Source organism: Cellvibrio sp. (assembly GCF_039207905.1).
Taxonomy (GTDB): Bacteria; Pseudomonadota; Gammaproteobacteria; order Pseudomonadales; family Cellvibrionaceae; genus Cellvibrio.
In genome coordinates this window covers 1-115,343 of sequence record NZ_JBCECX010000002.1, presented here as the reverse complement: position 1 = coordinate 115,343, position 115,343 = coordinate 1, and the positions used below count along the sequence as shown (strand labels likewise).

Genomic DNA, 115,343 nt, shown 5'->3' with positions numbered 1-115,343 from the left:
CAGGCAGAACCGCTGCGTGAGCAAAATTTCCCAGCAGCACAAATGCGAGCAGCAGGAAACGATTAATTACAACCACAGCCACCTCCCGATGCACCATCGCCACCACGCGCGGCTTCACGTGCGTCATACACGTGATGCAGATAGGAATCTGCAACCGGATCGCGCTCAAAACTCATGATTTCATCAGCGATTTTTTGCCGCTCATAAGGCTTCACCCAAGGCTTGATCGGGCTACAGGCAGCGATGCTAAACAGCAGCGCAATAAATAGCAGGCGACGCAATATCATTCTTTAATCAGCTCACGGATTTGATCGCGATATTTATTTTCATCGCCCGCTTTGTAGCCGCGATTAACGTAGCGAATTACACCTTTTTTATCGATCACAACGGTGGTTGGCATAGCATCGACGCTATACAAACTGCTCGCCTTGCTTTCAGTGTCGAACAATATCGGGAAGGTTACGCCCAATTCTTTCAGTAACTTTTTCGCATCGGTATTATCTTCTTCCACATTCACACCGTAGAGCACAAAACCAGCCGAGCTGTAACGCTTGGACATTTCATCCAACAGCGGCATTTCTTTGCGGCATGGGCCGCACCAGGACGCCCAGAAATTCAGCATCACAACTTGCCCGCGCTGTTCCGCCAAGCGGACATTTTCGCCGGTGCTGCTTTGCAACGTAAAATCAGGCGCCGGATTAGCAAAAGCATTAGCACCAATAAGTCCGGCAGCGATAATCAAGCCAGTGCCAAGCAATTTTTTATACAAACGTGTTTTCGACAACATGTGGTAACTCCAAAAAATTAACGCCGAAATATATTCTAGAAAAACAGCGAAAGCCCCAAACGCGATTCCAAATTGGTAACGGTTTTGCTCTCGCCAAATAATTCATGTTTAAAGCTGTGGCCGCGCATACTTAAATCCAACGCCAGCCAGTCGGTAGCGTAAAAGCGCAAACCGGCACCCAGATTGGTGGTGAAATAATCCTTCGCAGCGAAATCCGTATTGCCTGCGCCCGCCACTATGTAGAAGTGATTATTGAAGGTCCATTTATCAGAGATAAACACTTGCCCGTGCAAGAAGTTGTAGCCGAGCGACAGATTGTAATAACTCAGATCGCGTTCATCTTCGGTAAGCAGCTCCACGCCACCACTCAATAATTCGTAACTGGTTTTTTCCGTTTTGCTAACACCGTAAGCAGCTTCAACAAAAAAATCTTCAGTGATGTGATACGCAAAGGTAATTCCCACTACTTCATTGGTACCGAAATCTTCAATGCTGAGCAGCCCGTAATAAGCGCCCATTTCAAAATTCTCGCTGTCGAGATCATCTTCTTTAATGGTGCGGCGTTTTACATCCGGCGTAATAATTTGCCCCAGCTCATCGTCATCGCTGCTGCTGTCATCTTGTGCGTAAGCAACACTGCCAATGCCCGCTAAACCGAGCAGCAATCCGCCTAGAAAAAGACGTTGAATCCAACTTTCCATTCATTAACCTCTTCATTGGTGTTGCGGCTGGTCATTATGTAGTGATTGGTGTATTCCACCCGCAGGAAAAAACGGCCAGTGATGTGGATGTAAGCACCCAGACTGGCTTGTAATAAATCATCTTCGCGATCTTCAGTCTGCACCAGTGTCGAGCTGGGAAAGGTTTTTATTTTTCCGCCGCCAACGCTGAAAAACGGTGACGCGCGCAAATCCGGAAAAGGTTGGAACAAAATACCAGCGGCGACAATTTGGCTATCCGAAAACTGACCAGTATTTTCGGCGTAGCGCAACTCAGCCGATAAATTTTTAGTGAAGCGATAGCCGAGGTTCATACTCAAACTGTCGGCGCCAGCAAAGTCACCGTAGGCTGCACCCATTTCAAACCGGTCTACCAGATAATCAGCCTGCTTGCTGTCAGGAAAATCCGGTTTGCTGCCGTCGAGCGACAAAGTGAATTGCATATCGTCACGCTTGATCCAACCGACAAGTCCGCGTTTGGTTTTAATTTTGATCCATTCAGTGCGGCTTTTTAACAGCGTGATAATTTCTTCGCGCTCGACCACATAAAAAATTGGATAGCCGCGCCCGGGGCCGGAATACACATTAATGAATGCATCATCAACGCTGACTTGCAATGGCTCTTGCTCGGCAAACCAGGAGTCGAACCAACTTGCAGCAAATGCCGGAGTGCTGCATAACATTACACAGCACAGCGAGAGATACTGGATCACACGCGAATGTTTTGGTGTTTGCGGCTCTCTGGTTTTTTGTTGTACGCCGTAAGTCATCAATTCATCAATCTACTGAGTCAAATGGGTTGTTGTAGTAGGCCGCGCGAATATCCAGCCACTCCGATAATAATTTTAGTTCGCTCGCATTCAGAAAGCCGCGATGATCCACTGTCTCTGCAGTCGCATCAAAATTACTGAAACGATTGAAGAAGCGCGCACTCGCACGCGCACCGTCCGGAGACATTGAACGCGTTACACCAAGCTGACGAGTGAGTGGAATCGGATTACCTTCGGCATCCAACAACAGCACTTGCGTCACTACACCGGTTTCTGAAGTCACATCCTGTTCGACAAACGGACAGTCAGCCACGCCGTCACAAGTGGGATTGCCACCAGCATCCAAATTGACGATGCATTCGGGAATCGCATCCTCATCAATCTCAAATTCACACACCGGAATATTGTCGGTCAGACCGGCCAGATCATCAGTCAGGATCTGGCGCAAATCGTTGGAGAGCAACTCGCGGTAAGAGGTCATGTGATTATTGTTTAAATCAGACGCCTGACTGGTCAACTCTAGCTGACCTGCAGGAACCTGCACAAGCGCATTACCACTTGCATCGGTAGTATTCCGGCTATGGCAACCAATACATTGCCGCTCAACCGTATTTACAACACGGCTGCGCTCCCACAAAGGTTGAATGTGGGTTTCATAATTAATGATTACGCGGCAGAGACTATTCCAGCCATCGGGATCAACGCAGGCTTCAGTGGTCGGTGCAACAATTTGGGCGGGATCTTCAGCGAGCGTTGAGTAGCGATATTCAAAACCCGGCTCTTTCGGGCGCACCGCAGTGTCAGTCCACTCGTCATTAAAGACGATATCAACACTTGGCTGGCGCAGGGCGACTGCGGCGCACGTAGTGGGATTACCCGGCGTGGTACAGAAAGTTGAGCGAGTGGCGAACTCCGCCATGGTCTCACCCATTTGTGGCGTTACCGGTGTGCCTAACGCATCAAACCTGACCGTATTCATGAACGCGACGCCGCTGGTGGCAGCGCCCTGATTTAACGCGTCGGCTTCTGCATCGGCGCGCCCGTGAGCGATGTCATTGCGGTTGTCGTGACAGCCGTTACATTCGCGCACTTCACCTGGGCGCAATTGCAGCCAGTTATTGTGCATAGCACTGATGCGACGACCATTGGCATCCAGGATTTCAATCGTGAAGGCGACATCGGCGGGGACTTTAACTTTTACCGAGCCATCCGGTTCGATAGGCGCGTAGCCGAGGATTTCGCGCATAACTCCACCGCTAACACCAAAGGCATCGCCATCAAAATCGAGGGTATCGTTATCGGGCATGGACACCGCTTTAATCAGGCGTAAAAACCGCGCGGGTCGGGCCGATGGCGCGGCGGCGGTCATAGCAGCCAAATTGGCAGGCGCACCAGCGACCCCGTAAGCGCCAAAACTGCCATCAAAATCGTAAACGCTGCGGATGTGCAACACCCCCACCGCCTCTTGCGCCAATTGGGTATCTACTTCCGAGCGGAAGAAAGTTGGCGGCGTCACTTTTTCCAGCGATACGGCCTCGCTATACATCACTCCCGCTTTCGCCAGCACTACAGGCTGTTGGGTTTGTTGGGCGATGTTGTAGATCCAGATACCATAAAACGGCTCTGCCTCAACTATATCCGGGATCGCCATATTGGTTTCGGTGCAGGGCAACAAACGCTCGGTGACCGGCTCCTGCAGGCGGCATTGGCTCCAGCTGACCAGCAGGCGATTGGTGCCATCGTAAAGCGGATAAAGAGAGGCAAAACGGCCGTGAACCGATATCTCGGTTTCACCCTCGCGAATATTGACCGGCAGTATAGAAATGCGCTCCTGACCCGCTGTGCCAATCGCTTTACCACCCGGTACCAGACGATCATTTTCGCTAAAACCGGCACCATCAATCACCACCATATCACCACCGAGCAAGGCGCCACTGGGTTTCAAAATACCGGCGATACGCCCGTCGGGCATGGGATTGAGATTGAACAGGCGCGGCATACTTTGGGTATCGTCATCCTCCTCCTGATTCAGGCTGTTGTAACCGTAGTAGATTTGGCTGTTGGTGCCGTCAGGATTAACAGTGTAGAAACTGAGATTGTCATTGCCCAACCTGTCCCAACGCGAATAGAAAACTCGTCCGTCAGGCAATAGACCAGGTTGGATGTCGTGGCTTTGGTTGTAAGTGATTTGCTGGATATCCGTTCCATCGTCTTTCATGGTGTGGAGGACATAGGCAGGTTCGTCGCGATCCCCCTCGATACCCGCAGCGTACTGGGGTTTACCGTCATCCAGCAAAATCGCTTTGCTGCGCGTCTGGCGTGTAGATGCAAACAGGATACGGCCATCGGGCAAATAGCGCGGCGCTATATCCTGCCCTGCCTCAGCCACTATATCGGCAGTGATAATCCGGCGCAGGACTTTGGTTTCCAGCTGGTATTCCCAGATATTCCAGGTCGGTTGCTCGTCTTCATCCGCATCTTCGATTTCCGGTGCGCGCATAGCAAAAATCAAACGCTGGCCACTCGGATGGACAGATAAATCCTTAACATCGTAAAGCGGACCATCGGGAAAATCGGCAACGGGATAATCTTCAAGCGGGAACGCAGCCGAGCTGATATCCACCGGCGTCGCCAGCGCAGTAGCACGCTCTTTCAGGATAAGTTTGGCACCTGGATTAAATGCCGCCGGTTCAAATACATCAGGGAAAACCGGTTCGCCGTCGTCATCCAACGGGATTGGCCGCTCGATATAGGCGATAGGTAAATCAACCACCACCGGGTCCGGTTTTTGTCCACCGTTACTGCCGCCGCCTCCACCCCCACCGCCGCACGCACTCAGGCCGAGCAGAAGCAGGCTCGCAGCCAATAATCGACGATGGCGAAGAAAAGACTCGCAGAGGTTCATATCATTTGCCTTATATCGCTCTGGCTTATGCCCTTGGGAGGACAGCAGGTTGCACCGGATGGAAGTTGATTGGAAAAGTTATAGTCGCTTATGGAAATAAAGATAGTTCCGCGCGCCGGTGATATTATTGTCAGCCAATCCCGCATAGCATTCCCTCGATTTAATCACGAAAGGCGGCAAAATCCCCCAGCTGGAGCGGCTTTGCACCTTCTCCGTCTGCGTGTTATCGCACCCACATATGATGATTGATGTGCCTCTATTACAGATATGTGATTAAGTCGGCAGCGGCTTACTCTAATTCGGCACATGTTTCATCAAACCCGCTGACTATAATTGCTCTTACCCTACTCCAATTAAAAGATTGTCCTGCTGCAATAACCGGCCAGACAACTGAAAACGCTTTGGGAGCAACCGTGATCAACCTCTCTCTCCTGCCGGCTTGCATGTCGGCCAAGGGAAAACTGTTGTTAACCAGCCTGAATACCCGGCTGATAACGGGTTTTCTCGCTCTGGCGCTATGCTCCCCTTTTGCGCAAGCCGGTTCACGCGAACAGGCAGTGCAAATCCATAACCGTATTGCGGGGGTACCGCCATCGGAAGCAGTGCTGCTGCAAATGGCGACGCAGATCGACGCCAACAATGTGGCCGAGGCGGTGAAAATCGCCATGAATAATGAAGCCTTTTACAGCGTCACCCTGAAGAATATGGCGACGCCTTGGACCAACCGCGAACAAACTGTGTTTGCGCCATTAAATGATTACACCGCCACCATCATCGGCTTGGTGCGCGACGACGCCGACTTCCGCACCGCGCTTTACGATGACGTCATCTACACCAGTAATGCTGGCGGCTTGCCCGCTTACTCGAACAGCAACAATAGCCATTATGAGATGGCTGAGTCGCAAGGAGTCAGTCTGAAAGACACCTTGGTACGCCGCACCCAATCCAGCATCAATGGCTTGCCGGTAGATGCCACCTCCGGTGTGATCACCAGCCGCGCAGCTGCTAAAGCCTTTTTTATCGCGGGCACCAACCGCGCCATGTTCCGCTTCACGCTGGTCAACCATCTCTGCCGCGATCTTGAGCAAGTGCACGACACTTCGCTGGTGCCGGACTTTATCCGTCAGGACGTCAGCCGCAGCCCCGGTGGCGATAGCCGCGTATTCCTCAATAATTGCATCGGCTGCCACAATGGCATGGATCCAATGGCTAAAGCCTACGCCTATTACGATTACGAATTTGATATCAATGCCGACCCCGATGGCATCAACGGCGCCATCCATTACAACACCGAAGGCGTGATTGACCCGGACACCAACAGCCGCGTCGAGAAGAAATACCGCATCAACAGCTCCACCTTCAAACCCGGCTATGTCACCACCAATGACAATTGGCAAAACTACTGGCGCAAAGGCCAGAACAGCCATTTAGGTTGGGCGTGGAATTCCCCCGCCTTGACCGGCATGGGCGCAGGTGCCAAAAGCATGAATATGGAGCTGGCTCATTCCAAAGCCTTCGCCAGCTGCCAGGTAGAAAAAGTGTTCCAGAACGTCTGCTTGCGCAAACCGGGCGATGCGACAGACAGAGCCAAGGTCGAGGAATTCACCCAGAACTTTGCCGCCAATAATTACAAGTTGAAGCAGGTGTTTATCGACACTGCCAACTACTGCAAAGGCCAATAAGGGGAGATGACCGTGAAAAACTTTCAGTTAAGCTCCACTTTATTGTTTCGCTCTACTTTGCCATTACGCTCCGCCTTGTTGCTCGTCGCGTTGATCGTCAGTCTGGTTGGCTGCGGGTCAGGATCAGGCGCTAAAACCGAACCAAACCCCAATACCAATCCCGGTGGGGGCAGCGGCGAAGATTTCAGTTACAAGGGCAATAATCCGGCGTCCACTGCCGACATCACCAAATTCCAGAACAATCTGTGGATCAATATCGCCCGTGAAAACCGCTGCGGCGGCTGCCACACCCAAGGCAAACAAGCGCCGGAATTCGGGCGCGGTGACGATATCAACCTCGCCTACGCGGCGGTGATTGATAACGGTTTGGTTAGCCTCGGCAATCCGGCGCAATCGCGTCTGGTCACCAAAGTGGCCGCCGGCCATAACTGCTGGCTCGCTGATCCGGTTGCCTGTGGCGACATCATGACCACCTGGATCACCGCGTGGGCGGGCAATAGCGGCACCACCGCCAACAGCGTAGTGCTGACACCGCCAGCCGAGAAAGATCTGGCCAGCAGTAAAGTATTCCCTGATAGCCCGGCAAATTTCTCAACCACCGTTTATCCATTGCTGACCCAATACTGCGCCCAGTGCCACAGCGAAAGCGCCGTCACGCGCCAGCAACCCTACTTTGCCAGCAGCCGGGTAGACGCAGCTTATGAAGCCGCTAAAACCCGCATGCGTCTGGACAATCCAGCGGCCTCACGTTTTGTGCAGCGTTTGTCGGGCGATGCCCACAACTGCTGGAGCAATTGCAGCCAGAACGCCGCCGATATGCAGGCCGCAATCACTGCCTTAGCCAATACCATTACCCCCATCACCGTTGATCCCGATCTGGTGATCAGTAAAGCCGTCGGCCTGAGCGATGCCTTTGTCGTCACCAGCGGCGGCCGCATCGATACCGATATCATCGCCAAGTACGAATTCAAAACCGGCAAAGGCAGCATCGCCTACGATACCGCCGGCGTTGATCCGGTGGCCAACCTCAACCTGATCGGCAATGTCGCCTGGAGCAGCGCTTGGGGTCTGAAGTTCAAAGACACAGGTAAGGCTCAGGCAGCTACCGGCGATAGCCGCAAGTTCTACGATTTATTGCGCGCCGCTGGTGAATACTCGATTGAAACCTGGGTGATTCCCGACAACGTGGTGCAGGGCGATAACGACAACAACCCCGCACGCATAGTCACCTATTCCGGCAGCGCCACCAGCCGCAATTTCACCCTCGGGCAATACGAATACAACTACAGCTTTTTGAATCGCACTTCAAAAAGTGATGCCAATGGTCTGCCCGAATTGGCAACTGCCGCCAATAAAGAAATCCTGCAGGCGAGTTTGCAACATGTTGTGGTCACCTTCGATCCAATCCGCGGGCGCCGCATTTATGTCAATGGTGAATTCACGGGCGACACAGATCCCGATGCGGGCGCCGTGTTGAAAGATTGGGACAGCAGTTTCGCCCTCGCGATTGGCAATGATGTATCCAACAATCGCCCTTGGGCCGGAAGCATCCGTTTCCTCGCCATCCACAAACGCGCTATGAGCGCGGCTGATATCAAAACCAACTTTGATGTCGGCGTGGGCGCGAAATACCTGCTGCTGTTTAACGTCTCTGAACTGGTCGGCACGCCGCTGAGTTTTATCGTGTTCGATGTGCAGCAATTCGATGATTACGCCTATCTATTTAGCTCGCCGTTTTTTACTAATCTCGGCGAACAAAAAGTGCAGGGCGAAGTGGATTTGAAAGGCTTGCGCATTGGGGTTAATGGCACTGAAGCACCAGTCGGGCAAGTGTTTGCCAATCTGGACACCAAAATCAGTGCAACGCAAATGGTCGAGGGCCGCCAGACTTTATCAACGCTCGGTACGATTGTGGAAATGAAACAGGGGCCAGACCAGGACCAATTCTTCCTTACCTTCGACCATATCGGCGAGTACAACTACACCCGCACCGAAGCAGTGGTGCCGCCACCGGCAACACCAGCAGATATTCCCGGCCAGGCACATATTGGCCTGCGCAATTTCGCCGAGATCAACGCAACCCTGTCGACCATGACCGGCGTGAGCAAAACCACACCGGCGATCCGCACGACTTACGCCAAAGTCGAACAGCAGTTGCCAACGCTAACCAATATCGAAGGCTTCTTAGCTGCGCAGCAAATGGGTATCACCCAACTTGCCGTGGCCTACTGCAACGCATTGGTTAACGATACTGGACTACGCGCGGGCTATTTTAGTGGCTTTGATTTCAATGCCGGTGCCGGCACTGCGTTTAACGCGACCGGTCGTAGCCAGATTATTGAACCGCTGCTGAAAAACCTGTTGGCGGGGGAGATCGCCTCGGGCGGCACACTCAGCAACCAAGCGAATCCAGCCGCTGTGCGCGCCGAACTCAATCAGTTGATCGACCGCATGACCAGTTGCGCAGCCAGCAACAGCTGTACTGGCAATCGCACCGCCACCACCGTTAAAGCAACTTGTGCCGCCGCGTTGGGCAGTGCAGTGATGCTATTGCAGTAACCACCGGAGCAGACATTATGACTCGCCAAAAAACACCACTGCACCCGGATGCACCACTCCTGCTGAACAACCATAGCCGTCCGCTAAGCCGACGTGAATTGGTATCCCAAGGTTTCCGTGCAGGTACCGCCACGGTCTTGGGCGGCTCGATTTTCAGCCTTTTCGCCAATCCGCGCGAGGCCGAGGCAGCACTTTCCGCTGACCTGATCGCTATGCGCGGCGCTTGTGGTATTGCAGCGCAAGGCGCGGGCAAGATCCCGTTTATCTGTTTTGATCTCGCCGGCGGCGCCAATATCGCCGGCTCTAATGTGCTGATCGGCCAACGTGGCGGCCAGTTGGATTTCCTCAGCGCTGGCGGCTACAGCAAGCAGGGCTTGCCGCTGTCGATGAGTCCCGCTGCATCAAGCGCAGCCAACCCACTCATCAACAATGAACTTGGACTTTCGTTCCATTCCACCAGCGCCATGCTGCGCGGCATTCTGGAGAAAGTCGCGGTGGGTAACCGCGCTTTGACCAACGGCGCCGTCATTCCCGCACGCTCGGAAAACGACACCGGCAACAATCCGCACAACCCCATGTACGGCATCAACCGCGCAGGTGCCAACGGCTCGCTGCTGGCGCTGATCGGATCGCGCGCCAGTGACTCGGGCGGCAATTCCATGGCTCCGGCGATGATGATCAACCCCGAAGTGCGCCCCACCAAAGTCGACAATCCTAACGACGTTACCGGCTTGGTTGATGTGGGCGATCTGGTCAGCCTGCTCGACCAGCAAGACACAGTGGCGGTGATGGAATCCATTTATCGCATCAGCGACGCCAAGCTGGGCAAAGTAAATACCAACACGGTTAACGACGCCGTGATCAAAGATATGGTGCGCTGTGGCTATGTTAAAAGTGCCGATCTCGCCGACCGTTTTGGCAATCCCTCTGCGATTGATCCAGTCGCCGACGCCGATCTGGTTGGCGCAGGCGGTGTATTCACCCAAGCCGAATTTGACGCCGATGGTGAGTTCCGCAAAACCGCCTCAGTCGCCAAATTAGTGATCAATGGTTACGCAGGCGCAGGCACAGTGACTATGGGCGGCTACGACTACCACACCGGCGACCGCTCCACCGGTGAAATTCGCGACCTGCGCGCCGGCCGCTGTATCGGCGCATGCCTGGAATACGCCGCACGCAAAGGCATGCCGGTAATGATTTATGTATTCAGCGACGGCTCGGTATTCAGTAACGGCATGATCGATGACTCAATGGCTGGCGGCGGCAAAGGCGTTTGGACCGGCGACGACCAGCAAACCGGTGCTTCCTTCTTCCTCGTCTACAACCCTACTCGCCGTGCAGTATTGATGGGCGGTTCCGCCACTGATCCCAATGCCATCAGCGATGCGCAACGTGTGCACCAGCAAATCGGCCATATGCGCGCCAGTGGCGATGTGGAAACCGGTTCAGGTGTAGGCGCCGCCAACAACGTTAACTCCCTGGTGGAAACCGTTATCCTCAATTACATGGCGCTGCACGGCACCCAAAACCAGTTCGGCAGCAGCTTCCCCGGCAACAGTTTGGGCAATGCCGCTGCGCTGGATAAAATCACCGCCTTCACCCCAATTTGTAATGGCGTGATTTCGCAGCCGGTGTAATTTCCACGCATCGACAGCGCACCGCAAAACGCCGATACTGCCATCAGTATCGGCGTTTTGTTTTTTTGCCGTCGATCATCACAAACAATAATGCACAAACAGATTCCGGTGATTCACAGATGAACAATCCACTCCGCTTTTTTTGCAGTGCAATTGCACTCGCCAGCGTTATTCCTGCCGCCAACGCCAGCATCCTCTGGCAGGGCAATTTTGAAACCGGCGATATTTCGCAGTGGAACACCCCCATCAATCCAGCGGGATTATCGGTAACCAGCGAGTGCGTGTTTGACGGTAAACATGCGGGCAAAGTGCGGCTGACGGGCGATGAATCTTTTTTGTGGAAGGGCAATAAATTTTTAAATCGCAGCGAGTTTCATCATCGCAATACGGCGGGTATGACGCATGAAGGCAAGGAGACTTTTTTTGCGTTCAGTTTTTATCTGCCCAAACAATTTAGCGAGCACAAACATGAACTGAGTTATTGGGAATCGGACAAAAGTTGGCAACAAACGCTGCGCTTTAACATCACCGGCAGCGAATTAAGTTTTCAGGAATCTGCTGCAAAAGAGGTGTTGTGGAAATTGCCCAATGGCGCAGAGCCGGGTAAATGGCATCGCATTGCCATCCATATCCACTGGTCGACCGATCCACAGCAGGGTTCGGCAGAAGTTTGGGTGAATGGAAAACATATGGGCAAAAACCATTTCAAAAACTTGCCTGCCAAAGACGCACTGATGTTTACCCAGATCGGTATTTTGCGCACCCAGGAAGCAACCGTGGAAGAGATACTGATCGACGGTGCGATGGAGACCGACAACCTCACCGAACTACTGGAGCGCGACAAACATTTAGTCGGCAAAACCTGCAAATCCAACTAAGCGAACAAATCCCGATGCATTGCCCATGAGCTGCTAGGCTTAGGGCAATTGATTACAGATTGCGCATTATGATTGGTTCTCCTTTGCTTCCGCTGTTGAAATGCATCACCCGCACTGCACTCTTTCTTTGTCTCCTGCTGCTAGCTCATGCGAGTTCGGCGCAGGAAAAACCGCTGCTGCTGGCACCTCAGGGGCAGGATTCTGTCTCGCTCACCGAATACTTCGCCATACTCGAAGACCCGAGTAACCAACTCAGTTTGGACGATGTGCAAAAAACGGAATGGGCGGACAAGTTCATCACCGGCCAACCGCCCGCAGCCTCATTGATTTACGGCTTTACCCGCTCAGCCTATTGGCTGCGCTTGCGCTTACATCACGACGGGGAAATGCCAGTTGAGCGCTTGCTTGAGATAAATTACGCGCGACTGGCGAATGTACAATTGCACCAGCTTGATCCCCACGGACAATTACTTAGCTGGACCACCGGCACCGATTTCCCCTTCGCCACCCGCCCTTACGCCAACCGCGGATTTGTCTTCCCGCTATTGCTTAAAGACACCGGCGAACACACAATTTACCTGCGTGTAAAAGGCGTTGCAGCACTGGAGATACCGGCAAAACTCTGGACCCCCAAAGCGTTCAATTCCTACGAGCGCGCTGACTATGTGTTCTATTCGATCTACTGCGGCATAGCGCTGGCGATGATTATTTTTAACGCGCTGGTTTTTGCATTGCTGCGCGAAAGTATGTACGCGCTCTACGTGTTTTTTGTCAGCTCTTTTGCGCTCACACTGGCGGCACAAAACGGTTTGGCGAATGAATTTCTCTGGCCCAATTCGCCGCTCTGGTCGAATTACTCCATGGCGATTGGCTACTCCTACACACTCGCGGCGCTGCTGCTTTTTACTCGCAGCATGTTGAATACCGCAACCTTATTGCCGCGTCTCGACAAAGTGGTGAAAGGGATTGTGGCGATTTACATTGCCTCGCCGATTGCCTTCTTTCTCGCCTATCAAACCGTGATTCCGTTTGCGATGCTGCTCAATGTTATCGCCTCCACCTTGATCCTCGGTATCGGCGTTTACTGCGCGTTCAAACGGCAGCGCAGCGCTTACTTTTTTGTCGCCGCATTTATAGTGATTTGCACAGCATCGCCAATTAATTCACTGCGTGTGGCGGGTTTGTTGCCGACCAATTTGTTTACCGTTAACGGTTTGCAAATCGGTTCGGCGATTGAAATGATTTTGCTCGCCTACGCACTCGCCGACCGACTCAACGTCGCGCGTCGCGATAAAGAAGCCGCCCAAGCCGCCGCCTTGCAAGCGCAGCAAAAGCTGGTGGAAAACCTACAGGATTCCGAGCGCCGCTTAGAGGAACAAATCCACGAGCGCACCCAGGAATTGATCGCCAAAAATAGTGAGCTGGAGCAATTGTCGATCACCGACCAGCTAACCGGCGTTTACAACCGGCTCAAATTGACGACACTGTTGCGCGCGGAGATCGAACGCAGCAAACGCTACAAAACGACTTTTTCGCTGCTGATGATCGATGTCGATCACTTTAAATCGATCAACGATACCTATGGTCATCCGGCGGGCGACCGGGTGCTGTGCGAGATAGCTTCGCTCCTGCGCAACCACAGCCGCGCAAACGATGCGCCTGGGCGCTGGGGCGGCGAAGAATTTTTGGTCATCTGCCCGGAAACCCAACTCGCAGGCGCCACCGCCCTCGGCGAAACACTGCGGCAACGGGTATCACAACATCTCTTCAACCTCGGCCCGCGCATCACTATCAGCCTCGGCGCCACCCAACTCACGCCGGACGATACGATGGAGACATTGTTAGAGCGCGTTGATAAAGCCTTGTACGAGGCTAAAGAGGCAGGCCGCAACCAAATCGCCAGCATCGCCGGTGACACTATGCTCGACGCTTAATGCATTCCGCTCATAAAACTGATGGTTATAAGCACCAAACTAATTGTCATTAGTAACATTCCCCTTTGACTGTTAGCCTGCGCGCCCTGTTTATTTTTCAACACAATTGAGGCGCCATCTGTTTGTTTTTAAACAGTTCGACGGCGAAGTTTTATGGATTTTCAGCTTGGTTATGTAGTCGCCGGTTTGGTCGTTGGTTTTATTGTCGGTATGACTGGCGTAGGCGGCGGCTCCCTAATGACGCCGATTCTGCTCTACTTCGGTGTAAGCCCGGCCAACGCCGTGGGTACTGATTTGCTTTACGCCGCGATCACCAAAGCGGGCGGCATCCACGTCCATCACAAAAAGAAAAATATCGACTGGCGTATCACCGGCGAACTCGCGCTGGGCAGCCTGCCCGCCGCCGCACTCACGCTCTGGCTCCTGCACAGCATCAGCATGGATACCGAGACGCTGAACAAAATCATCAAAACCACTTTGGGTTATGCCTTGGTACTGACCGCGATTGCGATCCTGTTCAAGCGCAAAATTTTTGACTACAGCCAGAAAAATAACAGCTGGATCACCCGCATGAGCCGCCAACAACAGATGGTCGCTACCGTTGTAACTGGAATGGTGTTGGGCGCAGTCGTAACCCTCACCTCTATCGGCGCGGGCGCCTTGGGAACAGTCGCCTTATTTATGCTCTACCCCTTGCTGCCAACAGTGCGCTTGGTGGGAACAGAGATTGCCCACGCCGTCCCGCTAACTTTAGTCGCGGGTATGGGCCACGCCGGCATGGGCAATGTGGATTGGCATTTGCTCGCCAATTTATTGATAGGCTCATTGCCGGGTATCTATCTCGGCAGCCACATGGCCAACCGCGTCGCCGACCATTATCTGCGCCCCGCACTCGCCATCATGCTGATTTTTGTAGGCACCAAATTGTTGTGGTGATCGACACGAATCAAAAATAGCGAGCAAAAAAATGGCGACCTTGGGTCGCCATTTTTTATTGGGGGGGGAACTCTTAACCCGCCTTTTCCGGCGGCGGTGCCACGCGCAATACTTCTTCCATGGTCGTCAAACCGGCGGCGACTTTTTGGGCGCCGGACAAACGCAAAGTGCGCATTCCCTCTTTCATAGCCAAGCGACGCAGGTCTTGCAGGTTGCAATCGGGAGTGACTTTTTCTTTGAGGTTTTCGGACAGCATCAGGATTTCATACAACCCCTGCCGACCAAGGTAGCCGGTGTTGCGGCATTCAAGGCAGCCGACCGGGCGATAGATTTTAGGCGGAACATTGACCTTCCAGGGCGCGACCAATTCTTGCCAGTGCTCGCTGCTGATATGCCCTTCCTCCTTGCAATGCGGGCAGAGTGTGCGCACTAACCGCTGTGCCATTACGCCAAGCAAAGTGGCGTTGATCAGATAGGAGGGAATGCCCAAATCCAGCATACGCGCGATGGTCGAAGGGGCATCGTTGGTATGCACTGTTGATAGCACCAAGTGACCGGTGAGCGCTGCTTGCACGGCCATCTGCGCGGTTTCCAGATCGCGGATCTCGCCCACCATGATGATGTCCGGGTCTTGCCGCATCAGGCTGCGGATACCGGCGGCGAAATCCAGCCCGATTTTGTGGTGCACCTGCGTCTGGTTAAAACGCTCCTCCACCATCTCGATCGGGTCTTCAATCGTGCTGACGTTCACTTCGTCAGTCGCGACCTGGCGCAGCGAGGAATAAAGCGTGGTGGTCTTACCCGAACCGGTCGGGCCGGTTACCAGCAAAATGCCGTTAGGGCGAGTGAGCATGGTGTGCCAGCGATTGTAGTCATCACCCACTAAACCCAGGTCGGTAAAACTGCGTAGCAGGACTTCCGGATCAAAAATACGCATCACCAGTTTTTCGCCAAATGCAGTCGGCAAGGTGGACATACGCAGCTCGATCTCGGTGCCATCACTGCGGCGGGTTTTGATTCGACCGTCTTGTGGTTTGCGCTTTTCGGCGATATCCATGCGCCCCAATACTTTGAAACGGCTGGTCACTGCAGTGGATACATTGGCTGGCAATTCGTAGACGTAATGCAGCACGCCGTCGATACGAAAACGCAAGCGTCCAACCTCGCGGCGCGGCTCAATATGGATGTCTGACGCACGCTGGTCGTAAGCGTATTGCAGCAGCCAATCCACAATCTTGACGATGTGCTGGTCATTCGCATCCGGATCGCTCGCTTTACCAAGCTCAACCAACTGCTCGAAATTGGTAATCGCCGAAGCTGTCGTCGCACCGCTAGCGCCTGACACTGAACGCGCGAGGGTGTAAAACTCCACCATAAAGCGTTCGATATCGGCAGGATTCGCAACTACGCGCTTCACCGCACGCCGCGCAACATGCTCAACCTGCGGCTCCCAGCCCGCCATAAACGGCTGGGTACAAGCGATGACTACATGGTCCGGCTCAACTTTGACGCACAGAATGCCGTGGCGTTTGGCGAAGGCATAACTCATCACCTCGGTGCACTTGGCGACATCAATTTTCATCGCATCGATATGAAAAACCGGCAGGTGTGCTTTATCCGCCAACCATCTGGTGAGGGTGTCGCCATCAAGGGTTTTGCCCGGGCGTTTTAAATCCTCAAGATTTTGCGTGGCGATGTACGCAAGCGGATGCATGATCGCCTGCTCGCGGGTGCGCGAGGCGCCGAGCAGGATATTGGCGTCGAACTGCTTCACATATCCATCGGCAACCAAATCATTAATCAGCCCGCGCAAATCCAAAACCCGATCCAACACCTGCGCCATCTTGTTATTCCTGCTTGCTTATTAGGGAGAGATTTCTGGATTGTAGCGGCTCTCACCATAAGAGTCTGCCCAAAGCGCCACCGGCATGTATTTCAGTGAAATGCCGCGCGCTTTTTCGCGCGAACAACTTGCTTTTTACCGCCCAATCGCCGATAACACCCTCGACCTATGTATTTGCCCAAGTCCCAGCTGTAGAGCCGTGCTATGAGTTTTGATCCCAAACGCTATCGCGATCACCTGCAACAATTGGTTGCCCTGCCCTCCGTCAGTTGCGGAGTGGCCGAGTGGGATATGCCCAACCAAAAGGTGATCGACTATCTCGCCAACTGTTTTGCTGATCTCGGATTCAATACCCGCGTGCAGCCACTGGCGCAAGCGGGCAAAGCGAATTTGATTGCCACACTCGGCACTGGTGAGGGCGGATTGGTATTGGCCGGCCACAGCGATACCGTGCCCTACGATGAAGGCCGCTGGCAGACAGATCCATTTGCGCTCACCGAAAAAGACGGCAAGTTGTATGGTCTCGGCGCCACCGACATGAAAGGGTTTTTTCCGGTAATTATGGAAGCGGTAAAACCGTATCTTGGGCAAACGTTTAAACATCCGCTGATAGTGCTCGCCACCGCCGATGAAGAAAGCAGCATGAGCGGCGCCCGCGCACTCGCGCGCGAAGGAATTCCCGGCGCAACACCGCGCTATGCCGTAATTGGCGAGCCGACTGAACTCACGCCCATCCGCATGCACAAAGGCATCATGATGGAAGCAATCCGCGTGCGCGGCAAAAGTGGCCACTCATCTAACCCTGCGCTGGGCAAAAATGCGCTGGAGGCGATGAATCAAGTAATGAATGAACTCATCGGCCTGCGCGGTGAATTGCAACTCAAATATCGCAATCCCGGTTTTGCGGTGCAAACGCCCACATTGAATTTGGGCTGCATTCACGGCGGCGATGGTGCAAATCGCATCTGCGCCGAATGCGAACTGCATTTTGATTTGCGCTTATTACCGGGAATGGATAACGATGAGCTGCGCAAAACCATTGAGCAGCGCCTTGTACCCATCGCCGAGCGCAGCGGCACCGATATTGTTTTATCATCGCTGTTTGAGGGTGTAGATCCCTTCGGCGAAGATGAGCACGCTGAACTGGTGACAATGTGCGAACAGTTGACCGGCAATAAATCCGAGAGCGTTGCCTTCGCCACTGAAGCACCGTTTATGCAACAACTGGGGATGCAAACTGTCGTGCTCGGGCCAGGTTCGATTAACCAGGCGCATCAACCGGATGAATTTATTCCACTCGACCAAATTGAACCTGCAGTGAATATCTTGCGACGATTGATTGAAAAATATTGTTTGTAACTTTTTAACAAGCCCTACATTTTTCATTCATTTTTATTGAGAACAACAAAGTGCCAGCCAATACCCAAGACTACGTAAAATGGTTTCGTCATTCGACGCCCTACATCAACAGACACAGCGATAAAACTTTTGTGGTGATGTTGCCGGGCGAAGCGATTACCCACACCAACTTCCACAATATCGTGCACGATATTGCGCTGCTGTGCAGCCTCGATGTGCGCCTCGTACTCGTGCACGGCGCACGCCCACAAATTGATGAACGTTTGCAAGTGGCCGATACTTTCAGCCATTTTCATAAAAACCAACGCATCACTGATAGCGAAAGCTTAAGCCTTGTTATTCAGGCGATTGGTGAAACGCGCACGATTGTGGAGGCCGCGCTTTCCACCAGTTTACCCAATTCGCCAATGCACGATGCCGACATGCAAGTCATCAGCGGCAATTTTGTGGTGGCAATGCCGCACGGTGTAATCGATGGTGTGGATTTTCAACATACCGGTAAGGTGCGTAAGGTGCACACCAAATCATTAAATGCGGCGCTGGATTCCGGCGCAGTGGTATTGATATCGCCGCTCGCCTATTCACCTACGGGCGAAATTTTTAATTTGTCGTTCAGTGATGTTGCCACTCATGTCGCGACTGCAATTAAAGCCGATAAATTCCTCGCGTTTATTGAAGGCAATGGCGTTACCGACGCAGACGGCAATTTGATTCGCCAGTTATCACTGCAAGAGTGCAAAACTTATCTGAATGAAAACGGCGATAACATCAGTTTCGATTTGCAGCAGGCGATCAGTGCGAGCTATTTAAGTTGCTTGCAAGGCGTGCCACGCGCGCAATTAATCAGTTACGAAACCGACGGCGCGTTGCTCACGGAGTTATTTACCCGCGATGGTTTGGGGACCATGATTTACTCCGGCCAATATGAGCAATTGCGCACCGCGAGTATCGACGATGTTGCCGGTATCCTTGAATTGATTCGCCCGCTTGAAGAGCAGGGAATTTTAGTGCGTCGCTCGCGCGAAGTATTGGAAACGGAGATCAACAAATTCCATGTGATGGACAAAGACGGCACGATTGTCGCCTGTGCCGCGCTCTATCCTTACGGCGATATGGCGGAATTATCCTGCGTGGCAACCCACCCGGATTATCGCAACGGCGGTCGCGCCGCAGCCCTGTTACAGCAAATGGAAGCTCAGGCGCGCAAGCAAAAAATCAAACAACTGTTTTTGCTCACCACCCAAACCGCACACTGGTTTATCGAGCAGGGTTTTGTGCAGGGCAAACTGGAAGACCTGCCCATCGCCAAACAGGAGCTTTATAACTATCAGCGCAATTCCAAGATTTTTATCAAATCATTGGATTAAATCTGGCTTAAGGCTGCTTCCAACCCGATTGGAAGCAGCGATTTCTTTCCATTTCCCCCTCGCGCCACGCTGCCGGAAAGCCCGCTTTTCTGGTATGATTTCGTCCATTACAAGATCCGAATTCACCGTTGTTAGCTACTTGCGACACGCTTTACGAGGTTAAGCCGAATGCCAATCTATCGCTCTAAAACCACCACCTCCGGTCGCAATATGGCCGGTGCCCGCGCCCTATGGCGTGCAACGGGCATGAAAGACGGCGACTTTGAGAAGCCGATTATCGCCATCGCCAACTCCTTTACCCAGTTCGTACCGGGCCATGTGCACCTGAAGGATTTGGGGCAACTGGTTGCGCGCGAGATCGAAAAAGCCGGCGGTGTGGCCAAAGAATTCAATACCATCGCCGTGGATGACGGTATCGCCATGGGTCACGACGGTATGCTCTACAGCTTGCCATCGCGCGACATCATCGCCGACTCGGTGGAGTACATGGTCAACGCCCACTGCGCGGACGCCATAGTGTGTATCTCCAACTGCGACAAAATCACCCCCGGTATGCTGATGGCCGCGATGCGCCTGAATATTCCGGTGATTTTTGTGTCCGGCGGCCCTATGGAAGCCGGCAAAACCAAGCTCTCCGAGCACAAACTCGACTTGGTTGACGCCATGGTAATCGCGGTTGACGACAACGCCAGCGACGCCAAAGTGAATGAATACGAGCGCTCGGCCTGCCCAACCTGCGGCTCCTGCTCTGGCATGTTTACCGCCAACTCAATGAACTGTTTGACCGAAGCACTAGGTTTATCCCTGCCCGGCAACGGCTCTTTGCTGGCAACCCACGCCGACCGCGAGCAGCTGTTCCTTGAAGCTGGCCGTCGCATCGTAGAAATCACCAAGCGCTACTACGAAGAAGACGATTACAGCGTGTTGCCACGCTCCATCGCCACCTTTGATGCCTTTGAAAACGCCATGGCGCTCGATATCGCCATGGGCGGCTCAACCAATACCATCCTGCACTTGCTTGCCGCTGCGCAAGAGGGCGAAGTGCCCTTCACCATGTTCGACGTGGATCGCATGAGCCGCAAAGTGCCGCAGCTGTGCAAGGTCGCGCCCAACACTCCCAAATACCATATGGAAGACGTACACCGCGCCGGCGGCGTAATGGGTATTCTGGCGGAACTGAATCGCGGCGGTTTGCTGCACAGCCAGTTGCCTACCGTACACAGCAAAACCTTCCAGGAAGCCTTGGATAAGTGGGACATCATTACCACTTCATCTGAAGCAGTAGCGACCTTCTACAAAGCAGGCCCTGCAGGTATCCCAACCCAGGTCGCGTTCAGCCAAGCGACTCGTTGGCCAACGCTGGACGGCGACCGCGCTGAAGGCTGCATCCGCTCTGTGAAAAATGCCTACAGCAAAGAAGGCGGCTTGGCCGTACTGAAAGGCAATATCGCTATCGACGGCTGCGTGGTAAAAACCTCCGGTGTAGATGAAAGCTGCTGGGTATTTGAAGGCAAAGCCTACGTTGTTGAAAGCCAAGACAAAGCCGTCGCCGATATTCTCGACGGCAAAGTGAAAGAAGGCGATGTAGTCGTCATCCGCTACGAAGGCCCCAAAGGCGGCCCGGGCATGCAAGAGATGCTCTACCCCACCAGCTACCTGAAATCCAAAGGTCTGGGTAAAGCTTGCGCATTGCTGACTGATGGCCGGTTCTCAGGCGGAACCTCCGGCTTATCCATCGGCCACGTATCACCGGAAGCCGCTGCCGGCGGCGCAATTGGTTTGGTACAAACTGGTGATATCATCAAAATTGATATCCCCAACCGTAGCATCAACGTGGTACTGACCGACAACGAACTGGACGCACGCCGCGCCGCTGAAAATGCCAAAGGTCCATTGGCTTGGAAGCCAAGCGAAGTTCGCCCACGCAAAGTCAGCGCATCACTAAAAGCCTACGCGATGCTGGCAACCAGCGCCGACAAAGGTGCAGTAAGGGATTTAAGCAAACTCGATTAATCCCGCTGCGTAAAACAACACGCAAACAAAAAAGCCAGTGCATTTGCACTGGCTTTTTTGTTACGGAAATATGCTTAATGATTTATCGAGTGGCTTTTAGCGCGGGGATTTTTGTTTTTTCTATTTCAGCGTAACTGATCCATTCAGTTGCTGGCTTTTTGCTGCGGGCGTCTTTACCTGCTTCTTTGAAGAAGTGAATCGCTTCATCAAAGTTTTTTAATTCCAGCTCAGCCTGACCAATAATTAAATAGGCTTGATCAGTGCGTTTTACCGGCCCGGTTTTTAAGGCGTGACGTGCCCATTTGGATGCATCTTTGTATTTTTCATTGGCGAGATATGCGCTGGCTAAACCAATAATCAAATCGGCGTTATGGGATTTTTGTACTGCCTTTTCATATTCAGCCAATGATTCTTTTGGATACTTTGCCGCGCGCAACGCATCCGCTAACAATTTCAAATTTTTGGCATTGGGTTCAATCAGCTTGTCGGTGTAAATTCCTTTGCGCAGTACTTTAACGGCACTGTAGGGAGTGTTCGCCTTCAACATTAAATACGAAAGCCCCAGCAGGTCGCGTTCGGTGGTCAGGCCACCCAATTGATAGCAAGTTTCTAACGCACTCAGGGAAGCGGTGTCACGCTTCAGCAATTTATACACATAGGATAAATGCTTCCAATACTGCGCTTTGGGGTAATGTTTGATTAAATTATTAAGCGCGACTAATCCGTTTTGGTAATCCTCGCGATCAAAATAGAGTTCGCGCTGCAACAAATACCAATACTCACTCGGGATTTTTCCCGCTGCCTGCTGGCGATTAATTGCCTGATTAATATTGAGCAGCGAATTGCGGTTATCGCCTAATTGATAGTAGAGCGTTGCAAAGGTATAGGATTGTTCGGGGCGCAACTGATCCACATACTCAGTCCATTCGAGCATGGTATCCAAGGCTTTTTTGGGATTATTTTTTACCGAATACAATTGCCCGAGAGTCAACAAAATTTGTGCTTCAGTTGCAACTGGCATGTAGGGCGATTGCTGCAACACTTTGTTGTAGTACTCAATTGCCTTGTCGTAATTTTCCTGCACCAGATAAGCGTAACCATAGTATTGGTACAACAATACCAATTCATAGGCATTCAAACGCGCGCGCTCCAACTCCAATGCCGCCAACAATTGAATCGCCTTGCGCGGTTCAGGTCGCAAGCCCGCGCCTTCTGGCGGCTGCAAAAAATGCGATGCTTCCTGAATTTTCACCCAAAATGTTTCTGACACTTCCGGATAATGTCGCACTTCGTTTGCGTGTTGGTTATTACCCAATACTTGCGCATGTGCACTGCCCGCAACCAATATGATTGTAGTGAAAGCCAGCAGCAGATTGCGCAAAAGAAAAAGGGGAAAGGCAGGCAATAGTTTTTTCATGCTATTGCCTTATTGTTGTTTCATTTCAAAAGTAAAACGGTTTCTGACTCCGTTCACTTCAATAGGTTTACCGTCGACAACTTTCGGCTTGTATTTAAATTTGGACGCAGCGCGCACCGAAACGCGGTCAAACACACTGGTTTGCTGGCCATCTTTAGTTACGCACTCACCGGGAATTGGGCGCGCATCGCGCGTGGTCCCGGTTTCTGTAACTGTATAAATAACTGTGCAATAACCTTCAATACCGCGCGACAAAGCAGTAGTCGGATATTCTGGCGGTACTTTCACAATCGGTAGATATTCGCCCTCACCTAACGCGAGAGTGCCCGGCCGCGTCGCAGTTTTGTCATTGACGATAGGTGCATTAATCGCAAAAGATTCCGGCGAAAGTTGCGGCGCATCAAAAGCCGGCGCGGGAATTTCCGGTGGCGGCGCCTCCTGCAATTGCGGTTTTATTGGTTTGACATCTTCAATGCGTTTTTCAACGCTGATGTTGGGAATGTGGATTGCGGCAACTTTGATTGCGGTTGATTCATCAGGCAGGTCAAATTGATTGTTGATCAACAAATTCATCAGCAACAGCAAACACAGCGTGACAATCGCGCTGAGTAAACCGGCTACTGCGAATCGGGTCGGGTTCATCAATTACTCTTCTGTGTGGAAACAATAACGTCGGTGATGCCCGCTTGCCGCGCTGCGTTAGCAATCTCGACAACGAATTTAATATTCGAATGTTCATCGGCCTGAATAGCGATTGCACCTTTGGGATTTTCTACACGCATGCGCTCAATTGCCAAACGCAAAACACTTGGGTCAATGCGTTGGTTGTCCATCCAGATTTCATTTTCTTTGGTAACGGCAATTAACAAACTCGCACGCGGAGAATCTTCCGCCGTGGTGGAGTCGGGGCGAGTAATTTCTTTGCCGGTATCTTTCACGAAAGAAGCGGTGACGATAAAAAAAATCAGCATGATGAACACTACGTCCAACATCGGTGTCAGATCTATCGCCTGAACTTCCTCATCCACCTTGGTGCGATAGCGGTTCATGGTTAGTGATCCATCGTCAGGTGATCGGCAAACAGCGCTTTTTCATCATCAGCCACGCGCGCCAGATAGGTATTCGCAAATAAACCGGTGATCGCAGAGACCATTCCTGCCATGGTTGGAATTGTCGCTTTGGATACTCCGTTCGCCATCGAACGCGCATCGCCACCACTGGCAGTAGACAACACACTGAACACTTCGATCATTCCCGTCACTGTGCCCAACAAACCCATTAACGGGCAGAGTGCTACCAGCGCGGTGATCATATCGAGATTGCTGTTGATGCGATTGTTCACGCGCGAAATCATCGCAGTGCGAATTTGGTGGGCATTCCAGGATTTACGCTCAGCGCGATTCTCCCACGCCTGAAAATATTCCTGCACATCGGTTTTTAAATCGCCGCGTAAATAGGAGAAGCGCTCAAAAATCAGCGTCCACATAACCAATGTGAGCAGGGCAATCACATACATCATGAGGCCGCCCTGATTGAGAAAGGTGAGTAAGGTGGCAATGGCGTCGAGTAACGGTTGCACCTGTTAGCCCCTACTGATTCGCACTGCTTTCGTCAGCAGCTTTGCGCTCGGCATTCTCGGCAATAATGCCGGCAGTTTGCTCGTCGAGGATATGGATCATGGCTTTGGCGCGACCATTCACCAGTGTGTGCATCAACACCATTGGAATAGCAACAACCAAACCTTGCACGGTAGTAACCAACGCAGTGGAAATACCCACCGCCATATTTTTAGGATCGCCCGCACCAAAAATAGTGATCGCCTGGAAGGTGGTGATCATCCCCGTCACCGTACCCAATAGCCCGAGTAACGGCGCAACTGCAGCGATAATTTTCATCATCGGCAAACCGCTTTCAATGGCGGGACGCTCGCGCAATACCGCTTCTTCAAGTTTGAGTTCGAGCGTTTCCAAATCCACGGCGGCATTTTCTTCTGCCACGATTAATGCGCGCCCGAGCGGGTTGTCGGCACTGGCCTTATCCGAACGCAATTGCGCATTTACTTTGGCAGTCATGGTGAACAATACGTAAATACGCCATACGCCCAGCAAAATACCAAATATACCTACGTAGACGATGGCCCAGCCGACCATGCCGCCCTGATCAAGATATTCGGAAAAGGTTGGTTTTTGGATGAGAGCAAACAACAAGCGACCGCCGTGTGGGCCGGAGGGATCAATGCCGAAGTCCACTACACCTTTGGTCGCCTCCTGCAAAGCAGCAGCCGAGGCCAGCAGTTCGCGATTGGGCTGACGCGCAAGCTCTTCCATCTTGCGGCCATCGTAAGAAACATAAGCGCCGTTAGAGACCAGATTGTAGGTACCGACGCGCACAATATTCTGGGTGCTGGTTTCGCCGTCGGCCTTCACCACTTCACCCTTGAAGGTAACCACGCGGCCGGACTCAATCATTTCGCGCTGGATTTCGTACCAGAGGCGCTCGATCTCTTCGATGTCCGGCAACTTGGTGCTGCCATTCATTTTCTCGATCAAGGCATCAAGGAAGTCACCGCGATGTGGATACTGGGCGCTGACCAGGGAGGTTTCCAGAATGCCGCGCAAATCACCGGCGGTGGAGGTCAAATGGCCGAAGAGTTCGCGCATCGAACCCAAACGCTCGCTCAACTGCGCTTTTTTCTGAGTCACTAACAATTGCTGTTCGGTATAGATTTTTTCCAATTCTGCCGCGCGCGCTTCTTCTTGTGCACGAGCAGTTTTGGCCTGCGCCAGCAAGGCAGCGCGATTGGCTTTATCGCGCGCAAATTCGGCTTCGCGCTGGCGATGTTCGGCAGACTCGCTGATCTGCGATTTTTTTACCATGTCCAGCAGCTGTTCCAGCGTCTGGGCTTTTTCGGTTTGCGCCATCAAGGATGCGCACGAGAATCCGGCAACCAGGGTCGCAAGCAATAAACCGGTTTTCAACACACTCACTTTCATCGCGCAACCTCCGGCGCCTGCACCGGCAATATCATGATATCGCTTGCCGTTTGGTCGCGGGCAATGCGGATACCTTTCAGGACTTGCGCGTTGTAGGAACTATCGAGTGCAACCCACTCATGCTTGGTCGCATCCCAATAGCCGCTCGATTTAGCGTCGGTCGTTTGGTACAGCAACGCGATGCGGCCAATGCGCAGAATATTCACTTCACGCGCCTGGTTTTCAACGCGCAGGGTGGATTTGTAGGCATCAATACTGGTGCCGTAGGAGGATTCAATTTTGTAAGCGTCCAGCACTTGGCGGAATTTTTCGGACACGGTGATATCACCGCGATCCTGATTTGCGCGCAGCATCACCAGCCGCTCTTTGCGCTCTTGCGTCAGGAAGGGTTTGTCCAGCGCAACAAATTGATCAAGGCCATCGAGCATGCGAAAAATCAGCGGCTGGATCTGACGCTCGATCACGGTGACTTTTTCCAGCGACAATTCCAAATCGGCAATCGCTTCTTTTTGGCGAGCGATCTGTTTTTCCATCTGCGCATTAAATACGCGCAGGTCTTCGATTTGTTTATTCTGGATTTTAAATTCGCGCTCAATATCCGCCGTTTCTTCAGCGAGGTTATCAATGCGCTCCTGTGAATCCTGCGCGGCGCTGATTTTCGCTTCGCCCGTCTGGAGCACCGCGTCTGGAGTCTGCTGCGCCATAGCAATATTAATGAACAGCGCGCTGGCAGCAGCAAGCACTATTGATTCAGCTACAGTCTTCAATCGCTGTTTTTTCATTAGTCGTCCCAATCGGGTATGCATCAAGAATGTACGCAGGAGATGCCTGAAGACGCTATGCCGGAAAGCAGTTATGGCGCCTGGAGCCGCAGCATTGTAGTAAGCACTGCGAACACTTCCAAGGAATTTGTTGGATGTTTTTATCTATGCGCACAGGTAAGACAACGCCAACACCGGAGAATGCCCGTTAAGCATAGCCGTTGCTAACAAAAAACGTTTGGAGGAAGGGAATTAAAACCGGCGCGCCCGCTTAACGGGCACGCTCATACACCAGAAATTGATGCGCTAGGTTGGCCTGTTCATCGCCAGCAGTTGTGGACGCGAGTTGCCACTCGGCCTCAGGCAATGCGGGGAAAAATGCATCGCCCTCAATCTCAACCTCTACACGAGTGAGATAAACCTTATTCACCATCGGCAACGCCGTGCGATAAATTTCCGCACCGCCAATAATCATCGCCTCTTCGACGGGCGCTGCACTCGCGGCAATAGCCTTGCTCGCTTCTTCCAGTGCCTGTTCGATACTGTTGACCACCACAACACCATCAACTTTCCAGTCAGCACTGCGCGTAACCACAATATTGGTGCGTCCCGGCAGCGGGCGACCAATCGACTCATAGGTCTTGCGTCCCATGATCACCGGTTTGCCCAGCGTCACCGATTTAAAATATTTCAGGTCCTGCGGCAGATGCCAGGGCAACTGGTTGTTATTGCCGATCACCCCGTTTTTAGCGGCGGCAACAATGATGGCCAATTTCATTCGGATAACCCCGGACTAGATCGCGATAGGCGCAACAATACGCGGGTGCGGCTCGTAGCCTTCAAAGGAAAAATCTTCCAACTCGTAATCAAAAATCGACGCCGGTTTGCGCGCGATACGCAGCTTCGGCAATGCCTTGGGCTCGCGTGCCAATTGCGCAAACACAATCTCATCGGTCAAGTGGTTGCTGTACAAGTGGCAATCGCCAAAGGTGTGCACAAAATCGCCTACTTCCAGATCACACTGCTGCGCGATCATATGAGTCAGCAGCGCGTAGCTGGCGATATTAAACGGCACCCCCAAAAACAGATCCGCACTGCGCTGGTAGAGCTGGCAGGAGAGCTTGCCTTCGGAGACATAAAACTGGAACAGCGTATGGCAAGCGGCGAGTGCCATGCGGCCATGCTCGACGTTTTGTTGCGGGCTCATGGACTCGTCCGGCAGATCGGCCGGGTTCCAGGCGCTGACGATCAAGCGACGCGAATAAGGAGTCTTTTTGATCTGGGCAATAACTTGGGAAATCTGGTCGATAGTCGAACCATCGGGGCATGCCCAGCTGCGCCATTGTTTGCCGTAAACCGGTCCCAGATCGCCCGCTTCAGTCGCCCACTCGTTCCAGATTTTGCAGCCGCGCTCTTGCAGCCAGCTGACATCGGTACGGCCTTGCAGGAACCACAGCAACTCGACGATCACGCTTTTCAAGTGCACGGTTTTGGTGGTCACCAAGGGGAAGCCCTGGCTGAGATCAAACCGCAACTGACGGCCAAATACCGAGCGCGTGCCAGTGCCGGTACGGTCGCCGCGCTGGACACCGTTTTCGACTACGTCGCGTATCAAATCAAGATATTGCTTCATTAACAAACCTGTACGAAAAATTAAACGTTAGGGGATTGCGCCGTTTTCGGGGCAAAGGCGTAAGCCCACACCAACAATCCTACACCCAGCAGGAACATGGGCACGCAGAGCAATTGGCCGCGGGTCATACCGGCAATCAGGGCGACACCCAGATCCGGCTCGCGCACAAATTCAACGCCGAAGCGGAAAGTCGAGTAACCGATCAGGAATACACCTGACACAGCGCCGCGCGGGCGGGGTTTGGCGGAGAACCAGAATACAATGATGAACAGTACCAATCCTTCAAGGAACGCCTGATATAACTGGCTCGGGTGACGCGCCAGCCCTTCCGGCAACGCCTTGGGAAACACCATGCCCCAAGGCACATCGGTCACGCGGCCCCAAAGCTCCTGCCCGATAAAATTGCCCAGGCGACCAAAGCCCAAACCGAGCGGCACTATGGGCGCGACAAAATCCATCACGCTGACAAATGAACGGTTGATACGGTAGGAGTAGATAAACATCGCGACTATCACGCCGATCAAACCGCCATGGAACGACATGCCGCCTTCCCACACGCGGAACAGCCAGAGCGGATCGCGCAGAAATTCTTCAAAGTTGTAAAACAACACATATCCAAAGCGGCCGCCGAGGATCACCCCGAAGGCGCCATAGGTAATCAGGTTTTCGACCTGGGATTTATTGACCGTTGCCTCAGGCGCTTTGGCGCGACGCATGGCGATCAACCAGGCGCTGACAAACGCCAGCAAGTACATGATTCCGTACCAATGAACGTTGAATGGCCCGACGGTCATATTGCCGATAGAAAGAGGGCCAATAGGGATAGTAAAGGCGATGGGATTTAAATCCGGGTATTGCAGCATAAGCGGTTAAACCTGAGGCAGCCGTTTCAGTGGGCGGTGATTATGGCGCGGTTTTGTGACTCGCCCAAGACATTTATTACTCGTTTGCGTCCGAGGCGACCGGGCGGATCAAGCGGTTCAAGCCGCTTTCACGCAACTCGCGCGCGATATGCTCGCGGATATGCTCGCCGTTGGACATGCGCATCACCTCACCCAACAACGCCTTGGCGCGCTCAAAGGTAACGCCGCGGATAACGGATTTGACCTTGGGCAAGTTGGTAGCGTTCATGGAAAGTACGTCATAACCCATCGCCATCAACAGGATGGCCGCACCTGGGTCGCCCGCTAACTCGCCGCAAATACTGACGCTGATGCCGGCATCGTGGGCCGCATAAACAATGTACTGGAGCGCGCGCAACACCGCCGGATGATAAGCCTGATAAAGATCAGCCACCTGCGCATTGTTACGATCCACTGCGAGCAAATATTGGGTGAGGTCGTTACTGCCGACCGACAAAAAATCCACCTTGCGCGACAATTCCGGCGCGAGGTAAACCGCCGCCGGAACCTCAATCATCACCCCCACCTGCGGCTTGCGCACGCGATAGCCTTCTTCCAGCAGCTCTTTGTGAACACGCTGGATCAGCGCACGCGCCGCTTCAACTTCCTGCATATTGGTGATCATCGGCAGCAGGATGCGCAGGTTATCAAGGCCTTCACTGGCTTTGATCATCGCGCGGATTTGCGCGAGGAAAATCTCGGGGTGATCGAGGGTAACGCGGATGCCGCGCCAACCGAGAAAGGGGTTGTCTTCTTCAATAGGGAAATACGGCAGAGCCTTATCGCCGCCGATATCCAAGGTACGCATGGTGACCGAATGAGGCGCAAATGCCTCCAGTTGCTCACGATAAATCGCGCGCTGCTCTTCTTCACTAGGGAAACGGTCGCGCAACAAAAACGGGACCTCGGTGCGATACAGACCAACACCTTCAGCACCTCTTTCCAGCGAGCGCACTACGTCGGCCATCAAGCCGGTATTCACATGCAACGGCAAACGGTAGCGGTCTTTGGTTTCGCAGGGGAGATCCTTGAGCGCCTCCAGACCTTTTACCAGCGCCTGCTCTTCCAGGAAGATCGCCTTATATTGCTTGCGCAGTTGCGCACTCGGGTCGCAGTAGACTGTGCCCTTGTAGCCATCGACAATTATCGGGCGGCCGTCGATCTGGGTATAGGGCAAATCAACCGCGCCCATCACCGTGGGAATATCCATCGCCCGCGCCAGAATCGCCACATGCGAGTTGGACGAGCCCTGCACCGACACCAAACCGGCCAGCTTCTCTTTGGGGATTTCCCCCAGCATGGATGCGGTCAGCTCTTCGCCGATCAGGATGGTTTTATCGGGATAGACACGTGTCTTCTGATTGGACTCTTGCAAATAGGCCAGCACGCGCCGCCCCAGATCGCGCAAATCGGTCGCCCGCTCGCGCAAATAAGGGTCGTTCATACTGTTGAAAATACTTTCGTGTTCGAGGATCACCTCGCTCCAGGCATAAGGTGCATTGGCACCTTTGCTAATGCGCGCGCAAACTTCGGCAGCGAGGGAGGCATCGTCAAGCATCGCGAGATAGGCATCGAACAGCGCCTGCTCTTCGCGATTAATACGCGCCTTGAGTTGTTCGCCGAGGGATTTGATATCGCCACGTACCGCGATCAAGCAGCGATGAAAGAAGGCAATTTCGGCATCAACATCTTTGCACGGCAGGTAGGGCACCGAGCGCAAATCGGCAGAAGGCGCGATAACAACCGCCTCACCAATCGCGATACCCGAGGCGCCAGACACACCGATAAATTTGGATTGGGTTGCCTTGGCGCCGACTACTGGCACCACGCCGCCAGTCGCCTCCGCATGGGCAATCACGCCAGCGAGCTGCGCCGACATGGTTACGAGGAAAGCTTCTTCACCTTCATCAAAACGGCGCTGTTCAACCTGCTGGACAACCAGCACACCGAGCACTTTGCGATGATGGATAATCGGCACACCGAGGAAAGCGCTGTAGCGCTCTTCACCGGTTTCAGGGAAGTATTGATAGCTGGGATGTGCTTCGGCGTGTTCCAGGTTGATTGGCTCTTCGCGCACAACAACTCGCCCAACCAAACCTTCACCTGCCGCCAGACGCACTTTTCCGACCGCATCGGCGTTGAGGCCGTCGGTCGCCATAAGTACGTAATCGCCCTTGGTATCGCGCAAATAAACCGAACATACTTGCGTCGTCATCACCTGCTTCACCCGCGTAACAATAATCGCCAGCGCGGTTTTCATATCGCGCGCGGCGTTTACTTCCAGAACTATGGAGCGGAGAGAATTCAGCATAGGGTTCGGTAATCAGGCCTGTCAGGTGGTTTCGGTTTAATTCGAGTTATATGTACTAGCGAGCACGCGCACTGCGATCCTCAAGATTTGCATGGAATAACGACAGCTCTTTCAGCGCACGGCGATACACATCGCGCTTGAATGAGACGACTTTACCCAGAGGATACCAGTAACTGACCCAGCGCCAATCATCAAATTCGGCGCGGCCGCCATTATTGAGACTCACCTTGGAATCTTCACTCAGCATGCGCAGCAAAAACCATTTTTGTTTTTGCCCGACGCACAGCGGTAGGGAGTTGTGACGTACCAAGCGATGCGGCAACCGATAGCGCAGCCAACCGCGGGTACACGCCAGGATTTGCACATCTTCCTGATGCAGGCCAACTTCCTCATGCAATTCGCGGTAAAGCGCTTGCTCGGGAGTCTCGTTGGGGTTGATACCACCTTGCGGAAACTGCCAGGCATCCTGCCCGCCTACACGCCTTGCCCAAAGCAACTGGCCTTGGTCATTGGTCAAAATAATACCCACATTAGGGCGGAATCCGTCGGAATCTATCACGGGGAATTATCCATATAAAAGGTTTTGCTGTGGCAGAAAACAAAACTCCAGCGATAACGAGCGGACATGTTCCACAAAACAGCGTTTTCCGCACTATATCAGGCTTGTCCAAACCCGCAACCCTGAATCTCGGAAATGGTTTTTCATTGAGCGCGCCGACCACTGCCGCTATCCTAGCGACCCTTGCGATAACTCCCGCAAACTCTTACTTCATCTATATGGGGAACCACAGTGGCACTGGCTATTTTTGATCTCGACAACACCTTGATTGCAGGCGATAGCGACCATGCCTGGGGCGTGTTTTTGGTGGAAAAACAATTGGTGGATGCAGAGACTTACCGTTTGGCCAACGACGGTTTTTATGCGGATTACAAAAATGGCACCCTCGATATCCGCGCCTACCTACAATTTTCGCTCGCGCCTTTGAGCCGTCACAGCATGGCTGACCTGCAGGCACTGCATGCGGAATTTATGCGCGATCACATCGAGCCAATCATGCTCGCCAAAGCCGAAGCACTGCTTAAACAGCACCGTGACCAGGGCGATCATCTACTGATCATCACTGCCACCAACGGTTTTGTGACGCGACCTATCGCCAAACGCTTGGGTGTTGAAGACATATTGGCGACCGACCCCGAAGTTGTGGATGGTTGCTATACCGGCAACTTCGTCGGTGAGCCCTGCTTTCAAGCCGGCAAGATTACCTATTTGCATGAGTGGCTGAAGCACAATCATCACTCGCTCGAAGGTGCGTATTTTTACAGCGACTCGATCAACGATTTGCCGTTGCTGGAGCAAGTCGATCACCCGGTGGTAGTCGATGCAGATGAACGTCTCGCCGCTATCGCCCGCGAACGCAACTGGAAAGCAATAAGCCTGCGCTAGGCAGGCTTATTGTGAGAAAAATAACCGAACAGGTGTTTAGGCAAAGCCTGTTTATGCCAAGTAAACGCGCGCAAACACCGCTTTTAAATAGTCAGTTTCAGGAATAGCCGGATGGATTGGATGATCCGGTCCCTGTCCGCCCTGACCGATAATCTGCACATGGCGATCCAAATGGCGACCGGATGCGCGCACGATTTCCAACAATGTATCTTTGCCCAAATGCATAGAGCAGGACGCTGACACCAGCAAACCATCGCGACCCAACAAGCGCATTCCCAATTCATTAATGTGGCGATAGGCCGCCTCGCCCGCTTTCTGATCTTTGCGCTTTTTGATAAACGCTGGCGGATCAAGCACCACCACATCAAAGCGCTCATCGCTGGCGATCAACTCTTTCAACACATCAATCGCCTTGCCCTGAATCGCCGCAACTTTATCGGCAACACCATTCAACTGGGCGTTTTCCAATACCGCATCAGTTGCTGATTCCGAAGCATCAACACAAAAAACTTCGCTTGCACCCGCAACTGCCGCTTGTACACCCCAGCCGCCGATATAAGAAAACACGTCGAGTACACGCTTACCCTGCACATATTGCTGCAGCTGCGCACGGTTCATACGGTGATCGTAAAACCAGCCGGTCTTCTGGCCACCATGCACCGGTGCCATAAAACGCGTGCCGTTTTCCACCAATTCAACTGACTCAGGCACCTCGCCATAGGCGACCTCAGTATATTCTGACAAACCTTCCAGAGCGCGCGCGCTGTGCTCATTAGCAAGTAAAACACCGGCGGGACTCAATACCTGCACCAATGCCTCAACGATTTCATCTTTAACTGCTTCCATCCCCGCGCTGGCAATCTGCACTACCAGATAATCGCCGAAGCGATCGACCACCAAGCCCGGCAGCAAATCGGCATCGCCGTAAATCAACCGGTAAAACGGCTCATCAAACGCCAGCTCGCGTAGTGCCAATGATTGCTTGATGCGATGCACCAGCAGGGATTTATTGAGCGGATATTTTTCGTCACGACTGACCAAGCGGCCGCAGATAAGACCATTAGGATTGATCAAGGCAATCCCGAGCGGCTTACCACTATTAGTCGTCACCAGCGCCTGCTGCCCCATCGCAAAAGATTTCAGCGGCGACTTGGCGATATCCACCTCATTGCTGTAAATCCACAAATGGCCCAACTTCAAACGGCGATCAGCTTGGGGGTTAAGAACAAGGACAGGCAGGCTCATGGGCAAAACTCACGTAGAAAAAGTGGGCGGATTATAAGCCTTGTGCGACTGGGACACAGAAATAAAAACGCGGCGACTGCAAAATGCGCCAAAAGGAAGAGCTCAATGCCAGGGAAAATGCTAAGAAACGCACAAATATCGGGTGTTTTGCCCGCGTGAGTGCGTTTTTTAAACGCTTGGGACTTTATCATTCAAAAGATATGAGCTAACGTTAGCTGTGGCCATAAGTACTAATAAGCTCAAGAGCTTAGCGCAGATTCTTTATGCCATTTATATCATCGAATTCAATGCCAGCCGCCGCCTTGCCATAACCTTCGGCGGTCGGTAACCCCTAGGACGACACCATGCATACTCTAAAAACGACGACGATTGTCAGTGCAGCAGCTATTAGCCTGCTACTTTCCGCTTGCGGTGGATCAGGATCACCTATCAAATCATCCACTGGCAGCAGTAGCTCAAGTGTCAGCTCAGGGGTGGTAGATACAACTACCCCAACCTCACTGGGATATGGTAGCGGTAATGACTTTGTAGCAGGTGAAATAGCTGTTGGAATTGGTGGCAGCAACCTATCTCCAGGAGGAACAACGACACTCACAGTCACAGTTGTGAGTCCTACAAAAACGCTGGTAACCAACGCTGTCACCGTAACGTTCAACTCCGTTTGTGTCGCCAGTGGAGAGGCTACATTGGGGAATGGAGACTCCGGTGCTAATAGTGTTGCAACCAATAATGGTCAAGCGACAATCACCTACACAGCCAATGGATGCGTAGGTAACGACGAAATTACTGCTAGTGCAACATTAAATGGCATGGCTAAGACAGCTAAAACCACATTATCCATTGCAGCAGACACTATCCAAACAGTGTCATTTATCGATGCGAACCCAACCTTGGTTAACCTTAAAGGTACTGGTGGAGGTGAAACTTCGATTGTTCGCTTCCGCGTTTTGGGTAGCACAGGCTCACCAATGAAAGATGTGGACGTTGATTTCTCATTAAGTACCTCCATTGGCGGTTTAAGCTTAACCAATACCAGCGGCAAAACAGACAGAACCGGCCATGTGTCAACTACGGTTCAAGCTGGAGCAGTAGCCACGCCAGTTCGAGTTACAGGCAAGGCTCGCGGCACGGAAATTTCAACCCAATCCAATCAATTAATTGTGTCCACTGGTATTCCAGATCAAGACAGTATGTCGCTTTCCGCCACCAACCTTCACCCGACGGGTTGGAACTTCGACGGTGTTGAATCTCAGATCACTATTCGTATGGCTGATGCATTTAACAACCCACCACCAGATGGTACTGCTGTAACATTTACTACAGAAGGCGGCGCAATCGAATCAGGTTGCCCAACTGATGGCGGATCATGCACCGTAAAGTGGACTAGTCAAGCTCCGAAACCAACACGCAACAGCCCAATCAACACTCCGGAACGCAAGCTATGTGTTGACAATCTTGGTGTACCAGTTGCCGACTACGATGTGTGTGTGCGTGAGCGTGCCGGTCGAGTTACTGTATTAGCGACAGCAATCGGCAACGAAAGCTTCATCGATACCAATGGTAATGGTTATTTTGACAAACCAGACCCAACCAACCCAGATCCAAAACTCCGGGGAGATATTTTTAGATCCTGGGTTGATGGAGGTGATTGCAATGCGAATGTCCCTCCATCGTCGAAAAAAACGCCAGCTAACTCTGGAATCATCCCTTGTGATGATCTGGTTGAAGCATATCTGGACAAAAATGAAAACGGAGTGCGTGACCGGGATGAAGAGCCAGTCGATTTTAATAAAGATAATGAACATACGCTTGAGAATGGTATATACAACGGTGTTCTTTGTCAGGTAGAGGGTGATGGATGCACCAAAACTGGTGTCAATATTCGTGATGACATTGTTTTGATTATGACCAGTACAAGAATGTTGATGCGCAATGGAGTATTCCCATTCATTAATACCAATGTAGTACTTCCATCACCGAGTCGCAGTGCAACAATCTGGTTCTTGATGGCAGATGAGAATGGTCATGGCCTACCTGCAGGAACTACATTGGCTCTTGATACAGGCAGCCTCAAAGGTGCGCAAGCAAGCCTTTCATTTAGAGGACCACTTGCAGCTAGTGACTCTCCTGCACAAATTTTGGTTAGCATTCTTGGTGATGAGGGCGCCATAGCGTTCGGGGCATTTAGTATTAATATCACCATTCCAACGCCAAATGGCCCTATTGTTTCAAGTCAAACGGTTTCCGTAAGTCAATAATATATAGTTATTCAAAAAAGGCTCTCCACTAAAAATGGAGAGCCTTTTTGTTTGTACCTCACAAATCTCAAGTGATCCATTTCTCGCTATTTAATCCCAGTCCTGTGCATATAAAGTGGTACTGATTTTTTATCGTGAAGCAGAGAGCACCACATTTTTTATTTCGTCGTTCATTTCCACTCAAAAAATCCCACTTAACTTCAGAAAGTACGACTTTATAGCCTTTGGGTGTGAATTTAGGCCTTCTGTTGCGACCGTTTTTTGCGGGTGCTAGTTTGCTGCGGTGATGATTTTTATTCCGCAGGATTCTTTTACTAACCCGAATAACAAACAGAGGTCACACACCAATGCGTACACATCACCAAACCAAACAAAAAATTCCATCTATCCCAAACTCAATTCGGCAATGGTTAGGTGCCAGCAGCCTTGGCTTAATTGCGCTAATGGGACTCAGTTCAGTTGCACAAGCACAAACCAAAGTTGTCGGTTACATTCCTTCTTATAAAAATATGCCCGCGGTAATTGACCGAACGGACTTGAGCAAGCTTACCCATATCAACCTGTCATTTTTAAACCCGAATGCCAGCGGTGCTTTAACCAGTGGTGGTAATCCGGTGTGTATGGAAGGAGCAAGTGCGAGCGATATTAATTACGTAGTGCAAAAAGCCCATCAAGCCGGTGTAAAAGTATTGGTATCCGTTGCTGGCGGTGTGATACCGGCGTGTTCAGGCAATTGGCAAACATTGTTGCAACCAGCCAATCGCGCCACCATCGTTAATAACCTGCTGCAGTTTGTAAATACGTTCAATCTTGATGGTTTGGATATCGATATCGAAGGTGCAGTACTGACCAACATCGATAACGCCGGGCACTACACCCCATTTATCCAAGCGCTGCGCAATGGTTTGCCCGCAGGTAAATTGCTGACCTCGGCAACTGCTTCTTATGTTGGCGGGATGGTTCCCACTTCATCGTTACAGTATTTTGATTTCGTCAACATCATGTCCTACGACGCGATTGGGCCAGGTTGGGGGCAAGCAGGCGTTGAACACTCGCCTTACTCAATGGCGGTGTCTGATATCAATATCTGGAAAGCGCGCGGCCTAACCAAACAAAAAATGGTGTTGGGCGTTCCGTTTTATGGATATGGATTTAATGGTTATGCCGCTGCTTATGATTTTGCCTCCATAGTCAACCAATTTGGTGCCGGTGCAGCACAGGCAGATGTGATCGGCACGCGTTGCGCTGGTTGCAGCTACATCACTTATAACGGTCTTCCTACCATTCGCGCAAAAACCCAACTCGCGTTGCAAGAAGGTTCGGGCGTGATGATTTGGGAGTTATCGCAAGATATCGCCGGCGCGAATAATTTGCTCGCAGCGATTCGCACCCAAATTGGTAACACTGGTAGTTCAAGCAGTTCTTCTACCGCAACTGGTTGCCCGGCATGGGTGAGCGGACAAAATTATGTTGCCGGTAATAAAGTGACTTACCAAGGTGGTTACTACATTGCTGAATACGACAATCCTGGCTATATCCCGAACGTCAGTACTTATTTCTGGGAGCCAATCGCAGCATCAGCGTGTGGCGGGACATCGTCTTCGAGTTCGTCTACCGCAGCTTTCACTCGCCTGATTCAAGCAGAGGCTTACACCGCGATGAGCGGCGTGCAATTGGAAAACACGACTGACACTGGCGGCGGCCAAAATGTTGGTTGGATTGATGCGAATGATTGGATGGCGCACGCCAATATTAATTTCCCCAGCAGCGGCACTTACAAAGTCGAATACCGTGTTGCAAGCCCGAACGGTGCAAGTCTGTCACTGGATTTAAATGCCGGTGCAATTCAATTGGGACAAGTCGGCATTCCTGCGACTGGTGGTTGGCAAACCTGGACTACGGTTTCACACAATGTCTCGATTAATGCAGGAACTTACAGTGTGGGGATTTTTGCTCCACAAGGTGGCTGGAATCTTAACTGGATCAGATTTACCAAGCTGTAATTGAATTTCCATTTCATAGCTGTCCTTTTTTTGCTGTTCTGTTTCTGCTGTTTTTTGTTTTTCTCCCGGACTTGCGGATCTTTTAGATCCGCTTTTTTTAGCAAAAAAATAATTGCCATGAAAAATAAAAAAGGCTGCAAATGCAGCCTTTTTTATGGCATCAGATAAGGTCGATGATTATCACTTCACCCGAATATCATTTTTCACTGATTGCACACCTTTCACTTCACGTGCAACTCTTGCCGCTTTGCTAACGTGCGCTGAGTTGGCAACAAAACCGCTAAGTTGTACTACGCCTTTAAAGGTTTCAACTTGGATTTCAGTTGCTTTGAGTTCATCGTCCTCAACAAACGCGGCTTTCACTTTAGTTGTGATGACTGCATCGTCGATATATTCACCAGTACTTTTTTCCTTGGAGGTTGACGAACAACCAGCAAGCAAAACAAAAAATGACAACAACACGGCAGTAAAGTAATGAGAATAAGTTTTCATAATTTAATATCCTTTAAGTTAATTGAAAAACCAAATAAAAAGCAGTTCAAAATAAAACAATAAATTTTTTCGTCAGAATTTAATCATCAGCAATCAGACATAACCCATCAAAATGAGAATAATCAGGATCAACACTACCAAACCTAAACCACCACTCGGGCCATAACCCCAACTGCGGCTGTGCGGCCACGCAGGAATTGCACCAATCAAGATTAAGATCAGGACGATTAATAAAATTGTGCCAAGTGTCATAATTGTTCTCCTTCTATTACCTTTACAACAATTTCCCTGATTTTCCCTTCGATGCTATCCATATCGCGGAGGGGGTGAGCTGGCTTTCGCCAGCTGTAGTTAACACAATTATTATTGTGCTACTTGACCCGGAGTAGCGATGATCACTTCTACACGACGATTCATTTGTCGGCCAGAAGAAGAATCATTACTTGCAACCGGAGAACTTTCACCTTTACCAACAGCGGTAATGCGATTAGCAGCAACGCCCTGGTTCAGTAAAAATGCCTTAACAGAATCGGCACGGTTTTGTGAAAGTACCTGATTGTAGCTATCGCTACCCACGCTATCGGTGTGCCCCTCAATTACCAGCGAGCGATCAGGATATTGCGCAAGGAAGCCACTTAACTTGCTTAGGTTAGCAGTGGCAGTACCACGCAAATCGGCCTTGCCAGTTTCGAATAGCACATCACCCAAGGTCACGACCAAACCACGTTCGGTTTGTTTCGCATTGAGTTCTGCCAATTGGCGACGAAGCGCTTCAGCTTCTTGGGTGCGCGATGCTAACTGCGCAGCAGTTGCCTGGCCGCTAATTTCTTTGCGCTTATCTTCCAGCAAACGAGCTTGCGCTAATGCTGCAGCTGTATCTACTTTGCGATCCGCGAGGTAAACCAAATGCTTAGCGTAAGCAACATCTTTACGCGGCTCCTCTGCAGCGCGCACAGCAGCTTCTGCATCTTTAATAGCCACAGGTGCACGGGTAGCCAATTCAGAATTCGACTGCAATTGGGTTAATTTCGCGCGAACATCCGCTGAGCCATCAGGCGCTTTAGGGGTTGAACTACAACCAACAACTACGAGGCTTGCGAGCAGCGCAGAAAAAATCGGACCTTTGGATTTCAAAGAAAATTTCATTGCACACCTCCTGAGTTACGTTGCAGTTCCTGCTCAAGAGTGTTGACGTTCTTGTGCAGCTCGTCATTAACCTCTTGTGCTTTTGCCGCTGAAGCTTTAGCTGTTGCCAGCTCTGCATCCACACGTGACTGCTCAGCTAAACGTGCAGCGGCCAACATTTCTTCCTTGGCTACAGCGGCACGCGCTGCGGTTAACTTATCACGTGCTTCACCCAATTCAGGAGATGCGTAATCGGCAACCCGCGCTTGTTCAGCATTAGCGATTGCAAGTTCTGCCGCTTGGAGAGCTTGGTCAGGTGCTTTAGGTGGGGAACTGCACGCGGCTAAAAGTGCACCACTGAGCACTACCATCGCCAAGCGGGGAGCGCTCTTTCCGTTGATGATTGATCTAATCATAGTGTTAGTCCTCGTTTAAAAACGACAAATCACTTATCTGCCTCGTTACCCAATGTACGGGAATAAGTGTGACAGTCTCAGATTAGGCACTCGCCAACACAGAATCAGTGCGCTATCGCTCTTAAATACTGCCAAAGCAAAAAACGCTAAATGATTCACAAATTCATATTTGTTCTTAAAAAAACTGCCTCATCAGCAGGTTTGACTTTTCTCTTTTACCCCTGGTTCGACTTTTAGTAGTTTACGTTCGACTTTTTTTGGCCTGTAGAACCCCAAAAAATCGGGTGCTAGATTCGGAAATTGTTTCATTTGCTGATTTTTAAAACAGTTTTGTAATTGCATTGATGTTGATATCGGCAATTGAGCACCACGCGATTCCAAATTCTGTTACGCAGCAAGTGAGGCAGACATTTTTTAACCGTCACTGGCATCAATAGAAAAAAGGGGTTGGGTATGCTCGATAAATACAAAGACAACAATAGAGAGCGAGGAAAATTTAAAAAATCCCTGCTCGCTGTTTCGATAATGGCCTTAAGTGCGCCCACATTTGCGCAGACAGAAAGTAACGCGACGGATAGCGCATTAGAAGAAGTAGTGGTGCAAGGTATTCGCACCAGCCTGGAAGATGCACAAACAATTAAACGTGAAGCTGACACAGTAAAAGATGTAATCACCGCATCGGACATTGGTGCACTGCCGGATAAAAGTGTGACCGAAGCATTGCAACGTGTACCCGGTGTAACCGTCGGCCGTTTTGCATCTCCTTCAGATCCAAACCATTTCGCGGCAGAGGGGCGCGGTGTTTTGGTGCGCGGTCTTGATCGTGTGCACAGTCAATTTAATGGCCGCGAATCATTCAGTGCCGGCAACTGGACGTCCGGGTTGAGCTATGAAGATATTCCACCGGAATTGGTGGGCACTGTAGAAGTAATCAAAAACCAAACCTCGGATATTATCGCTGGCGGTATTGCAGGTACGGTCAACTTGATTACACGCAAACCTTTCGACATGGACGGCAGAAAAATATTCCTGTCCGCTAAAGGAAGCTACGGTGATTTGGTGGATGATATTTCACCATCTTACTCAGGTCTGTTCAGCGACCGCTGGGATACCAGCGCCGGTGAGTTTGGTTTTTTAGTCAGCGCATCCACCTCTGAATTTACCGCGCGCGGCGATGGTATCGCCATGACTAACTTTTATGAGCGCAGTGCCACACAAACCGAATTTCCAACACTCGGCTCGACTGCACTACCTGGTTACGAAGACCAAAAATTATTTATGCCGACTGGTCCCTGGTTGAGAACGGCAGATTCTGATCGCGACCGCAGCGGTTTTGACACTGCATTGCAATGGCGTAACCCCGACGAGACCATCAAAGCAACCGCTGAATTTATTCGCTCTGAATCAGAAGAAAATTGGCGCGAGTACGTGTTGTTCCCCACCACCAGTTCAACCGGGTTTGATGCAGATTTTACTAACGCGCAATTAGTACCTGGTACACCAGCGACCTTTGATGAGAATGGTTACTTCACCAGCGGCACTATTACCTATCCATGGAACGTAGCTTACCTGGCATCATCACGCGGTGATCGCGTAGAAAGTAAAGTCGATGATTTCAGTTTTAATCTGGAAATTACGCCCGATGATCGCCTGAAAATTGAACTGGATTTCCAACGTCTTGATACCACTTACGATCGCGAAAATAACACCATCAACAACCGCTTTGCGATGTCGGATGTATTCCTTGATCTGCGCACCAAAATTCCAACCGTGAAATTTTTGGGTACCAATGCGACCGGGGTTGCACCTGACTGGATGGGTTGCCCTGCGGGTGAAAATCCTGGCACTACCGATTTATCAGATCCCGCAGGTGCATGTGATTATTACCAGGTATCAATCATGGATACTAACGTCGATGCAAAAGGAACCATGGATTCTTTTACCGCCGATGTTGAATACCAGATTGATGGCGGCTGGTTAAAATCCGTTGCCGGTGGTGCCTACTTTTCGGATATCGACCGTACTACACAAGATGACGAATACATCAACTGGGGCGCGGTGTCGCATACCTGGGGTACAGCACCCACTGCAGGTTTGGCGGGCAATCCTGAATTGTATGAAGCCGTTACCTTCGGCAATGATTTTATGGGCGGCAAAGGCCTCGCTGGTGATAACCGCACCTTCCTGTTCCCGCGCATGAGCAATACTCAGGAAAAAAATCTGTTGGCGTATGACGACTTCCTGATGGAAAACGGTTTGAACAATGGTGGTTGGCGTAATCGCGGCGCACGCACCACCATCGATGGCAAACCGACAGATGCAAAAGGTTATTTACCACATGAAACAGTGACAACGGCAATTGATCGCCAGGAAGCTTACATTCGTGTTGATTTTGCCAACGATGAATTGGCGATGCCTATCAAAGCAAATTTAGGTTTACGTTATGTAAGTTACGGTGTTGAAGCAACCGGCACCTCGCGCCTTAACAAACCTGGTTTGGGTGATGTAGCGCAAGCCTATTACGAAGAAAATTTCCCGGCCTATGCAGAATTTTTTAACGGTGATGGTTCAGCAATTAACACTGCCGAGCCGGATACCTACACCACTACATTGCCCAGCTTTAATTTAAGCGTGTCAGTAACCGACGACATCATTACCCGTTTCGCCATGTCCAAAGCGATTTATTTTCCGTCGCTCTACGATATGCGCAACACGGTTAACTACAACGCAGCCGTCACCTCTACCGATGATCCGGCAAACCCCGGAACAATTGTTGATATGAGCGTAACTGCAAATGGCGTCGGTGGTAACCCATATTTGCAACCGGAAGAATCGGATCAGGTTGATTTGACTGCTGAGTGGTATTTCAGCGATGTCGGCTCATTAACCTTCAGTTTATTCCACAAAAAAATCAGCAATTTGTTCCGCGAACGCAATTACCAAACAACGGTTACCAATCCGGTGAGCAACACGTCGCTCGATATGCTGGTGCGTCGCCAAGTGAATGAAGGTGAAGGTACTGTCAAAGGTTTTGAAATCGCTTATCAGCAATTTTATGATTTCTTGCCCGGTGCATGGAGTGGTTTAGGTACTCAGTTCAACTACACCTATGTATCGCAAGATGACATTGGTGATAGCAATATGGGTGAAAGTGTTTCAGTTGGTGGCGATCGCAACGCCTTCCGCAATTTCACCAACTTGCCATTGCCGGGATTATCCGAAGATACCTACAACTTCACACTGATGTATCAATATGCGGGAATTGAAGCGCGTGCGGCCTACAACTGGCGCTCTGATTATCTGGTGACCCGTCGCGATGCGGATGCTTTCGCGCCGATTTATAACGAAGCACAAGGTTATCTCGATGCATCTATCTGGTACACCATCAATGACAATCTTCGTATTGGCCTTGAGGGTAGCAACCTGTTAGATGAACTGACGGTAACACGTGCGCAATTTAATCAGGATGGTGCGACAACGCAAAAAACCTTCTCCTCTACTGATAGGCGTTATGCACTTTCGCTGCGTGCAACTTTCTAACTCTGGCTGAAAAGTGACTGCAATAAAAAGCTGTGTATTCATAGCTGTGTAACAAAAAATGCACACTGCATAGCAGTGTGCATTTTTCTGTCTTTTGATTGACTGAGGATTTCTTGCAATGCTGCACCACAATAGCGACGACAACCGGATTAAAGAGATATTAATTGTTGGCGGAGGTACTGCTGGTTGGATGGCCGCTGCAGCCTTTTCCCATGTATTTAAAAATCAGCAATGTCGCATACGGCTAATTGAATCTGACCATATCGGCACAGTGGGTGTTGGCGAGGCCACTATTCCGGTTATTCAAAAATTTAACCAAATGCTGGGAATAGATGAAAATGATTTCATCAAAAATACCCAAGGCACATTTAAATTAGGTATCCAGTTCGTCAACTGGGGCAGCATCGGTAATTCCTACATTCATCCTTTTGGCCCTTACGGTATGAACATGGGCTATTTGAGTTTCTATCATTATTGGCTGCGTATGTCAGCCAACAAACAATCGATTGATCCCGGTGAATATTCCATCGCCATTCAAGCTGCGCTGCGCGGACGCTTTATGCCGCCGGCCAATATTCCCAACTCACCATTATCACAAATTTCTTATGCGTATCATTTTGATGCAAGCCTCTATGCAAAGTATCTGCGTAATTTTGCCGAAACACGCGGCGTCGAACGCATTGAAGGTGAAATAGAAAAAGTGGTGCTGCGCAGTGATGATGGCTACATCGAAAGCGTAAAATTAAAAGATGGTACACCGTTGCACGCACAATTATTTATTGATTGCACCGGCTTTCGCGGCTTGCTGATCGAAAAAGCAATGAACACTGGTTATGACGATTGGTCGCACTGGCTACCCTGCGATACTGCCGTTGCGGTTCCGACCAGGAATGTCACAGCACCACTCCCCTACACTCGCGCGACTGCGCACAGCGCGGGATGGCAATGGAAAATTCCGCTACAACATCGCACGGGCAACGGTCATGTATTTTGCAGCAAATACATGAGTGATGAGCAAGCAAAAAAAATCCTGTTGGAAAATATTGAGGGAGAGCCATTGGCAGAGCCGCGGTTTATTCGCTTTAAAACCGGCATGCGCAGAAAATTCTGGAACAAAAATTGTGTTGCTATGGGTTTGGCAAGCGGATTTTTGGAGCCATTGGAATCCACCAGTATTCATTTAATCCAATCCAGTATTTCCAAGTTAATCGCTTTGTTTCCCATGGCTGATTTCGACCAGACCAATATCGATAAGTACAACGAATTACTGACATCCGAATTCACCTTTGTGCGCGATTTTATCATCCTGCATTACAAGGTGAGCCAGCGCACCGATTCGGAGTTTTGGAATTATTGCCGCCATATGCAAGTGCCGGAAACACTGCAGAAAAAAATCGACCTCTATCAATCCAGCGGGCGATTATTCCGCGACAACAATGAGCTATTTGATGAGGTGAGTTGGTTTGCCGTCATGCAAGGCCAAGGTTTACAGGCACAACATTATCACCCATTGGCAGATCAAATCACTGAGGCGGAATTCGATAAAATAATGCGCGAAATTAAAGCAGTCATTAATCGGGCAGCCAATGCGATTCCCACACAAGAGGAATACATTGCAAAACACTGCTCCGCGATTAATCGATGACAGTATTGGCATTGTTATTGTGATGCAATTTACGAAAATCGGATTCACATTTTGTGGGAAGGTTTGATTTTAGGGTGTTAGGGTTTGACTTTAGCGGTGCGCTTGTTGGGATTTTTAACGGGTGTTAGCGTGAAGATGAAGCTTTGTTTTCGCAATAAAAATCAAAGCTGGTACTAGCCCATCACAATCCGGTTTTTATTCCCATCAGGAAATAAAAACCTCATCAAGAGAGAACAATAATGCAATCCATAACAGCAGGTTTTTTACCTAAGTGGTGCGCAGGGACATTTGCTGCGCTCGCGCTTACATCGACTATTCAACCCACCTTCGCACAAAGCGAACAAATATTGTTTGATGACTTCAGCTACACAACGACTGCGCAACTGGCCAATAACGGTTGGCGCCTGCGCACTTGGGAAGGAGGGCCAGGTTTGGCAAATGGCACCTGGAGTACAAACAATATTTCGTTTGTTACCGACCCTGCATCGCCCACCAACAAATTTATGCGTTTGAAGGCAAGCACCAATATCAATGGCAGCACTATTGTTAATAACCGCGCAACAACTGGCAGCGTTTCACAAGCGGAAGTGGCAAGGGTTGAACAAATTTATAAAAACGGCACTTGGGCGGCGCGCATGTATTTTAACGACGCACCCAATGTCGGCCCTGATGGCGACACTGCGATCGAAACTTTTTTTGGTTTAACGGATTACATCGAAGGTGCTGAACCCTACAGCGAAATCGATTTTGAATACTTACCCAACGGCGGATGGTGGACAGGTTCTGCCACGCCCAGCATGTGGTCAGGTACTTACCGCATTGTCGATTGGTCGGATGAAAGTAATCACGGTGTCACGCGCACCCAAGGCAGTTTGCAGGGTTGGCATACCTTGGTGATGCAAGTGACTGATGGTCACATTTCGTTTTATATCGATGGCACTTATCAAACCGGATTTAACGGTGCTGTCGCGCCGGATTATCCAATGTATTTGATGTTCCAGTTGTGGATCAGCAATGACTGTTTTGATGCAGGTTGCAATACGCGAGGCTTTATCAACAACAGTAATTTCCGTGAATATTCCGAAGATCTCGATTGGGTTTATTTTGAAAAAAATAACATAGTTCCCGCGAGCGAAATTCCGCAAAAAGTCGCAAGCTTGCGCGCTGCGGGTATTAGCTATGTGCAAAATATTAATGGCAATAGCACCAGTTCGACACCAGCGGCATCGTCGCGCCCGGCAAGCTCAAGCAGCGTTGCAACCGCGCAACAATGTAATTGGTGGGGAACTGTTTATCCTATTTGTACGCACATTACTTCCGGTTGGGGTTGGCAAAATAACGCTGATTGTGTCGGCATCCAAACCTGCCAAACATTATCGCCACCTTATGGTGTTGTAGGTGCGGCTGCCTCAAGCAGTTCCCGTTCGAGTACGCCACAAAGCTCCAGTCGTTCATCTTCCAGTGCCGCGCCGTTTACACGTTTGATTCAAGCGGAATCTTATTCGGTCATGAGTGGCGTACAAATTGAAACCACAACCGATTCTGGCGGTGGGCAAAATGTTGGATGGATTGAAGCGGGCGATTGGATGTCTTACGCGAATATTAATTTCCCGACGAGCGGAACCTACAAAGTGGAATATCGCGTTGCCAGCCCAAGCGGTGCTGCTTTGTCTCTGGATTTAAATGCCGGTGCAATCCAGCTCGGGCAAGTCGCTATCCCCGCTACTGGTGGCTGGCAAACCTGGACAACGGTTTCCCACAACGTACAGGTTAATGCTGGTACCTACAGCCTGGGCATTTATGCACCGCAAAGCGGCTGGAATTTTAACTGGCTGCGGATCACCAAACTTTAACGGTTAGCGATTTTAATTTCCTCCCCGGAACTTGCGAACCTGGCGACAGGTTCGCTTTTTTATTGCTGCGATAACATCATCTCGTAATGATTGGTTAATGTGCATTCACTGACCTTTCACCTCACCAAAAAAAGCATACACTGCTCGGGTTATGTATCCACCACGTCGCACGAGGAGTTCCCCTGTGAAATCATTTATCAAACCTTTGGCAACATTGTTTGGCGTCGCAATGGCGAGCCTGATAAGCACTGCCGTTTCAGCCTGCCCCGATTACATGAAAGGCGAATACCGCAAGTTGCATTCAAAAGACTCAGTCAATATTTGTGAGCTAATGGAAAATAAAACCGTGTTAGTGGTTAACACGGCTAGCCACTGCGGCTTCACCTCCCAATTCAAAGAGCTGGAAGCGCTGCATAAGAAATACAAAGACAAAGGTCTGGTGATCGTCGGTTTTGCCAGTGACGACTTCAAGCAAGAAGATGCCGATGAAGAAAAGGCGGCAGAGATTTGCTATCTCAATTACGGTGTAACCTTCACCATGCTTTCGCCCACCCATGTGACGGGCAAAGAGGCCAACCCTTTATTCAAAGCCTTGGCCGAGCAGGCGCAGGAACCAAAATGGAATTTCAATAAGTATCTGGTCGGTAAAGACGGTCAGCTGGTCGAATACTTCGGCAGCCTAACCAAGCCGGATTCACCAAAATTGGCTGCAGCTATCGAACAACAACTCTAAGCAAGCCCCCAAAACGGCCTGATTAAAACCAGGCCGTTTTTTATAGCACAAATGTAAACGGTTACCTTTTAACCCACGTGTACCGCTACTCCCCTCACACCAACATGCGACCGGTCAAAAATCATTAAGTTAATGATAATTAACAGAAATTAACTGATTTTTTACTGAAAAATTGCACCTCTTTACAATTTTATATTTGAAATTCTCGCCTTTTTCAGCGTAAAAGAAGTTGTAATCGATTACATAATAAGTGATTATTAGCTGCGCGTTTTTCCTGTCGCACCACATAACATAAGAGTAATCATAAATAGATACGGGTAATTAACCTGTTCAACTAGCAATCACATCACCCTTCAAATAAGCATTTACCGTCAGCGAGTAGCTAATGACTATTTTTAATAGCCATGGGATTTGCTCGACCTGATTTTGAAGCGGTATGTGGTTTAACCACTGCGAGGAGTTTCATGAGTTCACCACATTTTAAGAAAACTATTTTGTCATCTTGTGTGGCTGCTTTTTCGGTAGCTGCATTGGCCACTCCAGCAATTGCGCAGGACTCAACGGCGGACGATAAAATGGTTGATGAGGTTATTGTTACCGGTATCCGCGGATCACAAAAAGCGGCGGTAGACGTTAAACGTAATTCTGCCGTGATTGTGGATTCAATCGTCGCCGAAGACATTGGTAAATTGCCGGACGTCACTATTGCTGACTCCTTGCAACGTGTAACCGGGGTGCAAATCCAACGCACTGCGGGCGAAGGTTCCAGCCTGAACGTGCGCGGTATGCCGCAAGTGTTGACCACTCTGAATGGTGAATCTTTCCTTAGTCCTTGGTCGATCACTGGTGTTGGCGCCAACTATTCAGATATCCCCTCATCCATGATCTCCGGTGTGGATGTTATTAAATCCCAGTCTGCCGCAACGTCTGCGGGCGGAATTTCCGGTGTTGTGGATTTAAAAACCCGTCGCGCCCTGGATATGGAACAGGGATGGACTGCTACCGCCGGTTTGGAAACATCAGAAGGCTCAATCACCAAAGATGCCAACCATGACGTCAACGCGTTTGTTGGTTGGAATAACGGCGATTTAGGTTTTACCTTCGGCGCGTTCAGCTCACTTACCAATGCTGCCAACTACCAAATGTATGAAGACTCACGTTTGGGCTTTGTGAATTCCGGTGGCGATCCGCTCGATTTAAACGGTGATGGCAATACCACCAGCGACCGCTATTTGGTTCCCGGCGGTTACGGTGTAAAAGCTTATGTGATGGAGCGTGAGCGTGAAGGTTTTGCGACCTCATTCCAATCGCGCCTGAGTGATTCCCTGACCTTCACCGGTGAAGTTTTTTACACCAAAATGGATCAATATGATCGCGGTGTAGAAACTCAATTCAACGGCAGCCGTGACTCTAATTATGACGTGTTGCGCGCAGGCTCAATCACCACTAAAGAAGCGGTAATTCCCGCTAGCGGCAACACCCCTGAGCGCGTGATCAACTCGCTGCAAGTTGCTGTCGTTGAAGCTCCCGATTTCCAAGCGACAACTAAAAGTAAACAGAATCACACCGATGCAATCAACACCAACTTTGAGCTGGCCTTTGATTCGGGCGATGCATTCAAAGGCTCGGTGCGCTATGTGCACTCCGAAGCCGATAAAACCTACGAAGAAGCCACCTTCCAACAAGGCACACCGGTTTGGTATTGGGTTGATGCCGATGGCGATGGCCAGGATGATCCGGTCGATCCATTTATGGTTACCGTGGATTACCGGAAGGAATATCCAACCTTTTCCTACGCAGATGACCTGTCCAGCACTGACCGCCTGAATCTGTTCCAGGCATTTGCGATTGGGCAAAAAGATGAAGCGACCATGGATGTGTTGCGCGCTGATGGTACTTACGAGTTTGAAGCGGCCGATTTTAAATCCTTTGAATTTGGTGTGCGTCTGGATCGCCGCGATGTAAAAACCGTTAAATACGACTACCTGACTCCAACCGGACGCTACTCCACCTGGGCAGATCCAAATGTACCAGCGGAACTCCACTTCGAGCCGCTACCAGGTGATTTTGTTTGGCAGCGTTATCCGGATTGGTACGACTTCAAAGGCAATGGCGATTTGGGGCAAGCACCGTTTGATGATTTGAAATCACAATTGATTTCCTACAACGATTTCGGCCCCTTCTCTGGATTTGAATCCGGTGTTGCAGCCTTGAATCCCAAGTCGTTGGATGACGTAAATGGCTTCATGAATTCAATCTATCCTGGCGCCACCAAGTTTGCAGATCCGGCGAAAGCCTACTCCGTTATTGAAGATACGGCGTCGGCCTATTTCCAAGGCAATTTCGAAAATACTGATGGCGTATTCGGTGTTCCTTACTCGGGTAACCTAGGCTTACGCATTGTGCAAACCGATCGCGAAGTAGTGAACAGCACCTACGCGGCTGGCTCTACTCCGGCGGCCGGCAGTTACTACGGCGGCGGTGCCGAAGCAGCGATGGGCAAACCACCGGCAGGTTGGCAGGTGATGTTCAAACAACTGGGCACCAAAACGACCAGAACCTCGTTCACCGATGTATTGCCTGCAGCCAATATCAGCTTCTTCCCAGCTGATGACGTTATCGTGCGTTTTGGCTACAACAAAACCATGAGCCGTAACGATCTGGTTAACGTGGGCGAAGATGAAACGCTCTGGTATCAGGAATATAAAGTCTATACCCCTGAAGGTACCCGTGAAGATGCCGACGGCAAATACAACGTGGTTACCAGCCCGGGCGGTGGTAACGACCAAGGTAATCCAAGCGTTAAACCCTGGCGCGCGGATAACTGGAACGCCTCTACTGAATGGTATTTCGCAGAAGGCAGCATCCTGGGCTTGGGCGTGTTCCTAATCCAGGTGGATACCGCCACTGAAACACTTCAGGAAGCGCGTGCTTATCCAGACTCTGACGGCGTAGTTCGTCGCACCGCAAACGTGTGGACCACCCAAAACGTAACCGGTTCTGATCTCTCCGGGTTCGAGATAGGCTACAAGCAATCCTTTGATTTCCTGCCCAGCTTCTTGAGCAACACCGGTATGGAATTCAACTACACCTATTCCGATAGCGACTCAGGTGATGAAGATCTGGAAGGCAAAAGTTTCCCACTGCAATCCAACTCCAAGCATCAGTACAACGCGATCTTGTGGTATCAGGGTGAAAAGCTGAGTTCCCGTATCGCCTACAATTGGCGCAGCGATATTTTCCAGGGCCGTGTTGGTTTGAACACTAACGAAGCATCCATCAGCATGGGAAATTGGACTGAAGCGGCAGGCTATTTGGATGTCTCTGTTAACTATGACGTTATCGAAAACGTAACCTTATATGTTCAAGGCACCAACCTGACTGAAACCAACTATCGCAACTACGCGCAATTTGAGGATCAATTCCACTCATTGTCAGTACAAGAGCGCCGGGTTGCTGCAGGTATTCGCTTGCGCTTGTAATTCGCTTCGACAGCTAGAAAAAGAACCGGCGCAAGCCGGTTTTTTTATGCCCGCAAACCAGATAAGAAGTGATTACCCATCAGTCGTTAATGGCTGGCGACATAGAATATTTTTTCCGAATCACATTGGCGCCTTATTCCTTAATTTCCTAATAAAGTTGTCGCCTCAAATATCTGTGATTGATCTGTCGCTTCACCTCCCGCAAACCCTCATTCAAATTCACTATTGAAAATTGAGTAAGGTGATGTTTTTGCCTGTAAAGAATTGTTAGTTTTTTCGTTTAAACACTTGTTGCTGGTCACAAAATCATGTTGAAACCGATTACATTTTGATTCATGATCCGCCTGCCACTACACCCAAAGAAATAACATTAATAAGATATTTTTTGAATATTAACGCGAAGATACTAATAGATTTGAATAATTAAGAAAGCTCTAGTTGTTTAGCCGCAAGGGTTCCAAAGTTGCCTCCGTGGGCAAAACTTAGGTGCCATAACAATAATAGTTGTAATGAGTTTTTTCGGTTTTATCGATCCGCCCTGCGTCAAACCTGACCTTGCCGCAGAACAGACTGAATAGTCAGATCGATAGAATTTATACACTGTTATTCCGGTTTTCAGCTTCCCTTTCCCAGTGTTCATACCCGCCGTACGGCTTTGCTATTCCTGTCTTTTGCTCATGTAAAAAATCTGCTCGGCAAACACAATTTTTAAAAAAGATAACAACACGAGGAAGCTCAAGATGATCAAACCTAGCGGTATTACTACCAGAAAAAAAGCGCTGGTTCTGGCAGTAGGCTGTGCGCTTTACGGCGCCCAAGTTTATGCGCAGGAACCAGCTGCTCCAGCCGCCGGTGAAGGCGCGGTCGAAGAGATTGTCGTAAAAGGCGTGCGTGCATCGCAGGCCAAGGCGATTGATATCAAACGCGAATCAACCAATGTAGTCGATTCAATCGTGGCAGAGGATATTGGTAAGTTGCCTGACACAACTATCACCGATTCTTTGCAGCGTGTGACCGGGGTTCAGATTAAACGTGAAGCGGGCGAAGGTACATCGCTGAACGTTCGCGGTATGCCGCAAGTATTGACTACCTTGAATGGCGAGCAATTCTTGAGCCCTTGGAGTATTAACAAAGTTGAGGCTAACTTTTCGGATATTCCAGCAGGTTTGATCTCTGGCGTTGATGTGTATAAGTCACAGGACGCTTCGATATTGTCTGGCGGTATCTCTGGTGTGGTTGATCTTAAAACCTGGGATCCCAGCAAAATGGAAGAGGGCTTCACTCTACGCGCTCGTGCGGAGGGTTCCACTGGTGAATACTCAGGGCGCGAATACAATGAAGAGGGCGATAAGTCGCGTCGCGATCCAGACTATAACCTTGGCTTGGTAGCAGGCTTCAACAATGGCGATAACTTCTCAATTATCGGTTCGCTTTATTCGGCTGAGAGCTATAACGCCAACTACTCCATGTGGGAAGGCCAAACCTTTGCATTTCTCGATCAATCAGGTGGAACACCCACCGATATGTATGATCTCGACGGCGACGGTGATCTGCTCAACGATTGGTATATCGTTCCAGAGCAATTTGCGGCAAACAGTCAGTTTGTTGAGCGCGAGCGTTTCGGTGGATCGCTGACCAGTGTGTTCGAGATCAATGAAAACTGGAGTGTACGCGGCGATATTTTTTATACCGAAATGGATAAGTTTGATCGTGGCGTATCAGCTCAATTCAACGCCAAGCGCACTCCAGATTCCTGGAGTGTTAATAATGCCCCAGCCAAAGACAGGTACGAGGACATCATTAATGCGGTGAAGCCCGGTTCGATTGTTTCCCCTGGCTCCAGCATTTCATTTACAGATACCCAAGGCAATCCTCGCACGATTGATATCAATACCCTTCAACTCGCGAATGTATGGGCGGCAGATTTCCAATCTGTGTCAAAAAATACCATCGAAAAAACCGCTGCTTACAACACTAATTTCGAAGTCGCTTATACCGATAACGAATCGTTCGAAGCCAAGCTCCGCATCATTCACTCCAAAGCGGAAATGCAACAACGCAAAGCTACCTTTCAACAGGGCACTCCCGGGTGGTTGTGGGTTGATGAGGATGGTATCCCTGGGAAGGACCCGGTGGATGGATTCCACATGACAGTGGATTATCGCGGTGAATTCCCCAAGTTTTCTTACGAGGGTGATGTGGCTGACGCCAACTTTCTGAAGCAGTATCAGGGTTTTGCCGAAGGGTTTAATGCCGATGCTGATCTAAATGTGGTGCGTGTCGACTGGAAATCTATCTTTGATGCTGAGCACGTAGAGTCAATGGAAGTCGGCGTTCGTTATGGCAGCCGTGACGCCAACTACAACAAATTTTATTACGTAACACCTACTGGCCGTTATTCGAATTACAACGACCCACGTGTTCCTGCTGATAAACGCTACAAACTATTACCCGGCAATGCCGTTTGGCAAAAGTATCCTGACTGGTACAAGTTCGTGTTCTCGGAAACTGACGCGAACATGATCGATATTGGTGGTTTGGTAGATAACGGTTTTAGCGCTGCCGATACCAGTGTGTTCTACGATTTTGGTCCCATCAAAGGTTTTGAAAATGGTGTGGCCGCGCTCGCACCAAGTAATTGGGATTCACCTTATGACTTCATGAATCGCTTATACCCCGGCACACGCACAGTAAATGAGCCGGGCGAAACCTATTCGGTTACTGAAGACTCCATGAATGCTTACCTGCAATTCAACTTTGCCAATGATGATGTAGGCCTGTTTGGTATTCCTTATAACGCCAATGTTGGTGTGCAGGCAGTAAATACGAGCCGTGAAGTGGGTAAGAGCGTTGTGCCAGAGGTGCTCGACTCATTCAACTCTATTGGTTATGACGACTGGCAAAAAATTGCTTACGTGTATGAGACTGAAATGATCAAGCATCAGTCGCTCGAACTGCTGCCATCGATCAACTTGAACTTGTTTCCACGCCACGATGTGATTGTGCGTTTAAGTGCGGCACGCACTATGACTAATAACGATCTGGATACCATTGGTTCGTCAATGGTGCTTTGGTATTCACGCTGTGTGAAAACCGATGAGGACGGTAATCAAGTTCAGATCCTTGATCCCAATACTGGCGGACTTGTTCCTGACTATGTCGGCTGTGTCGGTGGCGGCACGGATAAAGGTGACCCCTATATCAAACCTTGGCTGGCCAGTGTCTACAACCTCTCCACAGAATGGTACTTCGATGAGTCCGCCATCTTAGGTTTGGGCGTCTTCTTTATTGATGTGGATACCGCAGTGCAATCCTACCAAGAGCAGCGCCATTTCCTCGATATGGACGGTATGGATCGCAACAAGTACTCAACCGTTTGGTCAACCCGCAATACTGGCGCGGCAGATTTATACGGTGTTGAACTTGGCTACAAACAACCTTTCTCCATGTTCGACAATTTCTTGAATCGCACCGGTATCGAATTTAACTATACCTGGTCGCATTCCGAGTCAGAAGACACGGATATCGAAGGTAGCCAATTGCCACTGGTATCTAACTCTGAACATCAAACCAATTTGATCTTATGGTACGACTACGCGGGCCTCAATGTTCGTCTCGCCTACAACTGGCGCAGTGAAGAGTATGCCGGACTGGCAGGGCTGAATAACGCAGCGGGCAATGCCTTCAATCTGGCTAACTGGGTAGAGCCTACTGGTTACGTGGATCTGTCAGTTTCTTATAACGTTAATGACCACGTAAACCTGTTCTTTAGCGGCACTAACCTGACTGGAGAAAGCCGTAAAGGCTATACCCAATATGAAAGTCAATTTCACAGCTTGTGGGTACAAGAAACCCGCTATTCCGCTGGTGTAAATCTGACGTTCTAATTAATCGAGCGGCATAACAATAACTCCGTTTGAAGATATTTGGAGAATACTATGAGAACAAAAGCGACATTATTAGCATCTGTTATTAGTACAAGTTTATTGACCGCCTGTGGTGGAGGCGGTGGGGACATGTTGAGTCGTTCAGACTCTGAAACGCACAAACTGACTCCCGAGGTGGTGGTTGAAGACCCCCTAGCCGCCCGCCCATCAGAAAACGCGCCCGTACTGCGCACTGATGGCACAAATATTATGTGGACTGACGGTAAGCACCAAGTGCTGCCAGTAGGGATTGAACTGGATTACGGTGCTGATTCTACTGAGCGTTTTAACGCCATAAGTGAGTTGGCTAAAGTGACAGCTGGATCCATACGCCTGGTGCTGACACCACAAACGCCGGTACAAAATCTGGAGGCCGCACTGAATCGTGCGCTAACGGAAGGCCTGTTTGTTAACGTGACGTTAAATGATCCGGCGCTCTATTGTAAGGACAACGGGGAAGAGTTATTGCGCCTGACCAAAGAAACCTGGTTCGGCAAATTCCGTCCCATCATTGCACAAGATAAGTATCAGTCCATCATGATGATTAGCCTTGCCCGTGGTTGGGGTCCTAAAGAAGTGTTTGACCCTACCTCTTCTGGCTATCGCGAATATATGGATTACACCAAAACATTGATCCGCGATTTCCGCAAAGCAGGGTTCAAGTTACCTCTGGTGATTGAAGCACCTGGATGCGGTGAAGATTTCAATGCTTTCGATGCAAACCGCGTACGCGAACTGCTTGCTGCAGATACCCAAAAAAATCTCATTTTTGGTTTGGCTGCCAAGGGGAAAACCTATAACACAGCAGCAAAAATTTCCAACGCTGTTAATGTAATTCGCAGCCAGCGTGCACCCGTCCTCTTTACGGAGGTTGGAGGTAGTGATGTGGTTGAGAAAGGCGCCAAGGTTGAACAAGTACTAAGTGGTGCTTTTACGGATGTCGCATTGTCAGCTAATCCACAATGGCAAGGACCAGGCGATAAGATTGCGTACCTCTTTCCATTTGGTACAACAAAAAATCTGAAAAATACGCAACTGAGTTTTGATATCAGCTTTGCTGACGCTTACCTCACCAATGGGGCAGCAGGCTCTATGGGCTATCAGCTTTACCTGCGCGACATCAATGATAATTACGCCAATATCCAGTGGAATGAAGTGAAAAACGCTACAACAGGTTGGAACAGCTTCACCTACAAAATTGGTGCGAGCATGCCAAAAACCGGCTGGATGTCTGATGGGTTTGATATGACCCAGGTAGCAGCTGTTGGTGTGGAATTAGTCGCCCAGGATAAACCTGCCTCGGTTGCAGGCCCCATTAAGTTTGATAACTTCAAACTGCTTGAGGGGACTGGACCTGCAGTTGTCTATGCCAGTGATTTTAGCGAAGGCGTAGATGGTTGGAAAAACTCCCAATGGCAAGGTAAAACCGCAGTAATTACTACGACGGATGGGGAATCCGCCAAAGCGCTTTCGATGGTGCCACAAGATGATCAGTTCGAAATTACCCGTACCGGACTGGTCGTTGATCTGACCCAACCGTTCACTATGACCGCACGTATTTACATACCCGCCTCTATTACCAATTTCGGCATGGGTGTATTTGCAGCAAACTCGACCAATTGGGCGGGTGGTGGTTGGGGGGGCACGTGGAATCTAACTCCTGGCCAGTGGAACGATTACACCTTCACACCAGATGAAGCAACACTGGCATCTTTTGCAGCATCAGGCGGTAATGGCCTTGGGATTCAATTCAATAACTTCACCGCGGGTCAAACCAAAGGTGATGCAATTCTGATTCAGAACCTGCAGATTGTTAGTGCCGCGGGCGGTGGAGCAACTGAAACCGAACTTGGCGTTCAATATCGTTCAGATTTTACCAGCAGCGCCGATGGTTGGGGCAACACTGCGTGGCCTGATGATAATGGTGTTTCCTCATCACCAGTACTGACACCAGAGAACGGCGAGCTTGTTGCAGCATCATCAAAAGATGGTATTGAGCGTATCAGCCTGCAGAAAAACAATCTGACATCGTTGGATTCATTGAATTTGAATGAAGGTTTTAAAGTCACTGTTAACCTATTCATTCCTGAGTCACTGCGCAACACTGAGTTCAACTTCCAGATGTTCTTCCAGGACGCTAACTGGAGCCATCACAACTCACCAATCGATATGACAGGTGACGAGTTGAAATACGGTGAGTGGATGACCATCACAGTGGAGCCTGAGTTCCCCGAAGGCTTCGAGATGAATGCTCTACCAAAATTTGTAGGCATCGATATGTTTGCACGTAAAGGTGCCGGCGGCTTCAAAACAACCGATAAGGTCATTATTGGTAGCATCCTTTTTGAAGGACAGGTACCAGTAGAACCGGAAGAGGTTGTATTGGGCGCGGTAGACTTTAATCGCGGACAACAAGTTCTTGTAGATTTTGTTGATGGCGCCATAACTGAAGCTCAAGCTTTGATTGTTTCAGCTGAAGTTATAAGTAATCCATTCGGTTGGTTTGCATCGACCTGGTCAGCCTCTCGTTCAGAGGACGCTGGCTATGATTTGGTGCGAATTCCAACGGATGCATCAAGTTTGACTGAGCGCGGTGAACTCATTGTTAATGCGCCGGGAGGTCTGGGGGAATGGCGTAAGATGTTAGTGCCGGAAAAAGTAGAAACAACGCCCCAGAAATAATCTGGCACACAATTTAAATAACAAACTGTAATCACTTAAGCTGCATCCCAAAAGTTTGGTTTATGGCCAAACCAAGTAAGGTGCAGTTTTTTATTAACATCATTTAAATCAAGTGTTGATTGTGGGCATAAAAAAGCCAGAGAAAGCTCTGGCAAATCACGGGAAAAAATAAACTAAAAGCGGGGAAGTGAAACAAAAAACAGCAAGAAAAAGAAAGCAAAAAACAAACAGATATTCAGCAGCCACACTAGCGTGGTATATCGATGAGAAACATACTGAAAATACGCCATCACCCGCACACCATTTCAGAACATCAACATTAAATCAACATCAGGCAATCACCGGTTAGTGACGCCCACCTAGTCAGTGATTGAAAGTTAACATCGGAAAAAATGGCTGGCAATGATGAGTTACGGACTGGAGGAAAGTCGAACCTGACGACCGGACATCGAACTTTCCAACCAAAAGTCGTCAATCAAATAGTTTATAAATGGTGCTTTTTGAAAAAAGTGATACAAATATGGATAACATTTTTTATTCTAGTGTTTTTCGAAAGTAAAAAATTACAGAAGTAACTCGTTGTGCACTTTAAAGTTCAAGCCACAGCGACGAATAAAATCGGCCAACTGATCCATATCATGTGGTGACCTGTAATGAACATTGATTTCATTATTCTTAAGCGAAGGGAAAATACCGTAACCCGCCAATAAACATGCCCATGATTTAGGCTGATAACTGCCGATCAAATTATTCATGTACATGTCTTTTGCAAAATCTTTACTGTTCCACCAGAAGTGCAGCACTTTGCTGAGATTCTCAGACAAATTGGTATTGGCTGCATTATCCCGCCAATAAGCGGTGTCATTTCTTTGATTCACTTTGTAATGACAAACAATATAATCCCTGACGCCTTCAAATTTCGCGTTGATTTCCTGGTTAAACATACCTTCAAATTTATTGGTAAATCCACCATTTTCATAGTGCTTCATGAAGCGAGTGATAGTCTCAAGTGCAAGTGCAAGTGCAGTGGCTTCCAGTGGCTCAATAAATCCTTGGGATAAACCAACCGCTACGCAATTTTTTTCCCAATGTTTTTCCGCGCGCCCCACTTTCATTTGCAAATGTCTGGCTGCAACATCGCTATCCAACAATCCCAGGTGCGTCCTTAATTCTGTCTCTGCCTGCTCTGGTGTGATGTAGTCAGCACTGTAAACGTATCCATTACCAAAACGATTGGTTAACGGAATTTTCCACGCCCAGCCATTCGATAATGCAGTTGATCTAGTCTCAGGAGGAATGATTCCCGCTATTTCGCTCGGCATTACTACGGCAGAGTTATTGAATAAATTATCTTTAAAACTCTTATAGCTGACTTTCAGTGCGCCTTGCATCAGCAGTGATTTGAAACCAGAGCAATCAACAAAAAAGTCGGCATCAAGAAGGCTGTCATCATCCAACCTGACAGATGCTATAGCACCAGTTTCTCCCAACACCACCTCGGTTATAGTACCGAAAATTCTTTTTACTCCCCGGCCTACCGCTTTTTCAGCAAGAAACTGCCCCAAGAGAGTTGCATCAAAATGGTATCCATAGCCCACACCAAATGGAAAATTTTCATTCGGAATGGGGCCAAGGTTTTCTTTAGTCAGATAGGTTTCTAAAAAATAATGGTCCGGGTGTGCATCGGCGTTATTTCCCTGCATGCGCGCATTGATGCTGTTAAAAAAAACTGGGACAGTAAGCATGTCATCCGTTTGTGCAGGAAAGGGATGAAAATAGGATTCGTAACCGGGAATGGATGACCAACCAGCAAAGGAGATTCCATTTTTATAAGTGGCATTACAACGAGGCATCCACTCCGACTCATCAAGACCTACCGTATCAAAAAAGAATTTCAAGTGCGGTGTACTTCCCTCACCCACACCAATAATGCCAATCTCTTTTGACTCCAACAAACAAACATCAACATCACTCCAACGAGTCGCAATTAAGTTTGCAGCCATCCAGCCAGCTGTACCACCACCAACAATGAGAATTTTTTTTGGTTTATTTTGTTCATTTTTCATTTTTTACAAACTCAGCATTAGATATATACAGTATGGTTATGAATTAGCTAATAGTTTTTTGCAGGTCACATGTATTATTTTAACTTTTCTATTAAATAATTTTTTATTTGTCGCTCTGCCTCGGGAGTTATTTCCCCCAACACATGCAAGCAATGTTCGGGAATATATGAAACAGGATCAACACCTTGTTTAAATACATAATGATCAAACATTGCTCTCCATGCATTGCGCTGCGCAGGATTTAACTGTCTCATTGATAAAACAGCCATGTTTAAACTATCAATCACTGTTGGTTTTATTGCATCTTTGACTGCGGAACCATTCCACCAATAATTCATCAAACCATTCACTTTTTCCAGCGAGTCAACATGGTGCCACCACAGCATAGGGATAAAAATAGCATCGCCAGGAAAAAGCTCAGCTGAATACGCATTCTCGAGCGCCTTTTTATAAAGAGGATAACGCTCAAAATCAGGATCGTGTAGATTTACCAGACTAACAGGCGCGCCCGCAGGCGTTACATTTAGGGAGCCCGGATACAAATTAGCAACTTGCTCGGGAGCAAAAAGAACAAATCTTCGACGCCCTGCTACCACGCAAGCAACATTATCAGAGCCATCATAATGAGCGCTTACAGTTCCTTGATTTCCCATCCATAACCGCGGTTCAATGTCAGGAAAAAAGCTCGACGTATTATCATTAACCAATCCCGGCAATATGTGACTTGGCAATATATTTTGTATTGAAACGGCGGGATAAATCTCTTTAGTTGCCAACTCTAACAAACGATCCAAAAATAAATCCAGCCGCTCATCGCCTTTGATATAGTTAACGCCCGTCATGTCATCATTATAGAAAAAGCGTCCTTTTATCTCTGGATGCCCCAACAGTATGCTTGCTTTGTTGCCGGTGTAAAATTTTTTTAAGTACGCAACAAAAGCCTGCGGCGTATTTTTAGCAGCAGAAACTAGTGGCCAATGATCAGCAAAACCTCGAATTACAATTGGTTTTTGTAACGGAACAATTTCCTGGAAAAATTGCTCCGCTGAAATATTACTGAATTCTGGTATTTTTCTATAAGCAGTCATTTTTGTTGCTCATCAATAAAGACGTAATCAAACTTGCTATAACTTAACAGCGCAATTATGTTTAATAAAATCTCCATGCGCAGGCATTTTTAGTACAACATCGCGGATACCTTGCGCATTTTTTTGCAGCACCTGAGCCAAGTATGAACTATCAAATGCATTTATCAATGGATGGTAGCTTCGAGGACGGATTTGCATTCCTTCGAGTATTGAACACCAACTATCGGTACCAAAAAACTGACTCGGTTGGCTATATAATAGTCCTCTATCGCGAAATAGTTCGACTTTTTCACGTAGGGAATCAGGTACCGGCATAGTCTTACACCATTGCCAGAATGCGGTATCATAACGCTCAGTTGTGCAGTAATGCAGGATAATAAAATCGCGAATTTCCTGATAATCAGCATTGATATGTTGATTAAATTTTTGCTCTACGCTGCTATCGAAATCAAGATCGGGAAAATGTTGAATAAAATGAATTAACGTTTGATAAACCAAATGAATCGCAGTGGACTCCAATGGTTCCAGAAATCCAGAGGCAAGCCCCAGAGCAAGGCAGTTGTTATGCCATACTTTTTTGCGCCGCCCCGTTCTAAAGGGTATCACTCTGGGGTCAGTTAATAATTTACCATCCACAGATTTGAGTAATGTATCAGTAGCATTATCATCAGAACAGTATTGACTTGAAAAAACATAGCCATTGCCAGTTCGATGCTGCAATGGAATTCTCCATGTCCACCCGGATTCACGGGCAGTAGCAACTGTATAGGGATGGGGATCGCCAGTATTTTCTGTCTGTACTACAACAGCACGATTACAAGGTAAATAATGCGTCCAATCCTCGTAACCGATGTTAAGTGCCTCCTCAATTAGTAATGCTTTAAAACCTGTGCAATCAATGAAAAAATCATTTTCAATAGATGCTCCATTACTCAACTCTAAACCACGAATAAATTGCTTCTCATTTACCAATACCTTATTAACGGTAGCTTCGATTCGTTCTACACCTTGGGTTTGAGCAAAATCGCGCAGGTAGCGCGCAGCCAATATTGCATCTATGTGTAGAGCATAATTGTAGTTAGGTAACGGCATTTTTTGCTGCGGAGTATCCAGCATAAAACGATCATTCTCTGCCATGATGGCAGATGGTGAATGATCAACCCAGCGAGTCTCGTTCCCATCTCGAAGGGTTTTTATCCAAGCCTGATAAAATTCATATCCATTTATTTTCTGTCCAACCTTTCCAAAAGGATGGAAAAAATTATGCGATGGCTTAAGCCAATTATCAAAGCGAATACCCAATTTAAAACTGCCCGAGGCAGCTTCAATAAATTCTTTTGGATTAATCCGGCAAAAACTTAAAAAATCCATAATAGAAGGAACAGTGGACTCTCCAACACCGATAGTGGCGATATCAGGTGACTCAACCAGAACGATGCGTACTTTACTACCCTTCAGTGCAGAAGAAAGTAAGCATGCTGCCATCCAACCTGCAGTTCCACCGCCCACAATGCAGAGTGATCTCAAAGTATTATTTTGCATAGTCAGCATCCGTTTGGTTAACAATTATTGATCCACCATAAAAAAAGCGCGCAGTAATTACCTGCGCGCTTTCCGTGCAAACCTACCCGGTTATTTCTAATTCAAGTTGCGAATTAGAAATTTGCGCGAAGGCTCAGTGCGAACATACGGTCGGTCACAAAACTCAAAGCCTTGGTTCTATCACCTTCCTGATTCAATTGGTACTCAGTTTCAGTCTCGGACTTCAGAAGGTTGGTACCTTCAACACCAACTTTCAAATTTTCGTTGATGGTGTAGTACAAACTTGCATCCATCATACCTCCAGACTTAACGAAAACCGGTGAGAAATCTTCTGATTCACGCGTAGTCGTCAGGTACTCTGAACGCCAAGTGTATGCCAAACGGAGCGAGATATCCTCATATTCGTACATACCAACAATGTTCATGTTCTGATCAGAGTAACCTTGCAATGGCAAACCGCTGAATACACGGAATGTATTGCGCTCATCAATCACTTGTTCCCCGGCTGCGTTAAATCTGGTGCTTGGTGCTACTGCGCCGTTAGGATCTTGCAAACCATTTTGATCGATGTAGGTATAGTTAAACTGCAGACCTAAGCCACTCCAGGCGCCTGGCAACATATCGTAGAATTGGGAGTAAGAGAATTCCACACCACGAATCGTACCCGAGCCAGTGTTAGCTGGGCCGTAAGCAGAAACGACATCCTCGGCACCACCGTTTTGGATAGCCAAATCAAATTGTCTGTTGCGAATAATGTTGTCCAATTCTTTTTGGAACAAACCAACACTCAACGAACCAGCTTGAGCAAAATACCATTCGGTAGTCAAATCCAGATTGATTGACTCTTCAGGCTCCAGGTATGGGTTGCTGGCTGATGCATCGAGAGCAACGCTATCAATACCGATAACCGGGTTGGTGGTTTCATCTGCTGGCAAAGATTCATCCTGCAGCTTCGAATCAACAGTCAAACCAATAATTGCGCGGTTGCGGGTTTGCAGCAAATCAGGATAGAACAACCCTTGGGAAGCGCCAAAACGAACTACTACGTCATCAGCAACACCGAACGTTAGGTTAAGACTCGGCAGCACTGTATTGTAATCAGTACCATCAACCGTGCTCGCTTGCGAGCTACCATTGGCCAACGCATAAATGCTTGGGTACTGCGCTTGCAAGAATGCAGCGGTTTGTGCGCTACCACGGCTTGATTCTGATGGCATCACCATGTAGCCGCTTGATTCCAGTTTGTAGTTTACATAACGCAGACCGACGTTACCTTTAACAGGCACAGCAAGATCTGCAAACTCAAAGTCTCCACGAACATAAAACTCGGTGCGCTTTTCATTTGTTTCACTTACGTCATAATCGGCGAAGTGGCTATTGCGCCCCTCCATATCCTCGTAAGGAATAGCACAACCACCACTAGCATCAGCGGCGTTACCATTGGCGTCACCCACAGTAGACCAACCAGCAGCACAACCTTCACGTAAAGATTTGGCATAGTTTTTCACCAGATCAAGACCTGGGAACAGGAAGCTCTGTACACCGCCCTTCAAAACCTTACCTTCGTAGTAATCAGAGAAATCAACTCGGTCATACAACTCTGGACGGTTTGCAGCAGCTGAGGCAACACGCTGCTCATTCACCCAAGCGGTAGAAATCGGAGACCAACCTGCATATTCGGTATCACGCACAGTGAGCGTTTTATCGGTGACATAAACACCACTTTTAACAGCGGTAAATACACCATCCAACGCATATTCAACATCAATTTTGAAGCTGTCGCCTTTGGCGTTATTGAGCTCTTCTTGTTGCATACCAGAGCCGATAAATACTTCTGGCTGCAGCGCCGATGGCTCACCAATCCAACCGGTAAAGTCAGTGTCACTCAAGAACTCAATAGTGGGCTTATCGCCACGCAAGTCCAGGTAGTAAGGCAACAGGGTTCCCAGAACACCCTTACCGCCGCGAGTCTGGCCTGACATGTTGTAGTTATGCACCACTTTTTCTGAATCAATGTGTTGATAATCCAGCTTAACGGTTAAAGCATCATTAGGAGTCAGCTTTAAATTAAACGATGTATCTTCCACGGTATTTTCGTTGTAATTCCAACGCGTGATGTAGAAGAGTGGCACCTCGATACTATTACTGATACCAACACCTGATGTTAAAAATCCATTTTCGTCAAAAGTGCGCTCATAGCCATCTGCGGAACGATCTATCCAATCGTGAGAATCAGCCATAAAACCTTTAAAGCCTTGGGCTGCATGACCTACGCGACGCTCCTGCCATTCCAAAGATGCTTTGGAGTTAATGTGCTCCAAAGTTGCGGTGATAGTCTCATCAGTATTAGCCCATTGCAGCGAGGTAGTGAAACCAGTACGTTCACGATCATTTTGAGCAGTGCTCATGTGAATTTGAGCCGGGGTGTAATAAGTCACACCATCAGGCTGACCTGTCAGTGGACCACCCTCAAATGGCGGAACATAATTAGCTGCTTCTTCTTCAGTGATCTCATTTGCGGTTACACCACAACCAGCGCCCCAAGTTTGAGCATTTGGTACACATGGGCCATCGTACATTGGTCGACCTTCAGAGTCTTGGAAGACAAGGCCTGGTGTTGGAGTTCCCCATACGTCATATGAGTATGGAACTGGCCCACGCGAGTGGAAGTTACCCAAACCAACGCCATCACCACGTGTGTGGAATTCTGATTGGGAACCAGCAATCAAGAAGCCAAATTTACCCGCACTGGTTTCCCAGTTGTCGGCAAAAAGCGCAGAGAAAGAAGGAGTAACATCTTCACGGAAATCACCGTAATTTGCCTTTGCACTGAAAGACAATATACGCTCATCCGAATCGAACGGCTTACGGGTAACCAGGTTAACAGTACCCGCGATACCACCAGAAATCAGGTCAGCAGTTTGGTTTTTAACAACCTCTACTGCACCTAACAATTCTGCCGGGAAATCTTCATAGCTCAGGCCACCCCATGGGTTAGCACTGAATGCATCACGACCGTTAACTTCTGAACGCACACGGTCCAGACCACGAACCAATACACCAGTACCTTCATCAGCATAGTGCTTGGGGTCATCGGATGATGCAAAACGCTCAATGGTTACACCAGGAACACGTTGCAATGCTTCAGTAACAGATTTATCCGGCAGCGCACCAATATCTGCTGCAGTGATAACGTCTTTTACGGTATCTGCGTTACGTTTAATTTCTTGTGCGCTGTTGATACTGGTACGCATACCGGTAACAACAACTTCTTCAAGATTCTCGGATTGCGGAGCGGTTTGTGCAAACGTCGGCACGCTCAGCGCCATAATTGATACTGCAAGCAAGGATTTTTTAAATCCTTTGCCTGACATTTCTGTCATGTTGTTTTTACTTTTAAACATATCCAACCCCTTAGTTGTTTTCTCTCGTATTAAACCCATTGAAACGATAGCGGTATATTGCTGCACGCATCTCAATGAAGACTCCATCTGCTTTGCGCTCGCAAAAAACGGCGACAAAGCACCACCACTCCTCTTTTTTTTAAGACGGAACAATGTCCGAATTTAACACCCACCATTTAGTGATTCTATACGCCACAAAAAATAGGACTCTCTTTTACCAAAAGTCGAACTTTGCGCGAAAAACCCTACTGCAAACAGGTGCTATTACAAGAGTTATTAACCACAGATCTTTTGGATCCACGTGCAGCAATAACCAATGTTCTTTACTTCATGCGTTATGGTTCACATGACTAATTAGCAATCGCCGCAATACGCGTCGATTGAAAAAAACTATATTTTTTCTGATTCAAATAATCAGCTTGCAATGGCATTGACTCAGCAGCGGAATGAATCATGTTTTTCATCTTGCCCAATTGCTGTTCAATCCAGCCAGAGTCCATATTGCGAATCAACGGATCATAATTTTGTGGCCAAAAACCATTGCCAAGTAATAACGATGTCCACACGCCAGGAGAAAATGTTTCTCCTTCATAAAATGCAATCAATCCGCGCAGCTTAAATAACTCCAGCTTATGCAATAAGCGATCTGACAATTTCGTTCTCGCTACTTGCTGCCAGTACACTGAACTCTGTGTGCTCGCTAGCTGGTTATGCAATACATGAAAATCTTCGATATGGTCATACTCAAGGTGAGTAAGCCGGTTATATTCAGCTGCATTAAACACAGAGCTCAGCTGCTGCGGAAATAAACTAATTAAGCGTAGTACAGCACTTTGGATCAGATGCAGTTTTCCTGCGCCTTGCACACCAATATTTCCCGCTGAATCGCCAATCGCAACACAATTTTTTGCCCAAAATAATTGCCGACGGCCAACACTGAGTTGCTGGATAGTCACATTGGCTGGATCTACACCCAGTTCAGCACAAGCTTGCGCAGCATTTACAAAATTACGGTGATAGAAATACTGCTGCTCGGTTTGGGTTTGAGTGGAAATTTGCTGCATCCATCCGGATGCAACCGTTTTCAAAATGCGATGAGATGGCACTGCTTGGGTATGTGCAACTGGACCGACATGACTCAGCACATGGGTGACCGGTAAACTTTTCTCTGCAGAATGCCACTCAATATTCAGTGCTTTTTCGATAAGCGCTGCCTGAACACCTGAACAATCAATAAAGAGATCACCACTAACCACACCATTAGTAATTGCGCTGGCCGCTTGTTCAAATTGCGTATAATCAGCCAGCGTTATAGATTCAATATTTCCGACAGCATCCAAACTAAATGAACTCACATCCGCACAGATATGCTCTACACCTGAGCAAACTGCAAAATCGCGCAGGTAATCGGTATAGGCGGTGACATTCAAGTTCAAGCCATAATTGAACGTTGAAAACAGCGAAGATTCTTGTTTAGAGGGATGGAGGAAACGGCCAGCTTTCGCTGCTGCTGACGCCAATGAGAAATCATCAAAATTCAGCGGGGCGCCACTGAGATAACGACTAATTGCATATTGTGGAAATTCGATCCGGTTAAGCATAAAACCGTGATCGTTAAAAGGTAGAAAGTAATTTTGTTGATTGTCTGACCAATCGTTAAATTGGGTGGCCAAGAGAAAACTACTGCCTGTTTTCGATAATAAATCCGTTTCAGATATACCGAGAAACTGATGAAAGGCGACGCAAGCAGGTGTCGTCGCTTCGCACTGCAAGTCCGATACGGCTTGCGGGGCACTATCAATTAATAAAATACTTTTCTGAATTCCTTGCAGCCCTTTTGCCAACGCAGCCGCAACCGTCCAGCCGGTCATTCCACCGCCGAGGATCACAATACGGTTAATCGCGTTGAGGTTCATTACGAAAATACTCCGTATAAACTCATAGCCGCAGGTGGCCAGGATTTTTCAGCGCGATCACCGTGACAATAACGCTTGATACTGTCCACATGATTTGGCATTGCGCGCACACCGGATACAATTGACTCACGAATAGAGCGCAAACGTTGTTGCAATTGTGTCGAGTCAAGTGCGTCAACTAATGGGTGATAGCTGTTGGGAATCACGCCCTGCCCCATGTATACAGCAACCCAACTCGGCTCTAAAAACATTCCGCGACGGTAACGCTCAACTTGACCTTGTTCGCGAAATAAATTTATTTTTGTCGCGAGGCTCACGGGGATTTCCATGGTACGGCAATAATTCCAGAACGCAGAATCATCGCGCTGGGTAGCATGGTAATGAAGGATTAAAAAATCGCGGATACGCTCGTACTCATTTGCTAGTTCGCGATTGAATTCATCGCAATTCGCAGCTTCCATACCAACATAGGGAAAAAATTCAACCAGCTTCATGATCGCGACTTGAATCAGATAAATACTGGTAGATTCCAAAGGTTCCAGAAAACCACTGGATAAACCAATTGAAACACAGTTTTTATTCCAGGATTTAACACGGCGACCAGCCTTAAAGCGCAAATAATTTAAATTTGCTAAAGGCTCGCCATCCAAACTACTTAATAGGTTATTGGCAACTTCGTCATCGCTGATATAGCTGCTCGAATAGACTTGCCCATTGCCAACACGGTTTTGTAAAGGAATGCGCCACTGCCAGCCTGCAGTACGCGCAATAGCTTTGGTGTAAGGCAAAGGAGCAGTTGTACTGGAGGAGGGTACGGCGATAGCACGATCGCAAGGCAACCAATGGCTCCAGTCTTCGAATTCAGTTTTTAACGTATCGCTAATCAATAAGCCACGGAAACCCGAGCAATCAATAAATAGATCGCCAGCAATTATTTCACCGGATACCAATTGCACTGATTCAATAAATTCATCATCCGCTCTTTGACAAACATTGGTAATTTTCCCTTCAATACGCTTTACTCCGCGAGCAGTGCTGTATTCGCGCAAAAATCCCGCGTAGAGTGTTGCATCAAGATGAAATGCATAGCCGTATTTAGAAAAGAGTGAACCAGAGTCGCTTGAAGGATAAGCAAATTTTTCTGCCGCCGCCGCAACTACCCCGACGGAATAATCTCCAATTGAACCGGCGTCGCCTTGCTGATGCAGGCGCAACCAATAATGGTGGAAACTGATATCGTTGTGCGGAAGTCCATACACGCCAAATGGGTGAATATAGGAATCGCCTAATTTCCCCCAATTGGAAAACTCAATGCCCAATTTGTAAGTGGCATTGGTTTTTTTCATAAACTCATTTTCATCGATGCCAAGCACATCATTGAAATAACGAATATGCGGTACAGTGGCTTCACCTACCCCCACTGTACCTATAGCATCCGACTCTACTAACGTAATTTGGTATTGCTGGGGATGCAAAAATTTTGCAAGCGCTGCCGCTGTCATCCAGCCGGCAGTGCCTCCTCCAACGATTACCACATTGCGTAAGCAGTCGTGTTTCATTTTAACGATTTCCTGTACGAACCAATGCAGAACATTGCAACGAGAGAACTAACAGGGAAAGCATAAAAATTTCCAACAAACCTATTGCACCCGAACCTCCGGATGATTTTTTATCAGTCGCCACAGAAGAAGCAGCTACAGAAGAAACCGCAGCTGCGACCGAACTTGCAGCCACAGATGAAACTGCAGTTGAGGTTGCTGAGGATGAAGTTGTGGGAGATGTAGCTTTGATTTCGGTATCGATAACACTTAACAAACTATTAGCACCGCTCGCATCTTGCGATAGCTCCCAAATCATAACGCCCGAGCCCTGCTCAAGCGCGAGTTTGGTTTTTGCTTTGATCGTTGGCAATCCGTTGTAGGTGATGTAATTGCAACCTGCGCAAGCGTTACCAATCAGATCGTTATTACCTGCCTCAGCACCAAACTCCGCCAGAATGCTGGCAAAAGTGTAATCAGATTTGTACGAACCAAAACCATAGCCGTAGAAAGGCACACCCAATACCAATTGCGCTTTAGTGAGCCCACGACTTTTCCAAATCGCTATATGGTCTTGCGCCATTGCATAAGTTGAATGCTGTACCCCCGCCTGGCCCCAGCTCGGGCCAATTGCGTCATACGACATAATGTTGACGAAATCAAAATACGGAATTGATGAGATTGGAATCATCCCGCCAACATAAGATGCAGTTGCGCAGGTCAATAACTTTTTTCGTGCGACCAATTGAGTGGAAAGCGCTTCGATAAATGGTGTGTAGTTACCAGCGTTATCAATACTGGTAAGTACGGCACCTTCGATATCAACATCGATACCATCAAGACCAAACTCTTCCATAAAGCCAATCAAATTATCGACCAGCATCTGCCGATTTGCAGGCCGCAATAATGTTTCCCAATTACCTGAACAAGTGGGAATTACACCACCGGCAACTGATGCCAATACTTTCACCCCGGCCGCTTGCGCTTTATTAATAACATAACGCACATCTGCTGCACTGACATTACCACCAGACATACCGGGCATGCAGGTCATCACACCGTTTTCAACTAATTTTCCCTGGGCGTTAGGGTTAGTGAAAGACAAATTAATATGGGTTAGCTTGCTTAAATCTGTTTTATCAATCGCAGCTTTCATATCGGTAAAACTGGCGATATAACCAATTACTTTTGTTTCGGCAACAGCTTGATTCGCCCACACATGGATTGAGCCAATAGCAAACGCGAAACCACCCAGCACCAATGCCAGACGCTGAGCGAATAATCTAGTTGTATGTTTACTGATGTTTATCACAGGTATCTCCACCGCTTAACTCATTACACCTATTTGTAATGAAGCTGAATTAGTACCAGCCCCATCAAAACCTACGCTACCAGTAACCTCAAACTAAAACCCGAACTACCAAAAGTATTACCTTAGCCGCACATACTTAATGCAAATGCTGTTGCCGATAATGGCTCGGCGTTACCCCAACGGTTTTCTTAAAAGCCTGATTGAAAACCGATTTACTATTAAATCCGCAGCTTTTCATAATCTCGCTAATTGGCTTTTGACGCAGATCAGAGTCCGCCAAACGCTTCTTTGCTTCTGCAACACGGTAAGTTCCAATCAGCTCAAAAAAATTCATATGCATCTGGTTATTGATCGTGCACGACAACAATTTGGGCGATACATTTAACTTAATTGCCAAGCGCTCAACCGTAATATGCGGTTCCAGATAAGGCTTGTTGTGCTCCATAAAATCAGTCAGTTTTTCTACCAATTGCTGCTGTGGTTCTTCCGGTGAAGGCTCTGGTGCAATGGTGTGCTCTACTTGGATATCGGAAAAACCATTGGAGTTTTTCAACAGGTACACCACCAACACACTCATATAAATCAGCAGTGAGAAGCTTTCAAATTCTCCCAAAAAACTGGGGTTTAACCATTGTAGGAAACGGGTATCCAGCAAGGTAAACATGGTCCAGCAATTGATCGCAAAAAATCCGACCACCAATAACTTCAACCACTGAGCATCAACCTTATTTAACAAACAATGATGCGCACGCAAATGATGCTGATACTGATGCAATTGGTAGACGCACAATGCGCTATAGCCAAAAAGTGCCAGCCTCTGTACCCAGATCAAGCCTTCAAAATAAGGATCACTAATCACATGGGCCCAGTCGTGCACGTACTGAATTTTTTGCTCTGGAGCCAAACGGTGAAAAATCTGATAGATATAAAATGGATAACAGGCCGCGGGCAATAAATGCAGTGCATCAATACGACGCAAAGAAAAATCGCGAAAAATGGATGCGCGGGTAAACCAAAACAACAATGGTCCCTGTAAAAAAAAGACAAAACCGAATATGAAGAAAAAATTAGCTGATACCAATGACAAGGTATCGCGCACATTAATATTCCAATACACCAAGGTGTCGAAAGTGCGTAGTGCACCCAGGAAAAAGAAAAGCGCTAAAAACTGCCAATAAATTTGTTTGATACGCCCGGATTGTTGGGAAAAAAACAACAGGCAAGCAAGTACCAATGCTAGAAAGCCGCTGAACAACAGCGGAATATCATTGATATTAAACAGGGCTACTTCAACCATATCAGTCTACCGATAGCGCAGGTCATCATAGATAACGTATTTATATTTAACGTAGTGATAACCATTACTGATGCCGCAGACTCATGCCGTTATGATTACGGCGTTTTTGAGAGTCCAACCTTGCAACAGCTCCCGGGGTTATCTGGCACTACGCGCCTTGAATTATTCTTCGTCACCTGAACCAAAAGATCGAGCTCTTGGCACTACCAACTTACATCCAGCAGGACAACGTTGTCAATCGTATTTACAATTTTCCCGACCAGCGCGAAGCATTGATCAGGGTTGTGTAAACGAACTCATGATTTTTTCCAACGAAGAGGCTGCTGCAACAACCAATTCCTGATCCATATTTTGTGCCTGCCGGATCAAATCCATTACCTTTATGCGCTCACTTTGGGTGATTGTTGATGTCTTCACACGCTTATCAAGCAGCTCCAAACTTGTGCGAGTAACTAATTCCGTTTTGTTGGCCAAGGAAACCAGCTCCGGATGCAACTCCAACACGGGTTGCAGCGCGGCTCGATTACTTGTCCAACGTTCAAACTCGGCACGAAGCGCATAATAATCCACATTCATTTGCGGATTTTTTAACCACGCATCCAGGCGCTGGTTAAACTGTCGCAGTTGTTCATTCTCTGCGGGTAATGCATCCACCAATCGATTAAGCGGATCGGCTTTGGAATAGGTTTCGTAAGTCGACTTCTCATGCTGACGATGGTAGTAATGTGCAGGCTCAAGTAAATCGGCAAATATTTTCATTGGTGCTAATTCGTTTTTACCAGCTAACTTTTGCAGTGCTACAAGTTGCTGATGACGATGCAATAAACCAACTGATTTTTCCGCCCACAATTCAATAAAATTTGCCCGCACATACATACTCTTTTCATCTTGCAAAGACCGCGCCGACCAGAGCCTTTCTGCGACAATAAATGCACGCGGCCACAAACGCAGGTCAATACTTTGCTCGTCAGCTATCTCAACCCAAAGTGCAGCTTCACCACCAAGAATTAATGACTCTTGTTGTGCACTCAAATGGGCCACAGGCTCGGTTTTTGGTAACTGTTTTTGTGCATCTACTTGTAAGGATTTTTGTGAAGAGTTTTTTGCTGTTTTTTCAGCTTTTGGTAAAGAAAAGTTATTAATTATTTTTTCGCCGCTAATCACATAGGGCGTATTACCAACTACTGCATCACCAGAGATAGTATTTGCAGAAAATTTCACGCGAAACTCAACTGGCCCCATCCAGGTGTCCACTGAAAAACGCGCGTTTTCTTGCGAGTAATTCTTGAGCAACACTTCGCGGCGTGATTTGCCGGTGAAATCAACAAATGCTTGCCTGATATTTTTATCGTCGACGATAAAAGTAAAAGTTCCCGTTACCGGTTTACCGCGTTTGCGCGGCATTTCAAATCGCCAGCTATTAATTGTTTCATTATTCGCAAGTTCCACAACGACCACCGGCTTGGGCGGAATTGGATCATTACGATAGTGATAAGACCCATATTGCGGCTGATCTAAATAATAGCCAGTTGACAATATTGATTGAAAACCATGACTGACCGCATCACTTACACCATCAGGGCCGCGCCATGAATGAATAACGATATCCTTAGGTAAATCTTTGTGTTGGATCTCATCCCAGCCGATCATTTTGCGCTTATGCTTTTGCAAAATTTTCTGCAAGCGCTGATTAAAATAGGCTTGCAATGCACGATGATCTTTTAAACCTTGCTCCTTCATGAAAGATTGAATCGCAGGGTTGGTATTCCAGTGCTCGGGATCAACTTCATCACCGCCAATATGCAAATACTCAAACGGAAATAATTCGACCACTTCAGCAATAATTGCATCGGCAAATTCATAGACTTTTTCATTGGCCGGATTCAATGTCGGTTTGTGCACGCCCCAGCGATATTCCATAGCGTATGGACCAGGTGCAGACATCAATTCAGGATAAGCCACCGCTATAGCACTGGCGTGACCGGGCATATCAATTTCCGGCAATACTTGAATTCCACGCGCTTGTGCATAAGCAACTACGTCGCGGATTTGTTTACGGGTGTAATACTCACCATCAGATGCCAACTTGTGCAGCTTTGGATAGCTTTTTGTTTCCAACCGCCAACCTTGGTCATCCGTTATATGCCAGTGGAAAATATTGTATTTGGCCGCAGCCATTGCATCTATCTGGCGCTTGATAGTTGCAACCGAAAAGAAATGCCGTGATGTATCCAATAACAATCCACGCCATTTAAAGCGCGGATGATCATTAATGGTGACTAACGGCAATTGAATTTTTGAGTCGGTACCAACCAGCTGCAATAAAGTTTCCAATCCACGCTGCGCGCCCATTAATTGCTTGGCACTCAGGTCTATTTTTGTTGCGGTGATATTGAGCTGGTAAGACTCATTCCAATCATCAATATGATTAGATATTGGTTTTGCATCTTCAATGCGGATAATTAATTGGGCTTTAGCGATTGACGACTCTTTCAAGCGGAGAGTTGTACCAACCTGCGTTTTAATTCGTGCACTAAAATCCTTCAGCGTACTTTTGACTGCAGCAGATTTTTTGCCTTCTACTGCATAATGCAAAGTGCCGCCTAATACTAATTGTCCCTGCTGATGCTCTACCGATTGCGGATAAGGCATCAATGACAATTGTTCAGTTTGTGCATTTGCCCAAACTGAACAGAACAAGCAGGTGATTAACAATAAGTATTTATTCATAACCGTTTTCTAATTATTTAAGGTTTTTTGTAAGCCACACAATCTACTTCTACTTTGCAATCCACTACCATGCTGGATACAACACATGCACGCGCCGGAGGATTAGCACCAAAATATTCCATAAATACGCGATTGAATGACATGAAGTCACGCGGATCATCGAGCCATACACCACAGCGCACAACATGCTCGGGGCCATAACCGGCCTCGGCTAGAATAGCGAGTACGTTTTTAATGGTTTGGTGCGATTGCGCAACAATTCCACCATCGATAATTTCGCCGTTAACCATTGGAACTTGACCGGATACAAACAACCAACCGTCAGCGCCTGCTGCGCGCGCAAATGGCAAATGCTGCCCACCAGTACCTTTTCCACCTTCAACACCAATACGCTTTATTTCTGACATTTTTTAAACCTATTTGATATGCACCATGGATGAACTCCGTCACTTGTTCGGAGACACGCCGTGAATACATCCCTGTAGGCTCGGGCACAGCATCCATGCTGCGCACGGTCTCCGAACAAATGCCGGAATTCATCCAGCTAGAAAATTGCACGATTCGATTGATAAAAAACTATCAATAAAACCCAACTCGCAAATCACGCTGTCTTGCTAAAAATTTTCCCGCGCGCATTCCGGTTACTGTTTTTTGTGCGTAACTCAAAATGCCATTTACCCAAACAGCTTCAATACCTTCCGCCAATTGTTGCGGTTGAGTAAACGTCGCAGCATCTTTCACTTTTATCGGGTCAAACAAAACCAAATCGGCAGCAGCACCTACAGCGATGCGCCCGCGATCATCCAAACCAAAACGATCAGCAGACATACGTGTCATTTTGCGAATCGCCTCAGGCAAACTAAATAATTTTAAATCGCGGCTGTAATGCCCCAGCACACGCGGAAAAGCCCCCCACAAACGCGGATGCGGAAGCGGATCAACTGGCAAACCATCTGAGCCAACCATGGTTAGTGGATGTGCAAGAATTTTTTGCACATCCTGTTCACTCATGCCGTGATAAACCGCTCCTGCTGGTTGCAATTTTTTTGCAGCATCCAGCAAACTCAAATTCCATTCACTGGCAATGTCTGCCAATTTTTTTCCACCTTGCTCTGGATGCGATTCGCTCCAGGTAATCACAATATCGAAATCACTGGTGACTTGCTGCAAATCCAAAGTCGAAGAACTTGCGCTGTAGGGATAGCAATCACAACCAACCGGATGATGCTCTGCTGCCAGCTCCAGTTTATTTAATACTTCGCCACTGCGGCCCCAGTTACCTGCGCCCGCACATTTCAAGTGCGACACAATTACTGGCGCTTTGGCGTGTTCGCCAATTTCAAAAGCTTCGCCCAAAGCAGAAATAATTTCATCAAACTCAGTGCGCAAATGCGTGGTGTAAACCGCACCGGTTTCATTGAGCACTTCGGCTAATTTTTTTACTTCATCTGTAGTGCTGGCGATTGCAGAACCATAAGCAAGACCAGATGACAAACCTAGCGCCCCCTCTTTTAACGATTCGCGCAACTGCACACGCATTAATTCAATTTCATTTTCGTCAGCAACGCGATCCAAGCGATCCATATGATTGTTACGCAATGCAGTGTGGCCAATTAACGCCGCTACATTTACGGCAGGCTGCGCCTGATTCACCGCAAATTTATAACTAGCAAAATCGGCATAGGTAAAATCTTCTGGTGCGCCAAGCAAATTCATTGGATCTGGCAGCGCACCAACCAGCGTCACCGGGCTCGCGCTAATACCGCAGTTGCCAACCACAACAGTGGTAATTCCCTGTGAAATTTTTGGTAACATTTGTGGAGCATGAATTACTTGCAGATCATCGTGTGTATGCACATCGATAAATCCGGGAGCTAATACCAACCCTTGCGCATCGCGCACTGCGATTGCATCAGCTGCCGACAAATCACCGATTGCGGCGATACTGCCGCCGCTAATGGCGAGGTCAGCGCTGTAGCCTGGCTCACCAGTGCCATCAACAATCTGCGCATTGCGAATAATTAAATCAAACTTCACCCAAGGGCTCCCCGGTCACGCTTTTAATTAGATATTCTGGTTAACAATAATTTAATCGCCCAATGGCAGACGATTGTCGCCGCCGCGATATTCATCCAATGCAAACTTCACCCGACGCAGCAATTCTTTGCTTTCCGTTTTACGCGCAAGCGCCAATTCAGTGGCAAGAATATCGATTGCCAACAACATGCCGTAACGCGATGCCGATGGCTTGTAAATAAAATCAGTTTCTTCAGTAACTACCGGCAACACAATATTGGCTTTACTGGCCAGTGGTGAATTGCTCGATGTAAACACAATAATTTTCGCTCCGTATTCACGCGCAATATCAGCAACTTCCAACATCTCCGGAGTTACGCCAGTTACGGATAACAACACCAATACATCTTTTTCGGTCAGCGTTGCTGCAAACATACGCAACAGCACCGGATCGTGATAAGCAGTTACTGCTTTACCCAAGCGGGCAATACGAAACTGCACCTCTTCCGCCAGCATGGTGGAACCGCCACCCATACCACCGACGTAAATCAGGCGCGCGGAATTTAATAATCCAGCGGCCGTGCGAAAATCTTCTTCAACAAAGCGCGCGAGGTTTGCGCGCAAAGTAGATTCAACATCACTGCAAATTTGTGCATAAAAAGCACTCTCTTCTACCGCGGGAACTTCAGCCAAAAAGCGCGTACCGACTGCACTTGCTTGTGCCAGCTTTAATTTCAGATCGCGAATATCTTCACAACCAACTGCTTTGGCGAAACGCGAAATAGTCGCGATGCTCACTGCCGCTTTTATTGCAAGCTGGTCAATGCTCGCCGCCGATGCAAATGCAATATCTTCCAAAATGGCATCCGCCACTTTTTGCTCAGTCGCTGACAGTCGATCCCGACTGGCACGAATGTGATACACAATATCGAACAAAGCCGTCATAGCGTTTCAAAAATCCAATTAGATAAATGCGGCGATCAGCGAAACAAAACCGAGCGCAACGACAGAGATAATGGTTTCCAATACTGTCCAAGTTTTTAACGTCTGGGTAACCGTCATATTGAAATATTCTTTGATCAACCAGAAACCACCGTCATTCACGTGCGACAAAATCAGCGAACCGGCGCCGGTTGCAATAACCAACAATTCCGGATGCGGATAACCTGCAGCCAGTGCAATCGGCGCAACAATACCGGCAGCAGTGCTCATTGCTACAGTGGCAGAACCGGTTGCGATACGCATTAATGCAGCAACCAACCAACCCATCATCAACGGGGTTAATGCCATATCCGATGAAAAAGCAACGATTTCTTTTGCGATGCCCGCCTCCACCAAAATACGATTCAAACCACCACCGGCACCAACCAATAAAGTAATACCGGCAGTTGGGGCGAGACAGTCGTGACTGAATTTCAAAATGCTGTCGCGATTAAATCCGCGTGCGATACCGAGCGTGTAAAAACTCACCAGAGTTGCAATCAACAGCGCAACAACGGAGTTGCCGATGAATAATAAAAAATCATTCAATGCAGTTCCCGGTGCAGCAATTAAATTTGCCCAGCCGCCTAACAACATTAAAAATACCGGCAATAAAATTGTCGCAAGCGTAATACCAAAACCCGGCAACTGGCGCTCAGTATCCGCATTGATAAATTGTTCTTCAAGTGGATTCACTGGCGGCAGTTGAATACGCGGTGCAATCCATTTTGCAAAAATGGGCCCCGCGATAATAGCAGTGGGAATTCCCACCAAGAGCGCGTAAGAAATAGTGCGGCCAACGTTGGCTTGATATTCACCGACCGCAATCATCGCCGCCGGATGCGGGGGAACCAAACCGTGCACCACGGATAAACCCGCCACCATCGGCAAGCCAACTAACAACATGGAGGTGCCGGTGCGACGCGCAACGTTGAATGCAATCGGAATTAATAAAACGAAACCAACTTCGAAAAAAATCGGGAAGCCAACAAGGAACGCGATAAACACCATTGCCCAGTGCACATTTTTTTCACCGAACCAGCGAATCATAGTGCGTGCGATTTGTTCAGCACCACCGGACTCGGCCATCATCTTTCCGAGCATGGTGCCGAGCGCAACAACTAACGCAATATGGCCAAGCGTTTTACCAACGCCAGCTTCGTAAACGAACACCACATCTTTGGCGGGAATACCGGCCATCAAACCCAAGCCGAGCGACACCAGCGTGAGCGTGATAAACGGGTTGAGGCGATAGCGGGCAATCAACAACACCAGCGCGATAATGCTGATGGCGGCGTACACAAGAAGCCAATGGCCGGGGCTGAGCATCTGTTCCATCACCGCCCCTTAGAAAAACGTTTCCACGGCATTGATCACCGTGTAGTTATCGTCGATCACCAACAGCTGCCGCCACTTATCGAACGTCAGGCAGGGGTGGGAAATATCCAGCGCGAGCATATCGCCCACTTGCAGGTCTGCATCGGCCGACACCTTCATAAACGCGTGCTGATCCATCATCGCCGTGAGCTGCCAATCGGCAGGTGCAGCGACAGGTGCTTCGCTGCCAGGGCGGTAGTGTTTTGCAGGGATGGGCAGGCCAGCATCAAACGCAGCATCGCGCTTACCCAAGCCGAGAATTGCAAGGCCGGGTTCGGGGATGGAGAGCACATAGGCCCACAATTGCAGCGCAGGCAGCAAACTGGCCTGCATTGAGCGCGCAACGGGGTTATTGGCGTGTATACGCGCCTCTGAGGCCTTGTAGATACCCACATCATGGGTCAGGTAGCAGCCGGGGCGCAGGACGATATCCAGTGGGCGACCTATATCTAACTTCGTCCACTCTTCGGCAACCAGATCAAACCAGGCGGAACCCGCACCGGTGAGGATCACGGTATCGCTGGTCAACAGGTTATTGGCTTCCAGTGTCATCAGCTCGCGTACAGCGCGACGGAGGAATTCGCGGATCGAGACTTCGTCTTTCAGCACCCCTTCGTAAACCTCAACACCCGCCAAAGCGAGCGATTGGGGGTAGGCAGCGATTGCATCCAACACTGCCGCGCGGTCTTGTTCGTTGCGCACGCCGGTACGGCCGCCATCAACACCCAATTCCAGCAGCAGCTTCAAGCGCTGACCGGTCTGGCTGAAGAATTGACCTAACTGCTCTACGTTAGCCGCCGAGTCAACGATGACAAAAAAGTCGAACTCGGGGTTTTGCAGCAAGCGGGAGATGATCGCCATGTTGGCGCGACCAACCAACTGGTTCGCCATGATCACGCGGCGCACACCAAAACGGTAAGCGGCCTGAACTTGTGGCGCAGTCGCGAGGGTGATGCCCCAAGCGCCATGAGCCAATTGCTGGTGAAAGAGCGCCGGACTCATGGTGGTTTTACCATGAGGTGCGAGTTTCAGCCCGTACGTACTAATAAAGGATCTCATCCACTCGAGATTGTGCTGCACACGGCTATGACTAAGCACCGCAACAGGCAAACTGACGTCCTCCTGCAAGAGGTTCCACCCTAATTGGGCAGTATCAGTGATTGGCAGCTGGGAACTCACATCACCCAAACCTTTACCGGTTGGGCCAAGCACTCTCTCGGTTAGCATTTTTTGTAAATTATTTTCTTTATACATGCTTTTTTCTCATCGAAAGCAGAAAAAACGATCATTTTTTATAGGCTATCACCAAAAAAATGAACTGCAAAGAAAATAATTTACAAAAACAGGATATTTAACCCGCCAATTGTGAAAGTTTTTCGCGCCCCAAAATAAAATTTAATGCGCCACAAATGTGCGTAACCGGTCACATTTGATAGTAAACCCGCACTTTTTGTATAAGCCTTAACCACCATAAAGAAAAGTCGAACCTGGATAACAAATAAGCTGCTTTATTCTGGAGCACCCACTTCTGCACTAGCGGTTGTGAAAGCGCCTCAACTTGTCGTCAAAATACAGTGACCGCACTTTTTTATGACGCAGCCTTGACCCAATTGTTACCGCTTAAAAAACGCACAGCAGGTTCGATTTTTTTCTCCCCTTCACCTGCCAGAAAAGAAAGAAAAAGTCGCACCTTGCCCGAAAAGTTGCAGTTAACCGCAAACCCAAACTGGGACTGGCTATCGTGCAGCGATTATTTGATGATCTAGCCAGCGAGCAAAAACTGCATCCTGCTGCACCCACTGCAACAGGTTTTTGCACCGCCGGGGACGAATCACCTTCTGATAATAATGACCGTTGCAAACGGCTATCGCCCCGCCCGATACCCCCATGAAACACAGCCGGACTTTATCCAACCCCTCGCCAGCACGAGTCCGGGAACTTTGCCATCAACCCTGAGGATAATAACGATGCTCAATCTATTAACCGGTTTACAAAAACTCCGGCTGGGAATTCCCGGCTGCCTGCTGCTGGCCGCATTGGCCAGCCCCAGCCATGCCGTTGTCTACCAAGCTGAGAATTACACCAACTTCTTTGATACCACTGCCGGCAACAGCGGCGGAGCCTTTCGCAACGACAACGTAGATATAGAAGCAACAACCGATTCGGGCGGCGGTTTTAATGTGGGCTGGATCGAACCCAATGAGTGGCTGGTATATGGCGGACTTTCGATTCCGACCTCCGGCAGCTACACCATCCGCATGCGCGTCGCCAGCCCATCAGGCGCAACTGCAGCGGTCGACCTTAATGGCGGCAGCATTATCCTGGGGGATTTCAATATCCCTGCGACTGGCGGCTACCAGAATTGGACGACTGTATCGCGCACCGTGAATATCAACGCGGGCACCTACAACCTCGGCGTTTTCGCCAAGAGCAGTGGCTGGAATTTCAACTGGATCGAAGTGGTATCCAACGGCGGCAACAGCAACACCACCGGTTTGCTGACCGTGTATGAACACTGCAATTACGGCGGCTGGTTCCGGGGCTTCAATACCGGTTCATTCGATGGCAACGTAATGACCTCAATGGGCGTGCGCAACGACACCATCTCCTCGGTCAAAGTCGCCGCGGGTTATGAAGCCGTGTTGTTCGACAACTGGGATTACAGCGGCGCATCGGTAGTCGTCTCTGGCGATAACAGCTGCCTGAGCAATTTCAATGACCGCACCTCATCCATCATTGTGCGTCCGATCTCGAACACCAACACGGGCTTCGCCGCGGTAGTTAGCGAATCGCAATTCAATCAGATGTTCCCCGGCCGCAATAGCTTCTATACCTACGCCGGTTTGGTCGCCGCATCCAGAACCTACCCTGCGTTTGCTGGCACTGGCGATTTGGCCGCGAAAAAACGTGAAGCTGCTGCTGCACTCGCCAACTTCTCCCATGAAACCGGCGGCTTGGTATACATCAACGAAATCGCCCAGGGCGAATACTGTGGCGATTGGGATAACAATCCAAACACCTGCCCTTGCGCACCCGGCAAGCGCTACTACGGTCGCGGCCCAATCCAACTCAGCTGGAACGGTAACTACTGTGCAGCGGGTGCTGCTTTAGGTTTGGATCTGCGTGCTAATCCCGATCTGGTTTCACAAAACGCTACAGTCGCATGGCAAACCGCACTCTGGTTCTGGATGACCCAAGCCGGAGCGGGCTATCGCCCTGCACACGATTCAATGGTCGGTAACTTCGGCTTCGGCGAAACCATTCGCACCATTAACGGCTCAATCGAATGCAACGGTGGCAACCCTGCGCAAGTGCAAAGCCGGATCAACGAGTATCAACGCTTCCTGAATATCCTTGGCACCAGTGCAGGTGCAGGCAACCAAGGCTGCTAATAAACGGATAACGAAAGCATCTAGAGAGCAAGCGATAAAAAAAGCCGCATCAATTATTTGATGCGGCTTTTTTATTTTTTAAATTTTTTCATTTGGTCGGGAATAAATCCTGCGCCTCGCCCGTTAACAGTTTGTAAGTTAACTAAATCAACGAGGCATTCCCTATGAAAACCAAGACTGTTCAACTGAAACACAAACTATTATTTATCAGTCTGTGCGCACTGACTTCTTCAATGAGCTGGGCAAGTGATATTTCCTACAGCGTATCAGCTGATGCAAATTCGCAAGCATCAGTTAATGCGCAAACCACTTCACCATCAGGATCAGTGGCGCTGTCCGGATTGCTGCAACCACAACAAGCTGCGGCAGATGAAACAAATCCGAACACCAGCAATACAGAAAATACCACAACAACATCCAATAATTTATCCAGTGCAGTTTCTGTTGCAGGCAGCGGTTCACTGCAAACGCAAAAAGCAACTGAACTGGTAAATGGAACCACTAATCCGCTCGCCAATAGCGGAGATCAAGCAAGAACGGATATTACCAATGGATTAAATCAGACACTGACTGCATCAACCAATGTTGCGGGCAGTCTGAATACACAGGTAGAAAATACTGTGGCGAGTGCCAACTCAACGATCAACGGCGCAGTAACTAATCAAGTGAACTCATTGATTGCAACTGACGTACAACAAAATGTGCAGGGTACTGTCAGCAATGTCATCGACGGGACTATTAATAACACCATTAACAACAGCATCCAGGCCACCATTGCGGATACTGTCGAATCGACAGTAGAAAGCACGGTAACTACCGCACTGAACAATAGTTTGGGATTAGGTATTTAAATAACCGTTACCAAAGCACCGCAATTATTTGCGGCGCTCACATAAGTAAAAAACATTTCCTGCCGTTAATGGCAGGAAATTTCAGGTGGAGCATACATCATGAAAAAAAATATCTATTTACCAGTATTGATCGGGGCCATCAGTTTTGCTCATCCGCTTTTTGCTGCAGCACCGGAAGGCAGCATTAAACTTGAAGCGGGAACAGAATATGATTCCAATCTCGGTGTTATCGAACTGGATCAATATTCAACCGAGAGCGATTGGGCCGCAATATTAAATGCGCGTTTTAATGGGCGCTGGCAAGCGAATGACCAGCTCAATATTAAAGGTGGTTATTACTATCTGAGTAAACACTATCAGGACAACGACAATTTTGATTTGGCAATTCAACAGCTGTTCGTCGATACCAGTTATGACCTGCGTGTAGTCACGCTCGGCGCCAGTTACCATAAAGCAGATGCTGATTTAGCCAGCCACGATTTTTTGCAGCTACAACAGACCAGCATTTATGCTTCACGATTAATCGACAACCGTATATTCCTGCGTGCCGCCGCCAATTACCAAGATAAAGACTTCCCCGGCAATGCAGGCCGCAATGCACACAACACCGGTTTGGCGGGCGATGTATTTGTTTTTTTCAATCAGGGAACCACATTTATTGCAGCGGGAATTACCAGTGAAGAGGAAGATGCCCAGCAAGCGCAATTCAATTACGATGCACTCAGTTTGCGCGGCAGTATTAACCATAAATTTTCGGTTTGGGGAAAACCCAACAAAGTGCAATTGGGCATACGTTTGCACGACCGCGATTACTCCAGCATAACGCCTGAACTGGAAACTAAACGCAGCGATAATCATCGCGTTGCCACTCTTGAGTGGGAAGTGAGTTTGACTCCCAAAATAACCGCCACCAGCAAAATCGAAAAAGGAAACTACGAATCAAATTTAGCGGTAGCGGATTATTCCGAAACTTTGGCGTCGGTTAATTTTGCCGTGACATTTTGAGCCGCACCTAAAAATCCAAAACCAAATACGGGATCGCGCCCCGCATCGCCGAGATCACGCGCTTTTTTTGCTAATACCGAAGGCAATTCGGCGGAAGTTATTTTTTGCTTCGCCAATTCACAAGCGACAAATGCGGAAACTACGGGTGCTGCGATAGATGTACCCGTCTGCCGCCCGAAACCGCCATCGCTGCGCGCTGTAGTAACTGAAACACCCAGAGCGGCGAAATCAATATGATCACCGCGATTCGCCCAGCGATAAATTTTATGCTCGCGATCAACAGCCGTCACCGCAATAACATCCGTATAAGCAGCAGGGTACATCGGTGGCGCTGCAGGCCCTTCATTACCAGCTGCCGCCACTATCGCAATACCTTGTTGCAATACTTTATTAACAACCGCGCGTAAAATCTGATTGTCTGGCCCGGCAAGGCTCATATTGATGGTGCTGACATTTTCTTCTGCCAACCAATTTAATGCGCGCACCAAATCCATCATGGTAGCGCCCTGCGCATATTGGTTGCGCGCATAAAAAACCGATGCAGAATAAAGCGTTGCCTTAGGCAATAGCGCTCGCAATGATTCCCCCTTGCCAACTAGTAATCCCGCAATCGCAGTGCCGTGTGCAAGCGGTGCATCAAACTGTTCGCCCAAAAAATCGCGCGTGATAATTTTGCTCTGCGCAAATGCAGAGTGATCCTTATTAATTGCCGTATCTATCATGCCGATTTTCACCGGCGCATCGCATACCGGTGAAAAATCTTCCGTATTATTTGCTGAAGCAGAAGTTGCATTCGCTTGCGCAGCATAAATGTGGTTGCGGTCAAGTTGCTCATGCAGGTGTGCAGGTAATTTTTGTTTTAATGCACCGCGTGAATCCAACACTGCAGGAACGCGGAATCGCACCAGCACCAAATCCAAACCATCAAAATTCGTTTGCTCGACAATATCAGCATGCAGCGGTTGCAAAACTGCCAGCTCGGTTTTATCAAGCATGATCAACCATTCATGGGCGACCGCACGCCAACCATCTTCTACTTGCACATCCACAAAAGCTGTCTCGCCATTGCGCGTCAGTACCGGGAGTGAATTGGCGATTGCATCCAATGGTGCTGACCCAAGTAAATCGTTCACCGGCTTTGTCAGTGGATCAAGCACAGGCTCAAGCTTGCCCTGCACTTTGCCCGCAACATCATCAACCGCACGCAAGGTGCTATCCAGCTGCGTGTTGACGACCTCCGTATCCAGTAAATCGCGCGTGATCAGATCAGTATTGATAAGGTCGCGGTCAATCAACTCGCGGCTAATAACATCTCTGGCAACCTCATCGGCGATTGCATCGGTATTGCGCAGCGTAGTATCCAGAACATGGGAATCCAGCACCTGTGCATAAACAGGTGCGCAAAAGCACACTAGCAATGCATAACTAACGTAAACTGGTTTCATAAAATTCCCCTTAATACGATAGATGTAACACAAAATAGCGCCTGACTTCAGGGAAAACGTTTTGGCGGCATAAAAATTCCATTTATCCGGGAATAAAATTCGTGCGCAACCGTTTACTCAATATGACTGTCAGCTTTCGGAAAATAACCCATACTGGCAAAAATGAGATCCCCACAATGACATTGTTATTATGAGAGACGAATTAACCCTGCTAGCGCCCGCCTTGCGACGCTTTGCTTACTCGTTAACGGGCACAGCACACGATGCCGATGATCTATTGCAAAACACCTTGGAGCGCCTATTGAACCGCGGGGTTCCAGAGGATGTGGAATTAGCCAAATGGGCATTCCGTGTGTGCCGTAATATTTGGATTGATGAATATCGCGCGCGCAAAGTTCGCCAGCGCAATGTGTATTCCCTTGAGGAGACAGAGGAACCCGCAATCGATGGCTCCCAGGCAATTTACGACGAGATTACCTTGCGACAAGTGGATGCTGCTATGGACAAATTGCCTGATGACCAGCGCTCGATAATGGCATTGGTTGCACTACAGGGAATGTCCTACAAAGAAGTTGCTGAAACCCTGGGTATTCCAGCTGGAACAGTAATGAGCCGCTTGGCACGTGCACGCGTTGCCCTCGCTGGTTTTTTAAATCCATCTTCAGTCACAGCGCCCGCAAAACCGGGCGCGTGAGGACAACACCATGACAATCACTGACGAACAATTATCGGCCTTCCTCGATGCAGAATTGCCTGAAAATGAAATGGAATTTATTCGCCAAAAAATTAGCGAAGATGAAACCCTTGCCAATCGCCTTGCCGAGTTAGCGATGGTCGATGAACAAATTGCACAACACTATTCCGCGATAGATGCGCAACCGCTGCCAGAAGCAACAGTGCAATTACTGTCGGCAGTAACTCAAGCGCAGGAACAATCCAATTCACAACGACATCAATCACGCGCAAACAATGTTGTTGATTTTCCCTGGTGGAAAAAAATGCCGCGTGGCCTGCAATTACACGCAGCAGTAGCAGCCTGTCTCGTCTTGGTGATGGGTTATGGTTTTATTCATTTGCTGCCCACCCAAACAGATTCCTCCACCGATAATTGGAGCGCAATTGCCGCCGCTCTCGATACCACTGCCAGTGGAACCGAGCAGATGCTCGCAGAAGGCAAAAGTATCAAACCGCGCTTAACCTTCGTCGACAAACAGGGGAATTACTGCCGTCAATATCGCGTGAGTGAAACATCCAATAGTGCTGAAGGTATTGCCTGCCGTATCAACGGTAAATGGGAATCCAAAGTCACGGTGAATATTCAGGATGCGCAACAACAGTTTGATTACCAAACCGCAAGCAACGGTGCATCGATACTCGACCAGGTATTGGATAGCATGATGCACGGCGAAGCATTTGATGCGCAGGCAGAAACCAACATTATTGATCAAGGCTGGGAAAAAAATTAATTTTCTAGAGTTAACTTAGCATTAACACCAATATACTCTCGCACAATAGGTTTATTATGAAGACGATTGCGCTGCTCTTTTTGGTGGTTGCTATAAGCGGATGCGCAACCCATTCCATTTATGGCCCAGCCAAAGGCAGCAATGCAGGTTACAAAGAAATAGCACTGGCGGATAACCACTACCGCGTGCAATTTAAAATAAACGGCAGCGCGCGCAATATTGCACAAAAATATGCACTCTTGCGTGCTGCCGAATTAACGCTCGTACGGGGTTACGATTGGTTTGTGGTGGAGCAACGTAAATTCCAAACCCTGAATGAGCCGGATGATTTCGGTTCGTCGAGCAGACCAATAGTGACACGCAACTGCGGTTTATTAGGCTGTAAGACCAGCACACAACTTCCTGAACAGACAATCGACATTCCTGCCACAGAAACCACCGCAATGGTTGAAATTCGAATGGGGCGCGGTGTACGCCCGGAAAAAGAGAGTTATGACGCGCGTGAAATGTGGGAAAGCCAACATATAAAATAAGTTCGGCCTACCGCCAACAATGTTTAAATCGCGCCATCGTTATTTATAGAAGCGCAGCTATTTCACGCACCAAAATTTATTCCCAGGAAAAAATAAAAATATCTTTATAACCTGAAGCGGTTAAAACAATTTTTATAATCCAATATAAAACCACCAAAGTGAATCAGCACACACAAAAAATAGTTTCCTATATGCCATTTGCAATTTTTGGTTGTAAAAACTACCTGATAAAAACCGAACATGGCACCGCATTCATTTAAAAATTACTTTTAACTGCATTATTCCTGTGCTGGCACACTTACTGCAATTACTCCCTTGAACATTAAAACTAATGTGAAACATAAACCATGCACTTTAATTTATGTTAGGAGAATTATCATGTCTAACGAAACTTCAGCAATCAGAGATTTAATTAAAGTATTAAACGACGGCGTTGAGTTTTATACCGATGCCAAAAATGAACTGCGCGGCTCAGGCTACGAATCCGTATTGCAAGATATGATTGATGTACGCCAAGGTGCGCTGGCTCGTTTGCAACCTTTCGTTTATTCACGTGAAGGTGAAATTGAAACTGGCCATACCTTTGTAGGTACAGTGAGAAAAACTTACGCTGACGTACTTGCCTCGATCAAATCGAGCAAAGCCAGCAAATCACAAACCTATATTGTGCAACTGGAAGAACTTGAAGACAGAACGCTTGAGTTCATCAAAAAAGCGCTCGATGAAGCATCTTCCGTTGATGCAACCAGTGCATTGAATTTTATCTATGCCACCTTGCAACAATGCCACAACCGCATGCGCAGCCTGAAACGAAATGTTGCGTAAGTGAAAATAAAAAAGCCTCCAATTGGAGGCTTTTTTATTTGCGTGACTAAATTTATTTACTGCTGCAACAACCATTCGCGTCCGGCGCGGCTGGTAGTAAAGGTTTCAATTGCACCGCGCTCTTGCAGAGTCACGTATACTGTTTTTCCATCTGCACCGCCAAATGCAACATTGGTTGGTTTTTGGCCTTTCAATTTAATCCGCTCAATCACAGTACCATGCGGCGATACTACCGCCACTTCACCCGCTGCGTAGCGCGCAATATATAAATTACCTTCGGCATCGCAACGCATGCCATCAAGGCCATGATCGGGGAATTGAATTAACAGTCGCTTGTTTTTCACATCGCCGGTTTTTTTATCGATATCGTATTTCCACACTTTGCGCTGCACACTTTCGTTTACATACAAATGTTTTTCATCGGTGCTCACTTCTACACCGTTGGTGGTGCCCATATTTGCTTCCAACAAAGTGACAGTACCATCGGTTGCAACTTTCCACAGATTGCCAGTGCTTTCTTTCCAATTTGGATCACTGGCATAAATAATTCCGGATTTTGCGATAGCAATATCATTGGGCTGATTCATTTTATCGCTGTGCGCATGCACAGAAATCGCTTTGGTTTTCGGGTCGATCTTCAATACATTGTGACCGGAGTAGTCGGCAACGTACATGAGGCCTTTGCGATCAAAACGGATACCATTGCCAGTACTACCCTCTGGTAATTTCACAAACAGTTGCGCATTGTCTTTTTTATCGATAATGCCAATAGTGCCATCTTGCCCAAAACTCACCGCATACAAATTGCCCTGCGCATCTACCGCTGGTCCTTCGATACCTTGGGTGAAAACATTGTCAGTAACATAATCAGTGGTTTGTGCTACAGCTTGTGCTGCGCCAATAAATGCGAGCAACGCGAAAGTCATTGCGCCAGTGTTTAAGTCTCTCATTAAAACCTCGTGGTACTTATTGTTGGAAACTGTGTAGAAAAAACTCAAAAGCACTGTAGTAGTCTTGTGGCTATAGCCTTATTGTTATCGCGACTAACGCGCGATTATGTAGTCTTGAATTTCAATAATATTAATCAGGCAAGCGCGGGTATATCTATTCCTGTCGCGGTACCTATCGCGCCCCATAATACACCAACCATCGCATTCCACACTTTTTCGATAGTGACTTTTGCCAATCCTTGCAATGTATTAGCAAAACTTTGCGCCATGGTTTTCAAGCTATCCAGAAAAAATTCCTGGGTTTCTTCCGTGATCTGGCCACTCGCAATGCCCATTGCCACTAATTGTGCCTGCTGGGCAATCGCTTTTATCTGCCGCTCGGAAAAGCCTTTTAACACTGAAATATCTTTTTTGGCTACATCCGATGCAGCAGCACGCAGTTGATCGACTAATCCTGAAATATCTATAGGTACACCCATGACTTAAAGCCCCTCGCGTTCCAGAAAGTTTTCGTAAGTGAGTGCCTGATCGAGATAAATAACCACCTGCCCTTTAAACGCCGCCACCTCAAATGCGGTGACGCCCTGCTTTTTATCGACATCGCGCATTTTGGTCAGGGTGATGGAAATTTGCTCCAGCGCCGCCGCGCTCGGCACCTCACCGGTATCAGAAAGATTAATCCCCCGCTCGGCCAAGTATTTATTCACCTTATCGCTGACACTCACTTTGGGCGAAGGGCGGGATTTGGCTTGCAAGGCGAGCGCATCAAGATTGCCAATAAGGCTACTGTAAGTTGCATCGCGCTGCGCAAAACTGCTAGCAGTCGTGCCCGCGGAGGTAGCGGCAAAATGGGTCATCAATTGCTGGCTACTGGCAACCAGACCATCGGCAATCGCTTTATCATAACTGGGGGCGAGCCGGGCAGCGCAGGCCGACAACAGCAACGTGAGGGGGATAAGAATACCAACCAGGCGCTTCATGGCGCATCTCCTTGGGAAGTTCAACCTGCTGAACCTTATAGCCAAGAATAATCCTGAGCGCAATTGGATTTACATGCGCCTGGTTTTTACTGATACGGGGCAACACCGCAAAAAATTACAGCGGCTTCCGGACTTGAATACTTAGGATTTTTTTCAGTGCATTTCTACCATCTGTACGCTGCCATCGGGCAACATTTCAAACATGCTGCTTTTGGGTTCATCCAACAGCAGTGCGGCCATTGCCGCGAGTGCAATACAGCCAGCAATGGTAAGGAAAAATACCGGTGTGCTGACAAAGGAAAACACCGTGAGAAAAACCACTGCACCTATGTTGCCGTAGGCACCCACAATGCCGGCAATTTGTCCGGTTAAACTGCGGCGAATCAAAGGGACCACCGCAAACACGCAACCCGCCGCCGAGCCTAAAAAGAACGAACTACACATCATCGCAGCGACTGCAAATGCAATCGGCCAATCACTGGTAATGGTCGACATTGCCAGGAAACCAATCGCCGCACCGATCAATAAAATGACCAGTGATTTTTTGCGGCCAAATTTATCGCTAATCCAACCACCTGACGGGCAAGACGCAATATCCACCGCCGCAAAACAAGCACCGAATACCCCAGCAAGCGCAACAGGAACCGCAAAGGTACTTTGGAAAAACATAGGCAACATGGAAACCACGGCCAATTCCGAACCAAAAGTCACCGCGTAGGCGATACTCAGGATTGCCACTTGTTTAAATTTATATTGCTGGAGTTTATCGACGGGTTTGGAAAAAATGTGCACATTAAGGCTATAAATTTTGCGGCACTGCAAAATGAAGATCACCAGCAAAATACTGGCAATACTATAAAAAGTAGCAGCGGATATTAACCCAAGACTATTGACCTTCCAGGCAAGCAACGCCAATGCACCATACATTGGAATATTGACCAGCAGATACAAAACAAAATCTTTTTTGCTGGTAACTTCAAGGCCACCAGATTTATTCGGTTTGAAATAAGTTGATCCAGCTGGTGTATCTGTTACTGAACAATAATAAATAACGGCATACACAAACGCGATTAACCCTGTCAAACCGGTCGCATAACGCCAACCATCATCGCCGCCGATAAGCAGGGCTATTGTCGGCAAGCTGATCGCAGCAGCCGCTGAACCTATATTGCCCAAGCCTTTATACACGCCCTCGGCCAATCCCATTTGGCGAGCAGGAAACCATTCACTAATCATGCGAATGCCAACCACAAACCCGGCACCAACAAAACCTAACAGGAAGCGTGCAAGCGCCAGCATTTCAAAACTGGTGGCGAGGGAAAAAAACAAACAGAGGAAACCGGTAATGACTAACAGGATGGAGTAAATTTTGCGCGGACCGAATGAATCCACCAACATACCGACAACAATGCGTGCAGGAATGGTCAAGGCCACATTGAGAATCAACAAGGTTTTAACCTGCTGCTCACTCAAACCAAAAGTGGCCTGAATAGCCAACAACAACGGAGCGTGATTAAACCAAACCAGAAACGTAACAAAAAAAGCCATCCAGGTTAGATGCAATATTTTTGTTTTGCCGACAAAGGAAAACAAACCCGGATTTGCACTATTTTTATTCACCACCAACACCTCCACGATAAACCATGGGGCGCCTTCAGCAATAACTACGCCAAACCAAACCCAAGCCCTGTAAAAATCTGCACCAGACTAAAACAAGTCCAATAAAATGACATAAACGCACAAAAACAGAACATCGTGCACCATCATATATTCCCAAAAAGGAGCAAAACGACAATTTTAAATTGCCCTTATTTGGACAAGCAAAATGCAAAACCCCAGTAAAAATAAGATCCTTAGCCGAATAAATGAGAAATCCAACCAGAAGCCTGCCCCATCACATTGCAAATTACCCACTCCGAGAGACAACTCGTCGAAATCACCCGATAAATATCCAAAATCCCCTAGTGCACAAAATAAATGCACCATTCGGATTCAACAAAACACAAATGGGCTTTTATTTGGCGCACTCAAAATCCATAAATTTGCACAAATATGTGTCCATGGCGATAAATCCAGCAGTTTCGGCGCACCATTTATGTGTTGGCATAGCCGTTGCAAAAACCTGCTTGTCACTCCTCCGTGTTAGCCCAAATAATTTTTTGCCGGATAACTGCCATGAGCACACATCGCTTACACCTGTTGGACTTTTCCAACAAATCCGTTGCCACCTTGCACTTCACCTGGTTCGCATTTTTTCTCACCTTTGTTATGTGGTTTAGCTTGCCGCCACTTAAACCACTGATCACCGCATCCTTTGCGATGACACCGCAACAATGGGCGGCGTTATTAACACTGAACGTTGCGCTGACAATTCCAGCGCGAATTGTGGTGGGCAGTTTGGTTGATAAATTTGGACCGCGCGCGATTTATTCCGGCCTGCTGATTTTTTCCGGCGTGTTGTTGATTGCATTTGCCTCGGCACAATCATTTGAACAACTCGCGCTCTTCCGCTTCTTGCTCGGTTTTGTCGGCGCCGGTTTTGTAATTGGTATTCGCTTGGTCAGTGAATGGTTTCCCGCACGTCAAGTTGGTTTGGCCGAAGGCATTTACGGTGGCTGGGGTAACTTCGGCGCTGCGGCTGCCGGTTTTACTTTACCCTTTTTGGCAATCCATGTTTTTGGCGGTGTGGATGGCTGGCGTTACGCGATGGGTACCGCGGCAATTATCGCAATGATTTACGGGGTGGCTTTTTATCTCACCGTGCGCAATACACCTAAAGGCTCTACTTATTTCAAACCTAAAAAATCGGGTGGATTGGAAGTCAGCAACAAAAAAGACTTCTGGTTCTACGTGATTATGAATGTGCCTATGTATTTAATCCTCGCAGTGCTTGCGTGGAAGATGTCACCGGCGAATCTCGGTTTATTAAGTACTGCAACGACTTATGTTTTGTATGTGGTTTTACTTGGCCTCTTTATATTCCAGTTTTCGCAAATTTTGCGCGTGAATAAAGAAATGCTGAAAAAAGGCAGCGTAGCCGAGCATGACAAATACGAGTTCAAACAAGTCGCTATCTTAAGCTGGGCCTACCTCGCTACTTTCGGTTCCGAAATTGCCGTTGTCTCGGTATTGCCCGCATTTTTTATGACAACCTTTGAAGGCCTGAGCGTAACCCAAGCGGCGATGCTCGGCGGTTCGTTCGCCTTTATGAATTTGGTGGCTCGCCCTGGCGGCGGTTGGGTAAGTGATAAATTTGGCCGTCGCTTCAGCATGAGCATTATTCTCGCCGGTGTTGCCTGCGGATATATGTTGCTGTCACAAATCAATGCCAGCTGGCCGCTGTATCTCGCCTTCGGTGCAGTGTTTGCTTGCTCGCTGTTTGTGCAAGCAGGATGCGGCGCCGTGTTTGCGGTAGTGCCTTTAATTAAACGTCGCATGACCGGGCAAATCGCAGGCCTCGCCGGTGCCTACGGCAATGTGGGCGCGCTCTTCTTTTTAACCATGAATACCTTTATCGATATACACGCCTTCTTCTGGATGCTGGCAATTACTGCGACTATCGGTCTGGTGTTTGTGCAATTCCTGAAAGAACCTCAAGGCCATGTAGTCGAGGTCAATGAAGATGGTTCGCTGCATAAAATTGAAGTAAGTTAATTTTCGCTAGTCTAACCACGACAACCCGATTGCCGACAGTTATGCTGTCGGCAATTTCTTTTTTTAAGAATAAAGAAACGCTATGGATCATTTGCAATCAGCACTGCACATCAGCTTCGCACAAAAAAGCGAGGCCGGCCGCAAACCGGAAAATCAGGACACCGTTGGTGCCCGCATCCCCGAGGGCAATCTGCTTACCACCAAAGGCATTGCCATCGCGATTGCCGATGGGGTGAGCAGCAGCAAAGCAGCGCGCGAAGCCAGCCAAACAGCTATCGCCGGATTCCTCAGCGACTATTACGCAACGCCTGATACCTGGCGCACCCAACAATCCGCCATGCGCGTGATTCAAAGCTTGAATTCCAGTTTGTGGGGACGCAGCCAAAATTCGATTTACGGTGAAGGTTATCTCACTACTTTTTCGGCGCTGATTTTAAAAGGCGATACCGGATTTATTTTTCACGTAGGCGACACGCGCGTATACCGCTTGCGCGATAACAATCTCGAGTTACTCACCCGTGACCACACCCAGCGTATTGATAAACACACTACCCATTTAAGCCGTGCGATGGGCGCAGATCCTTACCTTGAAGTGGATATGCACAGTCTGGAACTGCAGCGCGGCGATATTTTTATTTTGTCCAGCGACGGCATACACGAGCAGATTCCCGCTGCGGAATTTAAACAATTTATTCTTGGTGAGCGCGACAATCTTGAAACGCTGGTCGATAAAGCGCTACCACTCGCACTGCACTATAACAGCGAAGACAATCTCAGCATTCAAGTTGTGCGCATAGACCATCTTGGCACTGCCGGACAAGATGATGCGGTGCAGGTTTTATCGCGCCTGCCTTTCCCGCCCATTTTGTCGCCGGGGCAAAGCATCGATGGTTTGCGCATCAAAAAAATTATGCATGAGTCGACCAGAAGCCAGGTTTATTTGGTTGAGGACGAAAAAAATAATTTGCTGGTGATGAAAACCCCGTCGGAAATTTATCAGGACGATAAAGCTTACATCGAGCGTTTTGTAATGGAAGCCTGGATAGGCGCGCGCATCCAAAGCGCCGGTGTGGTACGCATTATTCCCGCCGCCGAATCGCGCTCTTGTTTGTATTATCTCACCGAATATATTCCCGGCCCGACACTCACCCAACTATTAAAAGAGCGCGGTATTTTATCGATACTCGACGCAGTGGAATTAACCGAAGGTTTAATTCGCGGCATACGCGCGTTTCATCGCAAAGAAACCCTGCATCAGGATTTAAAACCCGACAACATTGTGATCAGCACCAAAGGCCCGATGATTGTCGACTTCGGCTCCTGCTGGGTAGCTGGTGTACAGGAAATTAGCTCGCCCCTGGAGCGCGACCGCATTCTGGGCACGCTCGATTACTCTGCGCCGGAATATCGCTACAACGGCAAAATCAGTGCCGCGTCCGATCAGTTCTCGCTTGCAGTGCTGCTCTATGAAATGCTCACCGGCAAACAGCCTTACGGTAGCAATTACAGCAAAGCCATGGATTTAAAAAGCTTCCAGCGGCTAACTTACATCTCCGCCATGAAACACAATCCGCTAGTGCCCTACTGGCTCGACAAAGCACTGGAAAAAGCCCTGAGCATTTATCCCAACAGCCGCTACGATGCACTCTCGGAATGGCTGCAAGATCTGAAACGCCCCAACCCCGCATGGCTCACACCGCGCGCGCAACCACTACTGGAACGCTATCCCGACAAAATCTGGAAACTGCTCGCCGCGAGCGGATGGATTGCGGCCGCCATCGCATTTTTTTGGCGTCACTAGCCCGTCGGTGTGCGGGTTGTGATTTGGGTAGTCCCCGCTGACCTACTTTTCTGTTAGTCTCTGTGCAAATAACGAACACTTTTAATGCTGCTCGCGCAGGGACTTTACTGTCATGACCATCAAACGCGCACTGATTGTGGATGACTCCACAACCGCCCAATACCGTCTTAAAAAAATGCTCCGCCGCTATCCGCTCGATATCGATATTGTCGACTCAGGTGAGGCCGCATTGCGCTACCTGTCCCGCCACGCACCGGCGGTGATTTTTATGGATCACCTGATGCCGGGCATAGACGGCTTTCGCGCGCTGCAAATTATTAAATCCAACCCTGATACCGCGATGATCCCGGTGATTATGTACACCTCCAAAAGCGGAGATGTTTACACCGGTCAGGCGCGCGCGCTGGGCGCATTGGATGTGGTAAGCAAAGACCGGATCAACGCCACAGATTTATCCAAGGTAATGGAAGCCATCCATATTTATCCAACAGCCAAACCGGACGACAGTGAAATAGTTGAAAGCCCTGAACTTATTGCTGCTGCAAATCAAGTGACGGGACAAACAACTGAAATTCCTTCAACAGATCGCCGTGCAGCATCGTTGGAACAGTCGCGCAATCTCGAATTACGCTTGAGCCATATGGAGCACAGCCTCGAAGATAACCGCCGCTTTATTACCTCCCGCGTAGTGCGGGAACTGCATGGGTTGCGACAAAATTTGCGGCAGGAGTTCAGCGATATTTTGCAACAGCAGCCTGCTGCCCTACCGCCACCCGTTGCGCCAGATGTTATACCCGAGCCACAAAAATCCGGTGGCGGCTGGTCAATAGTTGCGATTGTCTTTTCTGTTGTGGCCTTCGCAGTGATCGCCTACTTTTTAATGAGCATTAACAATCAGCTTGATCAAAATCAGCAACAGCAAGCCGCGCTTGGCAAACAACTCCAACTCGTTGCCGACCAAGCCAATCGCGAACCGGAAATGATTAGTCCCGCCATCGTCAATGCAGGTATTGGGCAACCAGTAAAACAATTGGCAACGGTAGATAATTATTTACTCAACGATCTTGCCTGGACCTTTAACCAAAGTGCTGCGTTGGCATTTCACCAAAGTACTATTGATCCAAAACCGGTATTGCGTCTGCATGAGTTATTGCACCGCATCGCCAGCAATGGATTTAAAGGCACAGCAACAGTACATATTTATGTTGGCGATTTTTGTGTGACTGTCGATAACATGGGCATGGCGCAACTAGCACCTAACAATAAAACCTTGGGCGACTGTATGCTCTCCAGCGAGATTTATTCCATTGATCGTTTACTGGATGAATACACGCGTGAAGTGACAATGATTTTGGGCAATCTGACGCGCAGTGTAAATTCGACCATCCAGATAGCCATCACCGCCGCACCCGGGCCGGAAACTTATCCAGAGCGAATCCCCACCATCAGTGCCCGCGATTGGAATGCGCTCGCGCAAAATAATAATCGCCTGGAGTTGGTACTGGTGGCGGATGAAGAGCAATAAAGCGCGCTAAACTGCAGCTATAAAATCCGGACATAAAAAAACCAGCATCACTGCTGGTTTTTTTATGCTTGAGTTTTACAGTTCAAGTTTAGCTTTCATCGATATCGTACATATGATCAAGTACAAACCGCATTTTAGGTAACAAACCATTTTGTTGCGTTTTACTGTAATAATCCTGCCAGTGTTTTACCCCGCTCCAAAACGTTTCCGGCGCTGACAAACTTGCATTAACACCGGGAGCCAGATCAAAACCATTTGCACCAAAAATCTGGTTTAACATCATGGCTGATGGAAAACCAATTTGCTGCATCAGTGGATTGGTCGCGTTACCCGCGCCCCACACATAGGCCAGCCAGGGTAAAATATTTTCCACGGCATCGTAGCTCACGCGCGCGCGCTGATATTCAGCAAGTGATTGCAAAACCAGCTCCTGCGCAACAGGAATCGCAAGCAACGCCAAGTTGGGATAATCTTTTTGCGTTGGTAATTGCTTGAACGGCAATTCAATCAAACCATTGCGTGTAGGTGCATAGGTTGCATTGGCAGGCTGGAAAAGTGGCAAATTAAAAAATGCACCTGAAGGAAAATCATCTGGCTGGATTCTAAAAAGCGCGCACTCCGACCAGAAGGAGGGCAACATATCGCCGCGCAAATGGGATTGCGCCACGCGGATTCGGAATGAGGCAACATCCTTACCTCCCGCTAACACAACAAAGCTCCATTGGCTCACATCTTCCAATGCAAAGCTTTCATAAGCGCGCGCCAACCAATCCAGATTGGCCTCGCGCTTGATTCGTTCCATATTGTAGATATCACTTTGCACACGCGATTGGGTGGAGAGTGTTTGCTTGATCATTGTCCTTTCCTCAACAAAATTCTGCTGCTGGTAGTATTTTATAAACTTGATACGTTATGAAACTGACAACACTAACCACTACAGCCCCAATAATTTATAAGGGCCTTTAGTGGTGGAAAAATCGCGCCGATTTTTTTCTACCGGATCGGTACACACATAATCCACACTGAATTCCAATCCGCCCGGAATTGCATTAAAACGCAACATAGCAACGTGATCGCCCACCTGCCGATGTTTTATAGCCAAGTCGATATTCGTCAGTTTCAAATCAGGAATATCTTCCGGTACTTCGGGGTGACGCGGAAACGTTCGCTTCTCGCTACTGAATTTATTGATCAGCTGGTTTTTCTGGTCGCTGCCAAGGGTATCAATCAACCGCGACGGCGATGCGATCACCTCGTAAAACAACACTTTTCCGCGCTGGTTTTTTCCTTCTAAAATTCGCCCCCAGTGCACATCGCCAGTGATATACAGCACCGGAATTTCTGCTGCAAATAATTCTTGCAGTGCACTTTTGATGTTGGCGAAATCCTCATAGTTAACCATTTCCATATCGGCAATATTACGATCCCAAATACCGGGCTTTTCAATCACCAGCGCCTGACCGGAACTTAATAAGCCAACCGCAGGCTGGCGATTTTTTTTGCGCTGCAACAAATCCGTTTTCCATTGCTCAATTGCTAACGAGGTAGCCGAATTGAACATGGTATCTGCTGCTCGATGGGTGCGACCATCCAGAAACAACATGCACAGAGGTTCAATGTCCTGCCGAAAAAAACCTTTACTTTGCGCAGGCGACATTTGGTAGCGCTCATACAATTGCGTCGCCACCTCGCGCCAATTGGTGCGGTCTTTTTCGCGATGGGTATTATTCAACTGCACCTGAAAATAGGGAAAGTTATTCCAGAATTCGTGATCATCCGGCACACAAAGCACTGGCCCATGTGCAAGTACATCGGCAAGCCCCGGTTGTTTGAGATCGCTAGAAAACCAATTGGCCTGATATTTTTTACCCAGAACCTGCGCCAAACGAATGCGGTCATCCGGTAAATTTTGTTGCGAAGGTAAATCGAGATAAACCTGATCGCCCGCTAATACGGTGAAATCCGGTGAGGGTTTAATTGCCTTGATGATATCGGTCAACGCCTGGGCTTTATCGTTCGGCTGGTAATAACAGGAGGACAACAGCAGATTAAAACTACTCGCATTTTTTGCCGGCAAAGACTGTGGCGGGCGCTTGCTGGTCAGCGCAACACGTTGCCCAGCTGCAATAACAGTAATAGTGAATCGCTCATTGGTGGCGGGCCAGGGCAAGGTAAACAATGCGCGGTGGTTGAGCGCGCGATCATAAATATCACACACTTCATCACCTAACGGTTCAAAGGGCGCCGCTTGCGCAAGAGGCTGGATTGCTTCACCGAAAACTTCAAATGCAACCGCGGGCGGAGTCGCAACCCCAAGCACACCAACCCAAATCAATAACTCGTCGGGTCGGCCAATTGGATTATAAGCAAAGAGCTGCACCGCTATTCTCCCTTGAATGGTGACGCCCTCACTATACATTAAAGCCGTAGCGGTAACTATTTCAGCGACGGATGCAACACATAGGTAGAAAGTTTAACACCGGGCAACAGGCTAATTTTTTATCCTTCCGCCCTATTCCGGTTTGCCAGTTTTTCCAGCTTTTTCAAGTTTTTCCAGATAGGCACGATGGTTTATAAAATTCCGGCTCGTATCGGCAATCAACTGATCCAGATCGGCAAGATCATAGTGCACTTCATCTGCATGGGGTGGACGCAGCCGCGCCGGATTTCCCCAGATACTCATCCCGGCAAAAATACAGTACCAGGAGGGTGCTGCGTAATATTGTCCAATCTTCAATTGCGCTACAGTGGTAGCAAGGTTTTTACCGCTAAACCAGGCTTCATAAAGTTGCAACATTGTAGCGGACACGTCGCGCGGATTGGCCGTATTCGCTCGCCAATATTCACTGTCGGTACGCGAGCTGGTTTTATAGTGGGTAACAATGTAATCGCGCACACCATCAAAATAGCCATTAATCTCTTGATTAAATTTCTGCTGCGCTATTAAGCCTCGCTCATTTTTAGCCAGGGATTGCCCCAATAAAATGGTGGTTTGCTGCACAAGATATAATGCCGTTGCCTCTAGCGGTTCGATAAATCCCTGCGCTAAACCGACTGCTACACAATTTGCTTTCCAGTGTTCTTCCACTCGCCCTATTTTCATTTTTAAATGACGAACATCCACATCCGCGCTTAATAATCCGAGATGTGCGCGCATTTCAGTTTCTGCTGCATCTGCCGTGCAAAATGCGCTGCTATAAACGTAGCCGTTACCAAACCGATTGGTAAGCGGGATTCGCCACGCCCAACCGCACGATAAGGCGGTGGAAATAGTTTCGCTCGGCAACTCATTGCTAATAGAAGATGGTAACGCGAGTGCACTGTCATTGAACAAATTATTCGCATAAGACTTAAATGAAACTGCCAACGCTTTCTGCAATAACAATGATTGAAATCCGGTGCAGTCAATAAAAAAATCAGCCTCAACTACATCACCAGAACGCACATGCAGATGACTGATATTGCCATCAGCATCTAGCGCGGCATTTAGAATATGATCTTGCCGATAACCGATACCCCACTCCTGAGCTTTTTTCCGCAAAAACTGTCCCAGCAAAGTCGCATCAAAATGATAGCCATATAAAGGATCTGGTTTCTGCTGATTCCGCTGTTTGGGTGCAAGATTATTTTTCGCCAGAGTCGCCGCGAGAAAAAAACGATCCGGATGTGCATTGATATTTGCACCGCGCATACGTGCCTGCGCGCAGTGCATAAATACCGGCAGGGCTAATTCTTCCAGCGGAGTTGGGAATGGATGAAAGTAACTTTCGAAGCCTGGTTTGGTCGACCAATCTTTAAAGGTAATGCCACACTTAAATGTTGCATGACAAGCCGGCATCCACTCCTCTTCTGCGATATCCAACGTATCAAAAAAACTTTTCAACGCCGGCGTCGATCCTTCACCAACACCAATGATGCCAACCTCTGGCGATTCAATTAATTCAATCGTTACTTTTTGCTGGCGCAAGCTGTGAGCCAAAATTAATGCAGTCATCCATCCAGCGGTGCCGCCGCCCGCAATCAGGATTTTTTTAATGGGCTCAGCAGTATCGTGCATATGACTTTCCTTAACATTAAAACACAGATGCAAAAAAGCCCCGCTGAATCAGCGGGGCTAAATAGGACACACAACGAGGAAAACACTCCATAGGTTTCTGGCGAGCCAGAAGATAAATGCCGTCCATGGCATTTCACACAACAAACTATTGCATCAACTATTAGTAGCGCACTTGCAATGACAAGTTGTAACGACGCTCACTAAAGAAGAATTTGTCTTTTTGATCTTCCCACTGCATGTAGCGCGTGGTGGTATCTTCAAGCAAATTGGTTGCATCGAAACGCAGCGTTAAACTTTCGGTGAAGTCGTAACCCAATGACAAACTCAAATCCTCAGACGGCGTTGACCAAACACCCATAGGTGTTCCCCACACATCGGCAACCCATTCCAAACGCTCACTGCGCCAGTTATGAGCAAGACGTGCATTCAGCTTGTCATTTTCATACCAGAGCACAACGTTGGTTTGATGCTTGGAGTTATTACCTTCCGGTAATGCTTCACCATAGAAACCAGGTTGGCTGCCTTCACTTGGTGAGTAGGTGTAGTTAGCGGAGAAACCGAAATCGCTCCACACACCCGGCAGGAATGTCAGCGCTTGCTGATAACCCACTTCAAATCCTTTGCTGCGGCCACCCGGCACAGTCGTCAGGAAAGTGGTGCGCACATTGGTGTTGGTAATCTGGCCATCGGAATCGCGCAGGTCATCGCGATAGTAAACATCGCTTTTAAGTGCAGTTTTATTTTCGCGATAAAAACCGGCAAGGCTAACCAAACCGCCCTCGGCAAAATACCACTCGTAAGACAAGTCGATATTGGTAGTACGCTGTGGATCGAGCAGCGGGTTACCGTTTTGATCAGCGCGATCTACTTTAAAAATTCCTGTGTCGCTATCAAACAAACGCCAGACTTTTAAACCGCGCCCCAAATTACCGAGGTCATGCATGGTCATCATTTTGTTGTACGAGAAACGCACCACATGATCTTCGGCGACATCAACCGCGAGGTTGAGCGATGGCAACCAATCTTCGTAATCATTTGGTGTTACGTAAGTGCCTTTATCCAATTGATCCCAACCGGAACCCATCAAATAATCAGTGCCTTGATAGTTATAGGTAGTTACACCATCTTCTTTATCACCCACTTCATGGGAAGTGGTTTCCAATTCGGTTTTGATGTAACGCAAACCAAGATTACCAGTGAAGCGTTTATTAAACACATCACCTTCAAGATTGAATTGGGTGTAGAACGTTTGGGTTTTTTCTTCTACTGCGTATGACTGACCTGGATCAGCGTAGTCGAAGTTATCCGGGAAAATCATATTGGTAAATGCGCGACCATCCATTTTGGAAGTATCGAGGAAGTACATAGAGCCAACACCAGTTACACCCGGGAAGCTATCTTCACGCACCACATATTGGCTGATACGCGGATCTTCAAACTTGATATTGTAATAAGAAGTTTCGCCGGTAACCGGCGCGCCGCCATCAGCATCTTTCCAACGAATACCGTAAGGTGTTCCGTTTTGGTTTTTCAATAACGCGATATTGATCCAATCTTTAAAATCAACTTCACGTTTGCCCAAACGAACACCCGCATCAATCGATGACAAAATACCCGCATCTAATTGATAAGAACCGTCGAAGCGGAACACATCCAATGAAGCATCGCCGTTTTGGCCGGAAAGATAATTAGACACCAAACCGTATTGCGAAATATCTGCTCCGAGATCAGATGGTAAATTAAAGGCGAGACCATTGTTGGTGTACTTCACACTGCCAACAACCGCATTACCGACAGGCACCAGAGTTCCAGTCACGCTGTCAAAACGCATTGCAGTATTGCCATTTGAATCCAATGCTGGAGAACCGGCGTAACCACCGACGTTAATTAATTCCTCGCGGCCATCAGGATAAGTTGAGTAACCATTTTGTTGGCTGCCATCGGTTATATAAGCATCAACTTCAAATGCAGTTGAGGTATTTTCTGCATCGCCATGAATGTAGCGAAGCGAGCCAGTGAAAGGGCCGCCGTTATCGAATTTTAATTCCACATTGGTGTTGAGTGATTTTCTGTCATCAAGGCGCTCGTTGGAATTTGGATTCACGCGCTTGATATTCATATTCCACTCTTGCACAGAGTAAATATCGCCGTAACTCGCACCTTCAGGTGCTTCACGCAACTCGCCAAATACCGGGTTTGCCCAATTCCAATTCCATGCACCTTCCATACGGAAACTGCGTTGGCGACGGCTCTGTTCCATGTCGGTGTAGAACGCATCCGCGCTCAAGGTTAATGCATCGGTTAATTCAAATTGGAACGATGTATTAAGTGCTAAACGTTTGCGCTGATTAACACGTTGGCCAGCTTGAAAACCTTCGCTCTGTAAAAATTTATCGGTGCTATCGCCGTCGCCGTTAGCGTCATCCATATAGCTGGTCATGCCGCTCGCTTCATCGGGCAAACCGTACCAGAGCGCATTGTCATCGCCATTGGAGCCAGCGTAATCATCGCCCAGAGTTAAATCAGAATATGCAAGGTTGAAGGTTGCGCCCCAAGTGTCCGCATTAAAACCAGCGAAGCCCTGAATGCCGTAGTCATCTGATTTGGTGCGCGAACCAGTGCCGCCGTTGATTTGTCCGGTCAGCGTTAAGCCTTCTTTCAAATTGAGTGGGCGATGGGTTTGCAAATCAACTGTACCGGTCAAACCGCCAGTCAATGTCGATGCGGTAGTACTTTTCAGAACCTCAATTGCCGACACCATGGTGGAAGGAATATCAGTCAAATCCGGTTGCACACCGGTGAGGTTACCCGCCGACAAAAATTGCTCGCCGTTCAGCAACAACGCAACGTTGCTCGATCCACGAATATTGATGCGCGAACCTTCACCAGCAGAACGCTGGATCTGTACACCGGTAACACGCTGCAGGGAATCGGCGATGGTGGTATCAGGCAACTTACCAATATCTTCCGAGGTAATCACATCTACCACCGAAGCGGCGTTGCGCTTTACATCAATCGAACGCTCAAGCGATGCGCGGGTACCGGTAACAATAACCTCTTCAACAGACGCTGAATCCTGGGAAAATACAGCGGGTGAAAAAGCTCCAAGAGCGGCAGCCGTAACGGCCGATGACAATAAAGTCTTATTGAATCGTGTAGTCATGATGTCTCCATTTCACTTTTAATTATGGTTATGTGCTCCTTCCGAGACCGGCCCACAGCGACTCGTCAGGTGGTGCCCCTGAAGCGAGCACCGCGCAAAAATAAGTGAAACCGTTTACACATTCAATGATGTTACTTACGATATAAATATTACTTAATTGGCGTTTTTAGATTGTCGCTTTTTCTCAAGTTCTTTGCCAAAAATACCGAAAAAATCATACAACCACTTGTTTTTTATGCTTTTTTACCAATGAAATTAAAATGATTTTTACGCCACAATAAAATTTTAAATGACAATAAATGTAAAAATATCAATGTAAACGTTTACAAAAATTGATTATTTGTCGCCATTATCAACATAAAGAAGTGAGTAGCAAAGAAACAGGTGTTACCGTCAATTAACGGCAACACCACAAAAATCAGGTCCTCATGGGAGTTAATAAAATCCAGGAGGATAGTAAAGGATGGCTACTTTTTCTGAGCCACAAAATAAACGTATTCAACATGTGGCGCACTATTCACAAAGAGCTTTTTCTCCACGCCATGCGGCGAGTACCAAGCAACTTTCCGCAGCCCGTCTTTTTCTTGCACCCTGTCGATAACACCAAATATTTCAACGCTACGTCGACTCACTTCCTGATGATCAACGTAATCGAACAGGACATAAACAGTAGATAATTTATTTTCTGGCGTGAAAGAGATGATGACATTTTTGGCAGGAATTCCACCCCAGTAGATTTTGCTTTCACTTGAGAGCGAATAATTCACTTCAACTTCGTTATTGTGGCTCGGCCACACCAACCCACCAGGATAAGCTTCTTTAACCTGCTGAATGGATGATCCCCACTCCAGATCCAGTGGCTTGGTATCAAAATTATCATTGAAGCCTTCAGCACAAACACTTGATACCCAAAACAGAAAAATAAACAGAGTTGCTTTCATATCGCCCTTTCCTTTTTAACGAAATAAAACATCTGTTTTAACGCTAGCTGTTAGCCTCTGATTTAACGAGTCGGACGTAATAAACGTTACTCAACTTTTACAGGCTTGTAAGCGACTCCAACAGGAAAGCGGCATCTTATTGACGGATTTACATGGCCAAAATGTCGAAAAAGCTGACAAATTTTGTGATTTAAACGCCATTAATGCACTCAGAAAATATCTAAGCACTTGCTTTAAATAATGATTTTGGCGACGGCATTAACTTTGCGTGATGTGGGAGGACATGTGTCATATTTAATGGAGAACATGATTATGTTTGGCTCATGGAAACTCAACTTTGTTGGTCTGTTTACCGCACTGTGCGCTTCTGCTGCCAGCGCGGGCATGATTACTTGTTTACCGAATGACCAGCGCGTAGCTACGCTGGGTGATGCGATTGAGTGCAGAACGCAAAACTCAATCAACCTGAATGACTCGGGCGACCTCAATGCCTTGTTTGGAACCAGTTACAGCTGGATAAAAGAGGGCGAGTTAACTGCAGAGGGCAATAACGATTTGTTTTCTGTAGATACCGATTCCTGGGGCACGGATGTGACAGGGAGTTGGTACATCGATGAATCATTCTGGGATAACTACGGCCGCGCCATAATTACTATGCACGTCGGTGAAGGGGGCGGTAATCCTGATGCGTTCGCCTGGGTAATTACACCAGGTGAAACGTCTGGCTCGTTTTCTTATGAACGCGTTGATGGGAAGGGAGGTGGATTATCCAATATGTTTTTATTTGGTTCGGGAACTCCAAATACAAAAGTACCAGAACCCAATATTGGTTTATTACTGGCGATAGGAGCAATGTCAGTTTTCTTCACCCGCCGTCGTATTGCCTCTCATAAATAGAGTGCGATTAAAAATAAAAAAGCCAGCAAACGCTGGCTTTTTTATCGCGTGAAAAACGTAGCAATTATTGCGGAGTCAAACGCAATACCACTACATCGTTAGCGGGAATTTTCAGTTTGAGTGGTTTTAACGTATTGCCTTTGCTTCCTTTCCACAAATCGCGGTAGGTGAATTTCTTTTCAGAGAAATTTAACGATACCCCTTTATCATCATCTTTCATTGGGTAGTATTCCCAATCGTGGGTGTAATCCATAGTGCTATCGGTGCGATTCAGGAAGAGCACGGCCCACTCATTGTTTTCCAACTGTTTAATAAATACGTTCAGCTTGCCGGTGTCCAACATACGCAGAGCTTCGTAACCAAGTTTGTCCTGGTTAAGCGCAATGATCTCTTTGTTGGTGAGAATTTTGCGCGTAGTTTCGCTCATTGAGCGCAAGTCATTACCCGCAATCAACGGTGATGCCAGCATCGCCCAAAGGCTAAAGTGCGAGCGGTCTTGCGCTTCGGTCATACCATTACCCACTTCCATCATGTCGTAATCATTGAAGTGACCAGGGCCTGAGTATTTGCGAATATTTTCACGCTTATCAAGGATTTTCAAAACACCTAACGACGCCCATGAACCATGGTTGAAGGCACAATCCCAGCAGTTGTAAATATCACCCGTCGCACGCCATGAGTGACCCAACTCTTTGCCCCAAAGCCAAGGATCATTATCACCCCACTCGCACATACTGAATAAAATTGGACGCTCTAATTTAGCCAGCGCTTGACTCATAGTCGTGTAAGCGCCAATGGGATTAATATCTTTCGTGTTGCACCAGTCGTACTTCAGGTAGTCGATGCCCCACTCAGCAAACGTGAGTGCATCTTGATATTCAAATCCACGCGAACCAGCGTAACCGGCGCACGTTTTATTGCCCGCATCAGAATAGATACCGATTTTTAAACCTTTAGAGTGCACATAATCTGCAACCGCTTTAATACCATGAGGGAAGCGCTCAGGATGCGCCGTTAAATAACCGCGCGAATCGCGCTCGCCCTGCCAACAATCGTCGATGTTGATGTATTCATAACCGGCGTCTTTCATGCCAGAGGCGATCATGGCATCGGCCATATCGCGAATAAGCTGATCATTCAAATTACAGCCGAAGGTATTCCAGCTATTCCAGCCCATCGCGGGGGTTTGACCTATATCGTGCTTGGGAGGAAATTCCGAGGCAGTTTTAAATTGTGCTTGCACACCAACACTCATTAAGAATGAGGAGGCAATAATGCCGAGCGTGAGTAGAAGTCTTTTAGTCATAAAAATATACCTGTCGTTGTTTTAATTTATCAGTATTACTAATCATATAAATTAAATGATTTACAAAAAAAACTGCAATTGATATTGCAGTTTTTTACGGTTCGCTAAATTTACACTTACTTTATTTTTACTAGTTAATATCGTGTATTTGCGAATTAAATTTTTCCAGAATCGCGATAGTTGAAGTATCGGTATCGAACACACCGTACATACCCTGCTCTTCTTGTGGTGGATCACCGTTCAGGTCATCGCCTTCTTGCCACCAATAATTGCTGCGCGTGGTGCGGCCAGCACCATTCCATGCCCAAATGTTATAGCCAGCAATCGCATCGCCGTTTTGCATACGCGGCAAGAGCACATCAAATACTTGTTGGTAAAATTTATCGCGATACTGCGTAGTCGATTTAATATCGAATGACCCCATGTCGCGATCCAAACCAAACTCTTCCAATACGATTGGCTTATTTAATTTAGCGGCAGTATCGATATGGGAATTTAAATAATCCTTAGCTTTTGCCCAAGCAGAATCCCATGTTTCAGCAGGCTTGGTTTTATTAAACCAACCCCAGTTTCTGATCCACATATGGTAAGTCACATAATCCACATTCACCGATGAGTGGGCATCAACAAATACTTTTTCATCCTCAACAGAACCTTTAAGACCTTCGCTACCGGTGCTCACTAAATGGTGCGGATCAAGGCTCTTGATATAGGCAGCAGTGTTATTAACCCAATCAACATAGATTTGTTTTTCTGCAGCAGTGGTTTTTGAATTACCTGGGCGCGGTTCATTCGCCAACTGCCAGGACATGATGGTTGCATCATCTACATAAGCTTTGCCGCTTACAGTATTCACGCGGGTGATAATTTTTTTAATAGTTTTGCGATATTCTTCCTGCGCTTTTGCACTTTGGTAAAAGCTGGCAGATTTCGCCATAAAGGCTTCCCACTCGTTGGTCACGTTGGGATCTTGTACCGGCTTGCCCTCAATCCAACTCATGTACTGGGTCATACCGCCAGACCATTGCCAAAAGTTATTGAAATACAACACCACGGTCATATCACGCTTGGCAAGTTCTACTAATAAATAATCCAGGCCTTGCAGCAAACTTTCATCGTAATTGCCGAAGCCGTTGGTGGTAGCAGGTTTTACTGCTGAATTGATATCACTCTTTTCAGATACCGCCAGCACGCGCAAATTATTTACGCCAATGGATTTGAGCGTATCCAATTCTTTGGCCAAACGCGCGCGGTCACCGACCTTGCTGGGGGAACCCAAATAAGCGGCATACCACATATTGGTACCGGCAATATAATAGGGTTCACCATCTTTCTGGAATTTAACACCGGATACTTTAACAAAGCTTTCGCTTGCAGGTTTTGGATCAGAATTGAAGACACATGCCATTAGTAACAAACTGGCGGCGAGACAAACAAACAACGCTGTTATTTTTTTCATAGTTTTTTTCCAACTTTAAAGCCAATAAAACATTTACTGCGCAGCAGATATTATAATTTTTCCTGCTGCGCTCTTTATCAGAATTATCTATACCAAGCAGCTAGCCATCAAGCCAGTTTTTGTAAATAGCGGATCGCCTCCATCATTGCACGGCCGTTGTGATATGGGCATTTCCAAAATCCCACCTTGTAATAGTGATTGGTATTTTGTGCATTCAGTTTTGATAGCCAAAACCATTCGCCATTTTCCTGGTCGATCTGGTAATCCTTAATGAACTTCCAAACATTTTCAGCAGCGCGATAAAATTTTTCTTCACCGCTAGTGGTATAAGCGTACAAAAAGCCAACCAGCGCTTCTGCCTGCACCCACCAAACGGTATCGACATTAGTGCGGCGCGTAGAGAAATCAAATGAGTCGATTACTTGACCTTGCTCGCCGATAGCTTCCTTTTCAGTTACCTGTGCAATCTTGATCAATGTCGGAGTCAGTTCAGCTAAATAAGCCTCATCACCCAAAGACTCTAACGCTTTGGCAATCAACCAACTCGCTTCAATATCGTGGCCATAGGTATAACCGGGTGAAAAATCTTTCCACTCCAAATCCATAAACATACGCAGGTGATGCGTATCTCTATCGATCATGTATTTATCAAACATTTCAATATTGTATTTGAGCGCGGCTTTGACTTCCGCCGTGGGCTGCGCTTGATACAAAGTCGTATAGGCTTCGAGGATATGCAGATGGGTATTTTGCGATTTTGGATAATTTAAATCTTTATCACTCAAGCGCAAATCTTCAATCACGCCCCACTCGCGCGTGAAGGCTTCAAGATAGCCTTCGCGCTCGCGATCAATTGCGTGTTGTTCAACGAGTTTGAAGCACTCCAACGCACGGGCGAGTGCTTGTGCATCGCCCGTGAGTTGGTAGTAAGCGCAGAGAGCATAAATAGTAAATGCCTGCGCATAGACTTGTTTCTTGGTATTGATGGGCACCGCCGCCGCATCCAGTTCCCAGTAAACACCACCGTGTTCGCTATCGAAAAAGTGTGCCGTTAAATAATCGTAGGCACGGGTTGCGCAAGTGCGATAAACCGGGTTATCGACTTCCTGCGCAGCTTCGCTAAAGAACCACAAAATGCGCGCATTTAAAATAATACCTTTGCTCGCATTTTTTACGGGGTTGTTATCTACACCTATTTCGCCGTAAAAACCACCTTGCTCTTGATCGACCGAATACTTGGCCCACCAGTCGGCAATGGCAATTAATTCGTTGCGGAATTCTTGTTGCAATGATGTAAAACGCACTGGGAGACTCGCGGCATTCATGCGTTACACCAAATCCTTCAATACAGCCAGGTTCGCACTGATCAATTCATTGCGCACCGCAACAGAAGCAGCAGAACGCAAACCATCTTCTGGTGTGTTTTTGCAGTAGTCGATCAGTTTTTCTACGCTTGAAGTCGCAACATGCATGCGCGTATCGGATGATGCGTAGTAAATAAACACTTCATTCTTTTCGTTAACGATCCAGCCATTAGCGAATGCCACGTTAGAAACATCGCCCACACGTTCAGCACCGTGCGGCGCAATAAAATGACCAGCAGGACTGTGGCTGACAACCCAAGGGCGCTCCAGCTCAGTCATGAACATATAGAGTGTGTAACGCAAACCGGCAGCAGTGTTACGCACACCGTGTGCAAGGTTCAACCAACCTTCTGCGGTTTTAATTGGCGCAGGACCCTGGCCATTTTTTACTTCTTTAATGGTGTGGTAAACCTTGCCGTCCACAATCACTTCTGATTTCACTTCGGCTTTGGTCATGTCTTCAACCAGACCCCAACCAATACCGCCGCCACCGCCAACGCTGATAAAACCATCTTGCGGACGAGTGAACAAACCGTATTTGCCATCGATAAATTCCGGATGCAAAACCACGTTGCGCTGTTGGCCGGAATAGGTAATTAAATCAGGCAGGCGCTCCCAGGTAATTAAATCTTTGGTGCGCGCGATACCGCACTGGGCTTCAGCAGCAGAAGTATCGTTAGGATGATTTAAATCTTTGCGCTCGGTGCAGAACAAACCGTAGATGTAACCATCTTCATGTGCAGTCAAACGCATATCGTACACATTGGTGTCAGGGCGATCAGTTTCCGGCATGGTGATGGGGTAATCCCAGAAGCGGAAATTATCGATACCGTTAGGGCTTTCTGCGATGGCGAAGAAAGATTTACGATCTACACCTTCAACACGTACAGCCAAAATGTATTTGCCATTCCAATAAAGCGCACCTGAATTGAACGCCGCGTTAACGCCTTGGCGCTCCATCAAAAACGGATTGGTTTTTTCGTTCAAGTCATAACGCCAGAAAATAGGCGCGTGCTCTGCGGTGAGGATTGGATTTTCGTAGCAATCGTAAATGCCGTTACCATCCGCTTTTACTGCATTCTTTTTGGTGATCAATGCCTCGTGCTTTTGTAACAGCGCTTTGGCGTTTTCTTTAAAACTACTCATGTTCCAAATACTCCGATGAGTTTGGTTGGTGTTGGCTGCGATCTGTGTTTCAACACAAACTCGCTTTAATTAAGTAATCGATTACACCCGTAGTTAAATTTTTTTCGCTGCGGCAACACGGCCGCAGCGAAAAAATAACTATCAGGGTTTTGCTAACAAATGTTCGTCTTTGGTGCCTTTAAGCATTTCAGGCGGAATATCGGTTGGATAATCCTGCAAGTGGCGATACCAGTTTTTCCACAAAAACAGTGCACCCAACGCGGCAACACCCATTGCGATAGCGAACTTGTCGTATTGCTGGATCACCAGGAAAATCGGCGCTGCAACCAATGAGGTTTGCCACACGATTCCCACCACCACATTCACCATGTCGCGCAAGAAATTGGTGTTCTTCGCGAGATCAGGATGCTCTTGCAAACAAAGATCGTGTACCGGTCCCCAGAAGCCCCATGGGCGTACTTTCAGATAGAATTTTTTCAGCACTTCCATATCCGATGGAGCAGTGATCAATGAGGTCACCACGCAGGTGATCAAACAAATCAACAACAACCATGGGAAAGCGTAGATAAAATCAATCTTATCCAATTCAAAACCAAACGCGTTCAATGCGTGCGCAAGAGCGGTATTGGCTTGCGGAATTGCCAGCGACAATGCCAACACGATACCAATAGTCATGCCCCAGAAATATCCGTAGGCATTGAATCGCCACCAGTACCACTTGAGCACGTTGGATGCGGTGTAACCGCCGTAAAGACCGCTCACAATCCACTGCAACACAGTGTTCACACTCGGGATAAAGAAGCCGAGCGCAACACCAATCACGATAAACAACAGCGATACCACGTAACTCAAATGCACATAGCGTTTTGGTTCCGCGTTCGGGTTGATGTAGCGCTTGTAAATATCATTTACAACATAAGCTGGTGCCGCGTTTACGGTTGCAGCGAAGTTAGACATAAATGCCGCAAGCAAACCAGCGATCAATAATCCGAGCAGGCCGCTAGGAATATAATTTTTCAATACGAATGGCAGGATTTGTTCAAAGTCGACATTCGGACCCATCGCACGCAAATCATTCATAAAGAACGCCAACGCTAATACGGTCAGACCAGCGATCAACATGTAACGAGGGAACATCAACACTACGGTTACAAAGCCGCTCATTTTGGCTGCATCACGCGGTGATTGAGTAGAGAGCACACGCTGCATATCGTAGTTTGGCGCAGGACCAGCAAGGCTCAACAAAAAGCCTTTGAACAACATCAGCATAAAAAAGATGGCAAACAGCGAGTAACCGTCAGCGGCAATTTTTGCATTTGCAGCATCAAGGCGACCAGCCCAATCCACATTGAGATTCCAGTTAACGGCAATGCTATCCCAACCCGGCGGCACAACGGCGGCAATCATTTCCGGCGATACGCTGTGGATCGCAATGATACCAACGCCGATACTCGCCACCGTGGTCACAATAAATTGGAATACTTCGGTAAATACCACCGAGAACATACCGCCCTTAATAATATAAAAGGTGGTGATGATGGTCATAACCAAGCCGTAATACACATCGTTCATGTGCGGATCGTCAGAAAGTTTCCACGGGAAAAATACTGACGCAAATTTACCGATACCGATAAAACCGTAAGCAAGGAAACCAATCACGCCCACTAGCGCAAATGCCACCACGATAATGTTGGACAGGCGTGCACCGCGATCATCGCCAAAGCGGAAAATAATCCACTCGGCACCGGTCATTACCCCGGAGCGACGCAACCAGGTGGCGAGGAACACCATCAAGAAAATCTGGTTAAACGTCGGCCACAACCAAGGGATATAAATACTCGACAGGCCGTACACGAATAACAAATACACCAGCCACATAGTACCGCTGATATCAAACATGCCCGATGCGTTAGACAAACCCAACATGTACCACTTGAGTTTATTACCGCCGAGGAAATAGCTGTTCATATCTTTGGAGGCGCGGGACGAAACCCAGAAGCCAACAAAAATCGTCGAGCAAATAAATAGCAAGATAATTGCTATATCGAGTAGAGGAAGAATCATGAAATACATTCCGGTTTATTATGTGGATCAACAGTGATCGCTTTTGTTTCTGATCCCATTACTTCCGTGCAGCAACGCATCAACAACTAGGTTTAGCAGAGGACTGAGACTCAGGTAAAACGGTAATCGGCAGCAGGACCACAATCAACTTATAGCATCGCCGACCATAAGCACTGACTTAGCAGGCTAATGTAACCGTTTACATCTTATTTTTCTAGTCTCTTTTGGCGACCTGTAGTAAATTTTCCCGCAAATAAGCAGATTTCCAATAAATTCAATATTAAGCCAACGATTATCGGCTTCCAAAGGTCGTATTTATGTCCAATATTCGCGATGTTGCTCGCCTGGCTGGCGTCTCTGTTGCCACTGTATCAAGAGCCTTGAGCAACCCCGAAAAAGTCTCGGCCGAAAGCCTGGAGAAGGTTCACAGCGCCATCGCACAGGTCGGCTACCGCCCCAATATGCTGGCACGCAACTTCCGCTCCGCCCGCGCCTACGCAGTAGTAGTGCTGGTACCTGATATCGCCAACCCCTTCTATTCGCTCTTTATCCGCGCCCTGGAAGACCGCGCCCAACAGAAAGGCTATGCGGTACTGCTGGGCGATACCCGTGGCACCAGCGAGCGGGAGATCGAATACATCCGCCGCGTAGAAACTCGCTTGGCCGATGGTATTGTGCAGCTGCGCCCCAGCTCCGAGAAAAGCCAGAACAATATTCCACCCGATATCCCCTGCGTTAACGCTTGTGGCTGCGAATACACCACCGGCCCAGCCATCCGTATCGACAACCGCGCCGCCGCCAAAACCATGGTGAATTATTTGATTTCGCTCGGGCATAAACGCATCGGTGTGATTTCCGGTCTGAAAGACAACCCGCACGCCATTGATCGCCTCGAAGGTTATAAAGAAGCGCTTGCTGAAGCAGGCATCCCATTTGAAAAAGACCTGATTGCCGAAGGCGACTTCACCATGTGGTCCGGCCTCAATGCCGCCTTCCAATTCT

Annotated in this window: 83 protein-coding genes (1 of these 83 running past the window's edge); 31 read left to right on the top strand and 52 right to left on the bottom strand. The window is 48.3% G+C overall.

Features of this window, described 5'->3' with window-relative positions; translation table 11 throughout:
- The 6 genes in view from AAGC78_RS01500 to AAGC78_RS01475 are tightly spaced (at most 35 nt apart) and all read right to left on the bottom strand, a layout consistent with a single transcriptional unit that may run on beyond the window.
- Positions 1-76 carry the 5' end (the start) of a DUF3570 domain-containing protein gene (locus tag AAGC78_RS01500; protein ID WP_435782256.1) on the bottom strand. The gene continues 1,085 nt to the left of window position 1, outside the view, so 76 of the gene's 1,161 nt are visible here — the first part of the coding sequence; it begins with the start codon at positions 74-76; its stop codon lies beyond the left edge, outside the window.
- On the bottom strand, positions 63-287 hold the full coding sequence (locus tag AAGC78_RS01495) for a DUF4266 domain-containing protein (protein ID WP_435782255.1): 225 nt from the start codon (positions 285-287) through the stop codon (positions 63-65). Before AAGC78_RS01495 ends, AAGC78_RS01500 begins: the two co-directional genes overlap by 14 nt.
- Positions 284-787, bottom strand: a complete 504-nt coding sequence (locus AAGC78_RS01490; protein WP_435782254.1) for a TlpA family protein disulfide reductase — start codon at positions 785-787, stop codon at positions 284-286. The genes AAGC78_RS01495 and AAGC78_RS01490 overlap by 4 nt, the downstream gene beginning before the upstream one ends.
- 35 nt (positions 788-822) lie before the next feature.
- Positions 823-1,488 carry an outer membrane beta-barrel domain-containing protein gene (locus tag AAGC78_RS01485; protein ID WP_435782253.1) on the bottom strand — a complete coding sequence of 222 codons (666 nt, stop codon included), beginning with the start codon at positions 1,486-1,488 and terminating at the stop codon, positions 823-825.
- Positions 1,458-2,276: an SH3 domain-containing protein gene (locus AAGC78_RS01480; RefSeq protein ID WP_435782252.1), complete on the bottom strand. Its 819-nt coding sequence runs from the start codon at positions 2,274-2,276 to the stop codon at positions 1,458-1,460. Before AAGC78_RS01480 ends, AAGC78_RS01485 begins: the two co-directional genes overlap by 31 nt.
- 7 nt (positions 2,277-2,283) lie before the next feature.
- Entirely contained in the window at positions 2,284-5,181 is a 2,898-nt protein-coding gene (locus tag AAGC78_RS01475; protein WP_435782251.1) for a hypothetical protein, read from the bottom strand.
- A gap of 443 nt (positions 5,182-5,624) precedes the next feature.
- Here AAGC78_RS01475 and AAGC78_RS01470 point away from each other — a divergent pair, with 443 nt between their 5' ends.
- From AAGC78_RS01470 to AAGC78_RS01445, 6 genes are all read left to right on the top strand, one after another.
- Entirely contained in the window at positions 5,625-6,863 is a 1,239-nt protein-coding gene (locus tag AAGC78_RS01470; protein ID WP_435782362.1) for a hypothetical protein, read from the top strand.
- 12 nt (positions 6,864-6,875) lie between these two features.
- Positions 6,876-9,422, top strand: a complete 2,547-nt coding sequence (locus AAGC78_RS01465; RefSeq protein ID WP_435782250.1) for a LamG domain-containing protein — start codon at positions 6,876-6,878, stop codon at positions 9,420-9,422.
- 17 nt (positions 9,423-9,439) lie between these two features.
- Complete coding sequence (locus tag AAGC78_RS01460) at positions 9,440-11,059, top strand: hypothetical protein (RefSeq protein ID WP_435782249.1); 1,620 nt, start codon at positions 9,440-9,442, stop codon at positions 11,057-11,059.
- Between the two features lie 119 nt (positions 11,060-11,178).
- Positions 11,179-11,937, top strand: coding sequence for a polysaccharide lyase (locus tag AAGC78_RS01455; protein ID WP_435782248.1), 759 nt, complete (start codon positions 11,179-11,181; stop codon positions 11,935-11,937).
- A gap of 68 nt (positions 11,938-12,005) precedes the next feature.
- The gene (locus AAGC78_RS01450; protein WP_435782247.1) at positions 12,006-13,871 is read left to right on the top strand and encodes a sensor domain-containing diguanylate cyclase; all 1,866 of its coding nucleotides are present in this window, start codon (positions 12,006-12,008) and stop codon (positions 13,869-13,871) included.
- Positions 13,872-14,024: 153 nt separating this feature from the next.
- The gene (locus AAGC78_RS01445) at positions 14,025-14,807 is read left to right on the top strand and encodes a sulfite exporter TauE/SafE family protein (protein WP_435782246.1); all 783 of its coding nucleotides are present in this window, start codon (positions 14,025-14,027) and stop codon (positions 14,805-14,807) included.
- 73 nt (positions 14,808-14,880) lie between these two features.
- Here AAGC78_RS01445 and AAGC78_RS01440 read toward each other — a convergent pair whose 3' ends face one another.
- Positions 14,881-16,650 (bottom strand): GspE/PulE family protein, encoded by a 1,770-nt coding sequence (locus tag AAGC78_RS01440; RefSeq protein WP_435782245.1) that lies wholly within the window; start codon positions 16,648-16,650, stop codon positions 14,881-14,883.
- A 204-nt stretch (positions 16,651-16,854) separates the two neighbouring features.
- Between AAGC78_RS01440 and argE the strand changes: the two genes are divergently transcribed.
- The 3 genes from argE to ilvD all read left to right on the top strand — a co-directional run bounded on the left by argE (position 16,855) and on the right by ilvD (position 21,389).
- A complete protein-coding gene (gene argE / locus AAGC78_RS01435) occupies positions 16,855-18,009 on the top strand; it encodes an acetylornithine deacetylase (RefSeq protein WP_435782244.1) in 1,155 nt (384 codons plus the stop codon).
- A 50-nt stretch (positions 18,010-18,059) separates the two neighbouring features.
- Positions 18,060-19,376 (top strand): amino-acid N-acetyltransferase, encoded by a 1,317-nt coding sequence (gene argA, locus AAGC78_RS01430; RefSeq protein ID WP_435782243.1) that lies wholly within the window; start codon positions 18,060-18,062, stop codon positions 19,374-19,376.
- Positions 19,377-19,544: 168 nt separating this feature from the next.
- Positions 19,545-21,389, top strand: coding sequence for a dihydroxy-acid dehydratase (gene ilvD / locus AAGC78_RS01425; protein WP_435782242.1), 1,845 nt, complete (start codon positions 19,545-19,547; stop codon positions 21,387-21,389).
- Between the two features lie 82 nt (positions 21,390-21,471).
- Here ilvD and AAGC78_RS01420 read toward each other — a convergent pair whose 3' ends face one another.
- From AAGC78_RS01420 to AAGC78_RS01370, 11 genes are all read right to left on the bottom strand, one after another.
- Entirely contained in the window at positions 21,472-22,806 is a 1,335-nt protein-coding gene (locus tag AAGC78_RS01420) for a tetratricopeptide repeat protein (protein WP_435782241.1), read from the bottom strand.
- A 9-nt stretch (positions 22,807-22,815) separates the two neighbouring features.
- Positions 22,816-23,448 (bottom strand): TonB family protein, encoded by a 633-nt coding sequence (locus AAGC78_RS01415; protein WP_435782240.1) that lies wholly within the window; start codon positions 23,446-23,448, stop codon positions 22,816-22,818.
- A complete protein-coding gene (locus AAGC78_RS01410; RefSeq protein ID WP_435782239.1) occupies positions 23,448-23,855 on the bottom strand; it encodes an ExbD/TolR family protein in 408 nt (135 codons plus the stop codon). The genes AAGC78_RS01415 and AAGC78_RS01410 overlap by 1 nt, the downstream gene beginning before the upstream one ends.
- Positions 23,856-23,857: 2 nt before the next feature.
- Positions 23,858-24,385, bottom strand: a complete 528-nt coding sequence (locus tag AAGC78_RS01405; protein WP_435782238.1) for a MotA/TolQ/ExbB proton channel family protein — start codon at positions 24,383-24,385, stop codon at positions 23,858-23,860.
- A 10-nt stretch (positions 24,386-24,395) separates the two neighbouring features.
- A complete protein-coding gene (locus AAGC78_RS01400) occupies positions 24,396-25,799 on the bottom strand; it encodes a MotA/TolQ/ExbB proton channel family protein (protein WP_435782237.1) in 1,404 nt (467 codons plus the stop codon).
- Positions 25,796-26,581, bottom strand: coding sequence for a DUF3450 domain-containing protein (locus AAGC78_RS01395; RefSeq protein ID WP_435782236.1), 786 nt, complete (start codon positions 26,579-26,581; stop codon positions 25,796-25,798). The genes AAGC78_RS01400 and AAGC78_RS01395 overlap by 4 nt, the downstream gene beginning before the upstream one ends.
- 250 nt (positions 26,582-26,831) lie before the next feature.
- Complete coding sequence (locus tag AAGC78_RS01390) at positions 26,832-27,338, bottom strand: dihydrofolate reductase (protein ID WP_435782235.1); 507 nt, start codon at positions 27,336-27,338, stop codon at positions 26,832-26,834.
- Between the two features lie 15 nt (positions 27,339-27,353).
- Positions 27,354-28,193 carry a thymidylate synthase gene (locus tag AAGC78_RS01385; protein ID WP_435782234.1) on the bottom strand — a complete coding sequence of 280 codons (840 nt, stop codon included), beginning with the start codon at positions 28,191-28,193 and terminating at the stop codon, positions 27,354-27,356.
- A 20-nt stretch (positions 28,194-28,213) separates the two neighbouring features.
- Positions 28,214-29,056: a prolipoprotein diacylglyceryl transferase gene (gene lgt / locus AAGC78_RS01380; RefSeq protein WP_435782233.1), complete on the bottom strand. Its 843-nt coding sequence runs from the start codon at positions 29,054-29,056 to the stop codon at positions 28,214-28,216.
- A gap of 76 nt (positions 29,057-29,132) precedes the next feature.
- Positions 29,133-31,406 carry a phosphoenolpyruvate--protein phosphotransferase gene (ptsP, locus tag AAGC78_RS01375; RefSeq protein WP_435782232.1) on the bottom strand — a complete coding sequence of 758 codons (2,274 nt, stop codon included), beginning with the start codon at positions 31,404-31,406 and terminating at the stop codon, positions 29,133-29,135.
- A 55-nt stretch (positions 31,407-31,461) separates the two neighbouring features.
- Positions 31,462-31,965: an RNA pyrophosphohydrolase gene (locus AAGC78_RS01370; protein WP_435782231.1), complete on the bottom strand. Its 504-nt coding sequence runs from the start codon at positions 31,963-31,965 to the stop codon at positions 31,462-31,464.
- 231 nt (positions 31,966-32,196) lie between these two features.
- On the opposite strand from AAGC78_RS01370, the gene AAGC78_RS01365 reads away from it, so the two are divergent.
- Positions 32,197-32,850 (top strand): HAD family hydrolase, encoded by a 654-nt coding sequence (locus AAGC78_RS01365; RefSeq protein WP_435782230.1) that lies wholly within the window; start codon positions 32,197-32,199, stop codon positions 32,848-32,850.
- Positions 32,851-32,901: 51 nt separating this feature from the next.
- Here AAGC78_RS01365 and AAGC78_RS01360 read toward each other — a convergent pair whose 3' ends face one another.
- Complete coding sequence (locus AAGC78_RS01360; RefSeq protein ID WP_435782229.1) at positions 32,902-34,095, bottom strand: class I SAM-dependent rRNA methyltransferase; 1,194 nt, start codon at positions 34,093-34,095, stop codon at positions 32,902-32,904.
- A gap of 344 nt (positions 34,096-34,439) precedes the next feature.
- Here AAGC78_RS01360 and AAGC78_RS01355 point away from each other — a divergent pair, with 344 nt between their 5' ends.
- Complete coding sequence (locus AAGC78_RS01355; RefSeq protein WP_435782228.1) at positions 34,440-36,353, top strand: hypothetical protein; 1,914 nt, start codon at positions 34,440-34,442, stop codon at positions 36,351-36,353.
- 347 nt (positions 36,354-36,700) lie between these two features.
- Entirely contained in the window at positions 36,701-38,356 is a 1,656-nt protein-coding gene (locus AAGC78_RS01350) for a glycosyl hydrolase family 18 protein (RefSeq protein WP_435782227.1), read from the top strand.
- A 180-nt stretch (positions 38,357-38,536) separates the two neighbouring features.
- Here the strand turns inward: AAGC78_RS01350 and AAGC78_RS01345 are convergent, their stop codons facing one another.
- The 4 genes from AAGC78_RS01345 to AAGC78_RS01330 all read right to left on the bottom strand — a co-directional run bounded on the left by AAGC78_RS01345 (position 38,537) and on the right by AAGC78_RS01330 (position 40,389).
- Positions 38,537-38,848, bottom strand: a complete 312-nt coding sequence (locus AAGC78_RS01345) for a BON domain-containing protein (protein ID WP_435782226.1) — start codon at positions 38,846-38,848, stop codon at positions 38,537-38,539.
- 93 nt (positions 38,849-38,941) lie between these two features.
- Positions 38,942-39,100 carry a DUF3309 family protein gene (locus AAGC78_RS01340; RefSeq protein WP_435782225.1) on the bottom strand — a complete coding sequence of 53 codons (159 nt, stop codon included), beginning with the start codon at positions 39,098-39,100 and terminating at the stop codon, positions 38,942-38,944.
- Between the two features lie 111 nt (positions 39,101-39,211).
- Entirely contained in the window at positions 39,212-39,994 is a 783-nt protein-coding gene (locus AAGC78_RS01335; RefSeq protein WP_435782224.1) for an OmpA family protein, read from the bottom strand.
- Positions 39,991-40,389, bottom strand: a complete 399-nt coding sequence (locus AAGC78_RS01330; protein ID WP_435782223.1) for a DUF4398 domain-containing protein — start codon at positions 40,387-40,389, stop codon at positions 39,991-39,993. The genes AAGC78_RS01335 and AAGC78_RS01330 overlap by 4 nt, the downstream gene beginning before the upstream one ends.
- A 453-nt stretch (positions 40,390-40,842) precedes the next feature.
- On the opposite strand from AAGC78_RS01330, the gene AAGC78_RS01325 reads away from it, so the two are divergent.
- The 7 genes from AAGC78_RS01325 (at position 40,843) to AAGC78_RS01295 (ending at position 58,250) form a co-directional block, all read left to right on the top strand.
- On the top strand, positions 40,843-43,929 hold the full coding sequence (locus tag AAGC78_RS01325; RefSeq protein WP_435782222.1) for a TonB-dependent receptor: 3,087 nt from the start codon (positions 40,843-40,845) through the stop codon (positions 43,927-43,929).
- Between the two features lie 118 nt (positions 43,930-44,047).
- Positions 44,048-45,574 carry a tryptophan halogenase family protein gene (locus AAGC78_RS01320; protein ID WP_435782221.1) on the top strand — a complete coding sequence of 509 codons (1,527 nt, stop codon included), beginning with the start codon at positions 44,048-44,050 and terminating at the stop codon, positions 45,572-45,574.
- Positions 45,575-45,813: 239 nt separating this feature from the next.
- Entirely contained in the window at positions 45,814-47,427 is a 1,614-nt protein-coding gene (locus AAGC78_RS01315) for a carbohydrate-binding protein (RefSeq protein WP_435782220.1), read from the top strand.
- 229 nt (positions 47,428-47,656) lie between these two features.
- Positions 47,657-48,160 carry a glutathione peroxidase gene (locus AAGC78_RS01310; RefSeq protein ID WP_435782361.1) on the top strand — a complete coding sequence of 168 codons (504 nt, stop codon included), beginning with the start codon at positions 47,657-47,659 and terminating at the stop codon, positions 48,158-48,160.
- 464 nt (positions 48,161-48,624) lie between these two features.
- Positions 48,625-51,642, top strand: a complete 3,018-nt coding sequence (locus tag AAGC78_RS01305) for a TonB-dependent receptor (RefSeq protein WP_435782219.1) — start codon at positions 48,625-48,627, stop codon at positions 51,640-51,642.
- Positions 51,643-52,382: 740 nt separating this feature from the next.
- Positions 52,383-55,529, top strand: coding sequence for a TonB-dependent receptor (locus tag AAGC78_RS01300; protein WP_435782218.1), 3,147 nt, complete (start codon positions 52,383-52,385; stop codon positions 55,527-55,529).
- 129 nt (positions 55,530-55,658) lie between these two features.
- A complete protein-coding gene (locus tag AAGC78_RS01295) occupies positions 55,659-58,250 on the top strand; it encodes a hypothetical protein (protein ID WP_435782217.1) in 2,592 nt (863 codons plus the stop codon).
- 563 nt (positions 58,251-58,813) lie between these two features.
- Here the strand turns inward: AAGC78_RS01295 and AAGC78_RS01290 are convergent.
- From AAGC78_RS01290 to AAGC78_RS01225, 14 genes are all read right to left on the bottom strand, one after another.
- Positions 58,814-60,316: a tryptophan halogenase family protein gene (locus AAGC78_RS01290; RefSeq protein ID WP_435782216.1), complete on the bottom strand. Its 1,503-nt coding sequence runs from the start codon at positions 60,314-60,316 to the stop codon at positions 58,814-58,816.
- Between the two features lie 74 nt (positions 60,317-60,390).
- A complete protein-coding gene (locus AAGC78_RS01285; protein ID WP_435782215.1) occupies positions 60,391-61,404 on the bottom strand; it encodes a cupin-like domain-containing protein in 1,014 nt (337 codons plus the stop codon).
- 36 nt (positions 61,405-61,440) lie between these two features.
- Positions 61,441-62,946: a tryptophan halogenase family protein gene (locus tag AAGC78_RS01280; protein ID WP_435782214.1), complete on the bottom strand. Its 1,506-nt coding sequence runs from the start codon at positions 62,944-62,946 to the stop codon at positions 61,441-61,443.
- A gap of 113 nt (positions 62,947-63,059) precedes the next feature.
- A complete protein-coding gene (locus tag AAGC78_RS01275; protein ID WP_435782213.1) occupies positions 63,060-66,350 on the bottom strand; it encodes a TonB-dependent receptor in 3,291 nt (1,096 codons plus the stop codon).
- A 350-nt stretch (positions 66,351-66,700) separates the two neighbouring features.
- A complete protein-coding gene (locus tag AAGC78_RS01270) occupies positions 66,701-68,266 on the bottom strand; it encodes a tryptophan 7-halogenase (RefSeq protein ID WP_435782212.1) in 1,566 nt (521 codons plus the stop codon).
- Positions 68,266-69,825, bottom strand: coding sequence for a tryptophan halogenase family protein (locus AAGC78_RS01265; RefSeq protein WP_435782211.1), 1,560 nt, complete (start codon positions 69,823-69,825; stop codon positions 68,266-68,268). Before AAGC78_RS01265 ends, AAGC78_RS01270 begins: the two co-directional genes overlap by 1 nt.
- Before the next feature lies 1 nt (position 69,826).
- Complete coding sequence (locus tag AAGC78_RS01260; protein WP_435782210.1) at positions 69,827-71,116, bottom strand: glycosyl hydrolase family 18 protein; 1,290 nt, start codon at positions 71,114-71,116, stop codon at positions 69,827-69,829.
- Positions 71,117-71,252: 136 nt separating this feature from the next.
- A complete protein-coding gene (locus AAGC78_RS01255; protein WP_435782209.1) occupies positions 71,253-72,413 on the bottom strand; it encodes a helix-turn-helix domain-containing protein in 1,161 nt (386 codons plus the stop codon).
- Between the two features lie 276 nt (positions 72,414-72,689).
- Positions 72,690-75,143, bottom strand: coding sequence for a beta-N-acetylhexosaminidase (locus tag AAGC78_RS01250; protein WP_435782208.1), 2,454 nt, complete (start codon positions 75,141-75,143; stop codon positions 72,690-72,692).
- A 17-nt stretch (positions 75,144-75,160) separates the two neighbouring features.
- On the bottom strand, positions 75,161-75,550 hold the full coding sequence (locus AAGC78_RS01245; RefSeq protein ID WP_435782207.1) for a RidA family protein: 390 nt from the start codon (positions 75,548-75,550) through the stop codon (positions 75,161-75,163).
- Between the two features lie 172 nt (positions 75,551-75,722).
- On the bottom strand, positions 75,723-77,180 hold the full coding sequence (locus AAGC78_RS01240) for an N-acyl-D-amino-acid deacylase family protein (RefSeq protein ID WP_435782206.1): 1,458 nt from the start codon (positions 77,178-77,180) through the stop codon (positions 75,723-75,725).
- 51 nt (positions 77,181-77,231) lie between these two features.
- Positions 77,232-78,104 (bottom strand): MurR/RpiR family transcriptional regulator, encoded by an 873-nt coding sequence (locus AAGC78_RS01235; RefSeq protein ID WP_435782205.1) that lies wholly within the window; start codon positions 78,102-78,104, stop codon positions 77,232-77,234.
- An 18-nt stretch (positions 78,105-78,122) separates the two neighbouring features.
- Positions 78,123-79,478 (bottom strand): GntP family permease, encoded by a 1,356-nt coding sequence (locus AAGC78_RS01230; RefSeq protein WP_435782204.1) that lies wholly within the window; start codon positions 79,476-79,478, stop codon positions 78,123-78,125.
- A gap of 9 nt (positions 79,479-79,487) precedes the next feature.
- On the bottom strand, positions 79,488-80,771 hold the full coding sequence (locus tag AAGC78_RS01225) for an amino acid deaminase (protein WP_435782203.1): 1,284 nt from the start codon (positions 80,769-80,771) through the stop codon (positions 79,488-79,490).
- A gap of 713 nt (positions 80,772-81,484) precedes the next feature.
- Here AAGC78_RS01225 and AAGC78_RS01220 point away from each other — a divergent pair.
- The 3 genes from AAGC78_RS01220 (at position 81,485) to AAGC78_RS01210 (ending at position 84,765) form a co-directional block, all read left to right on the top strand.
- Positions 81,485-82,909 (top strand): glycoside hydrolase family 19 protein, encoded by a 1,425-nt coding sequence (locus tag AAGC78_RS01220; RefSeq protein WP_435782202.1) that lies wholly within the window; start codon positions 81,485-81,487, stop codon positions 82,907-82,909.
- 164 nt (positions 82,910-83,073) lie between these two features.
- Entirely contained in the window at positions 83,074-83,760 is a 687-nt protein-coding gene (locus AAGC78_RS01215; protein ID WP_435782201.1) for a hypothetical protein, read from the top strand.
- A gap of 99 nt (positions 83,761-83,859) precedes the next feature.
- Positions 83,860-84,765: a hypothetical protein gene (locus AAGC78_RS01210; RefSeq protein ID WP_435782200.1), complete on the top strand. Its 906-nt coding sequence runs from the start codon at positions 83,860-83,862 to the stop codon at positions 84,763-84,765.
- Here AAGC78_RS01210 and AAGC78_RS01205 read toward each other — a convergent pair.
- The gene (locus AAGC78_RS01205; protein WP_435782199.1) at positions 84,720-86,210 is read right to left on the bottom strand and encodes a S8 family serine peptidase; all 1,491 of its coding nucleotides are present in this window, start codon (positions 86,208-86,210) and stop codon (positions 84,720-84,722) included. The genes AAGC78_RS01210 and AAGC78_RS01205 overlap by 46 nt on opposite strands.
- 190 nt (positions 86,211-86,400) lie before the next feature.
- Between AAGC78_RS01205 and AAGC78_RS01200 the strand changes: the two genes are divergently transcribed.
- The 4 genes from AAGC78_RS01200 (at position 86,401) to AAGC78_RS01185 (ending at position 89,034) form a co-directional block, all read left to right on the top strand.
- Positions 86,401-86,904: an RNA polymerase sigma factor gene (locus tag AAGC78_RS01200; RefSeq protein ID WP_435782198.1), complete on the top strand. Its 504-nt coding sequence runs from the start codon at positions 86,401-86,403 to the stop codon at positions 86,902-86,904.
- Positions 86,905-86,914: 10 nt separating this feature from the next.
- A complete protein-coding gene (locus AAGC78_RS01195; RefSeq protein WP_435782197.1) occupies positions 86,915-87,676 on the top strand; it encodes an anti-sigma factor family protein in 762 nt (253 codons plus the stop codon).
- A 56-nt stretch (positions 87,677-87,732) separates the two neighbouring features.
- A complete protein-coding gene (locus tag AAGC78_RS01190) occupies positions 87,733-88,209 on the top strand; it encodes a CC0125/CC1285 family lipoprotein (RefSeq protein WP_435782196.1) in 477 nt (158 codons plus the stop codon).
- A 378-nt stretch (positions 88,210-88,587) separates the two neighbouring features.
- Positions 88,588-89,034, top strand: a complete 447-nt coding sequence (locus AAGC78_RS01185; RefSeq protein ID WP_435782195.1) for a PA2169 family four-helix-bundle protein — start codon at positions 88,588-88,590, stop codon at positions 89,032-89,034.
- Between the two features lie 56 nt (positions 89,035-89,090).
- Here the strand turns inward: AAGC78_RS01185 and AAGC78_RS01180 are convergent, their stop codons facing one another.
- The 4 genes from AAGC78_RS01180 to AAGC78_RS01165 form a co-directional block, all read right to left on the bottom strand.
- Positions 89,091-89,984 (bottom strand): SMP-30/gluconolactonase/LRE family protein, encoded by an 894-nt coding sequence (locus AAGC78_RS01180; protein WP_435782194.1) that lies wholly within the window; start codon positions 89,982-89,984, stop codon positions 89,091-89,093.
- Positions 89,985-90,118: 134 nt separating this feature from the next.
- Positions 90,119-90,463: a hypothetical protein gene (locus tag AAGC78_RS01175; RefSeq protein WP_435782193.1), complete on the bottom strand. Its 345-nt coding sequence runs from the start codon at positions 90,461-90,463 to the stop codon at positions 90,119-90,121.
- A 3-nt stretch (positions 90,464-90,466) separates the two neighbouring features.
- A complete protein-coding gene (locus AAGC78_RS01170; protein WP_435782192.1) occupies positions 90,467-90,964 on the bottom strand; it encodes a hypothetical protein in 498 nt (165 codons plus the stop codon).
- 153 nt (positions 90,965-91,117) lie between these two features.
- A complete protein-coding gene (locus AAGC78_RS01165) occupies positions 91,118-92,584 on the bottom strand; it encodes an MFS transporter (protein ID WP_435782191.1) in 1,467 nt (488 codons plus the stop codon).
- 555 nt (positions 92,585-93,139) lie between these two features.
- On the opposite strand from AAGC78_RS01165, the gene AAGC78_RS01160 reads away from it, so the two are divergent.
- The 3 genes from AAGC78_RS01160 (at position 93,140) to AAGC78_RS01150 (ending at position 97,944) form a co-directional block, all read left to right on the top strand.
- On the top strand, positions 93,140-94,618 hold the full coding sequence (locus tag AAGC78_RS01160) for an MFS transporter (RefSeq protein WP_435782190.1): 1,479 nt from the start codon (positions 93,140-93,142) through the stop codon (positions 94,616-94,618).
- Positions 94,619-94,700: 82 nt separating this feature from the next.
- Positions 94,701-96,419, top strand: coding sequence for a protein kinase domain-containing protein (locus AAGC78_RS01155; protein WP_435782189.1), 1,719 nt, complete (start codon positions 94,701-94,703; stop codon positions 96,417-96,419).
- 112 nt (positions 96,420-96,531) lie between these two features.
- The gene (locus AAGC78_RS01150) at positions 96,532-97,944 is read left to right on the top strand and encodes a response regulator (RefSeq protein ID WP_435782188.1); all 1,413 of its coding nucleotides are present in this window, start codon (positions 96,532-96,534) and stop codon (positions 97,942-97,944) included.
- Positions 97,945-98,032: 88 nt separating this feature from the next.
- Here AAGC78_RS01150 and AAGC78_RS01145 read toward each other — a convergent pair whose 3' ends face one another.
- The 5 genes from AAGC78_RS01145 to AAGC78_RS01125 form a co-directional block, all read right to left on the bottom strand.
- On the bottom strand, positions 98,033-98,800 hold the full coding sequence (locus AAGC78_RS01145) for a hypothetical protein (protein ID WP_435782187.1): 768 nt from the start codon (positions 98,798-98,800) through the stop codon (positions 98,033-98,035).
- Positions 98,801-98,878: 78 nt separating this feature from the next.
- Positions 98,879-100,324, bottom strand: coding sequence for an alkaline phosphatase D family protein (locus AAGC78_RS01140; protein WP_435782186.1), 1,446 nt, complete (start codon positions 100,322-100,324; stop codon positions 98,879-98,881).
- Between the two features lie 132 nt (positions 100,325-100,456).
- Complete coding sequence (locus AAGC78_RS01135; RefSeq protein WP_435782185.1) at positions 100,457-102,001, bottom strand: tryptophan halogenase family protein; 1,545 nt, start codon at positions 101,999-102,001, stop codon at positions 100,457-100,459.
- A 160-nt stretch (positions 102,002-102,161) separates the two neighbouring features.
- Entirely contained in the window at positions 102,162-105,164 is a 3,003-nt protein-coding gene (locus tag AAGC78_RS01130; RefSeq protein ID WP_435782184.1) for a TonB-dependent receptor, read from the bottom strand.
- Between the two features lie 467 nt (positions 105,165-105,631).
- Complete coding sequence (locus tag AAGC78_RS01125) at positions 105,632-106,105, bottom strand: hypothetical protein (protein WP_435782183.1); 474 nt, start codon at positions 106,103-106,105, stop codon at positions 105,632-105,634.
- 285 nt (positions 106,106-106,390) lie between these two features.
- Between AAGC78_RS01125 and AAGC78_RS01120 the strand changes: the two genes are divergently transcribed.
- The gene (locus AAGC78_RS01120) at positions 106,391-107,002 is read left to right on the top strand and encodes a PEP-CTERM sorting domain-containing protein (RefSeq protein WP_435782182.1); all 612 of its coding nucleotides are present in this window, start codon (positions 106,391-106,393) and stop codon (positions 107,000-107,002) included.
- A 64-nt stretch (positions 107,003-107,066) separates the two neighbouring features.
- Here the strand turns inward: AAGC78_RS01120 and AAGC78_RS01115 are convergent, their stop codons facing one another.
- The 5 genes from AAGC78_RS01115 to AAGC78_RS01095 all read right to left on the bottom strand — a co-directional run bounded on the left by AAGC78_RS01115 (position 107,067) and on the right by AAGC78_RS01095 (position 114,341).
- A complete protein-coding gene (locus tag AAGC78_RS01115; RefSeq protein WP_435782181.1) occupies positions 107,067-108,308 on the bottom strand; it encodes a glycoside hydrolase family 27 protein in 1,242 nt (413 codons plus the stop codon).
- Between the two features lie 130 nt (positions 108,309-108,438).
- Positions 108,439-109,767 carry a mannanase gene (locus tag AAGC78_RS01110; RefSeq protein WP_435782180.1) on the bottom strand — a complete coding sequence of 443 codons (1,329 nt, stop codon included), beginning with the start codon at positions 109,765-109,767 and terminating at the stop codon, positions 108,439-108,441.
- 107 nt (positions 109,768-109,874) lie between these two features.
- On the bottom strand, positions 109,875-111,092 hold the full coding sequence (locus AAGC78_RS01105) for an AGE family epimerase/isomerase (RefSeq protein WP_435782179.1): 1,218 nt from the start codon (positions 111,090-111,092) through the stop codon (positions 109,875-109,877).
- A 3-nt stretch (positions 111,093-111,095) separates the two neighbouring features.
- Positions 111,096-112,277, bottom strand: a complete 1,182-nt coding sequence (gene mgp130, locus AAGC78_RS01100; RefSeq protein WP_435782178.1) for a 4-O-beta-d-mannosyl-d-glucose phosphorylase Mgp130 — start codon at positions 112,275-112,277, stop codon at positions 111,096-111,098.
- A 141-nt stretch (positions 112,278-112,418) separates the two neighbouring features.
- Positions 112,419-114,341 (bottom strand): sodium:solute symporter family protein, encoded by a 1,923-nt coding sequence (locus AAGC78_RS01095; protein ID WP_435782177.1) that lies wholly within the window; start codon positions 114,339-114,341, stop codon positions 112,419-112,421.
- A gap of 317 nt (positions 114,342-114,658) precedes the next feature.
- Between AAGC78_RS01095 and AAGC78_RS01090 the strand changes: the two genes are divergently transcribed.
- Positions 114,659-115,343, top strand: a 685-nt coding sequence (locus AAGC78_RS01090; RefSeq protein ID WP_435782176.1) for a LacI family DNA-binding transcriptional regulator, incomplete at its 3' end; no start/stop codon positions are given.

What these genes read in the sequence shown, in the direction of transcription:
- AAGC78_RS01250 (WP_435782208.1), bottom strand. Translation starts at nt 75,143, where the DNA reads ATGAATAAATACTTATTGTTAATCACCTGCTTGTTCTGTTCAGTTTGG.
- AAGC78_RS01265 (WP_435782211.1), bottom strand. Translation starts at nt 69,825, where the DNA reads ATGAAACACGACTGCTTACGCAATGTGGTAATCGTTGGAGGAGGCACT.
- argE (WP_435782244.1), top strand. Translation starts at nt 16,855, where the DNA reads ATGAGTTTTGATCCCAAACGCTATCGCGATCACCTGCAACAATTGGTT.
- AAGC78_RS01285 (WP_435782215.1), bottom strand. Translation starts at nt 61,404, where the DNA reads ATGACTGCTTATAGAAAAATACCAGAATTCAGTAATATTTCAGCGGAG.
- AAGC78_RS01320 (WP_435782221.1), top strand. Translation starts at nt 44,048, where the DNA reads ATGCTGCACCACAATAGCGACGACAACCGGATTAAAGAGATATTAATT.
- AAGC78_RS01335 (WP_435782224.1), bottom strand. Translation starts at nt 39,994, where the DNA reads ATGAAATTTTCTTTGAAATCCAAAGGTCCGATTTTTTCTGCGCTGCTC.
- AAGC78_RS01235 (WP_435782205.1), bottom strand. Translation starts at nt 78,104, where the DNA reads ATGACGGCTTTGTTCGATATTGTGTATCACATTCGTGCCAGTCGGGAT.
- AAGC78_RS01270 (WP_435782212.1), bottom strand. Translation starts at nt 68,266, where the DNA reads ATGAACCTCAACGCGATTAACCGTATTGTGATCCTCGGCGGTGGAATG.
- AAGC78_RS01215 (WP_435782201.1), top strand. Translation starts at nt 83,074, where the DNA reads ATGAAAACCAAGACTGTTCAACTGAAACACAAACTATTATTTATCAGT.
- AAGC78_RS01095 (WP_435782177.1), bottom strand. Translation starts at nt 114,341, where the DNA reads ATGATTCTTCCTCTACTCGATATAGCAATTATCTTGCTATTTATTTGC.
- AAGC78_RS01475 (WP_435782251.1), bottom strand. Translation starts at nt 5,181, where the DNA reads ATGAACCTCTGCGAGTCTTTTCTTCGCCATCGTCGATTATTGGCTGCG.
- AAGC78_RS01185 (WP_435782195.1), top strand. Translation starts at nt 88,588, where the DNA reads ATGTCTAACGAAACTTCAGCAATCAGAGATTTAATTAAAGTATTAAAC.
- AAGC78_RS01145 (WP_435782187.1), bottom strand. Translation starts at nt 98,800, where the DNA reads ATGATCAAGCAAACACTCTCCACCCAATCGCGTGTGCAAAGTGATATC.
- AAGC78_RS01495 (WP_435782255.1), bottom strand. Translation starts at nt 287, where the DNA reads ATGATATTGCGTCGCCTGCTATTTATTGCGCTGCTGTTTAGCATCGCT.
- AAGC78_RS01150 (WP_435782188.1), top strand. Translation starts at nt 96,532, where the DNA reads ATGACCATCAAACGCGCACTGATTGTGGATGACTCCACAACCGCCCAA.
- AAGC78_RS01485 (WP_435782253.1), bottom strand. Translation starts at nt 1,488, where the DNA reads ATGGAAAGTTGGATTCAACGTCTTTTTCTAGGCGGATTGCTGCTCGGT.
- AAGC78_RS01460 (WP_435782249.1), top strand. Translation starts at nt 9,440, where the DNA reads ATGACTCGCCAAAAAACACCACTGCACCCGGATGCACCACTCCTGCTG.
- AAGC78_RS01385 (WP_435782234.1), bottom strand. Translation starts at nt 28,193, where the DNA reads ATGAAGCAATATCTTGATTTGATACGCGACGTAGTCGAAAACGGTGTC.
- AAGC78_RS01245 (WP_435782207.1), bottom strand. Translation starts at nt 75,550, where the DNA reads ATGTCAGAAATAAAGCGTATTGGTGTTGAAGGTGGAAAAGGTACTGGT.
- AAGC78_RS01190 (WP_435782196.1), top strand. Translation starts at nt 87,733, where the DNA reads ATGAAGACGATTGCGCTGCTCTTTTTGGTGGTTGCTATAAGCGGATGC.
- AAGC78_RS01225 (WP_435782203.1), bottom strand. Translation starts at nt 80,771, where the DNA reads ATGTATAAAGAAAATAATTTACAAAAAATGCTAACCGAGAGAGTGCTT.
- AAGC78_RS01390 (WP_435782235.1), bottom strand. Translation starts at nt 27,338, where the DNA reads ATGAAATTGGCCATCATTGTTGCCGCCGCTAAAAACGGGGTGATCGGC.
- ptsP (WP_435782232.1), bottom strand. Translation starts at nt 31,406, where the DNA reads ATGCTGAATTCTCTCCGCTCCATAGTTCTGGAAGTAAACGCCGCGCGC.
- AAGC78_RS01105 (WP_435782179.1), bottom strand. Translation starts at nt 111,092, where the DNA reads ATGAATGCCGCGAGTCTCCCAGTGCGTTTTACATCATTGCAACAAGAA.
- ilvD (WP_435782242.1), top strand. Translation starts at nt 19,545, where the DNA reads ATGCCAATCTATCGCTCTAAAACCACCACCTCCGGTCGCAATATGGCC.
- AAGC78_RS01330 (WP_435782223.1), bottom strand. Translation starts at nt 40,389, where the DNA reads ATGATTAGATCAATCATCAACGGAAAGAGCGCTCCCCGCTTGGCGATG.
- AAGC78_RS01440 (WP_435782245.1), bottom strand. Translation starts at nt 16,650, where the DNA reads ATGGCGCAGGTGTTGGATCGGGTTTTGGATTTGCGCGGGCTGATTAAT.
- AAGC78_RS01325 (WP_435782222.1), top strand. Translation starts at nt 40,843, where the DNA reads ATGCTCGATAAATACAAAGACAACAATAGAGAGCGAGGAAAATTTAAA.
- AAGC78_RS01305 (WP_435782219.1), top strand. Translation starts at nt 48,625, where the DNA reads ATGAGTTCACCACATTTTAAGAAAACTATTTTGTCATCTTGTGTGGCT.
- AAGC78_RS01360 (WP_435782229.1), bottom strand. Translation starts at nt 34,095, where the DNA reads ATGAGCCTGCCTGTCCTTGTTCTTAACCCCCAAGCTGATCGCCGTTTG.
- AAGC78_RS01400 (WP_435782237.1), bottom strand. Translation starts at nt 25,799, where the DNA reads ATGAAAGTGAGTGTGTTGAAAACCGGTTTATTGCTTGCGACCCTGGTT.
- AAGC78_RS01310 (WP_435782361.1), top strand. Translation starts at nt 47,657, where the DNA reads ATGGCGAGCCTGATAAGCACTGCCGTTTCAGCCTGCCCCGATTACATG.
- AAGC78_RS01125 (WP_435782183.1), bottom strand. Translation starts at nt 106,105, where the DNA reads ATGAAAGCAACTCTGTTTATTTTTCTGTTTTGGGTATCAAGTGTTTGT.
- AAGC78_RS01205 (WP_435782199.1), bottom strand. Translation starts at nt 86,210, where the DNA reads ATGAAACCAGTTTACGTTAGTTATGCATTGCTAGTGTGCTTTTGCGCA.
- AAGC78_RS01490 (WP_435782254.1), bottom strand. Translation starts at nt 787, where the DNA reads ATGTTGTCGAAAACACGTTTGTATAAAAAATTGCTTGGCACTGGCTTG.
- AAGC78_RS01210 (WP_435782200.1), top strand. Translation starts at nt 83,860, where the DNA reads ATGAAAAAAAATATCTATTTACCAGTATTGATCGGGGCCATCAGTTTT.
- AAGC78_RS01350 (WP_435782227.1), top strand. Translation starts at nt 36,701, where the DNA reads ATGCGTACACATCACCAAACCAAACAAAAAATTCCATCTATCCCAAAC.
- AAGC78_RS01290 (WP_435782216.1), bottom strand. Translation starts at nt 60,316, where the DNA reads ATGAAAAATGAACAAAATAAACCAAAAAAAATTCTCATTGTTGGTGGT.
- AAGC78_RS01175 (WP_435782193.1), bottom strand. Translation starts at nt 90,463, where the DNA reads ATGGGTGTACCTATAGATATTTCAGGATTAGTCGATCAACTGCGTGCT.
- AAGC78_RS01160 (WP_435782190.1), top strand. Translation starts at nt 93,140, where the DNA reads ATGAGCACACATCGCTTACACCTGTTGGACTTTTCCAACAAATCCGTT.
- AAGC78_RS01480 (WP_435782252.1), bottom strand. Translation starts at nt 2,276, where the DNA reads ATGACTTACGGCGTACAACAAAAAACCAGAGAGCCGCAAACACCAAAA.
- AAGC78_RS01135 (WP_435782185.1), bottom strand. Translation starts at nt 102,001, where the DNA reads ATGCACGATACTGCTGAGCCCATTAAAAAAATCCTGATTGCGGGCGGC.
- AAGC78_RS01180 (WP_435782194.1), bottom strand. Translation starts at nt 89,984, where the DNA reads ATGAGAGACTTAAACACTGGCGCAATGACTTTCGCGTTGCTCGCATTT.
- AAGC78_RS01415 (WP_435782240.1), bottom strand. Translation starts at nt 23,448, where the DNA reads ATGAACCCGACCCGATTCGCAGTAGCCGGTTTACTCAGCGCGATTGTC.
- AAGC78_RS01355 (WP_435782228.1), top strand. Translation starts at nt 34,440, where the DNA reads ATGCATACTCTAAAAACGACGACGATTGTCAGTGCAGCAGCTATTAGC.
- AAGC78_RS01255 (WP_435782209.1), bottom strand. Translation starts at nt 72,413, where the DNA reads ATGGTTGAAGTAGCCCTGTTTAATATCAATGATATTCCGCTGTTGTTC.
- AAGC78_RS01110 (WP_435782180.1), bottom strand. Translation starts at nt 109,767, where the DNA reads ATGAAAAAAATAACAGCGTTGTTTGTTTGTCTCGCCGCCAGTTTGTTA.
- mgp130 (WP_435782178.1), bottom strand. Translation starts at nt 112,277, where the DNA reads ATGAGTAGTTTTAAAGAAAACGCCAAAGCGCTGTTACAAAAGCACGAG.
- AAGC78_RS01470 (WP_435782362.1), top strand. Translation starts at nt 5,625, where the DNA reads ATGTCGGCCAAGGGAAAACTGTTGTTAACCAGCCTGAATACCCGGCTG.
- AAGC78_RS01195 (WP_435782197.1), top strand. Translation starts at nt 86,915, where the DNA reads ATGACAATCACTGACGAACAATTATCGGCCTTCCTCGATGCAGAATTG.
- AAGC78_RS01395 (WP_435782236.1), bottom strand. Translation starts at nt 26,581, where the DNA reads ATGAAAAAACAGCGATTGAAGACTGTAGCTGAATCAATAGTGCTTGCT.
- AAGC78_RS01220 (WP_435782202.1), top strand. Translation starts at nt 81,485, where the DNA reads ATGCTCAATCTATTAACCGGTTTACAAAAACTCCGGCTGGGAATTCCC.
- AAGC78_RS01420 (WP_435782241.1), bottom strand. Translation starts at nt 22,806, where the DNA reads ATGAAAAAACTATTGCCTGCCTTTCCCCTTTTTCTTTTGCGCAATCTG.
- AAGC78_RS01340 (WP_435782225.1), bottom strand. Translation starts at nt 39,100, where the DNA reads ATGACACTTGGCACAATTTTATTAATCGTCCTGATCTTAATCTTGATT.
- AAGC78_RS01155 (WP_435782189.1), top strand. Translation starts at nt 94,701, where the DNA reads ATGGATCATTTGCAATCAGCACTGCACATCAGCTTCGCACAAAAAAGC.
- AAGC78_RS01115 (WP_435782181.1), bottom strand. Translation starts at nt 108,308, where the DNA reads ATGACTAAAAGACTTCTACTCACGCTCGGCATTATTGCCTCCTCATTC.
- AAGC78_RS01130 (WP_435782184.1), bottom strand. Translation starts at nt 105,164, where the DNA reads ATGACTACACGATTCAATAAGACTTTATTGTCATCGGCCGTTACGGCT.
- AAGC78_RS01230 (WP_435782204.1), bottom strand. Translation starts at nt 79,478, where the DNA reads ATGGAACAGATGCTCAGCCCCGGCCATTGGCTTCTTGTGTACGCCGCC.
- AAGC78_RS01315 (WP_435782220.1), top strand. Translation starts at nt 45,814, where the DNA reads ATGCAATCCATAACAGCAGGTTTTTTACCTAAGTGGTGCGCAGGGACA.
- AAGC78_RS01445 (WP_435782246.1), top strand. Translation starts at nt 14,025, where the DNA reads ATGGATTTTCAGCTTGGTTATGTAGTCGCCGGTTTGGTCGTTGGTTTT.
- AAGC78_RS01280 (WP_435782214.1), bottom strand. Translation starts at nt 62,946, where the DNA reads ATGCAAAATAATACTTTGAGATCACTCTGCATTGTGGGCGGTGGAACT.
- AAGC78_RS01345 (WP_435782226.1), bottom strand. Translation starts at nt 38,848, where the DNA reads ATGAAAACTTATTCTCATTACTTTACTGCCGTGTTGTTGTCATTTTTT.
- AAGC78_RS01200 (WP_435782198.1), top strand. Translation starts at nt 86,401, where the DNA reads ATGAGAGACGAATTAACCCTGCTAGCGCCCGCCTTGCGACGCTTTGCT.
- lgt (WP_435782233.1), bottom strand. Translation starts at nt 29,056, where the DNA reads ATGCTGCAATACCCGGATTTAAATCCCATCGCCTTTACTATCCCTATT.
- AAGC78_RS01295 (WP_435782217.1), top strand. Translation starts at nt 55,659, where the DNA reads ATGTTGAGTCGTTCAGACTCTGAAACGCACAAACTGACTCCCGAGGTG.
- AAGC78_RS01450 (WP_435782247.1), top strand. Translation starts at nt 12,006, where the DNA reads ATGATTGGTTCTCCTTTGCTTCCGCTGTTGAAATGCATCACCCGCACT.
- AAGC78_RS01275 (WP_435782213.1), bottom strand. Translation starts at nt 66,350, where the DNA reads ATGTTTAAAAGTAAAAACAACATGACAGAAATGTCAGGCAAAGGATTT.
- AAGC78_RS01300 (WP_435782218.1), top strand. Translation starts at nt 52,383, where the DNA reads ATGATCAAACCTAGCGGTATTACTACCAGAAAAAAAGCGCTGGTTCTG.
- AAGC78_RS01170 (WP_435782192.1), bottom strand. Translation starts at nt 90,964, where the DNA reads ATGAAGCGCCTGGTTGGTATTCTTATCCCCCTCACGTTGCTGTTGTCG.
- AAGC78_RS01455 (WP_435782248.1), top strand. Translation starts at nt 11,179, where the DNA reads ATGAACAATCCACTCCGCTTTTTTTGCAGTGCAATTGCACTCGCCAGC.
- AAGC78_RS01410 (WP_435782239.1), bottom strand. Translation starts at nt 23,855, where the DNA reads ATGAACCGCTATCGCACCAAGGTGGATGAGGAAGTTCAGGCGATAGAT.